Origin of the sequence: Intrasporangium sp. DVR (genome assembly GCF_040365325.1) — a bacterium.
GTDB lineage: Bacteria > Actinomycetota > Actinomycetes > Actinomycetales > Dermatophilaceae > Intrasporangium.
The window spans coordinates 1-83,276 of sequence record NZ_BAABZW010000025.1 but is presented as its reverse complement, the minus strand read 5'-3'; the positions used below and the strand labels follow the sequence as shown (position 1 = coordinate 83,276).

Sequence of the window (83,276 nt, the reverse complement as noted above, 5' to 3'; positions counted from 1 at the left end):
GGCTCTTCAACTTTGAGCGTGGTGGGGCCCTGAAGCGGGGCTCGCGGCCCTGCGCCAACATGGGTGTTGTCTAGACATCTCATGAGCGAGGACCGCGAGCGTGCACAAGCCTACGTTCGACGTCGATGCGGCGTCGATCCTGTTCAACCTGTCCGGCTACCGAGTCGTGACAGCCAGCCCTGCCCTTGGCGGTGAGCGGCTGCGGCAGGTGGTGATCGAGACGACCACGGGCAAGGGCGCCTGCCCGTCCTGCGGGGTGCTCTCCTCACGGGTGCACGCCAGGCCGGTCCAGCACGTGAAAGACGTGGCCTGCGGTGGTGAGCGGCTCGACGTGCTCGTGCGCAAGCGGCGCTACGCCTGCCGTGAGGCGCTGTGCCCGCGGCGCTCGTTCACCGAGGAGACCGAGCAGCTGCCCGCCCGGGCCCGGGTGACGACGAGGCTGGCCGAGCAGGTGATCAGCGCCTGCCGGGCCGAGCCGCGCGCGGTGTCCCGGGTCGCGGACGAGGCGGACCTGTCGTGGCCGACGGTGATGCGGATGCTGACCACCACCCTGGACCTGGACACCGGCGTCGACCGTCGGCACGTCAAGCGCCTGGGGATCGATGAGCACCGGTTCCGCACCGTGCGCTACCTGCGCGACCCCGACACCCAGACGGTGAAGCGGGTCGAGCCGTGGTCGATCGTGTTCACCGACCTGGACGACGGCGCGATCCTGGACGTCGTCGACGGCCGCCGCGGCGCGACGGTCAAGGCGTGGCTGGGCGCCCGGCCGCGGTGGTGGCGCCGGCGCGTGCAGATCGTCGCGCTCGACATGTCCAGTGAGTTCCGTGCCGCCGTCCGCAAGGCACTACCCCGGGCGAGGGTCAGCGTGGACCACTGGCACGTGGTGCGGCTGGCCAACGAGATGGTCACCAAGGTGAGGCGCCGTCGGGTGTGGGAGCTGCACGAGCGTCGCGGCCGGGCGACCGACACCCCGTGGAGGTACCGCAAGCTGCTCACCTGCGCCGGCGACCGGCTCACCGTCCGGCAGCGGACCAAGCTCCAGGAGATCCTGGCCGAGGACGTCGAGCTGGCTGTGGCGTGGGGCATCAAGGAACACGTCCGCCAGGTCCTCACCGCCCGGGACACGTCCTCGTTCCAACGGCACTGGGCCCACCTCGAGCGCGCCGTACGAGCCACCCGCCTGCCCGAGCCGGTAGCCCTGTTCCGGACCCTGCGCGCCTGGCGGCGCGAGCTGCTGACGTTCTGCCGGACCAGGGTCACGAACGCGCGCACCGAGGCAGCGAACCTGACCGCCAAAACCATCAAGCGGGTCGGACGCGGGTACCGCAACCATCGGAACTACCGATGCCGCATCATTGGCTACGCGCCCCGACCCATCGCGGCGTGAACACCCAGAGCGCCACGCTCAAAGTTGAAGAGCCCTCATACCTGGGAGGCGTCCTCTTCAGAGTTGCTGGCCAGCGGGCGCGTCGTTGTTCATGGGCTGGCAAACGCCCACGTAATGATCTAAAGCACAGGGAAAGAGTGATCAACATGTCGGTGGCCGTCATTGGCCAGGGCTCCATCAAACCCTCACCGGACCGCGTCCCCCGCATCGGTATCGCCAAGATGCATACCAGCGATCGCGTTGCTAACGCGGGACTTGCGCGCCCGATGGCGATCAACGTGGTCGGACCGGCCCCTGACTTCGACGCTTCGGAAAGCACGGGTGTGTCGGGAGCGCACAACTTTGGGGTGAGGTCCTGGTGACCCAGTTAGAGGCTGGTCGCGTGCAGGAAACTCGCACGCCCGAATTGGGACACGCTGCGGACGACGATTTCCTTGGCATCAAAGCGCTCTTGGTGGCAAACGCGTACCCGAGTCCCTCCGCCATCTATCGCAATGGGTTCCTGCACCGTCGGGTCGTTGCCTACCAGGCGGAAGGCGTGCGGACCGACGTCTTCTACCTGCATCCTCCTGCCTCGGACCCATACGAGTACGAGTACGAGGGGGTGCGGGTAATCGTCGGGGACGAGGACGCCTACCGGCAGTTTGTCGCGGCCAACCATTACCACTCATACATGGTGCACTTCGCAACGCCGAGCATGCTGGAGCCGATTCGTCGGTTTGCGCCGACAGTTCCTGTCACCGTCTGGGTGCACGGCTTCGAAGCGGAGGCTTGGCACCGGAGATGGTTCAACTTCGTATCAGACCCCGCGGCTATCAGGGCAGCAGTGCGCAAGAAGTACGACTACTACGACGGCCAATTGACGTTCATGCGTGAGCTGTACAGTGACGAGTCGCTCGATCTGGTTGTGGTCAACGTGTCCGAGTGGTTTCAGAAGTTCGTCGTAGAACCCGACGCGGGTGTTGAGCTGGCACATGGCGAGGTAATACCGAACTTCATCGATAATGAAGCGTTTCCTTACAAGTCAAAGCGAGCCGAAGATCGTTTCAATATCTTGTCGATTCGCCCTTACGCGTCGCGAAAGTATGCGAACGACTTGACGGTACGGGCAATTCAAGAACTATCCATGCGACCCTATTTCGACCATCTGAAATTTACTCTGTACGGCGAAGGGGGCCTCTTTCACGAGACCGTGAGCCCACTGGATGCCTTTGAGAATGTTGAGGTCAACAACCGATTTCTAGAGCAGGCCGAGATTCCCGCAGTTCATGCGCAGCATGGGATCTTCATAACCCCCACGCGCTTTGACTCTCAAGGTGTTTCGATGTGCGAAGCGATGAGCTCTGGCCTTGTTCCCGTCGGCACCGATGTATCCGCCATCTCGGAATTCGTTCGTGATGGCGTATCCGGTCTGCTGGCTGCGCCTGAAGATGCAATTGGGCTAGCGAATCAGATCGAGCGTCTCTATTTCAACCCGAACATGTACCTGCGCATGTCTACAACGGCCGCCACCTCCGTTCAGGAGTCGTGCGGTCGAGCCAACACGATCGAGCGTGAGCTGAAATTGATTCGCCGAGGGGTTGTGCATGTGTGATCACCAGAGGTGCAGCTGGGAAGAGCGTTATCGGTATCTTGAAACTGAACTTGAGGCGATGATGCTCGGAGTGGCGGACGCGATGGAGAAGATTAAGCGATCCGGCGTCACTGACGATCTGGTCTCGGGCGTGCGTGTTGTGATAGAGCGAACCGAAGATTCTCTCAAAGCCGTTTTCTTGACCGAAGGCCATTCAGCCTTGTACTGGTTCGAACTCTTCCACAATGATCTCCTGGTCGATAGCACGGCTCGCAGCTATAGCAATTCCCACCAGTGGCAGATCGCGCCCGGAGGTCGCTATAGGGTCGAGGCGTTCGCAGTTCCTGTTGCGAAGCCGAGGATTTCGCCTATTTCGATGTCCTCTCGTCTGACTCAGGAGGAGTCACGGTGACCAGCTCGAACATTCGTGTCCTCATCTACGGCCACATCAATGTCAACGTCTTAGATGGGTCCTCGTTCTTTCTTGCTGCCCTGAGTTCAATGCTTGGCTCAGATCCAGGCATTGAGGTGGACCTCGTGCTCGCTAACCCCTTGCGTAAGCATGACGTCGTCTCGGAGTTGGAGCCCTATCACAACGTGAGGGTTCTGGATCCCTTTGAGCATGGGCTCCGGGTAATAGGGCTAGACGAATCGTTGCGAGGCTCAGGTATGACCGAGGTGGAGGCGGGCCAGTTGCTTGGGCGCGCCTGGCGGACGGGAAACTACGATGCGGTCTTGGTCAGGAGCACCGTCACGGCCCTAGCCCTCTCGAGATCCGAGCCAAGTGTCCGGCCACACCTCCTCGCTTACGTCACTGGTTTCGTAGACAGTTCTGGCGCGTCCGAGCAATTATCGGCGGACTTGCTCGAGCTATGCCGACATCGCGTTCTGCTCTGTTGCCAGACGGATGATATGCGAGCGGAGCTATCCGCCTTCTTGCGAAAGCGGGGAGAAGAGCCCCGCGTGACGACCCTGTACCCGATGGTTCCTGACACCCCAGCTCGGGCTCTGACAGCCGACCCGGGTAGGCTCCGCGCCACAAGATTCGTGTACACGGGCAAGTTCTTTCCGGACTGGAACCCGGTCCAGATGATCGCCGGGTTCCGCGAGGCTCACCTCGTCGATTCAAGCTTGCGTCTGGCCGTCGCCGGGAACCACTTCCGTCCGGACCCCGAAAACAGGACTTTTGTTCCGGAGGTGAAGTACCTCTTGCGAAACAGCGCTGGGGTGCGATGGTACGGGGGTCTCGACCGCGCCTCAGCGAGGGCAGTGATTTTGGCTGCCGACGTTGGCATCAGCTGGCGTTCGGGCCGCCTCTCTAACAGCTTGGAACTGTCCACCAAACTGCTGGAATACGGTGCGTTAGGAAAACCTTGCATCCTGAATCCAACCGAAATGCATCGCAACCTGCTTGGGGATGATTATCCCCTGTTTGCTGAGTCCATGGACGATTTTGTGGCTGCGATTCTGCGCGTGAGCAACGACCACGACGCCTATTCCGAGGCGGCTAGGCGGGCAAGCAATCTTGCCGGAAATTACACCTACACTGCGGCAGCTAAGCGCTTCACGCCGACCCTATTTCAACTCGTCGGAGATAGGGCGGAACCCTATGCGATCCCCGGTCATGGTTCGCAAAACGGGGAACCGGGAGTCTACAGCCAGGCGGATGGCTCGATCGTTATAGACCTGCGGGAGATCGCGAGCAACGACTTGCTCCGCCTGGCACACGCGACCGGGTCACTACCGCGACGTCTAGGGCCCTTCCTCCGGCTCGACCCCCGCGTACAACGAGAGGAGAGCGACAATGGCATGCCCCTCATGTCCAGCCACCTCTTTGATCTCGTTGTAGAACGCGCTGCACATGCGCGGACGACGATCCAACCACCACCGAGTCTGCCGGATGACAGAGCGGACTCCAGCGATGCCACGCCAGCCGGGCCGAAGAAGGACGCTACGGTTCTGGAGCTGGAAGATCGCGTCAAGGTTCTTGAGGCGGAGCGGTCGGGGCTGCGCAAGAGGTTGATTCACGTCGAAAAGCAGCGGGACGTCCACGCAGGTCGCCTGGAAGCCCTACGGCGCTCTCGCCTCGGCTCCATGCAGGTTCGTATCTGGCGGGCACGCAAACGCCTGATGAGGTGAAGCCGACCGATCCCGGTCCCCCGGCGTCGCAGAGTTCGCACGCGAGCCCGGCCACACGCGGAGTCTGTCAAGCGCGGGGGGGACCCACCTTGGTCCACCGCTCCAGCTCCACAACCAGCGAGTGATAGGCGGTCGCGGAGTAGTGGAACGGCGCGGGGCCCCACTTATGCGCCTGGTCGGTGTGGGTCTGGATGCCCCGACCCAACAGGGGGACGCCCACGAGTTCACTGACTGCGTCATAGTAGGGCTTGAGCAGCCGGTTACCTTCTGCCCCAGTCATGCCGAAACTAGGGGGTGCGTCCTCCCCGTTAACATCTGTCTCGGCCCACGGTGGGGCCAAGACCGCAACTCGGTTGATCAACCTTGCGTCATCCAAGAACTCGCGCCACCGCGGAAGGGTGGACCGGAAGCGTTCTAGGTGCGGCGAAGTTCCGAAGGCAAAGTGCTGAAACCTCGCTAGGACGCCTTGGATCCCAGCCTTGCGCAGCTCTACGGAATCGGTTACTACATGACCCTCGCCGTCCTCAAAGAAGCCAAGCCGCTCGTCCACGAGATCCCACAGAAGAAGATCGATCTTTCCAGCCAGATCCCGCAGCAAGGGCGGCAGCGCCGATGCCGTGTCGGTGTGAACCTGCCTCAACTGGAAGGGAGATAGGTTGTGCTCCGCGGGGAGCGGGTCTGGCCCCGGTGGGGAGCAGGCGCTGACAAGTGAGGACCGTGCGACATACCGGAGCAGTGTGAACTCATTGGGGTCGAGGAACTCAAAGGTGTCGCGGGACACGCAGCTGCCATAGATGAAGGTCCGGATCACGAGGGGCTCAGATCCCTGGCCGGTGGCGGGAGATGTACCTCTTGGAGGTGCTGTCGTGAGGCGCCACGTGCGTCAGGCGCAACTGTGCTCGGGCGTCGCTCAGGAGCTTCTCCGCCTTCTCGTGCTCGCCCTTGGAGACGTTCCAGGCCCACCACCGGTAGGCGCGGGCCGTTTCGTACGCGGGCCCGTCGAGGACCATTTCCCCCTTGTGCAGCCAGATCGCGCGGGTGCACATCTCCTCGATGGTCTGGGCGGCATGGGACACGAGGAAGATGGTGCCCGCCTCGCGGCGGATCTCGGCCATTCTCGCCTCGCTGCGCTCCTTGGTGGCCGCGTCACCGGTGGCCAGCGCCTCGTCAATCAGCAGGATCTCCGGGCGCGCCGAGGCGGCGATGGCGAAGCGCAGCCGCGCGCCCATTCCGGAGGAGTAGGTCTTCATCGGCAGGTGGATCGAGTCGCCCAGTCCCGCGAGCTCGACGACGTCCGGGATGGCTGCCCGGACCTCGCGCGGGGTCTTGCCCATGGCGAGCAGCCCGAGCCGCACGTTGGCCAGGCCGGACATCTCTGGCATGAGCGCGGCGTTGACGCCGAGGAACGAGGGCGTCGCCGTGGCGAGCACGGTGCCCCGAGTCGGCGTCTCCAGGCCGGCGATGACGCGCAGGAGCGTGCTCTTGCCGGAGCCGTTGTGGCCCACGACGCCGATCGACTCGCCGGACCGGGCGACGAACGTGACGTTGCGCACGGCCTTGACGGTGACGTGGCGGGACCAGCCGAGGCGAGAGAGCACCCCACCGGATCCGCGCTCGCTCGTGGGCACGCGATAGTGGACCGAGAGGTTGCGGACCATCACGGTCGGCTCCCCGATGGGCACGACGATGCCCTTCTTCGGGGTCTCATCCGGGAATCCTTCGGGGAGCTCGAGCCGGCCGGCGGTGTCGCTGGGCTCAGGCACGGCCGTACTCCTCCTCTGCCTGCCAGAAGTAGAGGAACCCCAGCACCGGGGTCACGACGGCCCAGGCCCCCAGCGTGAACCACAGCTTGAGGTCGGGCGTCGTGCCATAGACCAGGAGCTCGCGGGAGAGCTCGATCGCGCAGTACGCCGGGTTGAGCTGGACGATCTCGAGCATCGTCGGGTGAGTGATGAACCGCTCCATCGAGAACATCACTCCCGATCCGTAGAGCCAGAAGCGGGAGATGAAGGACAGCACGTGGCGCAGGTCCGGGATGGCGCTGGTGATGCGGGCGGCGTAGAAGATCAGGCCGGCATTGAACATGGTCAGCAGCAGGAAGACGAGGGGGAAGAGCCCCCATCTCCACGTGATCACGGCGTGGGGTGGGATGACGGTGATCATCAGCAGCATGGTGATGATCACCGGGATCATCGACAGCGTCTCGCGGATGAGCAGGGCGATCGGGATCGCGGCCCGGGGGAAGGAGAACGCCCGGATCAGGTTCTGGCCGCCCTTCATCACCCCGGCGCCCCCGGTCAGCGACCTGGAGGTGAAGGAGAACATGAAGACGCCGACGAGGAGGAAGCCGATGAAGTTCTGCACCCCACGGCTGGTTCCGAGCACGATCCCGAAGATGACATAGAAGGCGAAGCCGTCGAGGATCGGTCGCCCGATGAGCCAGAGGTTGCCGAGGATCGTGTCCTTGTTGCCCGAGAAGGCCTTGGCGCGGGCGTCCGCCCAGATGAAGTGACGCCGCTGGTGCAGGCCCCAGACGTAACGCGCCAGGCTCGGCCGCACGCCGACGGGAGTGAGGCGGCTGATGTCGACCCGCTCGAAGTTGACGTCCTCGAGCTCGTCGAGCGGCGACCGGCGGACGTGTCGCCGGTGCGAGTCACGCGCCACGAGACACCCCCAACCGCTGATAGATCGACCGATACGTCTCGGCCTGCGCCTCCCACGTGCGGGTCCGCGCGAAGAGGTGGCCGTTGGCGCCCAACCGTGCCACGAGATCGGGGTCGGCTGCCAGTCGGCCCAGCGCCCCGGCCAGGGCCACCTGGTCACCGGGGGCGGCGACCAGCCCGGTCGCCGGCTCGGTCACGACCTCGGCCAGTGCCGGCAGGTCGGAGGCCACGACGGGCCGCCCGAGCGCCATCGCCTCGATCGGCTTGAGCGGCGTCACCGTGCGGCACACCTCGGTGTCGAGGCGGGGCACGACGAAGGCGTCGAGCGCCCGGTGCCACCGGATCGCCTCGTCGCGTGGCACTCGGCCGGGCAGCAGGACAGCGTCCGAGACCCCCAGCCGCGAGGCCAGGCGTCCCAACCCGGGGCGGGCCACGCCGTCGCCGACGATCGCGCACCGCACCGGCACGCCCTCGGCCCGCAGCAGGGCCACAGCGCGGACGAGCACGTCGAAGCCCTCGTAGTCGACGATCGACGACACCGAGCCGACCCAGAAGCCGTCCTCGGGCAGGCCGAGCCGCGCCCGCGCTCGCGCCGGGGTGTCGCCGTCATCGTTCAGCGCGAGCAGGCGTGAGTCCACGGCGTTGGGCACGAGGGAGATCCGCTCGGCGGGGACGCCCTGGTCCACGAGGTCGTCGCGCAGGGCCGTCGACAGTGTCACCACGTGGTCGGCCGCCAGGGCCATCTCGGTCTCCCGAGCGCGAGCGAGGAGGTAGCGCTCGCTGGTCGCCGCGCGCTCCTGGTCCTCGGGCGGCCGCCGAGCCAGCCAGGACTTCTCGAGCTGCCCGCGCACCTCGTAGACCCACGGCACCCCGAGCGCGCCGGCAGCAGCCTGCGCGGTGAGGGCGTTGGGGTAGTGCGTGGTCGTGTGCAGCACCGTCGCGCCGAAGTCCCGAGCCCGCTCGACCACGGCCTCGACCGTCTGCTCCAGACGCCCGGTCGGCGTCGCGGCCAGCCGCCCCGGCACGACCCGGCGGTAGGTGATCCCGTCGACGACGTCGAGATCGCGGGCGTGGGGCAGCCCCACGACGACGGGATAGCCGATCCGGGTCATCGCCTCCACGGTCATCCCGGCCGCCTGCTGCGCCCGCAGGATGGCGTGGCTGCGCAGGGAGTAGCCGGACTGCGTCCACGGCAGCGAGTTGATGAGCAGGTGAAGCGGCCGTATGCCGCTGGGCTCGCTCCCCGACGCACCCGCCCTCGCCGGGGCGGCCGGCTGCCGGAGACGGAACCCCGGCGTGAGGAGGTCGCGCTCGGAAGCGAGCACAGCGGCATACCTCCTCCCGCCTCGACGCTGGGAGGTGGCGGCGACGGCTGCCGCTTCGCTCACGTCACCCCGCTGCCATGCGGAGCGGGCGAGGAGCAGGGGAGAGGCGTCGACGGGGGCGATGCCGCCCAGGGCGATGTCGATCTCGGCGGCGACCCGGCGAGCGATCGTCGACCCGGGACGAGCCCCCGTGAGCGACTCCCGCGCGTCGGCAGGATGGTCGGCGAGGAAGTGGGCGAGGGCGTGACGCACGGAGGCCGGGGAGCCGCCCGACAGCAGCGCCGCCGCGACGCGCCCGCGGACGGGGGCCGGGAGGCGGCGAAGCGTCTGGACCGACAGCAGCATCGGGTCGTCCTGCGCGTGGCGCACCGCGGTGCGACCGAGGAGCACGAGGTTGCGGGTGGCCGACCGGAGCGATGCGACCCGGTCAGCCACGGCGGCTCGCGATCCGCTCGAGGACCGCGAGATAGCGCGTGGCCAGACTGTCGTCGTCGGCGTGGACCTGGGTCCACCGCCTCCCCTCGTCGCCGACGACCAGACCGCTCGGGTCGGTGGCGAGCTTGTCCCACAGCTCGGCGAGCGCGTGCGGGTCCCCGGGGGTCAGCGTCGACCCGGCCCGCGTCTCGCGGACGATCTGGGCGGCCTCGCCGTCGACGACACCGGTGATGTGCAGCCCGAGCGACATCGCCTCGTAGAGCTTCGAGGGCACCGTCACCGACAGGGCCGGCCACTGGCGCAGGTGCACCAGGAGCGTGTCTGCCCAGGCATAGTGCACCGCGACCTGGCTCCTCGGCACCTGCCCGACCATCTCGATCGGGACGTCGCCCTTGGCGGCCATCTCAGCCACGGCATCGTATTCCGCGCCCGCACCGACGATCCGCAGGCGGATCGGGACACCGGCGGCGAAGGCCTGGCGAGCGGCCAGGACCGCGGCGCCGAGACCCTGGGCGCGGCCGACCGTGCCGAGGTAGAGGACGTGCAGCTCACCGTCCGGGACGCGGGGCAGATGGCGTGGGTAGCGCGGCACGGGATGAGCGCCGTTGCGGATGACGTGGACCTCGCGCAGGCCCCGGTCCCGAAGGGCCTCGGCGAAGGTGTCCGTCGTCGTGATGACCGCAGCCGAGCGTCTCTGGATCGTCGACATCCCGATGCTCGCGGCCTTGATCAGCCGCGAGTGGACGAGGGCGCGAGCGCGGCCCGGCGGGACGGCATCCTCGTCCCACTCGTCGGCCACGGCGAGCAGGTCGGGCCACGCGTCCCGCATCTCGGTGACGAGTGGCGCGCGCAGCGCGGCGGCGACGACCGCGCCCGATCCCAGGGTCGGGATCGCGGGAGCCGTCGCGACGACGACGTCAGGCCGGTGCTTGCGCAGCCGGACGAGCGACAGACGCGTCGAGTCGGCCGCCGTGACGACCTGGTCGACGATGCGTGTCCCGAGGGCATGCCCCTGCGGGCGGAAGTGGGCCCGGTGGACGACCTCGCCATAGCGCCCGAGGTGGACCTGGCCGGGGCGGGGGTAGGCCGAGTCGTCGATGAGCAGCTCGGGCGGCTGGTGCGGCGGCGGTGTGACGACGGTGACGTGGTGCCCGCGCTCGCGGAAGCGCCGGACGAAGGCCCCCCAGCGCTGCTGGGGGGCACCGAGCTCCGGCTCGTAGTTGTGGGTGAGGAGCAGGATCCTCATGTGTGAGTTGTCTGCGGCACGTTGGCGGTCTCTGTGTTTCCCCGTGGCCCCCCTGATCAAGGCCATCCGGGGCGAAGGCTACCCGACATACCCGACAGCGACGACTCGCAAACGCCCTTGTGCCTCGGACGTCACAAGCGCGGCCCCGAAGCCCTCAGTCCTGGTAGTCGTCCACCATGTCCGTGCGGATCGCCTCACCAAGGGAGTCCATGGCCACTTCGTCCACGATGTCGATCGACGCGCCCTCGGGGCTCGTGCCGAAGCCGGTGAAGGGGGCCGTGATGAAGCGGACGTCGCGGCCGCGCAGGCCCTTCATGGCGAAGGCCTCGGAGCGCATCGTCCCCACGTCGAGGTCCTGGTCGACGATCAGGTTGCTCGTCGCGGCGTCGATGAAGTCCTTGAGGCGGACCGGGTTCGTCAACGTCTCTGCGCTCAGCGTCTTGAGCATCAGCGCCTTGATGAACGCCTGCTGGCGCTTGCCGCGCGAGATGTCGCCCTCGCTGAGCTGCTTGCGCTGGCGGACGAAGATGAGAGCCGTCTCGCCGTCCATGTGCATGGTGCCCTCGGTGAAGGTGACCCCGTTGCCCGTGGAGCCCTCCTCGACCTTGACCTCGACGCCTCCCACCGCGTCGGTCATCCGCTTGAAGCCCTCGAAGTCGACCATCGCGACGTGGTCGATCTCGGCCCCGAGCAGGTTCTGCATCGTCTGGACGAGCAGCGGCGAGCCGCCGAAGGCGAAGGCCGCGTTGAGCTTGTTCTTGCCGTGGTCCGGGATCGAGACGTAGAGGTCGCGCGGGAAGTGGATCAGCGTGACGTTGTGCTTGTCCTCCGGCACGTGCACGAGGACCATGACGTCCGACCTGCCGCCCACCCGGCCGGGCCCCGCGTCGCTGCCGATGAGCAGGTAGTTCGTGCCGTTGCCCGTCGGCTGCTCGATCGTCTCGCCCTTGTCGTTCGTGGGCCCCGGCACGTCCGGGAGCAGCTGCTCCTGCTTGATGTTCGACGAGACGATCTGGTTGAGCCAGACCAGGTAGCCCCCGACGGCCAGCACGGGCACCAGCAGCAGGACGAGCGCGGCGACGAGGACCCGGCGGTTGCGCCGCTTCTCGCGCTGCTTCTTCTGCGCGTCGTGACGGCTTGCCCGGTCGTGGAAGAGTGCGTCGCCGCCGTCTTCAGGCTCGACCTGGGTGGCGTCGTCGGGTGGGCTGGAGGGGCCATAGGTGGACACGAGCCGTCAGTGTAGGAGACAAGCCCTGACCCAGCCGCCTCCAGGGAGGCCCCCGCTCCGGCCCCACGGGTGGTGGCACGTCGTGAGAGGCTGCCTCAACAGACCGAGAAGGCAGGGCGAGCGGCGCAGTCGTTGACCGATCCCGCACCGCTCGACCATGCGTGACGAGGCGCACGGGAGACAGGCATGAGCTCTGGGCTGAGCGGGGCCAAGCGGGCCGTGACCGGGCCGCGCCGGCTGGGCAGACGCAGCGCGGTGCTCATCGCCCTCCTCGTCATGCTCGGCGGCCTGGTGCTCGTGGCGGGTGTGCTGGTCGTGCAGGGGCGGACCACGGCGGCCGTCGTGACCCTCGGCGTGGCCCAGCTCATCGCGCTCGTCGGGATCGCCGTCCAGCTGCGTCGCCTGTCGGTAGCCACCTCGCGCGAGCTCTCCAGGATCGACGCCCGGGTGGCCGACTCTCGCGCGAGGGCCGCTCGCTGGGAGAAGCGCATGGCCCCAGCGCTCGTCTCCGACGCACCGGCGTCGCACGGGGGCAGCTGGCGGGGCCATCCCTTCGCCGCGGACCTGATCGCGACCGGCATCGTCGACGCGGACTTCTATGAAGTGGTCGCCAACCGTGAGTTCGCGAGTGCGGAGGAGGCCGCCTCCCACTTCCTCTCCGTCGGGATGGCACGTCTCTCCTCGCCCCACCCGCTCGTCCGGGTGACGGCCTTGCCCGAGCCGGTCCAGTCGACGTGGAGAGGCGGAGACATCGACGCAGTCCTGGCCCACCTGCGCGGGGACCCCGTCACGATCGGGCCGCTCGGGCCGCTCTTCGACCCCGCGTTGCTGGGTTCCCGGGCGACGGCCTCGCGTGAGCACCCCGGCGGGTGCCTCGGGCTGTTCCTCCAGCAGGCGACCGACGACACGCCGCTGCCCGCACCGGGGCGGACCGCTCTGTGGGGCGACGTGCGCACGGCAACCGAGGACTACCTCGTCAGCGTCCGCGCCGGCCGTCGCCGGCGACGGCCGCGCGTCACCAAGAGCTGGGATGCGGCGGCCGAGAGAGACTGGCGGGCACCGACATCCAGCCAGGACGTGCCCTCTGCCGGTGACGACCAGCCCCTCGTCAGCGTCATCATGCCGAGCTGGAACCGCGAGACAGCCATCGCGGGCGCCATCAGATCCGTCCAGGCCCAGACGCTCGACGCCTGGGAGCTCGTCGTCGTCGACGACGGCTCCGAGGACGCCACGGTCGAGGTCGTCCGATCGCTGGCGGGCGGTGATGGCCGCATCCGCCTCGTCGAGCAGTCCCACACCGGTCTGGCCGCGGCACTCAACGCGGGCCTCGGGGCTGCGCGGGCCGAGCACGTCGCCTTCCTCGACGCCGAGCACGCTTGGGACCCAGAGTTCCTCGAGCTCATGATCAAGGGCCTGCGGCGGGAAGGGGCCGGCGCCGCCTACTCGGCGGTCGAGGTCCGGTCGGACGACTCGACGTCCTACCGAGCCCACCGGGGTGGTCTCGACGACCTCCTCGTGAGGAACCACATCGACCTCAACGTCCTCGTCGCCCGGCGCTCGCTGGTGACGGAGGTGGGTGGCTTCGACGAGGAGCTGCGGGGCGGGCTCGCCCACGACCTCGCCATCCGCATCGCCCGGCGTGAGGAGCCGGTGTTCTTCCCCTTCATCGGGTGTCGCCAGGACGGCTCCGACGCGGTCGCGTCGCCGTGGCCAGACGGGGCGGCCTCGCCTGGCCACGCCCCGGAGTCAGAGAACTGGCAGCTCGCGGTGCTCGGCAAGAGCCTCGTCGACTGGGACCGGCTGCAGCAGGAGACGGACCGAAATGTCCCCGGCCGGGTCTCGGTGGTCATCCCGACCCTCGAGGACTTCGCGATGACCACCGGCGCGGTCGACTCGATCCTCGACGGCCCGGGCGACGTCGAGGTCATCGTCGTCGACAACGGCTCGCACCTCGACGTGGGGCTGGTGCTGGCCCAGCTGTGGGCCAGTGACCCGCGAGTGCGTGTCGTCCACCTGCCGACAAACCTGAGCTTCGCCGTGGGCTCCAACCTCGGGGTGGCCGAGGCCACCGGCGAGTACGTCTTCTTCCTCAACAACGACACGGTCGCCCCGGGGGAGGGCCTGACGTCCCTCGTCGCCAGGCTGCAGGACGCGCGGTGCCTCGGCGTCCAGCCCCTGCTGCTCTACCCGGACAACTCGATCCAGGCAGCCGGGACGGTCTTCGTCGCCGACAACCACCTCCCGGTCCACTTCCTCTCCGGCCTGCCGCCCGAGGACGGCGAGGTGGCTCGCGACCTGCGTTTCCGGGCCGTCACCGCCGCGGCGCTGCTGATGCGCCGGACCGACGTGCTCCGGCTGCGCGGCTTCGACCCCCGGTTCGTCAACGGCATGGAGGACGTCGACCTCTGCCTGCGGGCGGGGGAGGCGACGAGCGAGGGGTGCTTCGCCGTCGAGCCCACCGTCCGGTTCCAGCACCTGGAGAGCAAGACCCCGGGTCGGGGGAAGCACATCGACGCCAACCGGCAGCTCTTCATGGAGCGGTGGCACGGTCGACTCCCGGCGCCTGAGCTCGAGAAGCTCGCCGCAGTTCGGCTGCGGGTCGAGCGGATCGGCACGGACGGGCGTCTCGTCCCGGGGCTGCGGCCCATCTGGGTGCGGGACCGGCCCGGGGCCCCGCTGCGCTGGGGACTCCGCTACGCCTCGGCGGGCGGAGCCAAGGGGGACCGCTGGGGAGACACGAGCTACGCCGAGTCCCTGGCCGCAGCGCTGCGGCGCAGGGGCCAGGAGGTCGTCACCTACCGGCACAGAGCGAACCAGGACACCACGCACGTCTTCGACGACGTCAGCCTCGTGCTCCGTGGGCTCGACCTGGTCGCTCCGATCCCGGGAATCATCAACATCCTCTGGGTCATCAGCCACCCCGAGATCGTCACCCCCGTGGAGGCGCGTGGCTTCGACCTGGTCTACTCCGCGTCGCCCTCCTGGGCGCGCACCCTGGCCCGACTCTCAGGTCGCGACGTCGTCCCCCTGCTACAAGCTACGGATGCCGAGCGCTTCGCTCCCGCCGAGGCTGACGAGCCCTTCACCCGACCAGCTGTCTTCGTCGGAGGCAACCACTCCGGCCGCGAACGCCAGATCGTCAGCGACGCGCTCGCAGCCGGTGTCGACCTGCGGGTCATCGGCAGCGGGTGGCAGGACGTCGTGCCACCGACCGTGCTCGAGGCGGAGCACGTCGACAACCGCGAGCTGTCCGCGGTGTATCGCAGCGCGTCCCGCGTCCTGGCCGACCACTGGCCCGAGATGGCCGAGCTGGGGTTCATCCAGAACCGGCTGTTCGACGCCGTCGCCTCCGGCGCCCGCGTCATCTCCGACGACGTGGTCGGCCTGCGAGACGTCTTCGGCTCGGCGGTCCAGACCTACGACAGCGTGCAGGAGCTGCGGCACCTCTGCAGCCCCGATGGTGCTGCGCTGTTCGGCACGCGGGACGAGATCCTCGAGCAGGCCGAGGACATCCGGACCCGGCACTCCTTCGACTCCCGCGCGGCAACGCTCCTGGATGCCGTCGAGTCCCTGAGGTCGACCCGGACGTGACGGGCACGAACTGCGGACTCGACGGGGAGCGAGCCCAGCGGCATACGGCATGCAGGGCGCAGTCGGGGAGCGAGCCCAGCGGCATACGGCATGAAGTGCGCGCTCGACGGGGAGTGGGGCGCGCCGTCAGGGGGCACCCGACCCGACCATGGGGGCCAGGCGGAGCGCGAGGTGCAGCGACAGGCGGTCCTGGCCGTCCGCCAGGTCGAGGCCGGTGATCTCGGCGATGCGGCGCAGCCGGTAGTACGCCGTCTGGCGGTGGATGCCGAGCCGCTGGGTCGTGCGCTGGATGCTGCCCGCCTCGTCGAGGTAGACGAGCGCCGTGCGGGTCAGCTCCGGGTCCGCGTGGGCGAGCAGGCGCTGGGCCGGACCGTCGATGACCGCGTCGGCCAGGTCCTGCTCCGACGCGCAGCCGAGCAGTCGGTAGGGGCCGAGACCGTCCCACGTGACGGTGGGCCCGTGCGCGCCGAGCCTGGCCACCCGCGTGCCGATCACCGCCTGCCGGTGGCTCGTCCGCGCTCCCCGGACCGACGGCTGAGCGGCCCCGATGCCGACGAGGAGCCGCTCACCCCGGCCCGTGGGGGACGACTCGTGGTGCTCACGCGCCTCCGCGGCCACCCGTAAGGGCACGCTCAGGTCGTTCGGGTCCGTGAGCCGGACCAGCAGCGTGGCCTGCCCGGGACGGATCGTCGCGAGGACGCCGCGGGGGAGGGACCACACGTTGAGGGGGACCGCCGAACGGGACTCCTCGAGGCGGATCTCCACGACGACGACCGACTCCGCCGGGGAGACCAGCTCGCGCTCGAGCAGCTCGTCCGCGGCGGCATGCGACCGTGAACCGTCGGGGGAGAGCAGCCCCTCGAGGAGGATCGCGACGTCGTGGCGGCCCATCGAGCGCTGGGCGAGCATCGCCCCCGCTTCGTCGGCGAGGTGCTCGACCTCGGGGACGGACGAGTTGGCGCTGACGCCTCCATCGGGGTCGATGACCCACAGGTAGCCGTAGGTCACGCCCCGCCACCGCACCGGGAAGCAGAGGCGACCGAGGACGCCACGCGCCGGGTCCGGTGGGGTCCGCACGGGCCCGTCCGCCGTCGCGATCCCGAACTGCTCGAACCACGACCGCACCTCCGCGGACGAGCCTCGCTCGAGGATGGAGCGCTGGCGCACGACGTCGATGTCCGGCCGCTGGCTGTGGAAGGCGACGAGGTGGAAGTCGCGGTCCTCGAGCAGGGCCGAGTGGTCGAGCAGGCGCGAGGCGAGGTCCACGATCTCCTGCAGGTCGCGGGTCATCCGGCTCCTTCCAGCGAGCGGCGGAGTGCCTAGATCAGACGAATGTATGAAGAATACTGATCGAATTGCGTACTCCTGCTCGGTGACGACCGCCTGTGGCCGGTCTTAGCGTCGCTCCTGTCGCTGCCGCCCCATGAAGGAGTCGCCCCGTGCTCGGTCCCGCTCTGCTCGCGGCCTCGAGGTCGCCCCGAGTCCGCAGTCTCGTGTCCACCTCCCGGGTGTCCCGGGGCCTCGTCGACCGCTTCGTCGCGGGCGAGAGTGCGTCGGACGCCGTGGCCGCCGTCCGCGCCCTGACCGAGCGAGGCCTCGCCGTCACCATCGACCACCTCGGCGAGGACACGACCGAGCGCGCCCAGGCCGAGGCCACGCGCGACGCCTACACGGCCCTGCTCGGCCGTCTCTCCGACGAGGGTCTCGCCGGGAGCGCCGAGGTCTCGCTCAAGCTGTCGGCTCTCGGCCAGGCCCTATCCGGCGGCGGCTCGAGCTTCGCGCTGGAGAACGCGAGGGTGATCTGCGCGGCCGCGCGGGACGCCGGCACGACCGTCACCCTCGACATGGAGGACCACACGACGGTCGAGTCGACGCTGGCGATCCTGCGGACGCTCCGCGCCGACTTCCCGTGGGTCGGGGCCGTCGTCCAGTCCTGCCTCTACCGCACCGAGGCCGACGTGCGCGACCTGGCCCACCCCGGCTCCCGGGTCCGGCTCGTCAAGGGCGCCTACCGCGAGCCCCGCACCGTCGCCCACACGAGCAAGGCGGAGGTCGACTCGGCCTACCGTCGGTGCCTGGCCGTCCTCTTCGCGCAGGGCGCCTACCCGATGGTCGCGACTCACGACCAGTCGATGATCGAGGCCGCGACCCGCCTCGCCGCCCACCACGGCCGCAGTGGCGACGACTACGAGCTGCAGATGCTCTACGGCATCCGGACAGCGGAGCAGGAGCGCCAGGTCGGCATGGGCCGGAGGGTCCGCGTCTACCTGCCCTACGGCAGCGACTGGTACGGCTACTTCATGCGCCGCCTCGCCGAGCGCCCCGCCAACGTCGCCTTCTTCCTGCGCGGCCTCGTGTCCCGCTGAGCACTCGGCAGGCTTTTAGCCCGCCGCGCCACCTCGAACCTCACCTCCGCTTCCCTTTCGCCCAGGAGACCCGAAACGCCATGGACGCTGTGACCCACGTGCCCGCCCCGGTCAACGAGCCGGTGCTCGACTACGCCCCCGGATCCCCGGAGCGTTCGGCGTTGGAGGCCGCCCTGGCGGAGCTGGGCTCCACGCAGGTGGAGCTGCCGCACATCATCGGGGGCAGGCGAGTCGCCGGCGGCGGCGAGGAGATCCCGGTGCGGCAGCCGCACGCCCACGCCAAGGTCCTCGGCACCCTGCGCAACGCCACGGTCGAGGAGGGCCGGGCTGCCGTGGCCGCGGCGAAGGAGACGGCGCCGATGTGGCGCGAGCTGTGCTTCGACGACCGGGCCGCGATCCTGCTCAAGGCCGCCGAGCTGCTCGCCGGCCCGTGGCGCGCCCGGCTCAACGCCGCGACGATGCTCGGCCAGAGCAAGACGGCCTACCAGGCCGAGATCGACGCCGCGTGCGAGCTGATCGACTTCTGGCGGATCAACGTGCACTTCGCCCGCCAGATCCTCGAGCAGCAGCCGCCGCTCAACTCCAAAGGTGTGTGGAACCGCTCGGACTACCGCTCACTCGAGGGGTTCGTCTACGCGATCACCCCGTTCAACTTCACCGCGATCGCGGGCAACCTGCCGACCGCGCCCGCGTTGATGGGCAACACCGTCGTCTGGAAGCCGAGCCCCACGCAGCAGCTCGCCGCCTCACTGACGATGCAGCTGCTGGAGGAGGCCGGGATGCCCCGGGGCGTCATCAACATGGTCACCGGCGACGGGATCAACGTCTCGGCGGCTGCGCTGCACGACGAGGATCTGGCGGGCATCCACTTCACGGGGTCGACGCCGACGTTCCAGCACCTGTGGGCCGAGGTCGGGGCCAATCTGCGGCGTTACCGCACCTACCCGCGCCTGGTCGGCGAGACGGGCGGCAAGGACTTCATCCTCGCGCACCCGTCGGCGGACCCGGCGGTGCTGCGGACCGCGATGATCCGCGGGGCGTTCGAGTACCAGGGGCAGAAGTGCTCGGCGGCCTCGCGCGCCTACGTGCCGGCCAGTGTGTGGAAGCAGATCCGCGACGAGCTCGTGGACATCACCAACGGGCTCAAGCAGGGCGATGTCACCGACCTGTCCAACTTCATGGGTGCGGTCATCGACGAGCGGGCCTTCGCCAAGCACCGCGACGCCATCGACCGGGCCCGGGCGACGGACGGCGTCGACGTCATCGCCGGGGGCACCTACGACGACTCGGTCGGCTACTTCGTGCGCCCAACCGTCCTCGAGATCGGGGACCCGACCCACGAGTCGTTCCGCACCGAGTACTTCGGGCCGATCCTGTCGGTCCATGTGTACGACGACGCCGACTACGACCGGGTCCTCGACCAGATGGAGCGCTTCGCACCGTTCGGCCTGACCGGCTCGATCATCGCCCAGGACCGGCGCGTCATCGCGGACGCGACCCGGCGGCTGCGCTTCGCCGCCGGCAACTTCTACATCAACGACAAGCCCACCGGCGCGGTCGTCGGCCAGCAGCCGTTCGGCGGGGGCCGGGCCTCGGGCACGAACGACAAGGCCGGCGCGGCCCAGAACCTGCTCCGCTGGACGAGCGTGCGCTCGATCAAGGAGACCTTCGTCCCGCCGACGGACCACACCTACCCGCACATGGGCTGAGCGACCTGGCGAGGTCGATCGATGGGTAGACAGGTGTAGCGCCAACGGGGTAGAATGGTACCCATGAGCTTGAACATCAAGAACGAGCGGGTGCATGCGCTCGCTCGGGAGGCTGCCAGGGTGACCGGCAAGAGCCAGACCAGCGCGATCGAGGAGGCCTTGGAGCTTCTCCTGGCGAGCTATGGCGCCGACCCCACCAGGGCCGCCATCGGTCGCAAGGTGGACCTCGTCAGTCGCCTCGTCGCGGAGTATCGCGAGGATCCGGGCGCCGAGGCCCCCGCGATCCGGGCTGTCGAGGACCTCTACGACGAGGCGACGGGGCTGCCGCGGTGATCATCGACTCATCGGCCCTGATGGCGCTACTCAACGACGAAGCGGACGCCGATCGGCTCCTTGCTGCCGCCGCGGCGGCCACGTGCCGGATGTCCGTGGCAACCGTGCTCGAGGTCGGCATCGTCGCCGACTCACGGTCCAGCGCCCACGGCGAGCGCCTCGACCGCATCATCGAGGCATTGGAGATCGAGGTCGTCCCCGTGTCCACGCGGGACGGCGAGGTGGCGCGGGCGGCGCATCGCCGCTATGGACGCGACTCGGCCTCTCCGGCTCGACTGAACGTCGGGGACTGCTTTGCCTACGCCTTGTCCGTGACCTCGGGGGAGCCGCTGCTCTTCGTCGGGGACCGCCTGACGCACACCGACGTCGCTCGTGCTCGCTACTGACTGCGGGCGGGGATCTCCGATGACTTCGGAAACGCCTGTGGTGACACGGAACTGGTGTACGAGTCTGCCGTTGTATGGATCGAGCACGGAGCGCCGGGGGTGTCAGTGCATACCGGGCCGGCGAGCTGTGGGGGGTGACAAGTGCGCGCCGAGGAGCTGATCGAGGCGGAGGGTCTCGTCGCGGCGCTCGAGCTGGCCACGGAGCTGGTGGGGCGTCTGGCGTCGGAGTTCCCGACGTGGTCTTTGTCGGAGGCTGACGTGAGCGCCGGGGTGGGGCAGGCGCAGCAGCTGGCCCAGCTGAGCCACACGCTGACGGCGGTGCTTGCCAGGGAGGCCCATTCGCGGTCGTTGGGGGCGGAGAGCGGCTTGTCTCGGGTCGACTGGCTCAAGGCCCAGGCGCCCGCTCTCGACGGCGGGTCGGCTGCGGCCACCGCTCCGACGCTGGCTCTGCTCGGCGCGGCGATGAACGAGCCTCGGTGGGCCGCCTTGTCCGACAAGGTGAGCGCGGGCCAGGTGTCCGTGGCCCAGGCTGCGGTCGTGCTGCGGCTGCACCGGGACGTGGCGCGGATCGCCGACCCTGAGCACCTCGAGGGCATCATCACCGCCATCGTGGACAACATCGAGCACCTGAGCGTCAAGGAGCTGGGCCGGGTCGCCACCCAGGCCCGCGCCGCGCTGAAGCCTCCGGCCGAGCTCGAGCGCGAGGACGAGGGGCGCCGGTTCGGTCGCGCGTTGAGCAAGGTGGGCGACGTGGCCGGGTTCACCGAGTACCTCCTCCGCCTCGATCCTGAGGGTGCGGCCATCCTGGATGCGGCCATCGACCCGCTCGCCCGGCCCCGACCGGAGCTGGAGTGGACCGGCGAGACCACCAGCGACCCGCGGACCCCGGCGACCCGTCGGGCCGACGCCCTGCTGGAGCTGGTCGCCCGCGCGGTGGCCGCGCCCCAGGGTGTGACCCGCACGCCGCGCACCAGGCTGGTCGTCACGATGAGCCTCGAGGCGCTGCTCGAGCAGGTCCGCGCGGCCGGGGTGGCCGACAACGACGCGGTCCTGTCGCCCGGCACGGTCCGCCGGCTGGCGTGCGAGGCGCAGATCATCCCCACGGTGCTCGGTGGCCCGTCCCAGGTGCTCGACCAGGGCTTCACCGAGCGATACTTCACCGCCGCGCAACGGCTCGCGCTCGCCCGGAGAGACCGGGGCTGCTCGTTCCCCGGCTGCACCATCCCCCCGCAATGGTGTGACGCCCACCATGTGCAGCACTGGTCCCGAGGCGGCTCCACCGATCTGAGCAACGGCGCCCTGCTCTGCGGGCGACATCACACCGTCGTGCACCGACGCGACCTCACCGCGGACGTGCGCCCCGACGGCGTGACCTGGCTGACGGGCGGCCAGCCGATCACCATCGGCCCGCGCGCCCCACGCCTTCCCTGGACTGGTGGGCAGGCCGATGCGTTGCCCATGGGCGCCTGATGTCCGCCCGTCGGGATGAGGATCTCCCATGCCGCTGGTGGGAATCGCCCGGATCGTGGAACCGCCTCGGACGCGCATAATCGGGCGTTATACATTGCATTACATGACAGTCACCGAGGTTCCCGGCCCCGCGCCCGTGGCACCGCTGCCTGCGGAAGCGAGCCCAGCGGCATCCGGCAGCCCTGACCGCGAGCACGGCAGGAGGCTGACCCAGCTCGACGCGCTCGAGGCGGAGTCCATCCAGGTCATCCGCGAGATCGCCGCCGAGCTCGAGCGGCCGGCACTGCTCTTCAGCGGCGGCAAGGACTCGGTCGTCATGCTCCACCTCGCCGTCAAGGCCTTCTGGCCGGCGCCGATCCCGTTCCCGGTCCTCCACGTCGACACCGGCCACAACTTCCCGGAGGTGCTGGCCTACCGCGACGAGACGGTGGAGCGGCTCGGGCTGCGCCTCGAGGTCGCGAGCGTGCAGGACTACCTCGATGACGGGCGGCTGCGCGAGCGCGCCGACGGCACCCGCAACCCGCTGCAGACCATCCCACTGCTCGACGCGATCAACGAGCACCGCTTTGACGGCGTCTTCGGCGGCGGCCGGCGCGACGAGGAGAAGGCGCGGGCCAAGGAGCGGATCGTCTCGCTGCGCGACGAGTTCGGCCAGTGGGACCCCAAGAACCAGCGCCCCGAGCTGTGGAACCTCTACAACCCCCGCCACCGCCCCGGCGAGCACGTCCGCGTCTTCCCGATCAGCAACTGGACCGAGCTCGACGTGTGGCGCTACATCGAGCGCGAGGACATCCCGCTCGCCCCGCTCTACTACGCCCACGAGCGCGACGTCTTCCAGCGCGACGGGATGTGGCTCGCGGTCGGACCGTACTCGCAGCCCCGCGACGGCGAGACGGTCGAGCGGCGCGTCGTGCGCTACCGGACCGTCGGGGACATGTCGTGCACCGGCGCCGTCGAGTCCCCGGCCGCGACCAACGCCGAGATCGTCGTCGAAGTGGCCGCCTCGACGCTCACCGAGCGCGGCGCCACGCGTGCCGACGACCGCATCAGTGAGGCCGCCATGGAGGACCGCAAGAAGGAGGGGTACTTCTGATGACTGCCCTCACCACCACCGACAGCACCACCCATGAGCCGTATGCCGCTGGGCTCGGTCAGCGCGGCCTGCTCCGTCTCGCGACGGCCGGGTCCGTCGACGACGGCAAGTCCACCCTGGTCGGCCGGCTGCTGCACGACACGAAGTCGGTCCTGTCGGACCAGCTCGCCGCCGTGGAGCGCGTGTCCCGTGACCGGGGGCTGACCGCCGCGGACCTCGCCCTGCTGACGGACGGACTGCGAGCCGAGCGCGAGCAGGGGATCACCATCGACGTGGCCTACCGCTACTTCGCCACCGCACGCCGGTCGTTCATCCTCGCCGACTGCCCCGGGCACGTGCAGTACACCCGCAACACGGTGACCGGGTCGTCGACCGCCGACGTCGTCGTCCTGCTCGTCGACGCGCGCAAGGGCGTCCTCGAGCAGACCCGCCGGCACCTGGCCGTGACCGCCTTGCTCCGCGTCCCGCACGTCGTGGTCGCCGTGAACAAGATCGACCTCGTCGACTTCTCGGAGGAGGTCTTCGACCGCGTCGAGGCCGAGGTCCAGGCCGTGGCGCGCGAGCTCGGCGTCGTCGACGCACGCGTCATCCCCGTCTCGGCCCTCGACGGGGACAACATCGTCGAGCGGTCGGTGCGGACGCCTTGGTACGCCGGCCCGGCGCTGCTCGAGCTCCTCGAGGACCTGCCGCCGTCCGAGGCCGTCGAGCTGGAGTCGTTCCGGCTGCCGGTGCAGCTCGTCATCCGGCCGCAGGGTGCCGCAGTGGCGGAGGAGCACCGCGAGTACCGCGGCTACGCCGGGGCCATCGCCTCGGGCGTCGTGCGCGTCGGTGACGCCGTCGTGGCCCTGCCGTCGGGCCAGCGCTCGACCGTCGTCGGCATCGACCTCGGGTCGCAGTCGCTGGAGGAGGCGTTCGCACCGCAGTCGGTCACCGTGCGCCTGGCCGACGACATCGACATCTCGCGCGGGGACGTCCTCGCCGCTGCAGCCGACGCTCCCGAGCCGACGCAGGACATCGCGGCCGTCCTCTGCTGGCTCGGCGACGCGGCGCTGCGCCCCGGGCAGCGCATCCTGCTCAAGCACGGGGCCCGGACCGTGCAGGCCTTCGTGCGTGAGATCCAGGGCGCGCTCGACCTCGACGACCTGCACTCCGTGCCCGCAGAAGCACTGTCGCTCAACGACATCGGGCTGGTCACGCTCAGGCTGGCTGCGCCCTTGCCGGTCGAGGACTACGCCGCGTCACGCCGCGGCGGATCGTTCCTGCTCATCGACAGCCACGACGGCCGGACCCTGGCGGCCGGGATGGTCGGTGCGAAGCTGCCGTCCGGCGCACCAGCGCCCGTGGCGCCGGAAGGCGACGAGGACTTCGACATCTGATTTCTCCACCGGGACTGACTTTCCAGGTGGTCGTGCGGCACGCATCTGCCCGTGTGATGGCGAATAAATGCGTTGCCTCGGGCCATTCTTGTCTGGCTTACTCAGAGGTGAGAGTTTCTCGTCCAACAACTCTCGAGGAGAACACGCCATGCAGATCGACTCGATGATCCCGACGCACGTCGGGTCGGACGCCCCCGGCGTCCTCGCTTCGATCGTCTGAGCGCGAGTTGCCTTGACTCCCTGATGGTTTCGGGCCCCGCGCAACGACGATCGGCGCGTTGACGATTCTGGGGCCACCATCGCACTTCTCATCAAATCGGCACGAGTGGCACACATTGACGTATTACGCCGTCGACGTATCAGTCCGCTTCCGCCGCGTTCCTCATGAGCAGTACGACAGCCCAAACCATTCGTGAAACAGGGAGATTCCAATGTTTGAGCACTTTGCAGAATTCGAGATACAAGAGCGCATACGCCAGGCGCACCGGGAGGCGGAGCAGGTCCGACGCCAGTCCGCCCCGCGCGAGCCCCGGGTCCGTCGGTCGTGGTGGCCCCGCCGCCGCGGGTCCGCGGTCCAGGTCCCGTCGCTCCAGATCCCCTCCGCGCCACGGCGCATCGCCCCAGCCGAGTGACACGCCCACTCGCCACACCGATGCTGACGCACTGACCCGCCACACGGGTCAGTGCGTCAGTCGTTTCCCTGCCGCACGTGGGCGCACCGGCGCGGTTCCTGGCCTGCGACCCCTCGGCGCTCGGATCCGGACGATCCCGGCCCTGGTGCACCCGGTCAGGCTGCGGGCCAGTCGACCGGCGACCACGGTATGGTCCGAGGACGATGACGATCGACCTCAACTCCGACCTCGGCGAGTCCTTCGGGACGTGGCGGCTCGGCGACGACGAGGCGATGCTCGACCTGGTGACGAGCGCCAACGTCGCCTGTGGGTTCCACGCGGGTGACCCCCTGACGTTGCGCCGCACGTGCGCGGCGGCGGCGGAGCGCGGGGTCGTCGTCGGCGCGCAGGTCGGGTATCGCGACCTGGTCGGCTTCGGACGGCGGTTCATCGACGTCGCCCCGGAGGAGCTGGCGGCTGACGTGCTCTACCAGCTCGGCGCGCTGGAGGCGATGTGCCGGGTGGCGGGGACCCAGGTCGCCTACGTCAAGCCCCACGGCGCCCTCTACAACGCGATCGTCCACCACGAGGCGCAGGCCGAGGCCGTCGTCGCAGCCGTGCTCGCCTACGACCCGCAGCTGCCCGTCCTCGGCCTGCCCGGTTCCGCCTTCCTGCGGGTGGCCGCCCAGCGCGGGCTGCGGACCGTCGGGGAGGCGTTCGCCGACCGCGGCTACACACCGGAGGGCACCCTCGTCCCGCGCACCGACCCGGGGGCGCGGCTGCACGACCCCGCCGAGGTGGCCGCCCGGATGGTCCGGCTCGCGACGGAGGGGCGGGTCACCGCTGTCGACGGCACCGACGTCGCGGTGCCGGCCGAGTCGATCTGCACGCACGGTGACTCACCGGGCGCGGTCGAGATGGCCAGGGCGGTCCGAGCCGCGTTGACCGAGGCCGGCGTCGACATCGCGCCCTTCGTCCGGTAGCGCCAGGCGGATGGCCTCGCTCGGTGACCTGGCGCGGATCCTGCCGATGGGCGATGCCGCGCTCCTCGTCGAGCTCGACGACCTCGACCAGGTGCTCGCCGCGGAGGCCAGGCTCGAGGCAGCTGCCCACGCCGGAGACGGCGTGTGGGGGTCCGTCGACGACGTCGTCCCCGCAGCGCGGACCGTCCTCGTCGTCGGGCGGCCCACGACCGACCTCGCGCTCCTTGCCCTGGAGATCCGGGCCGCCCTGGCGCGCCCGTCGCTGCTCGCGGCGGGCACGATGGGCCACCTCGTCGAGATCCCGGTGCACTATGACGGCCCGGACCTCGACGCCGTCGGCTCCCTCACCGGGCTGGGCCGCGAGGGTGTCATCGCGGCACACGTGGCGGCGCGCTGGCAGGTGGCGTTCGGCGGGTTCGCACCGGGGTTCGCCTACCTCGTCGGGGACGACCCACGCCTGGACGTCCCCCGCCGCGAGTCGCCGCGGACCCGGGTCCCCGCGGGTGCGGTGGCGCTCGCCGGCGGGTTCAGCGGGATCTACCCGCGCGAGTCCCCGGGCGGCTGGCAGCTGATCGGCACGACGGAGGCCGTCCTCTGGGACGTCGACCGCGCCGAGCCGGCCCTGCTCACCCCCGGCACGACGGTGCGCTTCAGGCGCGCCGAGCATCGGAAATCCGTCGGCGCAGCCGGGCCGGCCCACCGAGTGGCACGTCCTGCGGTGCGGGCGAGACGGTCTGTCGACGTCCTCGAGCCCGGCCCGCTCACCCTCGTGCAGGACCTGGGACGGCTCGGTCACCTCGCCGTCGGCGTGGGGCGGTCCGGGGCCGCCGACCGCGGCGCCCACGAGCTCGGCGCCCGACTGCTCGGCAACCCGCCGGGGCTCGCCGCCCTGGAGATGACCTTCGGCGGGCTGCACCTTCGCGCCCGCGGCGACCTGCTCGTCTGCCTCACCGGCGCCCCGGTGGCCGCGACCGCGGGCGGGCGACCGGTGCCGCACGCCGGCCCCTTCCGCCTCCGGGACGGCGCAGACCTCTCCATCCGTATGCCGCTGAGCGGGCTCCGCACCTACCTCTCCTTCCGTGGGGGGCTCGCCGTCGAGCCGGTGCTCGGCTCCCGCTCGAGCGACACGATGTCGGGGCTCGGTCCCGCGCCGTTGGCAGCCGGTGACGTGATCGCGGTCGGCGACGAGACGGCAGCCCTGCCCCAGGTCGACGTGGCGCCGGTGCCGGTCCCGCCGTCAGCGACAGAAACCGTGACGGTCGGGGTGCTACCCGGCCCGCGGCGGGCCTGGTTCGCCCGTCCCGAGGCGCTCGCCGAGGACCTGTGGACCGTGTCCGAGCGCAGCGACCGCAAGGGGGTGCGGCTCATCGGCACGCCGGTCGAGTGGGCCCCGGCTCGGGTCGGCAGCGAGCTGCCCACCGAGGGCATGGTGCTGGGGGCGGTCCAGGTCCCGCCCGACGGTCAGCCGGTCATCTTCCTCAACGACCACCCCGTCACCGGCGGCTACCCCGTCATCGGCGTCGTCCGGACTCGCGACCTCGACTCGGTCGCGCAGCTCGTGCCCGGCCAGTCCCTCCGACTGCGGTGGCAGCGCTGACGACGACCGAGCCAGGCACGAAACGCACACTCGACGGGGAGCGAGCCCAGCGGCATACGGCACGGAGTGCGCAGTCGACGGAGAGCGAGCCCGGTCAGCGGACGAGGGCGCGCACCTGCGCCATGACCGTGCGGGCAGCCGGCGACGGGGGCTCGACCCAGGCGAGGTCGAGCGGCACGAACGCGCTGGGACTGAGCGCGACGGCGCGGACGCCGTGTGACTCGGACTGGGCGAAGTCGCGAGGCCCGAGGGCGAAGGCGCGCCCCTCCCGCAGCAGGTAGGAGCGCGACCCGCTGACCCGGGACGTGCCGGAGAGCAGGAGCGGCTCGAGGCCCCGCGAGCGGCAGATCTCCAGGACGGCGTCGTGGTAGGTCGGGCTCTGCTCACGCGGCCACAGGATGAGCGGCACGTCGACGAGGCGGTCCAGCTCCACCGTCCGCCCGCGACCGACGACCGACTCCGCGGCGATGACGAAGAGCTCGTCGCGCCCGATGGTGCGCACCTTTCCGTGGACGGGGGCAGCGACGTGGTGGCCCAGGCCCACTTCGGCGACCCCGGCATCGAGCGTCGGGGTGACCCCGCCCGTGTCCACCTCGACGGCGGTGACGTGGACGTCCGGGTGCTGGTGCTCGAGCTGGCGGAGCACCTGCGGCATGAGGCGGTTGACGACGCTCGGCGACGCCGCGACGCGGACCTCAGTCGTTCGCCGCCGCCGCACGGCTGCCGCCGTGCGGTCGAGCTCGGCCGCCGCCTCGAGCACCCGCTCGGCTCGCTGGAGCAGCTCCGCCCCGTCCGGGGTGAGCACCGTGCCGCCACTCGACCGATGGAACAGCTCGACCCCCAGGGCGCGCTCGAGCCGGGCCAGCTCCTTGCTGACCGTCGGCTGTGAGAGCCGCAGCCGGTCGGCTGCCCGGCCGAAGTGCAGCTCGCCGGCCACAGCCTGGAAGATCTCGAGCTGCCGAAGCGTGAGACTCATTCAAGAATGATATCGACAGATTCGGAAGTGATTCTCGACGGGAATCGGACTCGTGCGTAGCGTAGGGACCGAGCCGCTGTGCCAGCTTCCACGAGAGGACCGTCCATGTCGCCCGCCGCCCCGTCCGTCATCCGCATCGCCGACCACGTCGCCGAGGCGCTGGCGGCCCGCACTCCCGTCGTCGCCCTCGAGTCGACGATCTTCACGCACGGTCTGCCTCGGCCCCGCAACATCGAGGTCGCCCTCGAGGGGGAGGAGATCATCCGCGCGGCCGGTGCCGTGCCCGCGACGATCGGGGTGCACCACGGGACGCCCGTCGTCGGGCTTAGTCACGACGAGATCCGGGAGCTCGGCGAGGACGACGACGCGGACAAGGCCTCGATCCGTGAGCTGTCGATCGGCGCGGTGACGAAGAAGAACGCCGGCACGACGATCGCCGCGACCGCCTTCCTCGCCCGCGCCGCAGGGATCGACGTCTTCGCGACCGGCGGCCTCGGCGGCGTGCACCACGGCGCGGACAAGACCTTCGACGAGTCCGCGGACCTCATCGCGATGTCGCGCACGTCGATCGTCCTCGTCAGCTCCGGCGCCAAGGCGATCCTCGACATTCCCGCGACCCTGGAGCGCTTCGAGACGCTCAGCGTGCCGGTGGTCGGCTACCGCACCAACCGCTACCCGGGCTTCTACGTCGTCGACTCCGGCTACCCGGTCGCCGCCCGCCTCGACTCTCCCGAGGACATCGCCACCGTCCTCACGACGCAACGCGCCCTGGGCGTGCCCAGCGGCGTCCTCGTCGCCAACCCGGTGCCGGAGGCCGAGCAGCTCGACCCCTCGGAGCTCGACGGCGTCATCGAGGACGCCTGGGCCGCCGCCGAGCGCGACGGCATCGGGGGACAGGCCTCGACGCCGTACCTGCTCGACTTCATCCGCCGCGCCACCGAGGGCCGCAGCCTCGACGCGAACGTCGCCCTCTACCGCAACAACATCCGCCTGGCCTGCGAGGTCGCCGCCGCGCTGGTCAACCGGAGCGCGTAGTTGCTCGGGGTGATCGGCGACGTCGTCCAGGACGTCGTCGTCTGGCAGCTCGAGCCGCAGCGCACCGCGACCGACACCGCGTCGGAGATCGTCCTGCGCCGCGGCGGGTCAGCCGCGAACGTCGCAGCGTTCGCCGGCTCGAGATATCCCACCCGCTTCATCGGCTGCGTCGGCGACGACCTCGGCGGGCGCGCGCTCGAGGAGGAGCTCGCCAGCCACGGCGTCGACGTCCGGCTCCAGCACCGGGGCCAGACCGGCACGATCGTCCTGCTCATCGACGAGCTCGGGGAGCGGACGATGTTTCCCTCCCGTGGAGCCAGCGCGATGCTCGAGGCGGTCGACCCGTCGTGGCTCGAGGACCTCGAGATCCTGCACGTCACCGCATACTCGTTCGAGACCGGTTCCACCGCCGAGGCCGTCCTCGACGCGGTTGACCGGCAGCACGCGCAGGGCGGTCTGGTCTCGCTCGACGTCTCCTCGGCGGGCCTCATCGAGCACTACGGAGTCGAGGCGTTCCTCGACCTGGTCGACCGCTGCCGCCCCGAGCTCATCTCCGCCAACGAGGACGAGTGCCGCCTGCTCGACCTCGCGGACGACGGCCACCCCGGGCCATCGCTGGGGCGGTTCCCGACAGCCGTCCTACTCGCTCGGCGCGGCAAGGACGCGACCTCGGTCTTCCAGCGTGGCGAGCTCGTCGCCACTGTCGCCGTGCCTCCCGTCGACGACGTGCGCGACCTCACCGGCGCCGGCGATGCCTTCAACGCCGGGTTCCTCACCGCCTACCTGCGCAACGGCGGCGACCTCGTCGCCAGCTGCGAGGCAGCGCACGCGCTCTCCGCGCGGGTGCTCCGCAGTCCGGGAGCCACCGAGGCGCAGTGAGGCCGGGGGCGCCGGTGGCGGCCCTACGACACTGACCCGTCCGGCGAGTCAGTGGTGGAGGACTGCGTCGCGAGCGCCGCGCGCGCCGGCCGGACGTGCGCACTCGACTGTCCCGGGCTCTGCTCCCGGGGTCGGCGGACGGCCAGCCACGCGAGCGCGATGACGGCAGCGACGGCAAGGCCCCACTCGAGGCGTCCACTCGCGACCGATGACCCTGCAGTGCCGAAGGCGATCGCGCCGGGCACGAGCCCGATGGCGGTTCCGACGACATACGGACGTGTCCGGACACCCAGAGCGCCGAGGCTGTAGCTGACGACGGCGAAGGGCACCGGAGTCAGCCGAGTGAGGAGGACGCCCCTCAGGCTGTGGCCGTGCAGCGCGCCTTGGACACGACGGAGCCGTGGGCCGGCCCGCCGCGCGACGGCCTCCTCGCCGAGGGCACGCCCGACGAGCAGCGCCAGGACGGCCGCGATGAGCGATGCCGTCCAGGCGAGGGCGATGCCGAGGAACGGCCCGAACGCCACACCTCCCACCACGGTCAGAGCCGACCGGGGCACCCCGACCATGACGACGACCGCGAAGCCGACGACGTAGACCGCCGGCGCCCACGGGCCCACGACGTCGAGGATCTCCGTCATCGGCGGAGGTACTCGGCCAGCGCCTCACGCCAGTCCCGGATCGGGGCGACCCCGACCGTGTCGAGGCTGCGGTTCGACAGCACGGCGTAGGCGGGCCGTCGAGCCGGGCGCCGGAAGTGCTCCGTGGTCGTCGGGCGCACCCGCTGCGGATCGAGGCCGCGCTCCTCGAAGACGGCCCGGGCGAGGCCGTGCCACGTCGTCTCACCCGAGGCGGTCGCGTGGTAGGTCCCGGGGCCGGCGTCGGCGTCGATCATCCGGACCAGCAGCTCGGCCAGGTCGCGGGTCCACGTCGGCTGACCCCGTTGGTCGTCCACGACGTCGAGCGTGCCGCGCTCGTCGGCCAGCCGGAGGATGGTGCTGACGAAGTTCGGCCCGCCCCCCCCGTAGAGCCACGCGGTGCGCACGACCCAGCTGTCCGCACACAGGGCTCGGACGGCCCACTCGCCGGCAACCTTGGTGCGTGCGTAGGCAGACAGGGGGCTGGGAGGGTGCTCAGCGGCATACGGCTGGGTGGACTGTCCGTCGAAGACGTAGTCGGTGGAGAGCTGGACGACCCGGGCCCCGGTGCGGGCCGCACCCCGGGCGACGTTCGCCGCGCCGAGGGCGTTGACCGCGAAGGCGAGCCCCTCCTCGCCCTCGGCCTCGTCGACCCGCGTCCACGCCGCGCAGTTGACGACCAGGTCGTGCCCGGCCGTGGCAGCCACACACTCCGCGGGGCTGGTGACATCGAGATCGTCGCGCCCCATTGCCGTGACGACATGCCCTGCGCCTCGCAGCGCCGGCACGAGGTCGTGCGCGAGCAGCCCCGCTGCGCCGGTGACGAGGATCCGCCGCGGACTGGTCACCACGGGCCGGTTCTCATCGGCCGAGCCGCGCGTAGGTCTGCTCGGCGGCGACCTTCGCGTCCCGCCACCACGACTCGTTGTCGCGGTACCAGTCGACCGTCTGGGCGAGACCGGCGCGGATGTCGCCGTAGCGCGGCCTCCAGTCGGTCTCCCGGCGCAGCTTCGACGCGTCGATGGCGTAGCGCAGGTCGTGCCCGGGACGGTCGTCGACATGGTCGAACCAGTCGGCCGGCTGGCCCATCAGCTCGAGGAGCATGCGGACGATCTCGAGGTTGTTGCGCTCCCCGTCGGCGCCGATCAGGTAGGTCTCGCCGATCCGGCCCTGCTCGAGGATCGCGATGACGGCGTCGTTGTGGTCGTCGACGTGGATCCAGTCGCGGACGTTGAGGCCCGAGCCGTAGAGCTTCGGCCGCACCCCCTCGAGGATGTTGGTGATCTGGCGCGGGATGAACTTCTCGACGTGCTGCCGCGGCCCGTAGTTGTTCGAGCAGTTCGAGATTGTCGCCTGGAGCCCGAAGGACCGCATCCAGGCCCTGACGAGCAGGTCCGCGCCCGCCTTGGTCGCCGAGTAGGGCGAGGAGGGGTTGACCGGCGTCCGCTCGGTGAAACGCTCTGGGTCGTCCAGCTCGAGGTCGCCGTAGACCTCGTCGGTCGAGACGTGGTGCAGCCGCTTGCCGTGGCGGCGGACCGCTTCGAGGATCTGGAACGTGCCGACGACGTTGGACTCGACGAACGGCCACGGCGAGTCGAGGCTGTTGTCGTTGTGCGACTCGGCGGCGAAGTGGACGACGACGTCGTGGTCGGCGACGAGACCGTCGACGAGCGCGGCGTCGGCGATGTTGCCCTCGACCAGGGTGACCTCGCCGTTGGACAGGGCCGGCTGGAGGGAGTCCCGGTTCGCGGCGTAGGTCATCGCGTCGACGACCGTGAGCTGCCACTCGGGGCGGCGCTCGCGGGCGCGGAGCACGAAGTTCGAGCCGATGAAGCCGGCTCCGCCGGTGACGAGGACACGCATGGCTCAGAGCGTAGACGAGGCCCGTCTAGGGTGATGTCTCGTGCTGGCGCTGATCACCTCCCTCCGACACCCGCGCAACAGCCGTGACTATGCAGAGGTCGAGCGGATCTTCCTCCGGTCCGTGTGCTCGTGGGTGCGTCAGGACGACGACCGCTTCCTCGTCGTCGCGGTCGGCAACCGCACCCCGATGGTGGAGCTGCCGACCCAGGTCACGTTCGTCGAGGTGGACTTCCCGGCGCCGTCAGCTCACCGCGGCCCGGAGACAGGGATCCCGGCGGTCCTGCGCGACAAGGGCACGAAGCTCGCCGTCGGCCTGCTGGCCGCCCGGGAGGCGAGCCCGTCGCTGAGCCACGTCATGGCCGTCGACGCCGACGACTTCGTCTCCCGGCGGCTGGCCGGTTTCGTGTCGGCGCGGAGCACGGCACCCGGGTGGACGGTGACCCACGGCTGGCGCTACCACCGGGGCCGCCGGGCCGTCCGCGAGGTGCGGGGCAGCTTCCACCTCGAGTGCGGGACCTCCCACATCGTGCGGCACGACCTCTTCCCGGCGGTGGACCTACCGGTGACTGCGACGCAGGAGGAGCTGTACGACGCGTTCGGTGACCGGCTCGAGCGCTGGCTGGGGTCGCACGTCCACCTCCACGATGACCTGCCCCTCGCGCCGCTCCCGTTTCCCGGCGCCCTCTACCAGGTCGGGACGGGTGAGACGCACTCCGGCACGTCCATGGGCGGGCTCGGCCGCCCGGTCCGGCGCGAGATCGCGGACGAGTTCGGGGTCGAGCCGACGCGCCGGACCCCGTGGTCCCTGGCGCGGGCGGTGCTGCCCGGCAGCGCCGCCGTCACCGGGCGACTGCCCGGGCTGCGGCGACGGGGCTGACAGGGGTGGGTGGGACAGAGCCGGTCAGTCCCGCCGGTGGGCCACCACAGCCAACGCGGTGGCCAGGGGCCGGCGAAGCCGCGGGCTGAGACCGGCCTCCAGGGCCGCGGCGTCGGCGCCGGTCAGGCCGAGGCGCAGCCCCCGCAGGGCGAGCGCGTAGAGCACCAGGCCCACCGCCGACGTGACGACCGCCGTGAGGACCAGCTCGAGGGTCGAGGCGGCGAGCGTGACAGCGACGGCCCGCCCCGCTGCGTACACCAGCACGCACACACTCCCGGCCAGCACGATGGGCGCGACGTCCCCGAGGGCTGACGACATGCCCACGCGCGCGTCGCGGGACTCGGTGACGAGCAGCAGGACGTTGCGGACGAGGACTCCGGCGAGGTTGGCGATGACGGCTCCCCACAGGCCCAGGGTGGGTAGCAGCAGGACGATGAGCGCGAGGTTGACGACGACGGCCGCCACGTTGAGCTTGAGGATGGCGCCGCCGGCGAGCCGGGCCTGGATGAAGGCGATGAGGGGAGAGCCCACGGTGGCAACGGCGGCGCCCAGGCCCAGGGCCACGAGCGCGGGCGCTGCATTGGCGTACTCGGGCCCGTAGATGGGTTCGACGAGGAGCGCAAAGGGCGCCAGCCCACCCGCCACGAGCAGGGCAGTGACGGTCGCGCTGGCACGCAGCGTGCGGCGCAGGGCCCGACCGAGAGACCCCTCGTCGACCGCGCGCAGACCGGACACCGCCGGGATCAGGGGCCCGACGAGGGCCTGCGCCGGGCTGAACACGTGGACCGCGAGTCCGAAGGCCAGGGCGAACAGCCCCGCGGCGGCAGCGTCGCCGCTCCACGTGAGGAAGGCGACCTCCGTCCGGGACACGATGAGGTTGCCGAGGATGGAGGCGATCCCGGCCGGGACGGCGTACTTCCAGAATCCCGCCGGGAAGGCCCTGGGCAGGGCGGGGCGCAGAACCGCCCGGCGGTACCCGCGGGACACGTAGGGCAGCGCCAGAGCGACGCCCAGCGCACCCACCGTGACCCGGCTGATCCACACCGGGTCGGCGTCGCGGGTGGTCAGCGCGGCGACGACCACCGCGACCTGCGTGAGGAGGTTGACGACCATGGCGTTCTTGGCGAGCTGCGCCGTCTTGTTCTCGATGGTCAACGCCGCCTGCGTCCCGCTGAGCGCCGCGTTGAGCCAGACGCCGAAGACGAGCGCCAGGGCCAGGAGGAGCGGGTCGACCCGAACCACCGCCAGGACCGCCACGGTGACCACCGGGGCGATGACGAGCAGCCGGAAGCCCTGCGACTTGGACAGCACCGAGCGCACGACCCCGCTGTCGCCCAGCGCCTGCGCCCGGGTGCCGAACTGGACCACGGCCATGCCCAGGCCCAGCTCGGCGATGACACCGGCGATCGTGATCACCGTCGTGAGATAGGCGATCCGGCCGAAGTCGACGACGCCGAGCACTCGCGCGAGCAGGATGTTGACCCCGAAGCCGAGGCCGACCGCCACGAGCGTGTGGACGAGCGTCCAGCGGGCCCCGCTCAGCGCCCGGGCCTGCAGCTCACCGCGGTTGAGCGAGGGGACCACCTCGGGCCCGAGGCCGTCCTCGGGCTCGTCGCCTCCGGTCGCCATCCACGGCCTCCTTGCGGGACCACCCGCACAGTGCTGGAGCGGGCACCGCCCGCAGGGCATCATGGCACAGCCGCGCAGGTCGGCTGTCCATACACTCCGGTCCTGCGACCCAGCGGCGTCTCCGTCATCATCTGCGTCCGCACCGGCGCCGCATCCTCCCGGCACAGCTGGACGCGGCGCTCTGGCCGGGCCCGGGTGGGCGGCCACTACGCTTGCCCAGCATGAAGGGGATCATCCTTGCCGGTGGGACCGGCAGCCGCTTGCACCCGATCACCCGAGGCATCAGCAAGCAGCTCATGCCGATCTACGACAAGCCGATGATCTACTACCCGCTGTCGACCCTGATGATGGCCGGGATCCGCGAGATCCTCGTGATCACGACACCTCAGGACCGGGAGCAGTTCGAGCGGCTGCTCGGTGACGGATCCCAGTGGGGCATCGAGCTGAGCTATGCGACCCAGCCCCGCCCGGAGGGCCTCGCCGAGGCCTTCGTCATCGGTGCGGACTTCATCGGATCGGACTCGGTTGCGCTCGTCCTCGGCGACAACATCTTCTTCGGCCCGGGGCTCGGCAAGCGCCTCGCCGACAACACGAGCGTCGCCGGGGGCCACATCTTCGCCTACCGCGTGGTGCAGCCGTCGGCCTACGGGGTCGTCGAGTTCGACCCGGCCGGCCGGGTCCTGTCGATCGAGGAGAAGCCGGAGCGGCCGAAGTCGAGGTACGCGGTTCCCGGGCTCTACTTCTACGACAACGACGTCGTCGCGATCGCCAAGGGGCTGACCCCCAGCGCGAGGGGCGAGCTGGAGATCACTGCGGTCAACGAGGAGTACCTCAGCCGGGGGAGCCTCACGGTCAGCGTCCTGCCGAGGGGCACCGCCTGGTTCGACACCGGGACCTTCGAGGGCCTCATCGAGGCCAGCCAGTACGTCCACGTCATCGAGGCTCGGCAGGGCCAGAAGATCGGCTGCGTCGAGGAGGTCGCCTGGCGCAACGGCTGGATCGACGACGACGTGCTGCGCGGCCACGCCGACGACCAGCTCAAGAGCGGCTACGGCGCCTACCTGTTCGACCTCATCGCTGAAGGTCGATGACCCTGATGGACATCCGGCCGCTGAGCGTCGCCGGGGCCTTCGAGGTCACACCGCGCCAGCTGCATGACAGCCGCGGCACGTTCGCCGAGGGTTTCCGGGCCGACCACCTCGCCGGGGCGATCGGTCACGAGATGCGGGTGCGCCAGACCAACATCTCGGTGTCGCGGGCCGGCGCCCTGCGCGGCATCCACTACTCGCGGGTCCCGCCATACCAGGCCAAGTACGTCACCGCGATGAGCGGCGTCTTCCTCGACTTCGTCGTCGACCTTCGGGTCGGGTCGCCGACCTTCGGCCAGTGGGACAGCGTGGTGCTCGACGCGGTGGATCGGCGCGCCGTCTATGTCGCCGAAGGCCTCGGCCACGCCCTCGCCTGCATCGAGGACGGCACGGCGGTCTATCTGTGCTCCGAGGTCTTCAACCCCGCGGGCGAGCGGGGCGTCAACCCCCTCGACCCGGCCATCGGCCTGGCACTTCCGGACGGCTTCGTGCCGATCGTGTCGGACAAGGATGCCGCCGCCCCGACGCTCGAGGCCGCCGGAGAGCGGCGCGAGCTGCCCACGCTGGAGGCCTGCGCGGCGTTCATCGGGTCGCTCGCCGACGGCTGACCGAGCGCACCGCTCGTCAGGGTCGCCGCCGCCCCCACCCGAGCCGGCCCCTCCGTGGGCCCGACTCGTCGTTCTCCGGCTGCGCTCCCGGGTCGGGCGGCGACACCGGGAGCCCATCGAGCACCCGCCCGACGAGGTCGACCGCCTCCGCGATCTGCGTGAAGGCGACGTGGTAGGCGTGCAGCTCCCGACCGTAGGGGTCCGCGATGTCGTCGAGGGACGGGTCGAGCACGGCGCGTCGCCGCGAGGACGCCAGCTCGACGACGCGACGCAGCGACTCGGCCCGGTCGTCGGCCGGCTCGAACTCGGCAGCGCCGTCGACCACGAGGCGGGCGAGCTCGCGCAGGGTGAACGCGCGACCGGTCGCCGAGGGCGCCAGGGCCACGGCGGCGGAGCGGTGCCTGCGGGTCATCCCGAGCACGAGGTCGGCGCCCTCGACGAGGGTCGGCGTCAGCAGCTGGGCGCAGAACTCGCCGGAGTAGGCACCGGACTGCTCGAGCAGGTGGGCCATCGAGATGTGGATCGGGTCCCCGACCATGGCGTCGGTGCCGCCGCTGACGACCTCGACCCCGGGGGCGTCGTCGACCCAGACACGCCGGATCAGGCGCTCGGCCGCTGGTGACCGGCAGATGTTGCCGGTGCACACGGTGAGCACCGTGAAGCGAGCCTCCCCGTCCGACATCCCCACCCTTCCACCGAACCGGTGCGGTCCCCCCGCGCGCCCAATGTACCCACGTGCCCCCACCCGGCGGCCCGGTCCGTCCGGATCTGCCGATCCCGCGGCCCGGTGATCCCAGCCACGCACCCGTGGCAGGCTGGGCACGTGACGGGCTCAGCGGCATACGGCATCGCCCCCGACGTGGGACACGTCGACTCCGAGGTCGACGGCGCATCGGTGGCCTACGTGGCCCGCCTCCCGGAGGGGCCGCCGCTCGTCCTCGCGGACTCCGCTGCGGTGATCTGGGGTGCGGCCCGGACCGGCGGCACGCTCGACGAGATCGTCGACCGCGTGGCCGAAGCGTTCGACGTGCCGCCCGCCGAGATCGTGGGCGACGTCACCGCCTTCGTCGAGCAGCTCGTCACGCTCGGCCTGCTCGTGCGGTCCGACGACTGAGCCGTATGCCGCTCAGCCGACTCCCGCTGTCAGGCTCAGTCGCCGTTCAGCAGGGTCTCGGCGGCGGCGACGAGGCGCCGGTGGAAGTGCTGCTCGGAGAAGGTGTCCACATGGGACCGGATCGCCGCCTGGTCCCACTCGTGGCCCCGGTTGGCCAGCACGGCCACCCGGATGTCGTCCGGCGTCGGCGCCTCGAAGAAGGCTCCTGACACGCCGGGGGCAATGGTGTCGAGGTAGCCACCGGCGCGCAGGGCCAGGGTCGGCCGCCCGAACGCTCCGGCCTCGAGGGGGGTGAGTCCGAAGTCCTCGAGGCTGGGGGCGATGAGGGCGGTGCTGTGGGCGTACACCCAGCGCAGGTGCGCGTCCTCGAGACCTGACACGATCCGCACGTTGGGGGGCGCGGTGGCGCGCAGCTGGGCATCGAGCGGGCCGTGGCCGACGACGGCGAGCCGCTCGTCGAGGCCGTCGAACGCGCGGACGGCCTCGGCGACGTGCTTGTAGGGGAGCAGGCGGGACACGAGCAGGTGGAAGCCCTCGGGCGCCCAGTCGGCGAGCTCGGCCACCTCCCGGCTGGGACCGGACGGGTCGATGCCGAACGGCGGCGGGAGGACCTCGGCGTCGATGCCGTACGCCTGCTTGACGCGGTCGCGGACGACGGTGGAGTTGACGAGGTAGCGGTCGGCCGTCGCCGCGGCCCGCCGGTCCCACCGGCGCAGCCCCGGGGTGAGGGCGAGGAGCGCGCGCCCCCTGACCGAGGTGCGCGGCGGATGGCCGAGGTAGGCCTCCGCCTGGTACAGCCAGCGGGCCGGGGCGTGGCAGTAGACGAGCTTGCGGCCGGTCGCCGGGACGGCGTGCGCCCAGCCGGAGCTGGACGCGATGACGAGGTCGGCGTCCACGGGCAGACGCGAGACGGCCCAGGGCAGCAGCGGGAGGGCCAGCCGGTGGTCGTGGCGCAGTCGTGCCGCCCGGTTGAGAGGGGAGGCCACGATCCGGGCCTCGCGGAACTCCGGGAACGTGCCGTCCGGGTCGTAGAGCGTCGTGTGGATGACGGCGTCGGGGAAGGCACGGAGGATCGACAGGACGACCCGTTCCGCGCCGCCGCGCTGGGTCAGGTAGTCGTGGGCGATGGCCACGCGGGGCCGGCCCCGGCTGCTGCCATCGGTCATGGCGACGATGATGCCATCGGGTGGTTACGCTGCAGCACGATGTCCATGGTCCCGCAGTCGCCCAGCCCGTCGGCCCCGTCGGCCGGATCCGTCGCCCCTGCGCTCGACGGCGTCGTCGACCTCCACGCGCTCGGGGCCCGGCTGTCGCTCGACCTGCGCCGCGTGCCCGTCGACCTCGCGGCGGCGTTCCGGACGGTCTGGCAGCACTGCCTCGACCCGCTCGCCGGCGGGGTCGGTCCGGAGGAGGAGGTCGATGCGGGCTCGTTCGTCGTGGCGGACCGCGTGGGTGAGTCCCTGCTCGCTGGGGACGAGGACGCGCCCGCCCGCATCCTCATGCGCGCGACGCAGTCCATCACCAAGGCCCTCATCGCGGCGCAGGCGGGTCGGGTGCTCATGCTCCACGCCGGAGCGCTCTGCGACCCGGTGACGGGTGCGTCCGTCGTCTACGTCGCACCGGGCGGGACGGGCAAGACGACGCTGAGCCGCACCTTCGGACTGACCCTCGGCTACCTCACCGACGAGACGGTCGCCATCACCGAGGACCGGCGGATCCTGCCCTACCGCAAGCCGCTGTCGGTCCGCCGCGATCCGCACCGCGGCCTCAAGGACGAGCTGCCGGCCGTGTCGCTGGGGCTGCTGGCCCCGCCGAGGCGGCCATGGGTCGCCGGTGTCCTCGTGCTCCGCCGCGACCCCGAGATGCACGAGGCCCGCGTCGAGCCGATGGACCCGCTCGACGCCATCGTGACGCTCGCCCCGGAGACCTCCTCCCTGCCCCTCCTCCCGCGACCGCTGCGCCGGCTCGCCGAGCTGGGGGAGGCCACCGGCGGTTTCCGGCTGGCCCGCTACGCCGAGGCGGTCGACCTCGAGCCGGTCATCCGCGACATCACCGGGAGGGTGCGATGAACGACGCGGTCGTGCGCGCCGTCGAGGCCGTCGACGAGCTGGTCATCGACGGCGAGGGAGTGGTCCTGCTCGGCGACGGGTCCGGCGGCCGGGTGGTCCGCCTGTCACCGCTCGGTCTTGCGGTGCGCTCGCTCGCCCGCGACGGTATGCCGCTGGGCCGGCTGGGTGCCCACCTGGCCGCCGAGTTCGGCTCCCCCGAGGACGGTGACCTGGATCGTGCAGTTCGGTCGGTCGTCGACGAGCTCGCTGCCCAAGGTCTCGTCGAGTGGGTGTCGCCCGCCGGACCGTGAGGTCCGCACCGTCGCGACGCAGGTGGTCGCGTGGTGCGGCGCTGGTAGCATCACCCGACGCGGTGGGTGCTGGCCCGGGAGCTGTCGGCGCCGTGTCCCGGCGGGTCCCGGCGTGTCCCGCAGTGTCCCGGCGGGTCGCTCGGAGGGTGCTGCCGGGTGTGCCGGTTTTGTGAGAGGGGGCGCGCGTGACCACGACGATCCCCACGGCTGTCCGGCTCCGGCTCGGTCACGCCGCAGTGCAAGTCGTCGCTGACCGCATCGGGGCGGACGTGCTGCACATCAAGGGGGAGTCGCTCGACCCCACGGTCCGTCGCCGGGGGCGAAGTGCTTCGGACGTCGACGTCCTCGTTCACCCCGGCCACGTCGTCGACCTCCTGCTGGCACTCCGTGCGGCAGGCTGGGAGCTGCTCAACGACTTCCCGTCGAGCTCCGCCTTCGAGCACTCGGCGACCCTGCGTCACACCGCCTGGGGCCACCTCGACGTCCACCGGAGCTTCCCCGGCTTCACGGCACGCCCCGAGACGGTCTTCTCCGTGCTCTGGGGCACCCGCCACACCTGGCAGTCAGCGGGACGGACGTGCAGCGTCCCCGAGCCGACGGCCCAACGGCTCATCCTGCTTCTCCACGCCGCTCGGTCGCGAGGCTCGCACCGGGGACGGCAGGACATCGCGCACACGTGGACCGACGCAGCTCCCGATGTCCGGGGGGACGTGGACGAGCTCGCTCGGCGACTCGGCGCCGAGGTCGGACTGGCTGCCGCGACCGGTCGCCTCGACCAGTGGCGCCAGCACCCGGACCACGACCTGTGGCGGGTCGCCTCGGCCGGTGGCACCCGCATCGACGAGTGGCGGGCCAGGGTCAAGGCGGCCCCGACCGCGCGCGGCAAGCTCCGCCTCGTCGGTCGGGCCGCGCTCGTCAACGTCGAGCACCTGGCGATGATCCGCGGCCGCCCGCCCACCCGGCGTGAGGTGGTCGCGGAGTTCTTCGCCCGACCGGCTCGGGGGATCCGCGAGGAGCTGACCCGGCGACGCGGCGGGCGGTAGAGGGTCAGCGGGTGCGGGCGGCCCGTCGCCGCTCCGTGCGGCGCGACGTCCGGGCCGCCCGGCTGCCGTGGACGGCAGCCGTCTGGCCGTAGCCGTAGGTGCCGTAGCGGTACGTGGCGGAGTTTGCGCCGGTCGCCAGGTTGAGCGCGAAGCCGGCGACCGGGACCTCCACCGTCTGGAGCGAGCGGAGGGCCGACTCCAGCTCGCGACGCCTGGTGCGCTCGCTGGCGACGACCATGATCAACCCGTGGGTCAGCTGGTTGAGCAGCACAGCGTCGATGACCGGGTTGATGGGGGGACTGTCGATCAGGATGTAGTCGAACTCCTGGGCCAGCTTCTGGAACAGCTGCGACATGGCCTCGGACCCGAGCAGCTCGCTCGGGTTGGGCGGGATCTGCCCGGCGGGCAGGACATGGAGCGTCGTGTCGCGCCACACCTGGATGACGTCGGCGGGCTCGGCCCGGCCCAGCAGCACCGTGGTGAGCCCGGCGCTGCCCTCCAGCCCCATCGTCTTGGCGACCGACGGGTTGCGCAGGTCGCCGTCGATGAGCAGGACCTTGGAGCCGGCGTCGGCCATCGCGATCGCGAGGTTGACCGTCGTCGTCGTCTTGCCCTCGCCCGGGTTGGACGAGGTGATGACGAACGAGTGGCCCTGCGTGGTGACGTCGACGAAGAGGATGTTGGTGCGCAGTCGCCGGATGGCCTCCGCATGATGGGTGTGCGGGTCGTCGACCAGGCTGAGCACCGGGCCGTCGGTGCCCTTGACGAAGGGGATCGTCGCGAGGATCGGGCGATCGGAGAGCTTGCGGATGTCGTCGTCGCCGCGCACCTTGGTGTCCGCGACGTGCCGGAGCAGCGCGACACCGACCCCGATGACGAGACCGGCGAGGAGCGCCAGCGCGAGGTTCTGCTTGACGTTCGGGGAGATCGGCTCGCCGGGCGCCAGAGCGGGGGTGATCGCCTCGGCCTCGACCAGCTGGTTGTTGTTGGCGAGCAGCGGCGAGAACTTCTTGGCCGCCTCGGCGAGCACCGGGCCGGCGGTGTTGGCGATGTCCGCAGCGCGCTGCGGGTCCGAGCTGCGGGCCTGCAGGTCGAGCACGTTGGTCAGTTCGGACACCGTCCCCGTGATGTCGATTCCGGTGCCCGGGGCCAGCCCGAGCCGCTCCCGCAGCGGGTCCTGCACGGCGGGGGAGCCGAGGATGGCGACGTAGGTGTTGAGGTCCTTCTGGGTGATCGCGTAGGTCCCGCCGGGGCTCTTGTCGTCGGTGGGCTTGACGGTGGAGAGGTAGACCCGGGCGGTGGCCTCGTAGACGGGAGTCGCCATGAGCGTGGACGCGGCGGTCGCCCCGATGACGATGAGCACGCAGGCCGCGATGAGCCTCCACCTCGTGCGGATCACGCCCACGAGATCACGGATCGTCACTGGCCCCCCTTGGGCGTTGCTCCGGCGAGAAGTTGGACTGCAGACCCCCAATCCTCCCATATCATCTGTGGGTCGCCGGCGCCTTCCAGCGAAGCCGGCAAAGGGCCTGGCCTCGGGCCGCACGGTGTGGGGGGTTGTCGATTGCGGGTCCTGCGGGTGTCGCACAGCGCCGTCGTGGACGCCTGGCGCGAGCGGGAGCGGGCCCTGCGCGACCTCGGCCACGACGTCGTCACCCTCTCCGCTGCCGCATGGGACGAGGGCGGCGCGACGGTCACCCTGACACCCCGACCCGGCGAGCCGGTCAGCGGAGTGCGCACCCTCGGCCGGCACCCCGCCCTCTTCGTCTACGACCCGAGGCCGATCTGGCGAGCCCTCGGCGAGCGCTGGGACGTCCTCGACCTCCACGAGGAGCCCTTCGCGCTGAGCACCGCCGAGGTGCTCCTCCTTCGGGTGCTGCGCAGATGCCACAGCCCCTACGTCCTCTACTCCGCGCAGAACCTCGACAAGCGCTATCCGGTCCCGTTTCGCTGGCTCGAGCGCTGGGCGCTGCGTCATGCTGCGGGGGTGAGTGTGTGCAACACCGAAGCGGGACGCATCGTCGAGCGCAAGGGTCTCGCCGGGTCGGCCACGCTCATTCCCCTCGGCACCGATCTGGCCAAGTTCCGCCCGTCCGAGGGCCGCCCGGCCCGCGACCGCGGCCCCGGTGACCGCACCGTGGTCGGCTATGTCGGGCGGTTGGAGCCGTCCAAGGGGATCCACGTCCTGCTCGATGCGGTCGCCGACGACGAGCGGCTGACGGTGCGGTTGGCCGGCGACGGCTCCGCCGCCGCGGACGTGCGCTCTCGGGCCCGCCAGGAGCGCCTCGCGGGTCGGGTCGAGCTGGTCGGCTCGCTCGGGCAGGCTGATGTGCCCGACTTCTACCGGTCGGTGGACGTGGTCGCCGTCCCGTCGCTGACGACCGACACCTGGGTGGAGCAGTTCGGCCGAGTCGCCGTCGAGGCGATGGCCTGCGGGACGCCCGTCGTGGCCAGCGACAGCGGCGCCCTGCCCGAGGTCGTCGGGGAGGCGGGCCTGCTCGTCCCACCGGGTGATGCTCGAGCCCTGCGGGACGCCCTCGTCCGGGTCGGCACGGAGGCGGACGTCGCCGCCACCCTGCGGACAGCCGGTCTCGCGCGGGCCGCCCAGACCGGCTGGGCGACCGTCGCCGCCCTGCAGGAGGGGCTCTACCGCAAGGCGCTCGGCCCCGCCGGCGGTCCGACGGAGCCTGGAGACCGACCCATCGAGGTCGTCGTCGTCGCCTACGGTGCGGCCGAGCTGCTCCGGGCCACGCTCGAGCCGCTCCGCGACGAGTCCGTCATCGTCGTGGACAACTCCTCCTCGGCCCGGGTCCGGGCCGTGTGCGATGAGCTCGCCATCCGCTACGTCGACCCCGGCCGCAACGGGGGCTTCGCCGCGGGCGTCAACGTCGGCCTGCGGGAGCGGCGGTCGGCGACCTCAGACGTGCTCCTGCTCAACCCTGACGCGCGGATCGAGCCCAGCGGCATACGGCAGCTCGGCACGGCACTGCGCGCCCGGCCCGACCTCGCGAGCGTCAGCCCGCAGCTGCGCGCCCTCGACGGACATGACGAGCGGGTCCTCTGGCCCTTCCCGACACCGCTCGGCGCGTGGCTCGACGCCGTCGGGCTCGGCCGGCGCCGTCCCGGCCAGTTCGCCGTCGGTGCGGTGCTGCTCCTGCGCGCCGAGGCCCTGGCTGACGTCGGGGGCTTCGACGAGTCCTTCTTCCTCTACGCCGAGGAGACCGACTGGGCCAACCGTGCCGCCCGACGGGGCTGGCGGCACGCGCTGGTCCCGTCCGTCACCGCGACCCATGTCGGGGCCGGCACGAGTGGGGACGCACGGCGGCGCGAGGTCCGCTTCCACGCCGGCCAGGAGCGCTACTACCGCAAGCACTTCGGTGCCGTCGGATGGCAGGTCGCCCGGCTGGCCCAGGTGGCCGGCTCGACGGTCCGCTCCCTCCGGCCCGGATTCGAGGGCCGGCTCGCCCGGGAGCGACTCGTCACCTACGCGCGTGGGCCGATGCGGGTCGAGCGCCGGCGGGAGTCAGCCGTGCGGCAAGGACAGTCGCCGTGACCGCCCAACGCGCCAAGGACCTCGCGATCCGCGTCGCCCTGGTCCTGGCCCTGCTCGGCGTGCTGCTCTTCGTCGGCCGGGGACTCGCCGTCGACCCACAGGTGCCGCTCCTGCTTGCCGGGATCATCCTCTTCCTCGGTCTGGTCGTCGCCGACCCGGCACTCGTGCCCCTGCTGGCGCTGCCCTTCCTGCTCATGACCGCCCGGCTCTCGATCGGGGGGGTCGACCTCGCCGTCTCCGACGCGATGCTCGTGGTCGCCCTGGTCCCCTCCCTGCTGGTCCTCATGGCGGGCGCCTCAGGACCGATGCGCCGGGTCATGTGGCTCGGCATCCTCTACCAGGTCGCCACCCTGTTCACCGTCGTGCGCAACCCCTACCAGGCCAACCTCGTCGAGTGGTTCCACGCGGGCGTGCTCGTGGTCGGCGCCGTGGTCATCGGCTGGGCCCTCGGGTGGCGCGGCCACGGCGGGCGCGCCCTCCGCATCCTGGCGATCACGACGCTGGTGCTCGCCGTCATCACCCTGGTCCAGGCCGCCGTCCAGTACGACTCCGGCAACTTCGGGCCGGTCGAGATGGCCTGGCCCTACCAGGTGCAGAAGAACGCCATCGGGACGATCTTCGCCCTGGTCGGGGTCGTGCTCTACGTGCGTCCGCCGTGGATGGGGTGGACCAGGGGCTGGGCCCTCCTCGGCTTCTGGACCGTCGTCGCCGCGCTCATGACCACCCAGTCGAGGCAGGCGATCATCGCCCTGGCCGTGTCGGTGTCGGTCCTCGTCATGCGGCGCACGACGACTCGGCGCCGGTCCAAGGGGATCCTGCTCGCGTTCATCCCCGCGCTCATCGGCGTGAGCGTCATGGTGCAGGACCAGATCCGGTCCGGCAACGAGTTCAACTCCTTCTTCCAGCGACTCACGTGGTTCGAGGACTCGATCGCGATCTGGGCCACGGATCCATGGTTCGGGGTCGGGCTGCGGTGGTGGTACACCGACCGGTTCCCGCAGGCCTTCCAGCCCCCGAACGCGCTCATCGACACGATGACCAGCGCCGGAGTCATCGGCCTGCTCGCCTTCGCCGTCCTCCTGGGCGGCACCTGGCTCATCGCGCGGCGGCTCGACCCGGTCTACGGAACCCTGGCCGAGCTCGTCCTGCTGACCCGGGTCATCCAGAGCCAGTTCGACCTCTTCTGGGTCGCCGTGCAGGTCTCCCTGCCGTTCCTCGTCCTCGGCCTCTGCCTCGGTGCCGCCGCCCGGCATGAGGACGACGAGGAGCAGCAGGTGCGCCTGCGTGCCCAGGTGGCCCGGGTGCAGCAGCCCGCTCTCGAGGCGGGGCCGACACCTGCGGCCGGTGCTGCCGGGTGAAGATCGTCCACGCCGTGTGCACTGATGCCTTCGCCGGGGTGGAGCGGCACATCGCGATGCTTGCCGTCGCCCAGGCGGACGCCGGCCACGAGGTGGTCGTCATCGGCGGCCACGCCGCGACGATGCGCGCCGTCCTCGACCGGCCGGACATCCGGCACGTCGCGGCGGCCTCGGTGTGGGACGTCAGCCGGGCCCTCGACCGCTTCGCGGACGCGCACGTCTTCAACGTGCACATGACGTCTGCGGAGGTCGCCGCCGCCCTCGCGTGGCGCTCCCGCGCTGTCCCCGTGGTGAGCACCCGCCACTTCGCAGCGAACCGCGGCCAGTCCTCGCGGCTCGCCGGCGTCGTCGCCCGGTGGGCCGCCGGTCGAATTTCGGCCCAGATCGCGGTGAGCCGCTTCGTCGCGGCCCACATCGAGGGGCCGGCGACCGTGGTCGTGTCCGGCGTCCTCGAGCAGGTCGAACCGACCCCGCGCGCAGGTTCCCCGGCACGGCGGCCTCGCGTGCTCGTGGCCCAGCGGCTCGAGCCGGAGAAGCGGACGGCGGACGCCGTGCGGTGCTTCGCGGCCTCCGGGTTGGGCGCGAGGGGATGGTCGCTCGAGGTCGCGGGCGACGGACAGGAGAAGAGGCGGCTCGAGAGGCTCGCCGACGAGCTCGGTGTCAGCGAGGCGGTGACCTTCCTCGGTCACCGCAACGACATCGAGGACCTCATGGCGAGGTCCGCGATCCTGCTCGCGCCGCGGCCGGACGAGGCGCTCGGCCTCACCGTGCTCGAGGCGATGAGCCACGGGCTGCCGGTGCTCGCGGCCCGTGGCGGCGGCCACCTCGAGACGATCTGCAGCGCGGCTCCGGAGCTCTGCTACCCGGTCGGGGGTCTCGCCGAAGCAGCCTCGCTGCTGTCCGACCTCGCCGGCGACGCCGCTCGGCGCGACACGCTCGGCAAGCGGCTGCGGGCGGTCCAGGTGCGCGACTTCTCGGTGGCGGCCCAGGCCACTGCCACCGAAGCCGTCTACCGGAGCGTGCAGTGAGTTCCGAGAGCATCCACCCGCGCTCAACCGATCTGGTCGTCCTCTCCCTCGAGCGCTGGGACGAGGTGTGGCGGCGCAACCAGCACCTCGTCTCGGGCCTGCTGCGCCGTGATCCGGGGCTTCGCGTGCTCTTCGTGGAGCCTGCCGTCGACCCGCTCCACGACCTGAGCCGCCGTCGACGGCCGCAGCTCCCGGGCGGTCTGAGGGCCGGCCCCCCGGTCCCGGGTGTCGAGCCGGGGCGACTGTGGCTGTACGAGCCGGCGAAGTGGTTCCCCAGGCGCCTCCACCGCAGAGTCGACCGGCATCTCGCCGCGGGCACGGTGCGGGCAGTCCGACGGCTCGGTTTCGGCTCGCCCCTGCTCTGGGTCAACGACCCCGACGGCGCCGCCGTGCTCGAGGCCACCGGCTGGCCGGCCCTCTACGACGTGACGGACGACTGGCTCCTGGCCGACCGCGACGCGGCCGAGACCTCCCGACGTGCCCGGGCGGAAGCCCTGCTCCTGGCCCGGGCCCGCGTCGTGGTCGTCTGCTCACCGGCACTGGCGCGCGCCAAGGGCAGCCGACGCGAGGTCGCGCTCGTCCCCAACGCCGTCGACGTCACGGACTACCGAAGGCCCCGGACGCGTCCTGACGACCTGCCGGAGGGGCCCTGTGCGCTCTATGTCGGGACGGCGCACCGGGACCGGCTGGACGTCGAGCTCTGCGCCCTCACGGCGGAGGCGATCGGACCCCGCGCTCACCTCGTCATCGTCGGCCCGGTTGCGCTGGAGCCCGAGGACGTGCACCGCCTGCAGCGAGCCGGGGCCGTCCTGCTCGGCCCCCGGCCGGCACCCGAGATCCCGGCCTATCTCCAGCACGCCGACGTGCTCCTCGTCCCGCACGTCGTCACCCCGTTCACCGACAGCCTCGACCCCATCAAGCTGTACGAGTACCGCGCGGTCGGGCGACCAGTGGTCAGCACGCCCGTCGCCGGGTTCCGGGACGCAGGCGACCCACAGGTCGCGGTCGCGGAACGGTCCGACTTCGTGGCGGCGGTGCTCGAGCGGACCGCGCCAGGGTGGGGCCGCGCCTCCGACCTGCCCGAGGCCGAGGTCCCCTCATGGTCGGACCGCGTCGAGGTGATGGCTCACGTGCTGGAGCGGGTGGCCGGCGCTGCCGGTGACCAACGGTCGGGCGGCACTCAGCCCCGGTCGAGCACCTGACGAATCGTCGACACCGGAAAGCGTGCGGTCCTCCGGGCCAGTCGGTGGAACTCCCTCGTCGCCGAGCGCAGGGAGGCCACGCAGTCCGCGACGGCGTCGGCGGACACCTGCACCGCCTGCCGCTTCAGCTGCTCCACACTCATCTCCGGCGAGTGGGTGAAGTGCCGCGACCTGCCGGGGGAGATGACCGACTCGTAGTCGCGGAACTTGAAGTCCCCCCCGGACAGGGCCGGCTCCAAGGTCGTCCACGCCGCGGGGATCCCGAAGGCATCGGCCGTGATGAGGCCGTGCAGAGACGTGGTGACGATGGCGGCGCACGAGCTGATCTCGTCGACGACCGTGGGAACCGACCGGTTCACGTTGACCAGTCGGACGCGGCCCGGATGCGCTGCGGCCAGGGCGTGCAGGTCGGGGTCGTTCCAGTGGTGACCGTGGGGTGCGACACCGAGCTCCCACCGCACGGGCCGCCGGCGCCGGTGGTGAGCGACGAGGAGGCCGGGGTCACCCAGCTCGCACCCGGGAGGACTGCCCACCAGCTCGTGGGTCAGCCGCCCGCGGACGGCCAGGAAGGTCGCGTGCGGCAGGTGGCGGGGCGCTTCGTGCATCAGCCCGCTGCCCCAGACCAGTCCCTCGAAGTCGTCCGGGAGGAACTCGATGATGCTCCCCACGCCGAGGAATCGCGCCCTGGATGGCTCTCGGTGGACGGGGACGATCCCATAGCGGGGGAGCAGCCACGGTGTCAGGGCGTCGCCGAAGTTCTCGTGCCCGTCCCACCAGTAGCCCGGCATGGACGTGCCCCCGATCCAGACGGGGAGTCGGGTGCTCGCCGCGAGGAGCCGGCGAACGGCCCTGGCCCGCCTCCGGGTCGGATGGCTGTAGTCCATGGGCGCAGTATCGCAGGGACGTCCCGCCGACCTCCGGAGCCGCTGGGGTGGCCCCCCGTCACCTCTACGATGGCAGCACCGAAGACGGTCGACGGCGGGCAAGGAGCGGTTGCGGGATGAAGCGGGGAGTCTCCACGGCGGGGTTGGTGGTGTTCCTGCTCGTCGACATCGTGCTCGTCTACCTCGCCCTGCGCCCGCCGGCGACGTCGACCTCCACCGCCGCCCCCTCCGTCACCCGCACGACGCCCCTCGTCCCGGAGACGGTGGAGCCTGCCGAGACGGGAGCCCCTCAGACCACGGTGCCGACGGGAACCACGACGTCAGGCACGCTCGACTCCATCGGGCAGCTGGCTCCGCGGCCGGTCCGCATCCTCCTTGCCGCCCTCGACCGGGAGGTGGCGTGGCGCGCCACGGTCGGGTCCTGCGCGACGGGTGGGGCCACGCTGTCGATCTCCGTCGACGGCGGAACGACCTGGGACGACGTCGATGCACCAGCGGACACCATCGCGCGGGTGCAGCCCCTCGACCGGCAACGCGGGTTCATCGTCGGAGGCGTCGACAGCTGCGCCCAGGACCAGTTCACCACCGAAGACGGCGGCCGGACCTGGGCAGGGCCGGATGCCCTGGTCGGCGGCTGGGCACGCAGGCTCGACGTCCGGTCCGAGGTGACGACACCGCAGTCCCCCGCGGCGACGCCGTGCGGCGGCGACGCCGTCATCGACCTCTCCCGGACGTCCGCGGACCAGGCCGAGGCGCTGTGTCGGGAGGGCGGGGTCAAGGTCACCGACGACGGTGGCGTCACCTGGCGCGACTCGGGGGAGGCCGAGGGGGCCCTGGCCATCTCCAACCGGCTCGAGGGTGGCGTGCTCGCGACCTACGTCGTGCGGGCGGGCGTCGAGGGCTGTGGCGGGCTCCAGGTCGCCAAGGTGACCAGGGGAGTGGGGGCGACCGAGGTCGCCTGCGTCGACGCGGCGCAGGGGAGCGCCGGCAACGTCGCCATCTCCGTTGCCGCTGAGGCCGGCTGGCTGGTCGTCGGGGAACGGACCTGGGTCAGCGGAGCAGACCTGACGGACTGGGAGCAGGCCTGACCCGAGGCCGGGCTACTCGTAGGACTCGAGCTCGTCGGACCGGATGGCCTCGCCCAGCTCCTCCATGCGAACCTCGTCGACCACGTCGATGGACTGGCCGTCGGCACTGGTGCCGAAGCCGCTGAAGGGTGCGGTGATGAAGCGGATGTCACCGCCGCGGATGTGCCGCATCGCGAAGGCCTCGGAGCGCATCGTGGAGACGTCGAGGTTCTGGTCGACCGTCAGGTTGCTCGTCGCGGCGTCCAGGAAGTCCTTGAGCTGCAGTGGGTTCGTCAGCGTCTCCCTGCTGAGCGCCTTGAGCATCAGGGCCTTGATGAAGGCCTGCTGGCGCTTGCCCCGCGAGATGTCCCCCTCGCTGAGCTGGTAGCGCTGGCGGACGAACACGAGGGCCGTCTCGCCGTCCATGTGCATCACGCCCTCGGGGAACACCTTTCCGTCGCCCTCGGAGGCCTCCTCGACGTTGACGTCGACACCGCCCACGGCGTCGGTCATCGACTTGAAGCCTTCGAAACCCACCATCGCGACATGGTCGACCTCGATGCCGAGCATGTTCTGCATCGTCCGGACGAGAAGCGGAGCACCGCCGAAGGCATAGGCGGCGTTGAGCTTGGCCTCACCCTTGCCGGGAATCGGCACCCAGAGGTCTCTCGGGAAGTGGATGAGGGTGACGTCCCTCCTGTCCTCCGGCACGTGGACGAGCACCATGACGTCCGACCGGGAGCCGGTGTCGCCGGGGCGGGCGTCGTTGCCGATGAGCAGGTAGTTGGTGCCGTTGCCCGTGGGTTGCGCGACGACGTTCCCCTCCTGGTCCGTCGGCCGCGTGCCCGAGTCCGGCAACAGCGTGGCCTGCTTCACGTTGTCGGTGACGATGTGGTTGAGCCAGGCGAGGTACCCACCGACAGCGAACACAGGAACGAGCAGCAGCACCAGGGCCGCGACGAGGACCTTCCGGTTGCGCCGCCGGTCACGACGCTCGCGCCCGGAGGTGCGCTCCAGAGCCTCGTCGTCGACCGCCTGCTGCCCGAAGAGGTCGGGCTCCGGTCGTTCCTGCGTGCGGTCCACCCGGCAAGTCTAGGTTGGCCGGCCTGAATACACTGGCCCTCATGTCAAGAAGGCCCGGGCGCATCAGCGGCGACGGCCCCGTCGCCGTTGGCGCCGCCCTCCTCTTCGTCATCTACGTGTGGCTGCTCACCCGGGCCACGGTCCCCGTGGTGACCACTCTGGCCTTCGCCAGCGACACACGCCCCAAGCTGTATGCCGGTCTGCTCGCGCTGCTCATCGGGCTCCCCGGGTGCCTGCTCACCCTGCCGAGGGCCCTCGCGTCGCCGCCCCCCCGTGTCCAGCCCACGGTTCGCGCCCGGCATCAGATGTCCGCCCGTCGCCAGAGCCACCTCAAGACCGACCTGCTCGGGATCGCCGCTCTCTTGTTCGCTCAGGTCCCCCTGCCGGCGCCCTGGGGGCCGGCCGGCAAGGCGGCGACCATCGCCAACATCACCAAGTCCGCGGAGATCGTCGAGCTGAGCGCGCGGCTGGCCAACTGGTCGATCGGCATCTTCGGGATCGGGGTGCTCGCCGCCATCATGGTGCGCATCTACAGCCACGCCGCCGCGTTCCGGGTCCTCGGCATCGCCCTCGTCGTCGGGTTCCCGGTGGTCTCATGGTTCGTCCTGGTGCGGTCGATCTGACGGTTGACGGCGGGGCGGGTTCGGGTCCCGCACCTCTCCCAGCAGCTGGGTGATCAGGTCGAGGACCGTGGCGGCGCTGTCCCGCCAGAGGCGTCGGTCGGCGTTCGCTCGTCCCGCTTCCTCCAGGGCGTCCCTCACACACGGGTCCCGGTCGAGGAGGCCCACGGCCGCCGGGAGGTCTTCCGTGCGCTCCACGAGGATGGCTCCCTCGCCTGCGACCTCCGGGATCGAGGCGGCTGCGAGTGCGATGACCGGACACCCCTTCCGCTGGGCCTCGACCACGGGGAGGCCGAAGCCTTCGTAGCGCGAAGGGAAGACGAGGCACCGGGCGTGCTCGTAGAGCCAGACGACCTCCTCGTCGGCGAGCCGCCCGGCGAACGTGGCGAGCTGCCAGGCCGCGCGTCTCTCCGACTGGAAGACCCGGTCGCCCCCTGAGGCGCCGACGACGACGGATCGGATCCCGGCACTCTCGAAGAGGCCGAGGGTCTCGGAGAGGTTCTTGTGTCGGGCGAAGGTGCCGACACAGAGCACGAACGACTCGTCCAGCCGGGGCAGGTCCGGGCGGGCGGCCCGGACCTGGTCGACGTGGTCACTGCCGTTCCCGGCCACGACGAATCGCTCGACCGGCGCTCCGAGCACGGCGGCGAGCTCGGAGGCGCTGAAGCGCGAGACGGTGACGATCGCCGTCGCTCGTCGAGCGAGGACCCGGTACATCAACCGGTACCAGGCGCCGAACACGCCACTGTAGGTGTCGGGAAAGCGGAAGACGGAGGCATCGTGCATGGTGACGACCTGTCGCCCGGCGACAACGGGCGCCGGCCCTCCCAGGCTGACCAGCAGCTGGCGGCGTCCGGCCCAGGGCAGCCAGACCTGCTCGAAGAGCGTTCCGGCCAGCGGCGACCGCCGCACCCTGACATCAGGCGGCAGCCACGGGGGCGGCTCGGCATCACGCGGGATGTGGAGGGTCACCGGCCGCGGCAGCCCGTCGAGGATGCGGCGGACCATCTCTCCGGCGTACCGCTGGGTCCCGGTCACGGGCTGGCTGAGCCACTTGCCGTTGATGCCGACGCCGTGCGATGTCATGAGGGGGGCCGCAGCGGCTCGGCGGATCCGCCGAGGATCCGGTCGTAGAGGGCCAGGTAGTCGGCCGCGACGCGGTCCCAGGTGTAGTCCTCCACGGTCCTGCGGCCGTTCGCTGCGACGAGGGCGCTCGCGGCCGGGTTGTCGATGACCTCGCGGATGGTGGCACCCAGGGCCTCGACGTCGGTCGGGTCCACGAGGAAGGCGTTGACGGCGTCCTCGGCCAGGTCGCGGGCTCCGCTGTTCTCCGTGAGGATCAACGGTGTCCCGCCGCGCCAGGCCTCGAGGGCGACGATCCCGAACGCCTCGACCCGACTGGGGACGACGACCGCGGTCGACCTCTCCATGAGCCAGCACACCTCGGGTCGGCTGATGCGGCCGGGCAGGACCACGGCCCCGGCCAGCCCGAGATCGACCCTCTGCCTCTCGATCTCCGCGAGGGCGCCGCCCTCGCCGGCGATGACGAGGTGCTCACCGGGTCGGCGCACCGCCGCAAAGGCTCGAAGCAGCAGGTCGAAGCCCTTGACGGTCTCGACTCGTCCGACCGCTCCCACGACCGGACCCTGGTCGGGCCACCACCCGGGCGGTCGTGACGTGCGGACCTCGGCTCCCTCTCGCAGCTCCACCCCGTTGGGGACGACGAGGGGGTCGCTCACCCCGTAGTTGTCGGCGAGGTCCTCGGCCACCATCCGGGAGCAGGCGGTCACGGCTGCGGCGTGCTGCCCGGCCTCCCGCAGACCCCGGCGCAGCAGGGCTGACCTCTCGAAGACCTGGTGGTCGTCCATGAACGTCTCGCCGTGCCCGCTCACGACCAAGGGGGTGTGCGTCAGCCTGCTCAGGCCCAGGGAGTAGAGGCCGTTGGGGCCGAAGCAGTGGACGTGCAGGACCTCCGGCCGGAAGCTGCGGTAGGCCGCGACCCAGGACCGCAGGGCGGCAGGGAGGGCCAGACCGAACCGGGCGAGCGCCCCGACGGAGCGAGCCGGAAGGGGCGTCGGGAGCTCACGGACCTCGATGCCATCGACCTCGCGGGTGCCGAGCCCGTTCCCTCGGTCCACCGTCCACACCTCGACGCGGTGGCCCTGTGCGGCATAGGCCGCGGCGACGTGCCGGACGTGCTCCTCCACGCCACCCGTGTGGGGATGGAAGGACGACGACACGAGCGCGATCCGCCGTTCCACGTTCCCGCCGACCTCCTTGCCTCGTGCCGGCCTCCAGCCGCCGGCAACCGGCCCACCCTATGATGCGTGAGCGCTCGGCAGGACTGGTTCGAAGCCCGGGCATCGACCGGAGGGGGATCGCGTGCCGCGCCTGACGATCGCCAGCGTGGCGACCGACCACCCCATGGGGGCGCAGGTCTACGAGGCGGAGGTCTCACGCCGCGCCGAGTCCGCCCTGACATCGGTGGCCGGCAGTGGATGGCGGGTGCGGCAGGTCGCGGTCCGGTCGCTGCGGGCACGCACGCCCGGCAACCGGCGTCTGCCGATGGGATGGGCCTCGACGGCCTCCGCCACGGCCAGGCGGGAGCTGGGCCGCCTCCTGTACGGCGGGGACACGGTCAGCCATCGGACGAACCTCGAGCTCCCGCCGTCACCCCGTGCCGACGTGGTGACGCTGCACGACGTCGTGGCGTGGAAGTTCCCGGACGAGTCCCGCCCCGTGCGCGCCGCCGTGGAGGAGCTGCGTCGGGCAGCGGCGGTCATCTGCGTGTCGAGCTTCAGCGCCGCAGAGGCGGTTGACGTGCTCGGCATCGACGAGCCGCACGTCGTGCACAACGGCGTCGACGACCGCTTCTTCGACCCTGTGCCCGCGGCGCCCGACGTGCTCGCCCGAATGGGAGTCGACGGGGGCGACTACGTCCTCGTTACCGGAGGTGCCTCCGAGCGGAAGAACCTCGAGGCCCTCGCAGCGGCGTGGCAGCAGGTGTCCAGGTCGCGACCAGATCTGACCCTGGTCGTGGCCGGACCGGAGCATCCCCGCCGGACGGCACTCTTCGCCGGGATCCCCTCGGCTCGTCTCGTCGGGCGGGTGGAGGGCTCGCTCCTGCCCGGCCTCATCGCCGCGGCGTCCGCCCTCGTCGTGCCGTCACGCTACGAGGGCTTCGGCCTCCCGGCTCTCGAGGGGATGGCCGCCGGCACTCCGGTCGTCGCGGCTGACGCCGGCGCGCTGCCCGAGGTCGTCGGTGACGGTGGCCTGCTCGTGCCGCCCACGCCGGCAGGACTGACCGACGGGATCCTCCACGCGGTGTCCGCTGATCCCGACGTGGCCGCGATGGCCCTGCGGGGGCGTCTACGGGCGGGAACCTTCACCTGGGAGGCCAGCGCGCGGGGTCACGCCTCCGTGTGGTCCGCGGTGGCGCGGGACCGGGCCTGACGAGGCTGGGTCGGACCAGGCCGCTCGGCTTCGCGGACGACGGCACAAAGGTGGAGGTCACAGATCCGCAAATAGCGGCTGACCTGCGCGGAAACGCGTGCTGCGTGACTTCACCATGCGGTATCGTCTGCCACGGCTCCCGGGGAGTGTCGTCTGTGTTTTTCAAGAGCCGCGGAGCACCTGAGCATGCGTCCAGAACCTGAGGGGGAGTCACCCACATGACCAACAACGAGAACGGCTCCGGTCTGCGCCCGTCGCGGCGCACCGTTGTCAAGGGCGCAGCTTGGGCCGTCCCGGCCGTCGCTGTCGCCGCCAGCACGCCCGCTTCGGCCTCGTCGCCGGAGGAGCCGGAGATCAACTTCGAGCTCAGCTCGCTGTGCAAGCTCCCCGGCCAGTCGAGCGGGGCCAAGTGCTACGACAAGGGCAACGTCGCGTTCCTCGTCTTCGACAACACCAAGAGCTCGCAGGACTACACGATCTGCGCGGTCACGGGGATGTTCAACGACGGCAAGTCGCTGTGTGTCGTCGGCATCTCTGACCCGGCGGTCAACTGCGGCGAGTTCGCCGACTCGATCGTGATCCCGGCGGGGGAGACCAAGACGATCGCGGTCTGGACCAACGGCGCCACCGAGAGCTCCGGCGGTGTCTTCACCGTCGAGTTCACCGGGGGCTTCACCGGCGAGTGCACCGCGGCCGAGCCCCAGACCGGCAACCTCAAGGGTGGGTCGTGGACCAGCGGCGGCGGCAGCTGCGACGCCCAGCCGGATGGGTGCTCCAGCATCCCGAGCATCTGTGGCACCGGCAAGTGCGGCGCGACCGCCTGAGTCACCCAGCGTGAGACGAAGGGCTCCGACCAGTGGTCGGGGCCCTTCGTCGTGTCCGAGGACCCGGCGGTTGGGGCGCAGACCTAGCCGAGCTGCTGCTTGATCTCCTCGACGAACTCCGCGACGGCCACGTGACCGGTCACCGGTCCACCTGCGAGCAGCCCGTCCCGGCCCAGAGCGACGGCCGCTGGGAAGGAGGAGACCCCGCAGGACAACCGCGCCCAGGACTTCTCGTCGTAGAGGGTGGTCTCATGGTCGGCGCCGTTGTCCGAGGGCTGCGAGTACACCAGGCGGACGTCGAGTTCTGCGAGGTCGGCCCGCCACTCGGGGGTCTGGTCCACGACCTCGCTGCACCAGCCGCACGTGCGGGACACGAAGAGGAGCAGCTGGGCCCGGCCTGCGCTCAGGTCCCGGAGCGTGACCTCCGTGCCGTCCGCGTGCTTGACGAGGACGGCAGGGGTGGGCGTGCGGACGTACTCGTCGAGGTCGTCCTCGTCACCGGCGCGCATCTCCGCCGCGGCTCCGCTGCCCTGACCGTGCATGGTCAGGGCGACCGTCAGCGCGACCGCTGCGGCCGCAGCCACCCACCACCATTCGTGTGCGCCCAGGCTCGAGATGACTGACACGGGGCTGACACCCCCAGCGTGGGCCCAGACAGCAGCCGCCGCCACGAGGACGTACCAGATGTTGCGTGCGACGGTGGCCCGGGTCACGCGCCCCGCGCCGAGCGCGCCGAAGCAGTCGCAGTCGACGGGCTCCGGCTTCCTCGCGGCACGGGCGATGAGGACGAGGTAGCCGGCGAACAGGATCGCCGTTCCGGTCGCGAACGCCGTGCCGAGCCATCCGGTTGCCAGCACGAGACCCAGGGCGAGCACGATCTCGGCCCACGGGTGTGCGGTGACCAGGCGGCGGTCACGGAGCCAGTGCGGGACGTCGAGGGCCACGAGGGCCTCGGTCGAGCGGGAGGGTGCCCTGAGCTTCCCAGCGGCGGCGATCATGAGGACGGCCGCGAGCACGACGGGGGCGAGGGCGATGGCTGTCGGTGACACGAGCGGAGTCTATGTCGGGGCTCGACCCAGGCGTCGCCGGTGGCCGCGCCGTCGCCCGGGGCGCGTCCGCGTCGGTGGGTCCCGACCGGCACAATGACGCCCATGCGCATCATCACCGCCAACGTCAACGGCATCCGGGCTGCGATCCGGCGTGGGGCGGCGCAGTGGATCTCCCAGGCTGCGCCGGACGTCCTGTGCCTGCAGGAGGTCCGGGCCGACGACACGCAGCTGTCCAAGGCGCTGGCGGAGGCCGGGCTGGGGCACTGGCACGTCGCCCACACCGAGGGTGCGGCGAAGGGTCGGGCAGGCGTGGCGGTGGCGACGCGCGACCCACACACCGCTGTGGCCGTCGGACTCGACGGCGCCTTCGCCGACGCCGGCCGCTGGATCGAGGTCGAGGTCTCGACGCCCGTCGGCAGCGTCACCATCGCCTCCACCTACGTCCACACGGGTGAGGCGCTCACGGATCGCCAGGTCGAGAAGTACTCCTTCCTCACCGCGATGACCAGCCGGATGCAACGCGCCGCCGAGGTGGGCGAGCTCATGGTCGTGACCGGGGACCTCAACGTCGCCCACCGGGAGCACGACCTGAAGAACTGGAAGGGCAACCTCAGGAAGTCCGGATTCCTCCTCGAGGAGCGCGCCTACTTCGACCGGTGGTTCGACGACCTCGGCTGGGTCGATGTCCACCGCGCGCTGCACGGACCGGGGCCGGGGCCCTACACCTGGTGGTCCTGGCGTGGGCAGGCCTTCGACAACGACTCGGGCTGGCGCATCGACTACCAGCTGGTGAGCAGGGCGTTCGCCCCGACGGCCGTGGGAGCCACCGTCGGGAGGGCGGCGAGCTACGCCGCCCGCTGGAGCGACCACGCGCCGGTGGTCGTCGACTACGAGCTCTGACGACAGGCCCGGACACCGATTCGGAGCACGTGGACCGATGGGCCAGAATGCACCCATGCCTTCGAGCCACCAGCCCCGCAGCCTCTCCGGAATGCAGCCGACGAGCGACTCCCTGCACCTCGGCAACTACATCGGTGCGCTCGTCGAGTGGGTGAAGCTCCAAGAGACCCATGACGCCTTCTACTTCGTGGCCGACCTCCACTCGCTGACGGTCTTCCCGGACCCCAAGGAGCTGCGTGAGCGGACTCGGGCGACGGCGGCCCAGTTCATCGCCGGAGGGGTCGACCCGACGCGTTCGGTCCTCTTCGTGCAGAGCCACGTCGCCCAGCACACAGAGCTCGCCTGGGTGCTGTCCACGCTCACCGGGTTCGGCGAGGCGAGTCGGATGACGCAGTTCAAGGACAAGACGGCGAAGGGGGCTGTGGCCAATGTCGGGCTCTTCACCTACCCGATCCTGATGGCCGCCGACATCCTCATCTACGACCCGGCGGTCGTCCCGGTCGGGGAGGACCAACGCCAGCACCTCGAGCTGTCCCGCGATCTCGCGGGCCGGTTCAACCAGCGGTTCGGTGAGACGCTCGTCGTCCCGGAGCCGCACATCATCCGCGAGATCGCCAAGATCCAGGACCTGCAGGAGCCGACGGCCAAGATGAGCAAGTCGGCCGCGACCGATGCGGGGCTCATCTCGCTGCTCGAGGACCCGGCCCGGGTCGCCAAGAAGATCAGGTCGGCCGTGACGGACACGGAGCGGGAGGTCAGGTACGACCCTGAGCGCAAGCCCGGAGTCTCCAACCTCCTGTCGATCCACCACGCCCTGTCGGGCACGCCGATCGCGCAGCTGGAGGCGGCGTTCGAGGAAAAGGGCTACGGCGACCTGAAGAAGGAGGTCGCGGATGTCGTGGTGGCGGCGATCACCCCGTTCCGGGACCGGACGCTGGAGCTGCTGCAGGACCCGGCCCAGCTCGATGCGATCCTCGCCGATGGTGCGGAGCGGGCGGCGGAGGTGGCTGAGGCCACGGTTCGCCGGGTCTACGACCGCGTGGGGCTGCTTCCCGCGTTGAAACGCGGCTGGTGAGCTCACGGCCCAGCGGCCGGGCCGTCGTGCCGCCCACTGGGCGTGCGCGCGCAAACGGTACGGTTCCTCTGTGACCCCACCAACGACGATCGGTGTCTCCATCCCGATCCCGTCGCCGCACGGTGAGCATCTCCAGGAGCGCCGGGCGGCGTTCGGTGATGCCTCTGCGTGGCGCATCCCGGCGCACATCACGTTGTTGCCGCCGACACCGGTCGAGGACGGGGTCTACGAGGAGTTCGTCGCCTACTGCAAGCAGGTGGCCGACGAGCGGGACCCCTTCGACGTCGTGCTGCGAGGGACGGGCACCTTCCGCCCGGTGTCCGACGTCGTCTACATCCAGGTCGCCCAGGGCGTGTCCAACTGCGAGCGTCTGGAGACCGCGCTGAGGTCCGGGCCGGTGCGCCGCGACCTGGACTTCTACTACCACCCGCACGTGACGGTCGCCCACAACGTGGGCCCGGAGGAGCTCGACCGGGCCTTCGAGGAGCTGGCCGACTTCCACGTGTCGTTCCGGGTGGACGCGTTCCAGCTCTACGTCCTGGGTACTGACCAGGTGTGGCGGCCCACCCACGACTTCCGATTGCGGGGCAGCCAGAGAGGTTGACCTGGACATGGCGATCGCAGCGTTGGGTGCTCGGCTCAAGGCGTCCGCTCCCTACCGGGCATGGAGGCGCTACGGCGACGCCAACGGCGACCTCCTCGCGGCGGGCATCGGCTACTTCGCGTTCTTCTCCATCTTCCCCGCGCTGGCGTTGGCCTTCACGGTCTTCGGGTTCGTCCTGCACGGGCGCCCCGAGCTGTTGGCAACCATCGCCGACTCCCTCAACGACTACCTTCCCGGGATGGTGCGGACGGAGAGCAACCCCGACGGGATCATCAGTCTGTCGGCGCCGGAGAGCTCCACGCTGACCATCACGGGCGTCGTCTCCCTGGCGACGCTGCTCTTCTCCGGGCTGGGCTGGATCAGCGCGCTGCGCACGGGCATTCGCGGCGTGTTCGGCCTCGACGCGAGTCCGGGCAACTTCCTCACCGCCAAGCTCCGGGATCTCGGTGTCCTGCTGACGCTCGGTCTCGCCATCGCTGTCTCGGCCGTCATGACGAGCGTCATCGGCGGCCTCGCCGAGCAGGTCGCCGAGTGGCTGGGCGTCGGCGGCAACGCCGTCCTCATCACCGTCATCGGCCTGCTGCTCGGGGTGTTCTTCGACACCGGGATCATGGTGGTCCTGATCCGGCTGCTCTCCGGAGTGCCCCTCCCGTGGACCAACGTCCGCAACGGCGCGGTCGTCGGAGCGGTCCTCTTGACCGCCCTGAAGTACTTCGGTGGTGTGCTCATCGAGCGAGCCACGGCCAACCCCCTGCTCGGCGCGGTCGCCGTGGCCGTGGGCCTGCTCTTCTGGCTCAACCTCATGTCCCGGGTGGTCCTGCTGGCCTCCGCCTGGGCAGCCAACGACGTCGACGTCGCGCGTCTGGCCGGTGAGGGGAAGGGACGGGGCGCTGCCGAGGACGCCGCCGTCGTGTCCGCGACCACCGTCCAGCCGTATGCCGCTCACGTCGTCCCCGAGGCGGCGCCGAGTCGGGTGGGTGACCGGGTCTCGGCCGTGGCCGGTGTCGTGCTCGGTGCTGCCGGCACCCTGGCGATCGGTGCGTGGCGGGGCAGGGGCGGGGGCCGGCGCCGCAGGTGAGCCGCGGTCAGTCGCGGTCAGACGCGACGGCTGCGACGGATGAGGAGCAGGACGCCGGCGGCGAGGACGAGGGCCAGGGCCGAGATCGCTCCGGCCGCCAGGTTCGAGGCGGTGCTCTCCGGCAGGGCGCCGCTCGGACCGCCGGCACCCCGGGGGCTGCCGGCACCGGCGGGCGCAGGGACCGTGCCGGCGGCGCCCGACGGCCCCGGCGCCGGCGTGGAGCCCGGCGAGCTCGGTGGGGCACTCGGGGCGGGGCGAGGCGGGGCGGCGCCGGGTGCGACGAGCTGCCCGACGGGGGGCACGGTGTCTGCGTGGGCGAAACCCCAGTCGAGCAGCGCCGCGGTGTCCTGCCAGTCGCCGGTCGTGCTGCCCATCTGCGTGACGATGAGCGTGCGACCGTTGCGGGTGGCCGCGCCGATGAAGGTGTGCTGGGCCCGGTTGGTGCGCCCGGGCTTGATCCCGATGGCGCCCGGGTAGCGGCCGAGCAGCTCGTTGATGTTCTGGATCTGGAAGCTCGGGTACACCGTGCCGGTCGCCGTCGCCCTGCCTCCCGGGAAGATGGCGTCGCGCTTGGCCACGTAGCGACGGAAGGTCGCCAGCCGCATGGCGGCCCGGCCGATCAGCGCGAGGTCGTAGGCGCCGGAGTGCTGACCGGCCTCGTCCAGCCCGCTCGGGTCGACGGCGACGGTGTCATGCGCACCCAGCTCGAACGCCTTCTCGTTCATCAGCGCGGCGGTCCGCTCGGAGCCGCCGGCAGCGTCGGCCAACAGGTAGGCGGCGTCGTTGGCGGACGAGAGGAGCAGGGCCTCGAAGAGCTTGCCGATCGGATAGCGGTTCCCGGCGAGGATGCCCACGCGGGTCCCTGCAGCAGCCTCGTGCTCGGGCCGGGCGAGGACGAGACGACTGCGGTCGAGACGGGGCAGGAGGGTGAGCGCGGTCAACGTCTTCAGGGTGCTGGCGGGGCGGAGCCAGGCGTGTGGTGACTTCGCCGCCAGGATCGCTCCCGTGTCGAGGTCCGCGAGGATATAGGCCACGTCCCGCACGGCCGGCGGCGCGGGCGTCCCCGGGGGAAGGTCGACGACCACTCCTGTGGCGCCGAGCCGAGCACCGCCGACCACGGTCTCCGGGAGCCACGCCGGGTGAGGGAAGGGCGTGGGCGGTGCGTTTCGACACACCGGTGTCGTCCGGGGCCTGGGCGTCACCGTGGACGAACCCGTCGCCGAGCCCGGCGTGGGGCGACCCTGCGCCGGCAGGGGCAGCCGCGTGACCGTCTGCCACTCCTCGCAGGTCGGCGTCGCCGTCGCCGCGTGCGGGACCGGCGTCCCGGCGGCCGAGAACGCCGGGCTCACACCGGTGGCCAGCACGGTGACCAACACGGTGACCAGCACCGTGGCAGTGAGAGCCGTCGGGAGCAGCCGCCGCGTCGCTGCAGGCTTTCGGTTCACGGCGGAAACCCTAGCGTCGCCCCGGGAGCGAGCCCAGCGGCATACGACACGGCGAAGGCCCGCCCCTCGAGAGGGAACGGGCCTTCGGCTCGTGGCCTCAGCAGGTCACAGCCCCCGCGACAGCGCGTGCCGCAGGTCCAGGTTGAGCTGGTTGATGACGTCCTGGGGGATCTCCTTCGGGCAGGCGCGCGAGCACTCGCCGATGTTGGTGCACCCGCCGAACCCCTCGTGGTCGTGCTGGTCGACCATGGCGACGACCCGCGCGTCCCGCTCGGGCTGGCCCTGGGGCAGCTCGCCGAGGTGGGTGACCTTGGCGCCGAGGAAGAGCATGCCGGACGCGTTGGGGCATGCGGCGACGCAGGCGCCGCACCCGATGCACGCGGCGGCCATGAAGGCACGGTCCGCCTGGGGCTTGGGGACGGGGACCGAGTGGGCCTCCGGGGCCGCACCGGTGTTGGCGCTGATGAAGCCGCCCGCCTGGATGATCCGGTCGAAGGCCTCACGGTCGACGACGAGGTCCTTGATGACGGGGAAGGCGTCGGCCCGCCACGGCTCGACGGTGATGACGTCACCGTCGTGGAACGAGCGCATGTGCAGCTGGCACGTCGTCGTCACCTCGGGGCCGTGCGCCTTGCCGGAGATCATCAGGCCGCACATGCCGCAGATCCCCTCGCGGCAGTCGGAGTCGAACGCGATCGGCTCCTCGCCGCGGGCGTTGAGCTGCTCGTTGAGCACGTCGAGCATCTCGAGGAACGACATGTCGGGGGAGATGTCGGTGACCGGGTAGGTCACCATCTCGCCCTTGGCGCGAGGGCCGGCCTGGCGCCAGATCTTGAGGGTGAGGTTCATACCGGTCACTTGTAGCTCCGCTGCTTCATCTCGACGAATTCGTAGACGAGGTCTTCCTTGTGCAGGATCGGGGCGCCACCGTTGTCGCCACCCCACTCCCAGGCCGCGACGTAGGCGAACTCGTCGTCGTGACGCAGCGCCTCGCCGTCCTCGGTCTGGCTCTCGGCCCGGAAGTGCCCACCGCAGGACTCGCGGCGGTGCAGGGCGTCGATGCACATGAGCTCCCCCAGCTCGAGGAAGTCGGCGACGCGGCCGGCCCTCTCGAGGCTCTGGTTGAGGGTGTCCGCGGCCCCGAGGACCCGCACGTTGCGCCAGAACTCGTCACGCAGCGCCCGGATGAGGTCGATCGCCTTGAGCAGGCCCTCCTCCGTGCGCTCCATGCCGCAGTACTCCCACATGATGTTGCCGAGCTCGCGGTGGAACGAGTCGACCGTGCGGTCGCCGTTGATCTCGAGGAGCCGGGCGAGGCGGGCGTCGACGGACGCCTTGGCCTCGACGACGGCCTCGTGCGACTCGTCGAGCTTCTCGAACGGTCCCTTGGCGAGGTAGTCGCGGATGGTGTTGGGCAGGACGAAGTACCCGTCGGCCAGCCCCTGCATGAGGGCGGAGGCGCCGAGGCGGTTGGCGCCGTGGTCGCTGAAGTTCGCCTCGCCCGCGACGAAGAGGCCCGGGATCGACGACTGGAGGTCGTAGTCGACCCAGAGCCCGCCCATCGTGTAGTGCACCGCGGGGTAGATCCGCATGGGCACCTCGTACGGGTTCTCACCGGTGATCCGCTGGTACATGTCGAGCAGGTTGCCGTACTTCTCCGCGACGGCCTCCTTGCTCATCCGGCGCAGCGCGTCGGTGAAGTCGAGGTAGACGCCACGCCGGAAGTCGCCCACCTTGGGGCCGACACCGCGGCCCTCGTCGCAGACGTACTTCGCGGCACGGGAGGCGATGTCGCGGGGGACGAGGTTGCCGAAGCTGGGGTAGATCCGCTCGAGGTAGTAGTCGCGGTCCTCCTCAGCGATCTGGCGGGGGTCCTTGTCGCAGTCCTCGGCGCGCTTGGGCACCCAGATGCGGCCGTCGTTGCGCAGCGACTCGGACATCAGGGTGAGCTTGCTCTGGTGCTCGCCGGCCACCGGGATGCACGTCGGGTGGATCTGCGTGTAGCAGGGGTTGCCGAAGTACGCACCCTTGCGGTGGGCGCGCCACGTCGCCGTGACGTTGGAGCCCATCGCGTTGGTGGAGAGGAAGAAGACGTTGCCGTAGCCGCCGGTCGCGAGCACGACGGCGTCGGCGAGGTGGGTCTCGATCTCACCTGTCACGAGGTCGCGCGCGATGATGCCGCGGGCTCGCCCGTCGACGACGATGACCTCGAGCATGTCGTGTCGGCTGAACATCTCGACGTTGCCGGCGGCCACCTGGCGCTCGAGGGCCTGGTAGGCGCCGATGAGCAGCTGCTGGCCCGTCTGGCCGCGTGCGTAGAACGTGCGGGACACCTGGACGCCACCGAAGGAGCGGTTGTCGAGAAGGCCGCCGTACTCGCGGGCGAAGGGGACGCCCTGCGCGACGCACTGGTCGATGATGTTCGCGCTGACCTCGGCGAGGCGGTAGACGTTGGACTCGCGGGACCGGTAGTCACCGCCCTTGACGGTGTCGTAGAAGAGCCGGAAGACCGAGTCGCCGTCCTCCTTGTAGTTCTTCGCGGCGTTGATGCCACCCTGCGCGGCGATCGAGTGGGCCCGGCGTGGGGAGTCCTGGTAGCAGAAGGACTTGACCCCGTAGCCCGCTTCGCCGAGGGTCGCGGCCGCGGCGCCACCGGCGAGACCGGTGCCGACGATGATGACGGAGAGCTTGCGGCGGTTCGCCGGGTTGACGAGGGCGGACTCGAACTTGCGGGTGTTCCAGCGGTCCGCGATCGGCCCGCCGGGAGCCTTGGTGTCCCGGATGGGCTCGCCCTCGGCATAGAGGTTGTGGATGAGACCGGAGGTCTGCTGAGTCATCGGTCAGTTCCCCTTGATGATTCCGAAGAGAATGGCGAGCGGCGGCAGGAGGAATCCGATGGCCACGACGAGGGCGACGACCGTCGCCGTCCCCCGGGCGCGGGCGCGGGCCCTGGCCGTCGTCGACCAGCCGAGCGTCTGGCTCGCGCTGAAGATGCCGTGGTAGAGGTGCATCGCCAGGGCGATCATCGCGAGCACGTAGATGAGCGCGACCCACCAGACCTGGAAGCTGCTGATGACGAGTCGACCGACACTGTCGCCGGCGGCGTCCGGGCCGACGTTGAACTTGATCATGGTGAACTGCAGCAGGTGCCAGATGATGAAGAGCAGCAGCGCGAGTCCGCCCCACCGCATCGCCTTCGACGTCAGCGCGGCCCGCGCCGCCTCCTTGGCGACGTAGCGGGTCGAGCGGGCTCCGTTGGCGCGGCGCCAGAGCTGTGCGGCGGCCCAGACGTGCGCGACGACGGCCACGACGAGGAGGGCGCGGAGCAGCCAGAGGACGCCACCGACGGGGAGGATCGGCGTCAGGAGGGTCCGCAGGCTCTCGGCATAGTGGTCGAACGCCGCCACGCCGGAGAAGATCTTGAGGTTGCCGTACATGTGCAGGAGGACGTAGAGCACGAAGAGCGCGCCGGACACGGCCATGACCATCTTGAGGAACACGGTCGTTCGGCGCGCCGCAGCAGGTCCCGTCCTTGGGAGAGTGTTGGTGGCCACGGGGGGCACCCTATCGCCGTGCCCGGAGCGCCAGAATCCTACCCACCGGTAGAACGCGCGACTGTGACAATGTCCACTGGTTCGCTCAGACCGGACATCGAGGTGCCTCAGGGGTGCTCAGGCCGCGACGGCGACGCGCCGGTCGGCCACAGCCTCGTAGTGCCCGATGAGCCGGTCGACGAAGGCGGCCCAGGACCGGTCGCGAACTCGCTCGAGCCCCCGCCGACCCAGCTCGGTCAGGTGCTCCGGCGAGGAGAGTGAGCGGCAGACGGCCTCGCGGAGCGCCCCGGGCGTGCGGGGGTCGAAGAGGTAGCCGTTCTCCCCGTCGGTCACGAGGTCGATCGGACCGCCGGCCCGGGGCACGACGACCGGCAGGCCGGAGGCCCCGGCTTCCTGGATGGTCTGGCCGAAGGTCTCGCGGGTCCCGGTGTGGACGAAGAGGTCGAGGGTCGCGTAGGCGCGGGCCAGGTCCTCGCCGTGCCGTGGCCCGAGGAAGACCGGTGGGAGGTTGGGTCTCCCCGGCGACGCCGCGACGGCCTCGGTGAGCAATTCGCCCACGGCCGGCCGTGACGGCCCGTCGCCCACGATGACGAGCCGGCTGTGCGGCACGTCGGCGAGCTCGGCGAGGCGCTCGAGCTCCTTCTCCGGTGCCAGGCGACCGACGTAGCCGATGAGCCGCTCGCCTCCGGGGGCGAGCTCTCGCCGCAATGCGCGGCTCAGCGCGTCGGAGCGCCAGGCGGGGGAGAAGAGGGTGGTGTCGACTCCGCGTCCCCACAGGTCCGTGCGGGGCACGCCGTGGGCGCGGAGGTCGGCGAGCGCCTCGGTGGAGGGCGCGAGGGTGAGGTCGGCCCACGAGTGGATGCGGCGGATCCAGCGCCACGTCGTGTTGGCGGTCGCGTTGCCGGCCGAGCCGGGGGTGTGCTGGCGGACGTAGCCGGCCATGTCGGTCTGGAAGATCGCCACGGTCGGCAGGTCGAGCCGGACCGCCGCCCGCAGCCCACGGGCTCCGATGATGAAGGGGCTGGCCACGTGCACGACGTCCGGAGCCGCGTCCGCGAGGATCTGCTCGATCTCACCGCTCGGCAGGCCGACGTCGAACTGACGGAACGGCAGGGACGTGATCCGGTGCACGGGGATGCCGGCGAAGGTGGCCGGCATCGGCTCCCGCGACCGGGGAGCGATGATGACGCCCTCGTGCCCGCGGGCGCGGAGGTGTTCGGCGACGTGGCAGACGCTGGTGGTCACGCCGTTGAGGCTGGGGAGGAACGACTCGGTCACGATCGCAACTCGCACGGTCCCACCGTCCCGAGCCCAGGTGAGGTGGGGGCGACGTCGGGGGGTGAGTTGCGTGACCGTCGGGTGACGGCCGTTCACCACGCCGTATGCCGCTGGGCTCGCTCCCACGGATCAGCGGCCTCCCGCGGCGGTCGGGCCCGGGGTTCCCGGCGAGGTGCCCCACCGCGGGGCACCGTCTAAGGTGTCCGGTGTGAAGATCGCAGTCGTCGGCCTCGGCTACGTGGGCCTCTCCAACGCCGTCATCCTGGCCCAGCACAACGAGGTCGTCGCCCTCGACCTGGACCGGCACCGGGTCGAGCTGGTCAACGAGCGTCGGTCCCCGATCGTCGATGCGGAGCTCGAGGAGTACCTCGCCGAGCGGGAGCTGAGCCTGCGGGCCACGGCCGACCCGGCCGATGCCTACGACGGTGCGGCGTTCGTCGTCGTGGCCACGCCGACCGACTACGACCCCACGACCAACTACTTCAACACGTCGAGCGTCGAGTCCGTCGTGGCCGACGTGCGCGTGCACGCCCCGGCGGCGACCGTGGTCATCAAGTCCACCGTTCCGGTCGGGTTCACCGAGCGGCTCCGCACGGAGCACCCCGACGCGAGGATCATCTTCTCGCCGGAGTTCCTGCGCGAGGGGCGCGCTCTGTTCGACAACCTGCACCCCAGCCGAATCATCGTCGGGGACCTCTCCGCGGAGGCCAAGCAGTTCGCCGACCTGCTCGTGGAGGGCGCCGAGGACACGGACATCCCGGTCCTGCTGACCAACCCGACGGAGGCCGAGGCGACCAAGCTGTTCGCCAACACCTACCTCGCGATGCGGGTCGCCTACTTCAACGAGCTGGACACCTACGCCGCGATGCACGGCCTCGACGCGAAGTCGATCATCGAGGGAGTCGGCCTCGACCCGCGGATCGGCGCCCACTACAACAATCCGTCCTTCGGCTACGGCGGCTACTGCCTGCCGAAGGACACCAAGCAGCTGCTGGCCAACTACGACCAGGTGCCGCAGACCCTCATCCGGTCGATCGTCGATTCGAACACCACGCGCAAGGACTTCATCGCCGGCGACATCCTCAAGCGCGGCCCCGAGGTGGTGGGCATGTTCCGCCTCGTCATGAAGGAGGGCTCCGACAACTTCAGGAGCTCGAGCATCCAGGGGATCATGAAGCGGATCATGGCCCAGGACGTGGAGATCATCGTCTTCGAGCCGACCCTCGAGTCCGAGTCGTTCAACGGCTGTCGCGTCGTCCGCGACCTCGACGCGTTCAAGGCCGAGGCCGACGTCATCGTCGCGAACCGGCACTCCGAGGACCTCGCCGACGTCGCCGACAAGGTCTACACCCGCGACATCTACGGTCGCGACTGACCCACCTGCCCAGGGGTCACCCGCGGTCCCAGCGGGGCCGACCCCGGTGCTCGGTCGAGTGTGCGGCTCCTGTCGTCAGGTCAGGTCCGACAAGCCGCGTCGTTGCAGCTCCTCCACGACCCTCTTGACGTCCTGTGAGCGTTCCTTCGTCGTGACGAGCAGCGCGTCCGCGGTGTCGATGACGACGATGTCGTCAAGCCCGACCACGGCGACGGCGCGACCGCTGTCAGCGGCGACGAGCCCCGTTGAGTCGATGGCCACGACGTCCTGCTCTCCCGCGATGACCCGCAGCGGCGGAGCGCCGTCCTGCTCGGCCAGAATCGTCGCGAGGGAGGCGAAGTCGCCGATGTCGTTCCAGCCGAAGCGGGCCGGCACGACGGCGACCCGGCCCGCGGCCGCGGCCGGCTCGGCCACGGCGTGGTCGATGGCCACCTTGGGCAGCGTGGGCCACAGGTCGCTGATCCGGCGGGGGTCGCTCGCGATGATGCGCAGGGTGGCGGTCAGCTCGGGGTGGGTCTGCGCCAGCAGCTCGAGCAGCGTGGTCGCCCCGACGACGAACATGCCTGCATTCCAACGAAACTCACCAGACTCGACATATTTGGTCGCCGTGGCGGCGTCCGGCTTCTCGACGAACTCGCGCACGCGACGACCGGAGGGCGCGTCCTCGACCCCGAGCGGTTCGCCCACCCGGATGTAGCCGAACCCGGTCGCGGGATGGGTCGGCTCCACGCCGATCGTGACGACCTCGCCTCGTCGCGCGAGCACGACGGCCTCGCGCACCGCGCCATGGAAGGCCTCGACCTCGGTGATGACGTGGTCCGCAGCGAACGAGCCGAGGATGGCGCCGGGGTCCCGGCGCTCGAGGATGGCTGCGGCGAGGCCGATGGCAGGCATGGAGTCGCGGGGGCTCGGCTCGGTGACCACGGCGTCCCGATGGAGCATCGGCAGCTGGGCCCGGACGGCTTCGGCGTGGTGCTGGCCGGTGACGACGATGACCCGCTCCTCGGCGAGCGGCGCCAGACGCTCCCACGTGGCCCGGAGCAGGGACTGGCCCGAACCGGTGAGGTCGTGCAGGAACTTGGGCGAGCTGCGGCGGGAGAGCGGCCACAGCCGGGTGCCCGAGCCGCCGGCCGGGATGACGGCCCAGAAGTCGTCCATCGAGGTCATGGGCCGTAACGGTAGTGGAGGCAGGGTCGTCCGTTGCGGCGGTTCGGTCGGTCAGGCGATGTCGCGGTTCCGGAAGCCGTACAGCCCGGCGCCGACGAGCGCCGTCGCCACGGCCACCAGGGCGACGAGCGGCAGCCACTCCAGGTCTGCGCCGGGCAGGCGGGGAAGGTGCGCGAACGGCGAGAGGTTCACCAGCCACTCGGGCAGCTGAAGCAGCTCACCGAACTCCCCGAGGGCGAAGAAGGTGAGGAGCACCCCCCAGGCGAACCCGGTCCAGCGCGGAGCCAGGCCGACGAAGGCGAGCGCGACCCCGAGACACACCCAGACGGCGGGGAGCCGGGCGAGGGCTGCCCCGCCGAGGCTGGCCACCTGGCCGGGGACGTCACCGACCTGCCCGCCGCGGACGAGGCCGAGCACCACGCCCATGACGGCCAGCACGAGCGCGGTCGCGCCGACCGCGACGACGAGGTGGCTGACGGCCCAGCCGATCCTGCTCGTGCGGGTGGCCAGGACCGACTCGGCTCGGCCCGCGGTCTCCTCCGAGCGGAGACGAAGGACGAGCGCGATGCCGAGGGCCGACACGGCGACCGAGGCGAAGCCGAGCTCGGTCGCGAAGAACGTGTCGATGAGGGTTCCGGCAGAGCCACCCAGGCGGGTGAGCAGGTCACGGATCTGCGATCCGCTGAGGAAGGTCTCGACGTTGGGCGCGACCGAGCCCATGACGGACGCGAGGACGGCGACCCCGACCACCCAGCCGGCCACGGTTCCGGTGGCGAGCCGCCGCGCCAGCGCCCCGGTGCTGCGCAGGCCGCCGCGCGCGGGCCCGGCTCGCCCGGCGAAGATGCCGGACCCGAGGTCCCGACGTTCGAGGAGGACGTAGGCGAGGAGGACCAGGGCGATGTACGCGAGGACGCCGAGCACTCCGACCCAGAGCCGGTTCGCACCGTAGGCCTCCACCTTGACGACCCAGCCGAGGGGCGAGAGCCAGCTGAGCCGGCTGGCCAGGCTCCCGTCGGCCGCGCCGTCCCCGACGACCCGGACCATGTAGGCGACAGCGAGCGTCCCCAGTGCGAACCCGGCTGCGCCGCGGGCCGTCCCGGCGAGCTGGGCAGCCACGGCGGTGACGCCGACCCAGGTGAGCCCAGCCGTGGCCCAGGCGACGCCGAGGGCGATCGACCCGGTCTCGTCCAGCCCGACCTGCACGGATGCCACGGTGACGAGCAGGGTCGTCACGAGCACGGCAGCAGTCGCGAGCAGGACGGCGGCGGTGAGCGGGGCGCGCCGGCCGACCACGCCGCCGCCGAGCAGCTCGAGGCGGCCCTCCTCCTCCTCGGTGCGGGTGTGACGCCGCACGACGACGTAGACGAGCAGGACGACGAACACCGCCCCGAGGAGCACCGTCTTGAAGGTCGCCAGGGAGTCGATCGAGGACGGGTCGGACACCGGGCCGTAGAGGGCCACCACGGCCGGGTTCGACAGCGCGTCCTGCATCGCGGCGATGGCGAGCGCCGGATCGGGATAGAGGTCGATGGTCGCCCGCGCGCCTGCGGCGACCAGGCCCACGACGGCGAGGATGCTCGTGGGCAGGAGGACCCGGTCCCGGCGCGCGGCGAGGCGCAGCAGGGTCCCCGTGCCGGCGAAGCCGGTCATCGCGGGCCCACCGCGGCCTCGTCGGTGCGGTACTGGTCCATGAAGAGGTCCTCGAGGGTGGGCGGCTGGCTCGTCAGCCCGCGGATCCCGTGGGGTCCCAACCGCGCGAGCAGGTCGCCGAGGTGAGCGGTCTCGACCGTGCACGTCACCCGGTCACCCGCGATGACCAGGTCGGCGACTCCCGGCACGACCCGCAGCTCGGTGGGGTCGATCGGCGTCTCCAGTGACGCGTCGACGGTCGTGCGCGAGCGCCGCCGCAGCTCGTCGATGGCTCCGGACTCGACGTTGCGTCCTGCCCGGATGATGCTCACCCGGTCACCGAGGGCCTCGACCTCGCCGAGGATGTGGCTCGACAGGAGCACCGTCCCCCCGTCGCCCGCGAAGTCCCGGACACAGCGTCGGAACTCCGCGTCCATGAGCGGGTCGAGCCCCGAGCTCGGCTCGTCGAGCAGGAGCAGCTCGACGTCGGAGGCGAGCGCCGCGACGAGGGCCACCTTCTGCCGATTCCCCTTCGAGTAGGAGCGACCCTTCTTCGTCGGGTCGAGCTGGAAGCGCTCGAGGAGCTCGGCACGCCGCGACTCGTTGAGCCCGCCCCGGAGTGAGCCGAGCAGGTCGATGACCTCGCCGCCCGTGAGGTTGGGCCAGAGCACGACGTCCCCCGGCACGTAGGCGAGCCGACGATGGAGGGTCTCGACGTCGTGCCAGGGGTCTCCGTCGAGGACGGTGGCGGTGCCCCCGTCGGCTCGGACGAGGCCGAGCAGGATGCGCAGAGTCGTCGACTTGCCGGCACCGTTGGGCCCGAGGAACCCGTGGATCTCACCGCGTTCGACGGTGAGGTCGAGGCCGTCGAGGGCGATGGTGTGGCCGAAGGACTTGTGGAGGTCGCGGACCTCGATCACGGGCATGCCTTCACGATGGACCCCCGCCCGGGGGGAGGCAAGGAGGTTGGCCCGGCGAGCCAGCCCAGCGGCATACGGCGTCTGCGGTGACGTCCGCCCGCGCGGTCCCGAGGGGCGGGACGCGGGCGTGACCTCGACTACGTTCGGGGTCCGCCCATGTCGGACCGGCCGACGGCGCCATTACCCTCGGCTGCATGGCTGACAGCACTGGCGCGCGCTCCGAGTCCGATCTGCCCATCCGGCCCGTCTACGGCGCCGACGCGCTGGACGGCTTCGACCCGGACGACAAGCTCGGCCAGCCGGGGCGCTACCCGTTCACCCGCGGGGTCTACCCGACGATGTACACCGGCAAGCCGTGGACGATGCGGCAGTACGCCGGGTTCGGCACGGCCAAGGAGTCCAACGAGCGATACCACCAGCTCGTCAAGGCCGGCACCGGTGGACTCTCGGTCGCGTTCGACCTCCCGACGCAGATGGGCTACGACTCGGACGAGCCGATCGCGCACGGCGAGGTCGGCAAGGTCGGCGTCGCCATCGACAGCCTCGACGACATGCGCACCCTCTTCAACGGGCTGCCGCTGGACAAGATCTCGACGTCGATGACCATCAACGCGCCCGGCTCGACGCTGCTGCTGCTCTACCAGCTCGTCGCGGAGGAGCAGGGCGTCACCGCGGACCGGCTGACCGGCACGATCCAGAACGACGTGCTCAAGGAGTACATCGCCCGCGGCACCTACATCTACCCGCCGCGTGAGAGCCTGCGCCTCATCGCCGACGTCTTCGCCTACTGCCACAAGGAGATGCCGCGCTGGAACACCATCTCCATCTCGGGCTACCACATGGCCGAGGCGGGGGCGACGCCCGTGCAGGAGATCGCGTTCACCCTCGCCAACGCGATCGAGTACGTCCGCGCCGCCGAGGCCGCCGGCCTCGACGTCGACGACTTCGCCCCGCGCCTGTCCTTCTTCTTCGTCGCGCGCACGACGCTGCTGGAGGAGGTCGCCAAGTTCCGCGCGGCCCGCCGGATCTGGGCCAGGATCATGAAGGAGCAGTTCGGCGCGACCAACCCGAAGAGCCAGATGCTGCGCTTCCACACCCAGACCGCGGGCGTGCAGCTGACCGCGCAGCAGCCGGAGGTCAACCTCGTCCGCGTCGCGCTCCAGGGCCTCGGCGCCGTCCTCGGCGGGACCCAGTCGCTGCACACCAACTCCTTCGACGAGGCGATCGCCTTGCCGACCGAGAAGGCGGCCCGCCTGGCGCTGCGCACTCAGCAGGTGATCGCCTTCGAGACCGACGTGACCAAGACGGTCGACCCGTTCGCCGGCTCCTACGTCGTCGAGTCGATGACCGACGAGATCGAGGAGGCAGCGCTCGCGCTGATCCAGCAGGTCGAGGACCGCGGGGGCGCGGTGGCCGCGATCGAGCAGGGGTTCCAGAAGTCCGAGATCGAGCGCTCCGCCTACCGCGTCCAGCTCGAGATCGACAACGGGGAGCGCACCGTCGTCGGGGTCAACAAGTACACCCTGGACCAGGAGGAGCACTACGAGCCCCTGCGCGTCGACCCGCAGATCGAGGCCGAGCAGCGCGAGCGCCTCGCGGGTCTGCGCGCCGAGCGCGACAACGACGCGGTCCGGGCCGCGCTCGCAGAGCTCCAGGACGCCGCCCGCGGGACCGACAACGTGCTCTACCCGATGAAGAAGGCGCTCGCAGCCAGAGCGACGGGGGGCGAGGTGGCTCACGCGCTCCGTGAGGTGTGGGGCACCTACCAGCCGCGCGAGGCCTTCTGAGCCCAGCGGCACACGGCTGCCGTATGCCGCTGGGCTCGCTCCCAGCGCCACCTCCTCGAGTGGTCGGTCCCTTCGGGCAAGCGGCATCAGGGGCACGGACATCCTCTCGGTAGACTCCCGTACTCGTGACCATGCCCCCGTTGTTCGACGAGATCTCCCGTGTCGTGACCGCACACGAGGGTGAGCTCATCGACTTCCGGCGGGACCTGCACCAGCACCCGGAGCTGGGCCGCGCCGAGGTGCGTACGACCCGCGTCCTGGCGGAGCGTCTGGAGTCGGCTGGCATCGCCGCCCGCAGGTTGCAGGGCACCGGCTTGGTGGCCGACATCGGGGCTCCGGAGCCCGTCGTCCGGATCGCCCTGCGCGCCGACCTCGACGCGTTGCCGATCCGCGAGCAGACCGAGCTCGAGTTCGCCTCTCGCACCGACGGGGTCAGCCACGCGTGCGGTCACGACGTGCACACGACCGCGTTGCTCGGCGCCGCGCTCGCGCTCAAGGCGGTGGAGGAGCGCCTCCGGGACCACGGGGTCGGGGCCCGACTCGTCTTCCAGCCCGCGGAGGAGCTCATGCCGGGCGGTGCCGAGGACGTCGTCGCGCAGGACGGCCTGGCCGGCGTGGATCGGATCTTCGCGCTCCACTGCGACCCTGCTCTCGACGTCGGTCACGTCGGGCTCCGCGTCGGACCGATCACGGCGGCTGCCGACCAGGTCGAGGTGACCTTGACCGGGCGGGGTGGCCACACCTCTCGGCCGCACCTGACCCAGGACCTCACCTACGCCCTGGCGAAGGTCGTCACCGATGTGCCGGCCGCCCTCTCGCGTCGGCTGGACCCACGCGCGGCCGCGGCCCTCGTCTGGGGGTCCATCCACAGCGGGGGAGCGCACAACGTCATCCCGGCGACCGGCAAGGCGACCGGCACCCTCCGGATGCTCGACGTGGAGACCTGGGAGGGGGTCGAGAAGCTCCTCGACGAAGTCGTCCACGCCGTCGTCGCCCCCTACGCCGTCGCCGCCGACGTGGTGATCACCAAGGGCGTCCCGCCGGTCGTCAACGACGCATCGTGCATCGACGCCCTCACCGCTGCCGTCGTGGGCGCCGGCGCCACCGTCGCGCCCACCCCGCAGTCCTTGGGCGGCGAGGACTTCGCCTGGTACCTGACGCACGTCCCCGGCGCCATGGCGCGCCTCGGCACCCGGCGACCGGGTGGGGCGAGCTACGACCTCCACCGGGGCGACCTCGTCATCGAGGAGGGTGCCATCGCCGTGGGCGCCAGCACGCTGGCCGGCTGTGTGCTCGCCTCGGCCGCCCACCACCTCCTGGCCCGGCCGGGCGCCGCCCCCGCGGGCTCTCCGCGGCACGTCCCTCGCTGACCTCGCTCAGGGGGCCGACCGCCGGTCCTCCGTGGTGGGGGTCGCGGATCGGTAACACTTGCGGCGACTTTTACTGACCAGTTCATTTCCTGTCGAGGGCCGGGTCTACAGTGCGGGAATCAGGGCCGATGTCGTCGTCGGCCACGGAGTGAAGGAGCATCCCTTGCGTCACGCAACCAAGGTCGCGGCAGTCATCGCCGCTGCCGCGCTCGGCCTTGCCGCATGCGGCAGCGAAACCCCCGACGCCACCCCGGGCGCCGGCGGCACCGGCACCGGGCCAGCTGCCGGCGGCGAGCAGATCAAGGTCGGTATGGCCTACGACGTGGGCGGTCGCGGTGACCAGTCCTTCAACGACGCCGCTGCCGCCGGCCTGGACAAGGCCAAGTCCGAGCTGAAGATCGACAGCAAGGAAGCCGTCGCCCAGAACGGCGAGGCCGAGTCGGCTCGTGAGGAGCGGCTCCAGCAGCTGATCGAGGCGGGCTACGAGAACATCGTGGCGGTGGGCTTCGCCTACGCCCAGTCCGTGGCCAAGGTCGCCAAGGAGAACCCCGACGTCAGGTTCGCCCTGATCGACTCGACCGACGCCCAGGGCGACAACATCGAGAACGTCACGTTCGCCGAGCACGAGGGCTCGTTCCTCGTGGGCGCGGCCGCGGCTCTGAAGTCGAAGACCAACGTCATCGGCTTCGTCGGCGGCGTCGAGACGCCTCTCATCAAGAAGTTCGAGGCCGGTTACATCGCGGGCGCCAAGGCCGTCAAGGCGGACATCGACATCAAGGTGCAGTACCTCACCCAGCCGCCGGACTTCTCCGGGTTCGGTGACGTGGCCAAGGGCAAGGCGGCCGCCGAGGGCATGTACCAGGCCAACGCCGACATCGTCTACCACGCTGCCGGCGGTTCCGGCGGTGGTGTCTTCCAGGCGGCGAAGGCCGCGAACAAGCTCGCCATCGGGGTCGACGCCGACCAGGCCCTGACCGCCGACGCGGCCGTGCGCGACGTCATCCTCACCTCGATGATCAAGAAGGTCGACGTGGGCGTGTACGACTTCATCAAGTCGATCGCCGACGACAAGTTCACGGCCGGCGAGAAGTCGTTCGACCTCGAGGCCGGCGGCGTGGACTACTCCACGACAGGCGGCAAGATCGACGACATCAAGGCGCAGCTCGACGACTACAAGCAGAAGATCATCTCCGGCGAGATCAAGGTCCCCACGACTCCCTGAGTCGCGGATCGACCAGCCGGTCAGGTGAAACGGCCCGGATGACGCGCCGCGTCGTCCGGGCCGTTTCTCGCCCTGCCACCGCGGGACTGTGTACGTTCGGCGTGGTGGTTCATCAATTCGGTCGTCGCCCGTTCATCGGGCCCTGATGAGGAGCGTGCGTCATCGTCCCCACTGACTCAGCCGCCACCGCCCCCCCGGACCCGGTCGTCGAGCTGCACGGGATCACGAAGCGGTTCCCGGGCGTGGTCGCCAACAAGGACATCGAGCTGACCGTCCACCGGGGCACCGTCCACGCGATCGTCGGTGAGAACGGCGCGGGCAAGTCGACGCTGATGAAGATCCTCTACGGCGTGCAGCAGCCCGACGAGGGGACCATCGCGGTCGAGGGCAGGCAGCGCCAGCTGAGGTCACCGGCTGACGCGATCGACGCGGGCATCGGCATGGTCTTCCAGCACTTCCAGCTCGCCGACAACTTCACCGTTCTCGAGAACGTCGTCCTCGGCGCCGAGAAGCTGCACGGGATCGGCGACGCGGCTCGTCACAAGATCAGCGAGATCTCGGACGCCTACGGGCTCGACATCGACCCCGACGCCCTCGTCGAGAACCTCGGCGTCGGTGCCCAGCAGCGGGTCGAGATCCTCAAGGTGCTGTACCGGGGGGCGCGGATCATCATCCTCGACGAGCCGACGGCCGTGCTCGTGCCGCAGGAGGTGGACGAGCTGTTCGACAACCTTCGCGAGCTCAAGGCCGAAGGACTCACCGTCATCTTCATCTCCCACAAGCTCGACGAGGTCCTGAAGGTGGCGGACGCCATCACGGTGATCCGGCGTGGCACGACGGTGGCGGAGGTCCGACCCCAGGACGTCACGGCCGGTGACCTCGCCGAGCTCATGGTCGGCTCGGAGCTGCCCTCCCCGAGCACGGAAGAGTCCACGGTGACCGAGGTGCCGCTCCTCACCATCGAGGCGACCTCCCTGGACAACCCGCTCGGGGGACGGCCGCTGCTCACCGACGTCAACCTCACCATCCACTCGGGCGAGGTCGTCGGGATCGCCGGTGTCGAGGGCAACGGTCAGGACGAGCTCGTCGAGGTCATCATGGGAATCCGCGATCCGTCCTCCGGGCGGATCCTCCTCGGCGACGTCGACACGTCGAGCTGGCACACCCGCGAGCTGCGCGAGGCCGGGATCGGCTACATCCCCGCCGATCGCCATCGCCACGGCCTGTTGCTTGAGGCACCCCTCTGGGAGAACGTCATCCTGGGCCACCAGACCGAGCCGGTGTACGTGACCGGACCCGGCGGCGCCCTCATCAATGCCTCCGCGGCCCGTCACGAGACCGAGGCGGTCGTCGAGCAGTACGACGTGCGCACGCCGTCCATCAACGTCACCGCAGGTTCGCTGTCCGGTGGGAACCAGCAGAAGCTCATCATCGGCCGCGAGATGCGCCGGGAGCCCAAGGTCCTCGTGGCAGCCCATCCGACCCGGGGCGTCGACGTCGGCGCGCAGGCCGCCATCTGGGACCACATCAAGCAGGCCCGCCGGGCCGGGCTCGGTGTGCTTCTCATCTCGGCCGACCTGGAGGAGCTCGTCGGCCTGTCCGACACGATCCACGTCATCCTCCGTGGCCGGCTCACCGGCCAGTTCGACCCGGACCGGGTCACCAAGGAGGAGCTCGGCTCCGCCATGACCGGCGCCACGACAGAGGGAGCCGCCTGATGAGCCGCTTCGACCTGCGACGCCTCGGCTTCGCGCTGTCCGCGCCCGCCCTGGCCATCCTCGTGGCCGTCATCGTCACGTCCGCGATCCTCGTCGTCGCCGGAGACCCGGTGGGCGAGGTCTGGGGCACCATCCTGTCGGTGCCCCGACCCAGGGTCGTGGTGGCGATCGTCAACGCGGCGATCGTCTACTACATCTCCGCCGTCGCCGTGGCCATCGGCTTCCGGATGAACCTCTTCAACATCGGCGTCGACGGCCAGTACCGCATCGCGGCCTTCGCCGCCGCAGTGGTGGCAGGAGAGGGCTGGCTCCCCGGCCCGCTCAACATCCTGCTCGGGCTCGTCGTGGCGATGCTCGCCGGTGGCATCTGGGCCGGCATCGCCGGTCTGCTCAAGGTCTACCGCGGTGTCTCCGAGGTCATCTCGACGATCATGCTCAACGCGATCGCGACCGTGCTCGTCGCGTTCCTGCTCCGCAAGGTGGCGCCCCAGACCGGATCCAACATCGTCAGCACGAAGCCGGTCCCGGAGGGCTCCCGGGTGCCCGGGATGCCGCTGATCCCGGGCGTCTCGCGCGAGGTCTACGGCCTCCTCCTCCTCGCGGTCATCATCGGCCTGCTCTACTGGTTCGTCCTCAGCCGGACGCGCTTCGGCTTCGACCTGCGCGCCACCGGCCGCAGTGAGTCCGCGGCGGTGGCGAGCGGCGTCAAGGTCAAGCGGATGGTCCTCATGTCGATGGTCCTGTCCGGCGTCGTCGCGGGGCTGGTCGGCATGCCGCTCCTCTTCGGCCAGGACTACGCCTACGGCACGACGTTCCAGCCGGGTCTGGGCTTCGCCGGGATCGCCATCGCCCTCCTCGGTCGCAACCACCCCGTCGGCATCGTGTTCGCCGCCGTGCTGTGGGCCTTCCTCGACCAGCAGTCCAACGCCCTCCAGATCACTGCCGGCGTCAGCGACCGCCTCGTCCTCATCATCCAGGGCGTCATCGTCCTGTCGGTCGTCATCGCCTACGAGGTCATCCGTCGCCTCAACGTGCGCATCGAGCAGCGGCGCGTGGCCCAGGCGCTCGCGCAGCAAGGCGCCACCGTCCAGGAAGGGGCCCCGGCATGAGCCAGGTCGTCACGAGGACCGAGCCGGACCACGCCCCGGCCGACAAACCGCGGGGCCGGCTGGCTGCTCTCGCGGGGTGGCGTCGCCTCGTCGTGCTGGCCGCGGTGGGACTCATCGTCGTCTCGCTGACCCGCGTCGTCACGGGGGCCAACGACATCGACTCGTCCGGTGCGCTGGGCGCCGCGCTCGCGCTCGCGGCGCCGATCGCGCTGGCCGGTCTCGGCGGCCTCTGGTCCGAGCGCGCGGGAGTCGTCAACATCGGGCTCGAGGGAATGATGATCCTCGGCACGTGGGGGGCGGCCTTCTTCGCGTCGAACTACGGCCCGTGGGCGGGGCTGCTCGGCGCGATCTTCATGGGAGCCGTCGGCGGGGCGATCCATGCCCTCGCCACCGTGGTCTTCGGCGTCGACCACATCATCTCGGGTGTGGCCCTCAACCTGCTCGGCCTGGGGGCGGCCTCCTACCTCGCGGTCCGGACCTTCGAGGCCACTGGCGGCACGCAGTCGCCGAGCCTGCCCGAGCTGCCCCGGATCACCATCACCGGGCTGTCCGACTGGCTGGGCGAGATCGAGCGAGGCCGCACGTTCCTCGTGGCCGATGTCGCCAGCGTCTTCCGCGCCCTCGTCACCAACCTCTCGGTCGTCACCGTCCTCGTCGTCGGCCTGCTCGTGCTGTCGTGGTGGATCATCTGGCGCACCTCGTTCGGGTTGCGTCTGCGGTCGTGTGGTGAGTCTCCGACCGCGGCCGAGACGCTCGGCGTCAACGTCTACCTCTACAAGTTCGTCGCGGTCGTCATCTCCGGCGGGCTGGCCGGGCTCGGTGGCGGCTTCCTGGCCATGGTCGCCTCCAACCTCTACCGCGAGGGCCAGACGGGCGGCCGTGGCTACATCGGGCTGGCCGCCATGATCTTTGGCAACTGGCGCCCCGGAGGCCTCGCCGCGGGAGCGGGGCTCTTCGGCTACAGCGACGCGATCTACCTGCGCGGCGGCGGGGACGTCATCCACGCGTTCCTCCTGCCGTTCTCGGTGTTCCTGCTGCTCTGGGGCGCCTGGGCGCTCTGGCGTCGCCGGCAGGGCAAGCGCGTCGTGGGGCTGGTCAGCGTCGTCATCGCCGTCGCCGTCCTCGTCTGGTTCGCCCTGACGTCGATCTTCCCGAGGGAGCTGACGGGGATGACCCCGTACCTCGCGACCCTCATCGTGCTGGCCTTCGCCTCACAACGGCTCCGAATGCCCAAGGCCGACGGCGTCGTCTATCGGAAGGGGGAGGCCTCGTGACGGAGGCGGACCCGGGAGCCGGCTCAGCGGCATACGGCATCGACTGGGAGATGCTCCGCCTGCGGGCCGAGGAGCTCATGCACCGCGCCTACGCGCCCTACTCCCGGTTCCCGGTCGGCGTCGCCGGTCTCGTCGACGACGGGCGCGTCGTCGTGGGGTGCAACGTCGAGAACGCCGCCTACGGGGTCGGCCTCTGCGCCGAGTGCGGCATGGTCTCGCACCTGCACGCGACAGGAGGGGGCCGGCTCGTCGCCGTCTTCTGCGTCGGGAGCGACGGGGCGGCCCTCATGCCCTGCGGACGATGCCGCCAGACGCTGTGGGAGAACGGCGGGCCCGAATGCCTGCTCATGACTCCCGAAGGTGTCCTGAGCATGCGCGAGGTCCTGCCCCAGGCGTTCGGGATCGACGATCTGGGTGCGGTGCCCGGAGCCCAGGATGGGTGAGGATGGTTCCGTGACCGCACAGACGCCTGCGACCGAAGCCTTCGATGCCGTCGACATCATCGCCGCCAAGCGCGACCACACCCCGCTCCGTGACGAACAGATCGACTGGGTGGTCGACGCCTACACCCGGGGCGTCGTCGCCGAGGAGCAGATGGCGGCCCTGGCCATGGCGATCTACCTCAACGGAATGACCACCGAGGAGGTGGCCCGGTGGACCGATGCGATGATCCGGTCCGGGGAGCGGCTGGACTTCTCCGGCCTCTCGAGGCCCACCAGCGACAAGCACTCCACCGGAGGCGTCGGTGACAAGATCACGCTCCCCCTGGCACCGCTCGTCGCAGCGTGCGGGGTCGCCGTGCCGCAGCTCTCGGGTCGGGGGCTCGGACACACGGGCGGCACCCTCGACAAGCTCGAGTCGATCCCCGGTTGGCGCGCGACGCTGACGAACGACGAGATGCTGCGTCAGCTGGAATACGTGGGCGCGGTGATCTGTGCTGCGGGATCGGGCCTCGCTCCGGCCGACAAGAAGCTCTACGCCCTGCGTGACGTGACCGCCACCGTCTCGTGCGTGCCGCTCATCGCCTCGTCCATCATGAGCAAGAAGATCGCGGAGGGCACCGGCTCCCTCGTGCTCGACGTCAAGGTGGGGTCCGGGGCCTTCATGAAGGACCTCGCTCAGGCCCGCGAGCTGGCCCGGACGATGGTCCGGCTGGGCACTGACGCCGGCGTCAGCACCGTGGCCCTGCTGACCAACATGGCGACGCCCCTCGGGCTGACGGCAGGCAACGCCCTCGAGGTGCGCGAGTCGGTCGAGGTGCTGGAGGGCGGTGGTCCCGAGGACGTCGTCGAGCTCACGCTGGCCCTGGCTCGCGAGATGCTCGCCACCGCGGGGAAGGACGACGTCGACCCCGCCGCCGTCCTTGCGGACGGGCGCGCCATGGACGTGTGGCGGCAGATGATCCGCGCTCAAGGCGGGGACCCGGACGCGCCATTGCCCACCGCCAAGGAGACCCACCAGGTCCTCGCGCCCGCGGACGGAGTCCTGGTCAAGCTCGACGCGCTGGCGGTGGGCATCGCGGCGTGGCGGCTCGGCGCGGGACGCGCACGCAAGGAGGACCCGGTCCAGGCCGCGGCCGGGGTGGAGATCCACTTCAAGCCCGGCGCGGAAGTGCGAGGGGGCGAGCCCCTCCTCACCCTGCACACGGACACCCCGGACCGTTTCGAGCGGGCCGGCGAGGCCCTGTCCGACGCGTTCATGATCGCTCCCGAGGGGTCTCGCCCCGACCTCCCACCGATCGTCATCGAGCGCATCGCCTGAGGACCCGCCCGAGGCGGCCGGTCGCCGGGTCCCTCCGGGCCCGGCTGCATCGGCTGGAAGGGGACGTTTGCGCAGGTCAGAGCCCGTTTTCGCCCCTGCCTGGGGCGGGATTAGGAGATCCGCCGGACCCCGTGTAATGTTCTCTCTGCCGCAAGGGAAACCAAGCGAGTGGGTCCGGCGCCTCCAAGAGGCGGTCACGGATTTGACTCCCAAGCAGACGAGCGGCAAACTTGAAGGGTTGCCCCGGAGGTTGGCCTGGTTGGGCTGGT

At 70.8% G+C, this 83,276-nt stretch carries 72 protein-coding genes; 44 read left to right on the top strand and 28 right to left on the bottom strand.

Annotation, left to right across the window (positions count from 1 at the left end; translation table 11 throughout):
- Positions 1-100: 100 nt before the first annotated feature.
- From ABWV20_RS17855 to ABWV20_RS17840, 4 genes are all read left to right on the top strand, one after another.
- Complete coding sequence (locus ABWV20_RS17855; RefSeq protein ID WP_353357574.1) at positions 101-1,390, top strand: ISL3 family transposase; 1,290 nt, start codon at positions 101-103, stop codon at positions 1,388-1,390.
- A 358-nt stretch (positions 1,391-1,748) separates the two neighbouring features.
- Entirely contained in the window at positions 1,749-2,984 is a 1,236-nt protein-coding gene (locus ABWV20_RS17850) for a glycosyltransferase family 4 protein (RefSeq protein WP_353357572.1), read from the top strand.
- On the top strand, positions 2,977-3,375 hold the full coding sequence (locus ABWV20_RS17845; protein WP_353357570.1) for a hypothetical protein: 399 nt from the start codon (positions 2,977-2,979) through the stop codon (positions 3,373-3,375). The genes ABWV20_RS17850 and ABWV20_RS17845 overlap by 8 nt, the downstream gene beginning before the upstream one ends.
- Positions 3,372-5,102, top strand: a complete 1,731-nt coding sequence (locus tag ABWV20_RS17840; protein WP_353357568.1) for a hypothetical protein — start codon at positions 3,372-3,374, stop codon at positions 5,100-5,102. The genes ABWV20_RS17845 and ABWV20_RS17840 overlap by 4 nt, the downstream gene beginning before the upstream one ends.
- Positions 5,103-5,169: 67 nt before the next feature.
- On the opposite strand, the gene ABWV20_RS17835 is transcribed toward ABWV20_RS17840, so the two are convergent.
- The 6 genes from ABWV20_RS17835 to ABWV20_RS17810 all read right to left on the bottom strand — a co-directional run bounded on the left by ABWV20_RS17835 (position 5,170) and on the right by ABWV20_RS17810 (position 11,999).
- Complete coding sequence (locus ABWV20_RS17835) at positions 5,170-5,913, bottom strand: DUF6270 domain-containing protein (RefSeq protein WP_353357566.1); 744 nt, start codon at positions 5,911-5,913, stop codon at positions 5,170-5,172.
- A 7-nt stretch (positions 5,914-5,920) separates the two neighbouring features.
- A complete protein-coding gene (locus ABWV20_RS17830; RefSeq protein ID WP_353357564.1) occupies positions 5,921-6,865 on the bottom strand; it encodes an ABC transporter ATP-binding protein in 945 nt (314 codons plus the stop codon).
- Entirely contained in the window at positions 6,858-7,766 is a 909-nt protein-coding gene (locus ABWV20_RS17825; protein ID WP_353357562.1) for an ABC transporter permease, read from the bottom strand. The genes ABWV20_RS17830 and ABWV20_RS17825 overlap by 8 nt, the downstream gene beginning before the upstream one ends.
- Positions 7,756-9,525, bottom strand: coding sequence for a glycosyltransferase family 4 protein (locus ABWV20_RS17820; protein ID WP_353357560.1), 1,770 nt, complete (start codon positions 9,523-9,525; stop codon positions 7,756-7,758). The genes ABWV20_RS17825 and ABWV20_RS17820 overlap by 11 nt, the downstream gene beginning before the upstream one ends.
- On the bottom strand, positions 9,518-10,771 hold the full coding sequence (locus ABWV20_RS17815; RefSeq protein ID WP_353357558.1) for a glycosyltransferase family 4 protein: 1,254 nt from the start codon (positions 10,769-10,771) through the stop codon (positions 9,518-9,520). Before ABWV20_RS17815 ends, ABWV20_RS17820 begins: the two co-directional genes overlap by 8 nt.
- 154 nt (positions 10,772-10,925) lie before the next feature.
- A complete protein-coding gene (locus ABWV20_RS17810; protein ID WP_353357556.1) occupies positions 10,926-11,999 on the bottom strand; it encodes an LCP family protein in 1,074 nt (357 codons plus the stop codon).
- 186 nt (positions 12,000-12,185) lie between these two features.
- On the opposite strand from ABWV20_RS17810, the gene ABWV20_RS17805 reads away from it, so the two are divergent.
- The gene (locus tag ABWV20_RS17805) at positions 12,186-15,590 is read left to right on the top strand and encodes a glycosyltransferase (protein ID WP_353357554.1); all 3,405 of its coding nucleotides are present in this window, start codon (positions 12,186-12,188) and stop codon (positions 15,588-15,590) included.
- Between the two features lie 126 nt (positions 15,591-15,716).
- Here the strand turns inward: ABWV20_RS17805 and ABWV20_RS17800 are convergent, their stop codons facing one another.
- On the bottom strand, positions 15,717-16,880 hold the full coding sequence (locus tag ABWV20_RS17800; protein WP_353357552.1) for a PucR family transcriptional regulator: 1,164 nt from the start codon (positions 16,878-16,880) through the stop codon (positions 15,717-15,719).
- Positions 16,881-17,029: 149 nt separating this feature from the next.
- On the opposite strand from ABWV20_RS17800, the gene ABWV20_RS17795 reads away from it, so the two are divergent.
- The 9 genes from ABWV20_RS17795 to ABWV20_RS17755 all read left to right on the top strand — a co-directional run bounded on the left by ABWV20_RS17795 (position 17,030) and on the right by ABWV20_RS17755 (position 27,514).
- Positions 17,030-17,956, top strand: coding sequence for a proline dehydrogenase family protein (locus ABWV20_RS17795; RefSeq protein ID WP_353357550.1), 927 nt, complete (start codon positions 17,030-17,032; stop codon positions 17,954-17,956).
- An 80-nt stretch (positions 17,957-18,036) separates the two neighbouring features.
- Positions 18,037-19,665: an L-glutamate gamma-semialdehyde dehydrogenase gene (pruA, locus tag ABWV20_RS17790; protein WP_353357548.1), complete on the top strand. Its 1,629-nt coding sequence runs from the start codon at positions 18,037-18,039 to the stop codon at positions 19,663-19,665.
- 63 nt (positions 19,666-19,728) lie between these two features.
- Positions 19,729-19,998, top strand: coding sequence for a type II toxin-antitoxin system VapB family antitoxin (locus ABWV20_RS17785; protein WP_353357546.1), 270 nt, complete (start codon positions 19,729-19,731; stop codon positions 19,996-19,998).
- Positions 19,995-20,384: a type II toxin-antitoxin system VapC family toxin gene (locus tag ABWV20_RS17780; protein ID WP_353357544.1), complete on the top strand. Its 390-nt coding sequence runs from the start codon at positions 19,995-19,997 to the stop codon at positions 20,382-20,384. The genes ABWV20_RS17785 and ABWV20_RS17780 overlap by 4 nt, the downstream gene beginning before the upstream one ends.
- A gap of 141 nt (positions 20,385-20,525) precedes the next feature.
- A complete protein-coding gene (locus ABWV20_RS17775; protein WP_353357542.1) occupies positions 20,526-21,854 on the top strand; it encodes an HNH endonuclease signature motif containing protein in 1,329 nt (442 codons plus the stop codon).
- Positions 21,855-21,957: 103 nt separating this feature from the next.
- Positions 21,958-22,947 carry a sulfate adenylyltransferase subunit CysD gene (gene cysD / locus ABWV20_RS17770; protein ID WP_353357540.1) on the top strand — a complete coding sequence of 330 codons (990 nt, stop codon included), beginning with the start codon at positions 21,958-21,960 and terminating at the stop codon, positions 22,945-22,947.
- On the top strand, positions 22,947-24,323 hold the full coding sequence (locus ABWV20_RS17765) for a sulfate adenylyltransferase subunit 1 (protein WP_353357538.1): 1,377 nt from the start codon (positions 22,947-22,949) through the stop codon (positions 24,321-24,323). The genes cysD and ABWV20_RS17765 overlap by 1 nt, the downstream gene beginning before the upstream one ends.
- Before the next feature lie 835 nt (positions 24,324-25,158).
- The gene (locus ABWV20_RS17760) at positions 25,159-25,917 is read left to right on the top strand and encodes a LamB/YcsF family protein (RefSeq protein ID WP_353357536.1); all 759 of its coding nucleotides are present in this window, start codon (positions 25,159-25,161) and stop codon (positions 25,915-25,917) included.
- A 10-nt stretch (positions 25,918-25,927) separates the two neighbouring features.
- Complete coding sequence (locus ABWV20_RS17755; protein WP_353357534.1) at positions 25,928-27,514, top strand: 5-oxoprolinase subunit B/C family protein; 1,587 nt, start codon at positions 25,928-25,930, stop codon at positions 27,512-27,514.
- Positions 27,515-27,608: 94 nt separating this feature from the next.
- Here the strand turns inward: ABWV20_RS17755 and ABWV20_RS17750 are convergent, their stop codons facing one another.
- The gene (locus ABWV20_RS17750) at positions 27,609-28,490 is read right to left on the bottom strand and encodes a LysR family transcriptional regulator (protein ID WP_353357532.1); all 882 of its coding nucleotides are present in this window, start codon (positions 28,488-28,490) and stop codon (positions 27,609-27,611) included.
- A 105-nt stretch (positions 28,491-28,595) separates the two neighbouring features.
- Here ABWV20_RS17750 and ABWV20_RS17745 point away from each other — a divergent pair, with 105 nt between their 5' ends.
- Together ABWV20_RS17745 and ABWV20_RS17740 are read left to right on the top strand one after the other, a co-directional pair.
- Positions 28,596-29,525 carry a pseudouridine-5'-phosphate glycosidase gene (locus ABWV20_RS17745; protein ID WP_353357530.1) on the top strand — a complete coding sequence of 310 codons (930 nt, stop codon included), beginning with the start codon at positions 28,596-28,598 and terminating at the stop codon, positions 29,523-29,525.
- A gap of 9 nt (positions 29,526-29,534) precedes the next feature.
- A complete protein-coding gene (locus ABWV20_RS17740; RefSeq protein WP_353357528.1) occupies positions 29,535-30,404 on the top strand; it encodes a carbohydrate kinase family protein in 870 nt (289 codons plus the stop codon).
- Between the two features lie 23 nt (positions 30,405-30,427).
- Here ABWV20_RS17740 and ABWV20_RS17735 read toward each other — a convergent pair whose 3' ends face one another.
- The 3 genes from ABWV20_RS17735 to rfbB are packed head-to-tail and all read right to left on the bottom strand — an operon-like array spanning position 30,428 to position 32,902.
- Complete coding sequence (locus ABWV20_RS17735; protein WP_353357526.1) at positions 30,428-31,042, bottom strand: TVP38/TMEM64 family protein; 615 nt, start codon at positions 31,040-31,042, stop codon at positions 30,428-30,430.
- Complete coding sequence (gene rfbD, locus ABWV20_RS17730; RefSeq protein ID WP_353357580.1) at positions 31,039-31,887, bottom strand: dTDP-4-dehydrorhamnose reductase; 849 nt, start codon at positions 31,885-31,887, stop codon at positions 31,039-31,041. The genes ABWV20_RS17735 and rfbD overlap by 4 nt, the downstream gene beginning before the upstream one ends.
- Before the next feature lie 13 nt (positions 31,888-31,900).
- Positions 31,901-32,902: a dTDP-glucose 4,6-dehydratase gene (rfbB, locus tag ABWV20_RS17725; protein ID WP_353357524.1), complete on the bottom strand. Its 1,002-nt coding sequence runs from the start codon at positions 32,900-32,902 to the stop codon at positions 31,901-31,903.
- A gap of 40 nt (positions 32,903-32,942) precedes the next feature.
- Here rfbB and ABWV20_RS17720 point away from each other — a divergent pair, with 40 nt between their 5' ends.
- Positions 32,943-33,779: a hypothetical protein gene (locus tag ABWV20_RS17720; RefSeq protein ID WP_353357522.1), complete on the top strand. Its 837-nt coding sequence runs from the start codon at positions 32,943-32,945 to the stop codon at positions 33,777-33,779.
- 24 nt (positions 33,780-33,803) lie between these two features.
- Here the strand turns inward: ABWV20_RS17720 and ABWV20_RS17715 are convergent, their stop codons facing one another.
- The gene (locus tag ABWV20_RS17715) at positions 33,804-35,408 is read right to left on the bottom strand and encodes a lipopolysaccharide biosynthesis protein (RefSeq protein WP_353357520.1); all 1,605 of its coding nucleotides are present in this window, start codon (positions 35,406-35,408) and stop codon (positions 33,804-33,806) included.
- 221 nt (positions 35,409-35,629) lie between these two features.
- On the opposite strand from ABWV20_RS17715, the gene rfbA reads away from it, so the two are divergent.
- Both rfbA and ABWV20_RS17705 read left to right on the top strand, forming a co-directional pair.
- Complete coding sequence (rfbA, locus tag ABWV20_RS17710) at positions 35,630-36,499, top strand: glucose-1-phosphate thymidylyltransferase RfbA (RefSeq protein WP_353357518.1); 870 nt, start codon at positions 35,630-35,632, stop codon at positions 36,497-36,499.
- Positions 36,500-36,504: 5 nt separating this feature from the next.
- Positions 36,505-37,104, top strand: a complete 600-nt coding sequence (locus tag ABWV20_RS17705; RefSeq protein ID WP_353357516.1) for a dTDP-4-dehydrorhamnose 3,5-epimerase family protein — start codon at positions 36,505-36,507, stop codon at positions 37,102-37,104.
- 16 nt (positions 37,105-37,120) lie between these two features.
- Here ABWV20_RS17705 and ABWV20_RS17700 read toward each other — a convergent pair whose 3' ends face one another.
- Positions 37,121-37,786 (bottom strand): arsenate reductase/protein-tyrosine-phosphatase family protein, encoded by a 666-nt coding sequence (locus ABWV20_RS17700; protein WP_353357514.1) that lies wholly within the window; start codon positions 37,784-37,786, stop codon positions 37,121-37,123.
- A 141-nt stretch (positions 37,787-37,927) separates the two neighbouring features.
- Here ABWV20_RS17700 and ABWV20_RS17695 point away from each other — a divergent pair, with 141 nt between their 5' ends.
- Positions 37,928-38,218, top strand: a complete 291-nt coding sequence (locus tag ABWV20_RS17695; RefSeq protein WP_353357512.1) for a PqqD family protein — start codon at positions 37,928-37,930, stop codon at positions 38,216-38,218.
- A gap of 35 nt (positions 38,219-38,253) precedes the next feature.
- Here ABWV20_RS17695 and ABWV20_RS17690 read toward each other — a convergent pair whose 3' ends face one another.
- Positions 38,254-39,384 carry a glycosyltransferase gene (locus ABWV20_RS17690; RefSeq protein ID WP_353357510.1) on the bottom strand — a complete coding sequence of 377 codons (1,131 nt, stop codon included), beginning with the start codon at positions 39,382-39,384 and terminating at the stop codon, positions 38,254-38,256.
- A gap of 39 nt (positions 39,385-39,423) precedes the next feature.
- On the opposite strand from ABWV20_RS17690, the gene ABWV20_RS17685 reads away from it, so the two are divergent.
- From ABWV20_RS17685 to ABWV20_RS17675, 3 genes are all read left to right on the top strand, one after another.
- Positions 39,424-40,287, top strand: coding sequence for a hypothetical protein (locus ABWV20_RS17685; protein WP_353357508.1), 864 nt, complete (start codon positions 39,424-39,426; stop codon positions 40,285-40,287).
- Positions 40,284-40,577 carry a PqqD family peptide modification chaperone gene (locus ABWV20_RS17680; RefSeq protein WP_353357506.1) on the top strand — a complete coding sequence of 98 codons (294 nt, stop codon included), beginning with the start codon at positions 40,284-40,286 and terminating at the stop codon, positions 40,575-40,577. The genes ABWV20_RS17685 and ABWV20_RS17680 overlap by 4 nt, the downstream gene beginning before the upstream one ends.
- Positions 40,578-40,762: 185 nt before the next feature.
- Positions 40,763-41,620, top strand: coding sequence for a nucleotidyltransferase family protein (locus ABWV20_RS17675; RefSeq protein ID WP_353357504.1), 858 nt, complete (start codon positions 40,763-40,765; stop codon positions 41,618-41,620).
- Positions 41,621-41,624: 4 nt separating this feature from the next.
- Here the strand turns inward: ABWV20_RS17675 and ABWV20_RS17670 are convergent, their stop codons facing one another.
- Positions 41,625-43,043: a tyrosine-protein kinase domain-containing protein gene (locus tag ABWV20_RS17670; RefSeq protein ID WP_353357502.1), complete on the bottom strand. Its 1,419-nt coding sequence runs from the start codon at positions 43,041-43,043 to the stop codon at positions 41,625-41,627.
- A gap of 156 nt (positions 43,044-43,199) precedes the next feature.
- Here ABWV20_RS17670 and ABWV20_RS17665 point away from each other — a divergent pair, with 156 nt between their 5' ends.
- From ABWV20_RS17665 to ABWV20_RS17650, 4 genes are read left to right on the top strand one after another with little or no spacing between them, the layout of a single operon-like run.
- Complete coding sequence (locus ABWV20_RS17665; RefSeq protein WP_353357500.1) at positions 43,200-45,173, top strand: glycosyltransferase; 1,974 nt, start codon at positions 43,200-43,202, stop codon at positions 45,171-45,173.
- On the top strand, positions 45,170-46,531 hold the full coding sequence (locus ABWV20_RS17660; RefSeq protein WP_353357498.1) for an O-antigen ligase family protein: 1,362 nt from the start codon (positions 45,170-45,172) through the stop codon (positions 46,529-46,531). Before ABWV20_RS17665 ends, ABWV20_RS17660 begins: the two co-directional genes overlap by 4 nt.
- On the top strand, positions 46,528-47,559 hold the full coding sequence (locus ABWV20_RS17655) for a glycosyltransferase family 4 protein (RefSeq protein ID WP_353357496.1): 1,032 nt from the start codon (positions 46,528-46,530) through the stop codon (positions 47,557-47,559). The genes ABWV20_RS17660 and ABWV20_RS17655 overlap by 4 nt, the downstream gene beginning before the upstream one ends.
- A complete protein-coding gene (locus ABWV20_RS17650; protein WP_353357494.1) occupies positions 47,556-48,761 on the top strand; it encodes a glycosyltransferase in 1,206 nt (401 codons plus the stop codon). Before ABWV20_RS17655 ends, ABWV20_RS17650 begins: the two co-directional genes overlap by 4 nt.
- On the opposite strand, the gene ABWV20_RS17645 is transcribed toward ABWV20_RS17650, so the two are convergent.
- Positions 48,740-49,645 (bottom strand): polysaccharide pyruvyl transferase family protein, encoded by a 906-nt coding sequence (locus ABWV20_RS17645; protein ID WP_353357492.1) that lies wholly within the window; start codon positions 49,643-49,645, stop codon positions 48,740-48,742. The two genes, ABWV20_RS17650 and ABWV20_RS17645, sit on opposite strands and share 22 nt — an antisense overlap.
- A gap of 116 nt (positions 49,646-49,761) precedes the next feature.
- On the opposite strand from ABWV20_RS17645, the gene ABWV20_RS17640 reads away from it, so the two are divergent.
- A complete protein-coding gene (locus ABWV20_RS17640) occupies positions 49,762-50,733 on the top strand; it encodes a beta propeller repeat protein (RefSeq protein ID WP_353357490.1) in 972 nt (323 codons plus the stop codon).
- 12 nt (positions 50,734-50,745) lie between these two features.
- Here ABWV20_RS17640 and ABWV20_RS17635 read toward each other — a convergent pair whose 3' ends face one another.
- Positions 50,746-51,795 (bottom strand): LCP family protein, encoded by a 1,050-nt coding sequence (locus ABWV20_RS17635; protein ID WP_353357488.1) that lies wholly within the window; start codon positions 51,793-51,795, stop codon positions 50,746-50,748.
- 41 nt (positions 51,796-51,836) lie between these two features.
- Here ABWV20_RS17635 and ABWV20_RS17630 point away from each other — a divergent pair, with 41 nt between their 5' ends.
- Entirely contained in the window at positions 51,837-52,418 is a 582-nt protein-coding gene (locus ABWV20_RS17630; RefSeq protein ID WP_353357486.1) for a hypothetical protein, read from the top strand.
- Here the strand turns inward: ABWV20_RS17630 and ABWV20_RS17625 are convergent.
- Both ABWV20_RS17625 and ABWV20_RS17620 read right to left on the bottom strand, forming a co-directional pair.
- Complete coding sequence (locus ABWV20_RS17625) at positions 52,389-53,501, bottom strand: glycosyltransferase family 4 protein (protein WP_353357484.1); 1,113 nt, start codon at positions 53,499-53,501, stop codon at positions 52,389-52,391. The two genes, ABWV20_RS17630 and ABWV20_RS17625, sit on opposite strands and share 30 nt — an antisense overlap.
- Positions 53,498-54,676 carry a glycosyltransferase family 4 protein gene (locus ABWV20_RS17620; protein ID WP_353357482.1) on the bottom strand — a complete coding sequence of 393 codons (1,179 nt, stop codon included), beginning with the start codon at positions 54,674-54,676 and terminating at the stop codon, positions 53,498-53,500. The genes ABWV20_RS17625 and ABWV20_RS17620 overlap by 4 nt, the downstream gene beginning before the upstream one ends.
- Positions 54,677-54,797: 121 nt before the next feature.
- Here ABWV20_RS17620 and ABWV20_RS17615 point away from each other — a divergent pair, with 121 nt between their 5' ends.
- The gene (locus ABWV20_RS17615; RefSeq protein WP_353357480.1) at positions 54,798-55,868 is read left to right on the top strand and encodes a glycosyltransferase family 4 protein; all 1,071 of its coding nucleotides are present in this window, start codon (positions 54,798-54,800) and stop codon (positions 55,866-55,868) included.
- A 218-nt stretch (positions 55,869-56,086) separates the two neighbouring features.
- Positions 56,087-56,692, top strand: a complete 606-nt coding sequence (locus tag ABWV20_RS17610; protein WP_353357478.1) for a hypothetical protein — start codon at positions 56,087-56,089, stop codon at positions 56,690-56,692.
- 83 nt (positions 56,693-56,775) lie between these two features.
- Here ABWV20_RS17610 and ABWV20_RS17605 read toward each other — a convergent pair whose 3' ends face one another.
- On the bottom strand, positions 56,776-57,741 hold the full coding sequence (locus tag ABWV20_RS17605; RefSeq protein WP_353357476.1) for a MauE/DoxX family redox-associated membrane protein: 966 nt from the start codon (positions 57,739-57,741) through the stop codon (positions 56,776-56,778).
- A gap of 102 nt (positions 57,742-57,843) precedes the next feature.
- Here ABWV20_RS17605 and ABWV20_RS17600 point away from each other — a divergent pair, with 102 nt between their 5' ends.
- The 4 genes from ABWV20_RS17600 (at position 57,844) to ABWV20_RS17585 (ending at position 61,398) form a co-directional block, all read left to right on the top strand.
- The gene (locus ABWV20_RS17600; RefSeq protein WP_353357474.1) at positions 57,844-58,641 is read left to right on the top strand and encodes an exodeoxyribonuclease III; all 798 of its coding nucleotides are present in this window, start codon (positions 57,844-57,846) and stop codon (positions 58,639-58,641) included.
- Between the two features lie 37 nt (positions 58,642-58,678).
- Positions 58,679-59,716, top strand: coding sequence for a tryptophan--tRNA ligase (gene trpS / locus ABWV20_RS17595; protein ID WP_353357472.1), 1,038 nt, complete (start codon positions 58,679-58,681; stop codon positions 59,714-59,716).
- Positions 59,717-59,786: 70 nt separating this feature from the next.
- Positions 59,787-60,320, top strand: coding sequence for a 2'-5' RNA ligase family protein (locus tag ABWV20_RS17590; RefSeq protein ID WP_353357470.1), 534 nt, complete (start codon positions 59,787-59,789; stop codon positions 60,318-60,320).
- Positions 60,321-60,327: 7 nt separating this feature from the next.
- On the top strand, positions 60,328-61,398 hold the full coding sequence (locus ABWV20_RS17585) for a YihY/virulence factor BrkB family protein (RefSeq protein WP_353357468.1): 1,071 nt from the start codon (positions 60,328-60,330) through the stop codon (positions 61,396-61,398).
- Between the two features lie 17 nt (positions 61,399-61,415).
- On the opposite strand, the gene ABWV20_RS17580 is transcribed toward ABWV20_RS17585, so the two are convergent.
- The 5 genes from ABWV20_RS17580 to ABWV20_RS17560 all read right to left on the bottom strand — a co-directional run bounded on the left by ABWV20_RS17580 (position 61,416) and on the right by ABWV20_RS17560 (position 67,690).
- Positions 61,416-62,843 carry a D-alanyl-D-alanine carboxypeptidase family protein gene (locus ABWV20_RS17580; RefSeq protein WP_353357466.1) on the bottom strand — a complete coding sequence of 476 codons (1,428 nt, stop codon included), beginning with the start codon at positions 62,841-62,843 and terminating at the stop codon, positions 61,416-61,418.
- Positions 62,844-62,948: 105 nt separating this feature from the next.
- Complete coding sequence (locus tag ABWV20_RS17575; protein ID WP_353357461.1) at positions 62,949-63,692, bottom strand: succinate dehydrogenase/fumarate reductase iron-sulfur subunit; 744 nt, start codon at positions 63,690-63,692, stop codon at positions 62,949-62,951.
- Between the two features lie 5 nt (positions 63,693-63,697).
- Positions 63,698-65,680 carry a fumarate reductase/succinate dehydrogenase flavoprotein subunit gene (locus tag ABWV20_RS17570; RefSeq protein WP_353357459.1) on the bottom strand — a complete coding sequence of 661 codons (1,983 nt, stop codon included), beginning with the start codon at positions 65,678-65,680 and terminating at the stop codon, positions 63,698-63,700.
- A 3-nt stretch (positions 65,681-65,683) separates the two neighbouring features.
- Complete coding sequence (locus ABWV20_RS17565) at positions 65,684-66,397, bottom strand: succinate dehydrogenase cytochrome b subunit (protein WP_353357457.1); 714 nt, start codon at positions 66,395-66,397, stop codon at positions 65,684-65,686.
- Positions 66,398-66,514: 117 nt separating this feature from the next.
- On the bottom strand, positions 66,515-67,690 hold the full coding sequence (locus ABWV20_RS17560; RefSeq protein WP_353357455.1) for a glycosyltransferase family 4 protein: 1,176 nt from the start codon (positions 67,688-67,690) through the stop codon (positions 66,515-66,517).
- A gap of 193 nt (positions 67,691-67,883) precedes the next feature.
- On the opposite strand from ABWV20_RS17560, the gene ABWV20_RS17555 reads away from it, so the two are divergent.
- On the top strand, positions 67,884-69,050 hold the full coding sequence (locus ABWV20_RS17555) for a nucleotide sugar dehydrogenase (protein ID WP_353357453.1): 1,167 nt from the start codon (positions 67,884-67,886) through the stop codon (positions 69,048-69,050).
- A 75-nt stretch (positions 69,051-69,125) separates the two neighbouring features.
- Here the strand turns inward: ABWV20_RS17555 and ABWV20_RS17550 are convergent, their stop codons facing one another.
- Genes ABWV20_RS17550 through ABWV20_RS17540 form a run of 3 tightly spaced genes read right to left on the bottom strand, consistent with a single transcriptional unit; the run spans position 69,126 to position 72,772 of the window.
- Complete coding sequence (locus ABWV20_RS17550; protein ID WP_353357451.1) at positions 69,126-70,217, bottom strand: mannose-1-phosphate guanylyltransferase; 1,092 nt, start codon at positions 70,215-70,217, stop codon at positions 69,126-69,128.
- Positions 70,218-70,268: 51 nt separating this feature from the next.
- A complete protein-coding gene (locus ABWV20_RS17545) occupies positions 70,269-71,867 on the bottom strand; it encodes an ABC transporter permease (protein ID WP_353357449.1) in 1,599 nt (532 codons plus the stop codon).
- On the bottom strand, positions 71,864-72,772 hold the full coding sequence (locus tag ABWV20_RS17540) for an ABC transporter ATP-binding protein (RefSeq protein WP_353357447.1): 909 nt from the start codon (positions 72,770-72,772) through the stop codon (positions 71,864-71,866). Before ABWV20_RS17540 ends, ABWV20_RS17545 begins: the two co-directional genes overlap by 4 nt.
- A 188-nt stretch (positions 72,773-72,960) precedes the next feature.
- Here ABWV20_RS17540 and ABWV20_RS17535 point away from each other — a divergent pair, with 188 nt between their 5' ends.
- The 8 genes from ABWV20_RS17535 to ABWV20_RS17500 all read left to right on the top strand — a co-directional run bounded on the left by ABWV20_RS17535 (position 72,961) and on the right by ABWV20_RS17500 (position 83,007).
- A complete protein-coding gene (locus tag ABWV20_RS17535; protein ID WP_353357445.1) occupies positions 72,961-74,553 on the top strand; it encodes an acyl-CoA mutase large subunit family protein in 1,593 nt (530 codons plus the stop codon).
- Positions 74,554-74,684: 131 nt separating this feature from the next.
- Positions 74,685-75,923: an amidohydrolase gene (locus ABWV20_RS17530; protein WP_353357578.1), complete on the top strand. Its 1,239-nt coding sequence runs from the start codon at positions 74,685-74,687 to the stop codon at positions 75,921-75,923.
- Between the two features lie 163 nt (positions 75,924-76,086).
- Positions 76,087-77,145, top strand: coding sequence for a BMP family lipoprotein (locus ABWV20_RS17525; RefSeq protein ID WP_353357443.1), 1,059 nt, complete (start codon positions 76,087-76,089; stop codon positions 77,143-77,145).
- Positions 77,146-77,387: 242 nt separating this feature from the next.
- Complete coding sequence (locus ABWV20_RS17520; protein ID WP_353357441.1) at positions 77,388-78,863, top strand: ABC transporter ATP-binding protein; 1,476 nt, start codon at positions 77,388-77,390, stop codon at positions 78,861-78,863.
- Positions 78,863-79,972, top strand: a complete 1,110-nt coding sequence (locus ABWV20_RS17515; RefSeq protein ID WP_353357439.1) for an ABC transporter permease — start codon at positions 78,863-78,865, stop codon at positions 79,970-79,972. The genes ABWV20_RS17520 and ABWV20_RS17515 overlap by 1 nt, the downstream gene beginning before the upstream one ends.
- Complete coding sequence (locus ABWV20_RS17510) at positions 79,969-81,246, top strand: ABC transporter permease (RefSeq protein WP_353357437.1); 1,278 nt, start codon at positions 79,969-79,971, stop codon at positions 81,244-81,246. The genes ABWV20_RS17515 and ABWV20_RS17510 overlap by 4 nt, the downstream gene beginning before the upstream one ends.
- A 50-nt stretch (positions 81,247-81,296) precedes the next feature.
- On the top strand, positions 81,297-81,689 hold the full coding sequence (locus ABWV20_RS17505) for a cytidine deaminase (RefSeq protein WP_353357576.1): 393 nt from the start codon (positions 81,297-81,299) through the stop codon (positions 81,687-81,689).
- A 10-nt stretch (positions 81,690-81,699) separates the two neighbouring features.
- Positions 81,700-83,007 (top strand): thymidine phosphorylase, encoded by a 1,308-nt coding sequence (locus ABWV20_RS17500; RefSeq protein ID WP_353357435.1) that lies wholly within the window; start codon positions 81,700-81,702, stop codon positions 83,005-83,007.
- Positions 83,008-83,276 lie beyond the last annotated feature (269 nt).

Coding starts and splice junctions, on each gene's coding strand:
- ABWV20_RS17845 (WP_353357570.1), top strand. CDS start 2,977: ATGTGTGATCACCAGAGGTGCAGCTGGGAAGAGCGTTATCGGTATCTT.
- ABWV20_RS17815 (WP_353357558.1), bottom strand. CDS start 10,771: ATGAGGATCCTGCTCCTCACCCACAACTACGAGCCGGAGCTCGGTGCC.
- ABWV20_RS17805 (WP_353357554.1), top strand. CDS start 12,186: ATGAGCTCTGGGCTGAGCGGGGCCAAGCGGGCCGTGACCGGGCCGCGC.
- ABWV20_RS17800 (WP_353357552.1), bottom strand. CDS start 16,880: ATGACCCGCGACCTGCAGGAGATCGTGGACCTCGCCTCGCGCCTGCTC.
- pruA (WP_353357548.1), top strand. CDS start 18,037: ATGGACGCTGTGACCCACGTGCCCGCCCCGGTCAACGAGCCGGTGCTC.
- ABWV20_RS17785 (WP_353357546.1), top strand. CDS start 19,729: ATGAGCTTGAACATCAAGAACGAGCGGGTGCATGCGCTCGCTCGGGAG.
- cysD (WP_353357540.1), top strand. CDS start 21,958: ATGACAGTCACCGAGGTTCCCGGCCCCGCGCCCGTGGCACCGCTGCCT.
- ABWV20_RS17765 (WP_353357538.1), top strand. CDS start 22,947: ATGACTGCCCTCACCACCACCGACAGCACCACCCATGAGCCGTATGCC.
- ABWV20_RS17760 (WP_353357536.1), top strand. CDS start 25,159: ATGACGATCGACCTCAACTCCGACCTCGGCGAGTCCTTCGGGACGTGG.
- ABWV20_RS17755 (WP_353357534.1), top strand. CDS start 25,928: ATGGCCTCGCTCGGTGACCTGGCGCGGATCCTGCCGATGGGCGATGCC.
- ABWV20_RS17750 (WP_353357532.1), bottom strand. CDS start 28,490: ATGAGTCTCACGCTTCGGCAGCTCGAGATCTTCCAGGCTGTGGCCGGC.
- ABWV20_RS17745 (WP_353357530.1), top strand. CDS start 28,596: ATGTCGCCCGCCGCCCCGTCCGTCATCCGCATCGCCGACCACGTCGCC.
- ABWV20_RS17735 (WP_353357526.1), bottom strand. CDS start 31,042: ATGACGGAGATCCTCGACGTCGTGGGCCCGTGGGCGCCGGCGGTCTAC.
- rfbB (WP_353357524.1), bottom strand. CDS start 32,902: ATGCGTGTCCTCGTCACCGGCGGAGCCGGCTTCATCGGCTCGAACTTC.
- ABWV20_RS17715 (WP_353357520.1), bottom strand. CDS start 35,408: ATGGCGACCGGAGGCGACGAGCCCGAGGACGGCCTCGGGCCCGAGGTG.
- rfbA (WP_353357518.1), top strand. CDS start 35,630: ATGAAGGGGATCATCCTTGCCGGTGGGACCGGCAGCCGCTTGCACCCG.
- ABWV20_RS17705 (WP_353357516.1), top strand. CDS start 36,505: ATGGACATCCGGCCGCTGAGCGTCGCCGGGGCCTTCGAGGTCACACCG.
- ABWV20_RS17700 (WP_353357514.1), bottom strand. CDS start 37,786: ATGTCGGACGGGGAGGCTCGCTTCACGGTGCTCACCGTGTGCACCGGC.
- ABWV20_RS17690 (WP_353357510.1), bottom strand. CDS start 39,384: ATGACCGATGGCAGCAGCCGGGGCCGGCCCCGCGTGGCCATCGCCCAC.
- ABWV20_RS17685 (WP_353357508.1), top strand. CDS start 39,424: ATGTCCATGGTCCCGCAGTCGCCCAGCCCGTCGGCCCCGTCGGCCGGA.
- ABWV20_RS17680 (WP_353357506.1), top strand. CDS start 40,284: ATGAACGACGCGGTCGTGCGCGCCGTCGAGGCCGTCGACGAGCTGGTC.
- ABWV20_RS17645 (WP_353357492.1), bottom strand. CDS start 49,645: ATGGACTACAGCCATCCGACCCGGAGGCGGGCCAGGGCCGTTCGCCGG.
- ABWV20_RS17640 (WP_353357490.1), top strand. CDS start 49,762: ATGAAGCGGGGAGTCTCCACGGCGGGGTTGGTGGTGTTCCTGCTCGTC.
- ABWV20_RS17630 (WP_353357486.1), top strand. CDS start 51,837: ATGTCAAGAAGGCCCGGGCGCATCAGCGGCGACGGCCCCGTCGCCGTT.
- ABWV20_RS17625 (WP_353357484.1), bottom strand. CDS start 53,501: ATGACATCGCACGGCGTCGGCATCAACGGCAAGTGGCTCAGCCAGCCC.
- ABWV20_RS17610 (WP_353357478.1), top strand. CDS start 56,087: ATGACCAACAACGAGAACGGCTCCGGTCTGCGCCCGTCGCGGCGCACC.
- ABWV20_RS17600 (WP_353357474.1), top strand. CDS start 57,844: ATGCGCATCATCACCGCCAACGTCAACGGCATCCGGGCTGCGATCCGG.
- trpS (WP_353357472.1), top strand. CDS start 58,679: ATGGGCCAGAATGCACCCATGCCTTCGAGCCACCAGCCCCGCAGCCTC.
- ABWV20_RS17585 (WP_353357468.1), top strand. CDS start 60,328: ATGGCGATCGCAGCGTTGGGTGCTCGGCTCAAGGCGTCCGCTCCCTAC.
- ABWV20_RS17575 (WP_353357461.1), bottom strand. CDS start 63,692: ATGAACCTCACCCTCAAGATCTGGCGCCAGGCCGGCCCTCGCGCCAAG.
- ABWV20_RS17570 (WP_353357459.1), bottom strand. CDS start 65,680: ATGACTCAGCAGACCTCCGGTCTCATCCACAACCTCTATGCCGAGGGC.
- ABWV20_RS17550 (WP_353357451.1), bottom strand. CDS start 70,217: ATGACCTCGATGGACGACTTCTGGGCCGTCATCCCGGCCGGCGGCTCG.
- ABWV20_RS17545 (WP_353357449.1), bottom strand. CDS start 71,867: ATGACCGGCTTCGCCGGCACGGGGACCCTGCTGCGCCTCGCCGCGCGC.
- ABWV20_RS17540 (WP_353357447.1), bottom strand. CDS start 72,772: ATGCCCGTGATCGAGGTCCGCGACCTCCACAAGTCCTTCGGCCACACC.
- ABWV20_RS17535 (WP_353357445.1), top strand. CDS start 72,961: ATGGCTGACAGCACTGGCGCGCGCTCCGAGTCCGATCTGCCCATCCGG.
- ABWV20_RS17530 (WP_353357578.1), top strand. CDS start 74,685: ATGCCCCCGTTGTTCGACGAGATCTCCCGTGTCGTGACCGCACACGAG.
- ABWV20_RS17515 (WP_353357439.1), top strand. CDS start 78,863: ATGAGCCGCTTCGACCTGCGACGCCTCGGCTTCGCGCTGTCCGCGCCC.
- ABWV20_RS17510 (WP_353357437.1), top strand. CDS start 79,969: ATGAGCCAGGTCGTCACGAGGACCGAGCCGGACCACGCCCCGGCCGAC.
- ABWV20_RS17505 (WP_353357576.1), top strand. CDS start 81,297: ATGCTCCGCCTGCGGGCCGAGGAGCTCATGCACCGCGCCTACGCGCCC.